Origin of the sequence: Nostoc sp. NZL (genome assembly GCF_015714705.1) — a bacterium.
GTDB classification, from domain to species: Bacteria; Cyanobacteriota; Cyanobacteriia; order Cyanobacteriales; family Nostocaceae; genus Nostoc; species Nostoc foliaceum_A.
This window is the reverse complement of sequence record NZ_WBKL01000207.1, coordinates 1-115,343: the sequence shown is the minus strand read 5'-3', so window position 1 is coordinate 115,343 and position 115,343 is coordinate 1. Positions and strand designations below refer to the sequence as shown.

General features: G+C 41.8%; 101 protein-coding genes and 3 pseudogenes (1 of these 104 running past the window's edge). 50 read left to right on the top strand and 54 right to left on the bottom strand.

Translation table 11 applies throughout. The features are described from left to right. The 19 genes from F8R90_RS30860 to F8R90_RS30770 form a co-directional block, all read right to left on the bottom strand. Positions 1-1,040, bottom strand: the 5' portion of a protein-coding gene (locus tag F8R90_RS30860) for a glycosyltransferase family 4 protein (protein ID WP_196513886.1). 88 nt of this gene lie to the left of the window's left edge; the window shows 1,040 of its 1,128 coding nt (coding positions 1-1,040); the start codon lies at positions 1,038-1,040; the stop codon falls past the left edge of the window. 20 nt (positions 1,041-1,060) lie between these two features. Beyond that, the gene (locus tag F8R90_RS30855; protein ID WP_230967153.1) at positions 1,061-1,906 is read right to left on the bottom strand and encodes a hypothetical protein; all 846 of its coding nucleotides are present in this window, start codon (positions 1,904-1,906) and stop codon (positions 1,061-1,063) included. A 158-nt stretch (positions 1,907-2,064) separates the two neighbouring features. Beyond that, positions 2,065-2,925 (bottom strand): glycosyltransferase family 2 protein, encoded by an 861-nt coding sequence (locus F8R90_RS30850; protein WP_196513884.1) that lies wholly within the window; start codon positions 2,923-2,925, stop codon positions 2,065-2,067. Positions 2,926-2,933: 8 nt separating this feature from the next. After that, positions 2,934-4,130, bottom strand: a complete 1,197-nt coding sequence (locus F8R90_RS30845) for a glycosyltransferase family 61 protein (RefSeq protein ID WP_196513883.1) — start codon at positions 4,128-4,130, stop codon at positions 2,934-2,936. A gap of 112 nt (positions 4,131-4,242) precedes the next feature. After that, positions 4,243-5,142, bottom strand: a complete 900-nt coding sequence (locus tag F8R90_RS30840) for a glycosyltransferase (RefSeq protein ID WP_230967151.1) — start codon at positions 5,140-5,142, stop codon at positions 4,243-4,245. A 32-nt stretch (positions 5,143-5,174) separates the two neighbouring features. Beyond that, entirely contained in the window at positions 5,175-5,903 is a 729-nt protein-coding gene (locus F8R90_RS30835) for a class I SAM-dependent methyltransferase (RefSeq protein WP_196513881.1), read from the bottom strand. Between the two features lie 191 nt (positions 5,904-6,094). Next, positions 6,095-8,392 carry a glycosyltransferase gene (locus F8R90_RS30830; RefSeq protein WP_196513880.1) on the bottom strand — a complete coding sequence of 766 codons (2,298 nt, stop codon included), beginning with the start codon at positions 8,390-8,392 and terminating at the stop codon, positions 6,095-6,097. 407 nt (positions 8,393-8,799) lie between these two features. Next, the gene (locus tag F8R90_RS30825; protein WP_196513879.1) at positions 8,800-9,759 is read right to left on the bottom strand and encodes a hypothetical protein; all 960 of its coding nucleotides are present in this window, start codon (positions 9,757-9,759) and stop codon (positions 8,800-8,802) included. 23 nt (positions 9,760-9,782) lie between these two features. Next, positions 9,783-12,806: a N,N-dimethylformamidase beta subunit family domain-containing protein gene (locus F8R90_RS30820; protein WP_196513878.1), complete on the bottom strand. Its 3,024-nt coding sequence runs from the start codon at positions 12,804-12,806 to the stop codon at positions 9,783-9,785. 51 nt (positions 12,807-12,857) lie between these two features. Further along, positions 12,858-14,042, bottom strand: coding sequence for a DegT/DnrJ/EryC1/StrS family aminotransferase (locus F8R90_RS30815; RefSeq protein WP_196513902.1), 1,185 nt, complete (start codon positions 14,040-14,042; stop codon positions 12,858-12,860). A 34-nt stretch (positions 14,043-14,076) separates the two neighbouring features. Next, positions 14,077-15,096 (bottom strand): SDR family NAD(P)-dependent oxidoreductase, encoded by a 1,020-nt coding sequence (locus F8R90_RS30810; RefSeq protein WP_196513877.1) that lies wholly within the window; start codon positions 15,094-15,096, stop codon positions 14,077-14,079. Beyond that, the gene (locus tag F8R90_RS30805; RefSeq protein ID WP_196513876.1) at positions 15,086-15,793 is read right to left on the bottom strand and encodes an acyltransferase; all 708 of its coding nucleotides are present in this window, start codon (positions 15,791-15,793) and stop codon (positions 15,086-15,088) included. Before F8R90_RS30805 ends, F8R90_RS30810 begins: the two co-directional genes overlap by 11 nt. Before the next feature lie 12 nt (positions 15,794-15,805). After that, the gene (locus F8R90_RS30800) at positions 15,806-16,900 is read right to left on the bottom strand and encodes a DegT/DnrJ/EryC1/StrS family aminotransferase (RefSeq protein ID WP_196513875.1); all 1,095 of its coding nucleotides are present in this window, start codon (positions 16,898-16,900) and stop codon (positions 15,806-15,808) included. Beyond that, positions 16,897-17,934 carry a Gfo/Idh/MocA family protein gene (locus F8R90_RS30795; protein ID WP_196513874.1) on the bottom strand — a complete coding sequence of 346 codons (1,038 nt, stop codon included), beginning with the start codon at positions 17,932-17,934 and terminating at the stop codon, positions 16,897-16,899. The genes F8R90_RS30800 and F8R90_RS30795 overlap by 4 nt, the downstream gene beginning before the upstream one ends. A 215-nt stretch (positions 17,935-18,149) precedes the next feature. Next, positions 18,150-18,656: an acyltransferase gene (locus F8R90_RS30790; protein WP_196513873.1), complete on the bottom strand. Its 507-nt coding sequence runs from the start codon at positions 18,654-18,656 to the stop codon at positions 18,150-18,152. A gap of 19 nt (positions 18,657-18,675) precedes the next feature. Continuing rightward, positions 18,676-19,953, bottom strand: a complete 1,278-nt coding sequence (locus tag F8R90_RS30785) for an ABC transporter ATP-binding protein (RefSeq protein ID WP_230967149.1) — start codon at positions 19,951-19,953, stop codon at positions 18,676-18,678. Between the two features lie 15 nt (positions 19,954-19,968). Then, a complete protein-coding gene (locus F8R90_RS30780; protein WP_196513872.1) occupies positions 19,969-20,814 on the bottom strand; it encodes an ABC transporter permease in 846 nt (281 codons plus the stop codon). Between the two features lie 31 nt (positions 20,815-20,845). Continuing rightward, a complete protein-coding gene (locus F8R90_RS30775) occupies positions 20,846-21,274 on the bottom strand; it encodes a hypothetical protein (protein ID WP_196513871.1) in 429 nt (142 codons plus the stop codon). Positions 21,275-22,086: 812 nt separating this feature from the next. Then, a complete protein-coding gene (locus F8R90_RS30770; protein ID WP_196513870.1) occupies positions 22,087-23,436 on the bottom strand; it encodes a glycosyltransferase family 4 protein in 1,350 nt (449 codons plus the stop codon). Positions 23,437-24,920: 1,484 nt separating this feature from the next. Here F8R90_RS30770 and F8R90_RS30765 point away from each other — a divergent pair. Further along, complete coding sequence (locus tag F8R90_RS30765; protein WP_196513869.1) at positions 24,921-27,113, top strand: GumC family protein; 2,193 nt, start codon at positions 24,921-24,923, stop codon at positions 27,111-27,113. Between the two features lie 408 nt (positions 27,114-27,521). Here F8R90_RS30765 and F8R90_RS30760 read toward each other — a convergent pair whose 3' ends face one another. The 5 genes from F8R90_RS30760 to F8R90_RS30740 all read right to left on the bottom strand — a co-directional run bounded on the left by F8R90_RS30760 (position 27,522) and on the right by F8R90_RS30740 (position 31,106). Then, positions 27,522-28,055, bottom strand: a complete 534-nt coding sequence (locus F8R90_RS30760; RefSeq protein WP_196513868.1) for a hypothetical protein — start codon at positions 28,053-28,055, stop codon at positions 27,522-27,524. Between the two features lie 439 nt (positions 28,056-28,494). After that, positions 28,495-28,698 (bottom strand): ChaB family protein, encoded by a 204-nt coding sequence (locus tag F8R90_RS30755; protein WP_190897570.1) that lies wholly within the window; start codon positions 28,696-28,698, stop codon positions 28,495-28,497. 91 nt (positions 28,699-28,789) lie between these two features. After that, a complete protein-coding gene (locus F8R90_RS30750; RefSeq protein WP_196513867.1) occupies positions 28,790-29,353 on the bottom strand; it encodes a type 1 glutamine amidotransferase domain-containing protein in 564 nt (187 codons plus the stop codon). 110 nt (positions 29,354-29,463) lie between these two features. Then, complete coding sequence (locus F8R90_RS30745; protein WP_196513866.1) at positions 29,464-30,585, bottom strand: aldo/keto reductase; 1,122 nt, start codon at positions 30,583-30,585, stop codon at positions 29,464-29,466. A gap of 59 nt (positions 30,586-30,644) precedes the next feature. Next, complete coding sequence (locus F8R90_RS30740) at positions 30,645-31,106, bottom strand: pyridoxamine 5'-phosphate oxidase family protein (RefSeq protein ID WP_196513865.1); 462 nt, start codon at positions 31,104-31,106, stop codon at positions 30,645-30,647. Positions 31,107-31,645: 539 nt separating this feature from the next. Between F8R90_RS30740 and F8R90_RS30735 the strand changes: the two genes are divergently transcribed. The 13 genes from F8R90_RS30735 (at position 31,646) to F8R90_RS30680 (ending at position 46,174) form a co-directional block, all read left to right on the top strand. After that, entirely contained in the window at positions 31,646-34,696 is a 3,051-nt protein-coding gene (locus tag F8R90_RS30735) for a cation-translocating P-type ATPase (protein ID WP_196513864.1), read from the top strand. Between the two features lie 3 nt (positions 34,697-34,699). Further along, on the top strand, positions 34,700-35,887 hold the full coding sequence (gene metK / locus F8R90_RS30730) for a methionine adenosyltransferase (protein ID WP_196513863.1): 1,188 nt from the start codon (positions 34,700-34,702) through the stop codon (positions 35,885-35,887). A gap of 232 nt (positions 35,888-36,119) precedes the next feature. Beyond that, entirely contained in the window at positions 36,120-36,311 is a 192-nt protein-coding gene (locus F8R90_RS30725; RefSeq protein ID WP_196513862.1) for a bromodomain-containing protein, read from the top strand. Positions 36,312-36,495: 184 nt separating this feature from the next. Then, positions 36,496-37,047 (top strand): alpha/beta hydrolase, encoded by a 552-nt coding sequence (locus tag F8R90_RS30720; protein WP_196513861.1) that lies wholly within the window; start codon positions 36,496-36,498, stop codon positions 37,045-37,047. Between the two features lie 167 nt (positions 37,048-37,214). Then, positions 37,215-37,787, top strand: a complete 573-nt coding sequence (locus F8R90_RS30715; RefSeq protein ID WP_196513860.1) for an HdeD family acid-resistance protein — start codon at positions 37,215-37,217, stop codon at positions 37,785-37,787. 160 nt (positions 37,788-37,947) lie between these two features. Further along, complete coding sequence (locus F8R90_RS30710) at positions 37,948-40,032, top strand: glycoside hydrolase family 10 protein (RefSeq protein WP_196513859.1); 2,085 nt, start codon at positions 37,948-37,950, stop codon at positions 40,030-40,032. A 386-nt stretch (positions 40,033-40,418) separates the two neighbouring features. Beyond that, the gene (locus tag F8R90_RS30705; RefSeq protein WP_196513858.1) at positions 40,419-41,729 is read left to right on the top strand and encodes an efflux RND transporter periplasmic adaptor subunit; all 1,311 of its coding nucleotides are present in this window, start codon (positions 40,419-40,421) and stop codon (positions 41,727-41,729) included. Between the two features lie 137 nt (positions 41,730-41,866). Beyond that, positions 41,867-42,031: an SDR family NAD(P)-dependent oxidoreductase gene (locus tag F8R90_RS33965; RefSeq protein ID WP_442946770.1), complete on the top strand. Its 165-nt coding sequence runs from the start codon at positions 41,867-41,869 to the stop codon at positions 42,029-42,031. Beyond that, a complete protein-coding gene (locus tag F8R90_RS30700; RefSeq protein WP_442946769.1) occupies positions 42,012-42,317 on the top strand; it encodes an SDR family oxidoreductase in 306 nt (101 codons plus the stop codon). Before F8R90_RS33965 ends, F8R90_RS30700 begins: the two co-directional genes overlap by 20 nt. A 97-nt stretch (positions 42,318-42,414) precedes the next feature. Next, a complete protein-coding gene (locus tag F8R90_RS30695) occupies positions 42,415-43,509 on the top strand; it encodes an alkene reductase (RefSeq protein ID WP_196513857.1) in 1,095 nt (364 codons plus the stop codon). Positions 43,510-43,817: 308 nt separating this feature from the next. After that, positions 43,818-44,531 (top strand): rubrerythrin family protein, encoded by a 714-nt coding sequence (locus tag F8R90_RS33760; RefSeq protein WP_190899155.1) that lies wholly within the window; start codon positions 43,818-43,820, stop codon positions 44,529-44,531. Between the two features lie 96 nt (positions 44,532-44,627). Then, positions 44,628-45,830, top strand: coding sequence for an MFS transporter (locus F8R90_RS30685; protein ID WP_196513856.1), 1,203 nt, complete (start codon positions 44,628-44,630; stop codon positions 45,828-45,830). A 164-nt stretch (positions 45,831-45,994) separates the two neighbouring features. After that, positions 45,995-46,174 (top strand): hypothetical protein, encoded by a 180-nt coding sequence (locus tag F8R90_RS30680; protein ID WP_196513903.1) that lies wholly within the window; start codon positions 45,995-45,997, stop codon positions 46,172-46,174. Between the two features lie 96 nt (positions 46,175-46,270). Here F8R90_RS30680 and F8R90_RS30675 read toward each other — a convergent pair whose 3' ends face one another. Together F8R90_RS30675 and F8R90_RS30670 are read right to left on the bottom strand one after the other, a co-directional pair. Beyond that, entirely contained in the window at positions 46,271-46,438 is a 168-nt protein-coding gene (locus tag F8R90_RS30675; protein WP_196513855.1) for a hypothetical protein, read from the bottom strand. A 159-nt stretch (positions 46,439-46,597) separates the two neighbouring features. Next, positions 46,598-47,233, bottom strand: a complete 636-nt coding sequence (locus F8R90_RS30670; protein ID WP_196513854.1) for a transaldolase family protein — start codon at positions 47,231-47,233, stop codon at positions 46,598-46,600. Positions 47,234-47,433: 200 nt separating this feature from the next. On the opposite strand from F8R90_RS30670, the gene F8R90_RS30665 reads away from it, so the two are divergent. Both F8R90_RS30665 and F8R90_RS30660 read left to right on the top strand, forming a co-directional pair. Then, entirely contained in the window at positions 47,434-49,959 is a 2,526-nt protein-coding gene (locus F8R90_RS30665; protein WP_196513853.1) for a sigma 54-interacting transcriptional regulator, read from the top strand. Between the two features lie 141 nt (positions 49,960-50,100). Next, positions 50,101-50,439 (top strand): hypothetical protein, encoded by a 339-nt coding sequence (locus tag F8R90_RS30660; protein WP_196513852.1) that lies wholly within the window; start codon positions 50,101-50,103, stop codon positions 50,437-50,439. Between the two features lie 284 nt (positions 50,440-50,723). Here the strand turns inward: F8R90_RS30660 and F8R90_RS30655 are convergent, their stop codons facing one another. Beyond that, positions 50,724-51,227 (bottom strand): hypothetical protein, encoded by a 504-nt coding sequence (locus F8R90_RS30655; protein ID WP_230967147.1) that lies wholly within the window; start codon positions 51,225-51,227, stop codon positions 50,724-50,726. 321 nt (positions 51,228-51,548) lie between these two features. Continuing rightward, on the bottom strand, positions 51,549-53,384 hold the full coding sequence (gene thrS, locus F8R90_RS30650) for a threonine--tRNA ligase (RefSeq protein WP_196513899.1): 1,836 nt from the start codon (positions 53,382-53,384) through the stop codon (positions 51,549-51,551). A gap of 419 nt (positions 53,385-53,803) precedes the next feature. Between thrS and F8R90_RS30645 the strand changes: the two genes are divergently transcribed. Together F8R90_RS30645 and F8R90_RS30640 are read left to right on the top strand one after the other, a co-directional pair. Next, positions 53,804-54,121, top strand: a complete 318-nt coding sequence (locus F8R90_RS30645; protein WP_190899175.1) for a DUF2605 domain-containing protein — start codon at positions 53,804-53,806, stop codon at positions 54,119-54,121. A gap of 329 nt (positions 54,122-54,450) precedes the next feature. Continuing rightward, the gene (locus tag F8R90_RS30640; protein WP_190899177.1) at positions 54,451-54,780 is read left to right on the top strand and encodes a DUF2973 domain-containing protein; all 330 of its coding nucleotides are present in this window, start codon (positions 54,451-54,453) and stop codon (positions 54,778-54,780) included. A 454-nt stretch (positions 54,781-55,234) separates the two neighbouring features. Here the strand turns inward: F8R90_RS30640 and F8R90_RS30635 are convergent, their stop codons facing one another. After that, complete coding sequence (locus tag F8R90_RS30635) at positions 55,235-57,526, bottom strand: amylo-alpha-1,6-glucosidase (protein WP_196513898.1); 2,292 nt, start codon at positions 57,524-57,526, stop codon at positions 55,235-55,237. Between the two features lie 882 nt (positions 57,527-58,408). Between F8R90_RS30635 and F8R90_RS30630 the strand changes: the two genes are divergently transcribed. The 3 genes from F8R90_RS30630 to trpE all read left to right on the top strand — a co-directional run bounded on the left by F8R90_RS30630 (position 58,409) and on the right by trpE (position 62,613). Then, complete coding sequence (locus F8R90_RS30630) at positions 58,409-60,418, top strand: DICT sensory domain-containing protein (RefSeq protein ID WP_196513851.1); 2,010 nt, start codon at positions 58,409-58,411, stop codon at positions 60,416-60,418. 145 nt (positions 60,419-60,563) lie between these two features. Continuing rightward, entirely contained in the window at positions 60,564-60,989 is a 426-nt protein-coding gene (locus F8R90_RS30625) for a photosystem I reaction center subunit II PsaD (RefSeq protein ID WP_190899181.1), read from the top strand. 94 nt (positions 60,990-61,083) lie between these two features. Continuing rightward, positions 61,084-62,613 (top strand): anthranilate synthase component I, encoded by a 1,530-nt coding sequence (trpE, locus tag F8R90_RS30620; protein ID WP_196513850.1) that lies wholly within the window; start codon positions 61,084-61,086, stop codon positions 62,611-62,613. Between the two features lie 508 nt (positions 62,614-63,121). Here the strand turns inward: trpE and F8R90_RS30615 are convergent. Both F8R90_RS30615 and F8R90_RS30610 read right to left on the bottom strand, forming a co-directional pair. Further along, positions 63,122-63,361, bottom strand: a complete 240-nt coding sequence (locus F8R90_RS30615) for a hypothetical protein (protein WP_196513849.1) — start codon at positions 63,359-63,361, stop codon at positions 63,122-63,124. 65 nt (positions 63,362-63,426) lie between these two features. Continuing rightward, positions 63,427-63,639: a high light inducible protein gene (locus F8R90_RS30610; protein WP_196513848.1), complete on the bottom strand. Its 213-nt coding sequence runs from the start codon at positions 63,637-63,639 to the stop codon at positions 63,427-63,429. 593 nt (positions 63,640-64,232) lie between these two features. Here F8R90_RS30610 and F8R90_RS30605 point away from each other — a divergent pair. Then, on the top strand, positions 64,233-65,195 hold the full coding sequence (locus tag F8R90_RS30605; RefSeq protein WP_196513847.1) for an orange carotenoid protein N-terminal domain-containing protein: 963 nt from the start codon (positions 64,233-64,235) through the stop codon (positions 65,193-65,195). Between the two features lie 614 nt (positions 65,196-65,809). Here the strand turns inward: F8R90_RS30605 and F8R90_RS30600 are convergent. Continuing rightward, positions 65,810-66,706 (bottom strand): alpha/beta fold hydrolase, encoded by an 897-nt coding sequence (locus F8R90_RS30600; protein WP_196513846.1) that lies wholly within the window; start codon positions 66,704-66,706, stop codon positions 65,810-65,812. Positions 66,707-67,223: 517 nt separating this feature from the next. Between F8R90_RS30600 and F8R90_RS30595 the strand changes: the two genes are divergently transcribed. Further along, entirely contained in the window at positions 67,224-67,808 is a 585-nt protein-coding gene (locus tag F8R90_RS30595) for a hypothetical protein (RefSeq protein ID WP_196513845.1), read from the top strand. A 106-nt stretch (positions 67,809-67,914) separates the two neighbouring features. Then, positions 67,915-68,691 (top strand): armadillo-type fold-containing protein, encoded by a 777-nt coding sequence (locus tag F8R90_RS30590; RefSeq protein ID WP_196513844.1) that lies wholly within the window; start codon positions 67,915-67,917, stop codon positions 68,689-68,691. Positions 68,692-68,733: 42 nt separating this feature from the next. On the opposite strand, the gene ftsE is transcribed toward F8R90_RS30590, so the two are convergent. Both ftsE and F8R90_RS30580 read right to left on the bottom strand, forming a co-directional pair. Further along, positions 68,734-69,480 (bottom strand): cell division ATP-binding protein FtsE, encoded by a 747-nt coding sequence (ftsE, locus tag F8R90_RS30585; RefSeq protein WP_196513843.1) that lies wholly within the window; start codon positions 69,478-69,480, stop codon positions 68,734-68,736. 190 nt (positions 69,481-69,670) lie between these two features. Further along, on the bottom strand, positions 69,671-70,426 hold the full coding sequence (locus F8R90_RS30580; RefSeq protein WP_196513842.1) for a WecB/TagA/CpsF family glycosyltransferase: 756 nt from the start codon (positions 70,424-70,426) through the stop codon (positions 69,671-69,673). A 287-nt stretch (positions 70,427-70,713) separates the two neighbouring features. Between F8R90_RS30580 and F8R90_RS30575 the strand changes: the two genes are divergently transcribed. The 3 genes from F8R90_RS30575 to F8R90_RS30565 all read left to right on the top strand — a co-directional run bounded on the left by F8R90_RS30575 (position 70,714) and on the right by F8R90_RS30565 (position 73,692). After that, positions 70,714-71,433 carry a response regulator transcription factor gene (locus tag F8R90_RS30575; RefSeq protein WP_196513841.1) on the top strand — a complete coding sequence of 240 codons (720 nt, stop codon included), beginning with the start codon at positions 70,714-70,716 and terminating at the stop codon, positions 71,431-71,433. A gap of 156 nt (positions 71,434-71,589) precedes the next feature. Continuing rightward, positions 71,590-73,263 (top strand): SpoIIE family protein phosphatase, encoded by a 1,674-nt coding sequence (locus tag F8R90_RS30570; RefSeq protein ID WP_196513840.1) that lies wholly within the window; start codon positions 71,590-71,592, stop codon positions 73,261-73,263. 3 nt (positions 73,264-73,266) lie between these two features. Continuing rightward, the gene (locus tag F8R90_RS30565; RefSeq protein WP_196513839.1) at positions 73,267-73,692 is read left to right on the top strand and encodes an ATP-binding protein; all 426 of its coding nucleotides are present in this window, start codon (positions 73,267-73,269) and stop codon (positions 73,690-73,692) included. A gap of 104 nt (positions 73,693-73,796) precedes the next feature. Here F8R90_RS30565 and F8R90_RS30560 read toward each other — a convergent pair whose 3' ends face one another. Beyond that, positions 73,797-74,228 carry a ketosteroid isomerase family protein gene (locus tag F8R90_RS30560; protein ID WP_196513838.1) on the bottom strand — a complete coding sequence of 144 codons (432 nt, stop codon included), beginning with the start codon at positions 74,226-74,228 and terminating at the stop codon, positions 73,797-73,799. Between the two features lie 370 nt (positions 74,229-74,598). Here F8R90_RS30560 and queG point away from each other — a divergent pair, with 370 nt between their 5' ends. Further along, positions 74,599-75,573, top strand: a complete 975-nt coding sequence (gene queG, locus F8R90_RS30555; RefSeq protein WP_196513837.1) for a tRNA epoxyqueuosine(34) reductase QueG — start codon at positions 74,599-74,601, stop codon at positions 75,571-75,573. Further along, positions 75,548-76,183, top strand: a complete 636-nt coding sequence (locus tag F8R90_RS30550; protein ID WP_196513836.1) for an HAD-IA family hydrolase — start codon at positions 75,548-75,550, stop codon at positions 76,181-76,183. The genes queG and F8R90_RS30550 overlap by 26 nt, the downstream gene beginning before the upstream one ends. 145 nt (positions 76,184-76,328) lie before the next feature. On the opposite strand, the gene F8R90_RS30545 is transcribed toward F8R90_RS30550, so the two are convergent. Further along, positions 76,329-76,703: a hypothetical protein gene (locus F8R90_RS30545; RefSeq protein WP_196513835.1), complete on the bottom strand. Its 375-nt coding sequence runs from the start codon at positions 76,701-76,703 to the stop codon at positions 76,329-76,331. Positions 76,704-76,924: 221 nt separating this feature from the next. Between F8R90_RS30545 and F8R90_RS30540 the strand changes: the two genes are divergently transcribed. Then, a complete protein-coding gene (locus tag F8R90_RS30540; RefSeq protein WP_190901885.1) occupies positions 76,925-77,455 on the top strand; it encodes an orange carotenoid protein N-terminal domain-containing protein in 531 nt (176 codons plus the stop codon). A gap of 88 nt (positions 77,456-77,543) precedes the next feature. Here F8R90_RS30540 and F8R90_RS30535 read toward each other — a convergent pair whose 3' ends face one another. Continuing rightward, a complete protein-coding gene (locus F8R90_RS30535; RefSeq protein WP_230967145.1) occupies positions 77,544-78,308 on the bottom strand; it encodes an ABC transporter ATP-binding protein in 765 nt (254 codons plus the stop codon). Between the two features lie 807 nt (positions 78,309-79,115). Between F8R90_RS30535 and F8R90_RS30530 the strand changes: the two genes are divergently transcribed. Together F8R90_RS30530 and F8R90_RS30525 are read left to right on the top strand one after the other, a co-directional pair. After that, a complete protein-coding gene (locus tag F8R90_RS30530) occupies positions 79,116-80,582 on the top strand; it encodes an efflux RND transporter periplasmic adaptor subunit (protein ID WP_196513833.1) in 1,467 nt (488 codons plus the stop codon). Positions 80,583-80,614: 32 nt separating this feature from the next. Continuing rightward, on the top strand, positions 80,615-81,832 hold the full coding sequence (locus F8R90_RS30525) for an ABC transporter permease (RefSeq protein ID WP_196513832.1): 1,218 nt from the start codon (positions 80,615-80,617) through the stop codon (positions 81,830-81,832). Between the two features lie 37 nt (positions 81,833-81,869). Here the strand turns inward: F8R90_RS30525 and F8R90_RS30520 are convergent, their stop codons facing one another. The 7 genes and pseudogenes from F8R90_RS30520 to F8R90_RS30495 form a co-directional block, all read right to left on the bottom strand. Next, a complete protein-coding gene (locus tag F8R90_RS30520) occupies positions 81,870-82,325 on the bottom strand; it encodes a response regulator (RefSeq protein ID WP_196513830.1) in 456 nt (151 codons plus the stop codon). Between the two features lie 371 nt (positions 82,326-82,696). Then, on the bottom strand, positions 82,697-84,121 hold the full coding sequence (locus tag F8R90_RS33245) for an NACHT domain-containing protein (RefSeq protein ID WP_230967143.1): 1,425 nt from the start codon (positions 84,119-84,121) through the stop codon (positions 82,697-82,699). Positions 84,122-84,184: 63 nt separating this feature from the next. Further along, positions 84,185-85,009 carry an NACHT domain-containing protein gene (locus F8R90_RS33240; RefSeq protein ID WP_230967142.1) on the bottom strand — a complete coding sequence of 275 codons (825 nt, stop codon included), beginning with the start codon at positions 85,007-85,009 and terminating at the stop codon, positions 84,185-84,187. A 420-nt stretch (positions 85,010-85,429) separates the two neighbouring features. Then, positions 85,430-85,869, bottom strand: a pseudogene (locus F8R90_RS30510) (fasciclin domain-containing protein). A gap of 427 nt (positions 85,870-86,296) precedes the next feature. Next, a complete protein-coding gene (locus F8R90_RS30505) occupies positions 86,297-86,899 on the bottom strand; it encodes a hypothetical protein (protein WP_196513826.1) in 603 nt (200 codons plus the stop codon). A gap of 45 nt (positions 86,900-86,944) precedes the next feature. Next, positions 86,945-87,970, bottom strand: coding sequence for a glucokinase (locus F8R90_RS30500; RefSeq protein ID WP_196513825.1), 1,026 nt, complete (start codon positions 87,968-87,970; stop codon positions 86,945-86,947). Positions 87,971-88,054: 84 nt separating this feature from the next. Beyond that, positions 88,055-88,702, bottom strand: a complete 648-nt coding sequence (locus F8R90_RS30495) for a histidine phosphatase family protein (protein WP_196513824.1) — start codon at positions 88,700-88,702, stop codon at positions 88,055-88,057. Positions 88,703-89,368: 666 nt separating this feature from the next. Between F8R90_RS30495 and F8R90_RS30490 the strand changes: the two genes are divergently transcribed. Next, positions 89,369-91,081 carry a putative bifunctional diguanylate cyclase/phosphodiesterase gene (locus F8R90_RS30490; RefSeq protein WP_196513823.1) on the top strand — a complete coding sequence of 571 codons (1,713 nt, stop codon included), beginning with the start codon at positions 89,369-89,371 and terminating at the stop codon, positions 91,079-91,081. A gap of 160 nt (positions 91,082-91,241) precedes the next feature. On the opposite strand, the gene F8R90_RS30485 is transcribed toward F8R90_RS30490, so the two are convergent. Continuing rightward, on the bottom strand, positions 91,242-91,907 hold the full coding sequence (locus F8R90_RS30485) for a LuxR C-terminal-related transcriptional regulator (protein WP_196513822.1): 666 nt from the start codon (positions 91,905-91,907) through the stop codon (positions 91,242-91,244). A 112-nt stretch (positions 91,908-92,019) separates the two neighbouring features. Here F8R90_RS30485 and F8R90_RS30480 point away from each other — a divergent pair, with 112 nt between their 5' ends. The 3 genes from F8R90_RS30480 (at position 92,020) to F8R90_RS30470 (ending at position 94,617) form a co-directional block, all read left to right on the top strand. Then, positions 92,020-92,439 carry a DUF6220 domain-containing protein gene (locus F8R90_RS30480; protein WP_196513821.1) on the top strand — a complete coding sequence of 140 codons (420 nt, stop codon included), beginning with the start codon at positions 92,020-92,022 and terminating at the stop codon, positions 92,437-92,439. Positions 92,440-92,496: 57 nt separating this feature from the next. After that, on the top strand, positions 92,497-93,333 hold the full coding sequence (locus F8R90_RS30475) for a sulfurtransferase (RefSeq protein WP_196513820.1): 837 nt from the start codon (positions 92,497-92,499) through the stop codon (positions 93,331-93,333). Positions 93,334-93,492: 159 nt separating this feature from the next. Next, positions 93,493-94,617 carry a site-2 protease family protein gene (locus F8R90_RS30470; protein WP_196513819.1) on the top strand — a complete coding sequence of 375 codons (1,125 nt, stop codon included), beginning with the start codon at positions 93,493-93,495 and terminating at the stop codon, positions 94,615-94,617. A gap of 278 nt (positions 94,618-94,895) precedes the next feature. On the opposite strand, the gene nagA is transcribed toward F8R90_RS30470, so the two are convergent. Continuing rightward, entirely contained in the window at positions 94,896-96,122 is a 1,227-nt protein-coding gene (gene nagA, locus F8R90_RS30465) for an N-acetylglucosamine-6-phosphate deacetylase (protein ID WP_196513818.1), read from the bottom strand. Between the two features lie 92 nt (positions 96,123-96,214). Between nagA and purE the strand changes: the two genes are divergently transcribed. From purE to F8R90_RS33610, 8 genes are all read left to right on the top strand, one after another. Beyond that, entirely contained in the window at positions 96,215-96,733 is a 519-nt protein-coding gene (purE, locus tag F8R90_RS30460) for a 5-(carboxyamino)imidazole ribonucleotide mutase (protein WP_196513817.1), read from the top strand. A 264-nt stretch (positions 96,734-96,997) separates the two neighbouring features. Next, a complete protein-coding gene (locus F8R90_RS30455; protein ID WP_196513816.1) occupies positions 96,998-97,777 on the top strand; it encodes a class II glutamine amidotransferase in 780 nt (259 codons plus the stop codon). Between the two features lie 402 nt (positions 97,778-98,179). Next, on the top strand, positions 98,180-99,352 hold the full coding sequence (locus F8R90_RS30450) for a sulfate ABC transporter substrate-binding protein (RefSeq protein ID WP_196513815.1): 1,173 nt from the start codon (positions 98,180-98,182) through the stop codon (positions 99,350-99,352). A 187-nt stretch (positions 99,353-99,539) separates the two neighbouring features. Next, the gene (cysT, locus tag F8R90_RS30445; RefSeq protein ID WP_196513813.1) at positions 99,540-100,400 is read left to right on the top strand and encodes a sulfate ABC transporter permease subunit CysT; all 861 of its coding nucleotides are present in this window, start codon (positions 99,540-99,542) and stop codon (positions 100,398-100,400) included. Then, positions 100,387-101,262: a sulfate ABC transporter permease subunit CysW gene (cysW, locus tag F8R90_RS30440; protein WP_196513811.1), complete on the top strand. Its 876-nt coding sequence runs from the start codon at positions 100,387-100,389 to the stop codon at positions 101,260-101,262. Before cysT ends, cysW begins: the two co-directional genes overlap by 14 nt. Positions 101,263-101,377: 115 nt before the next feature. Beyond that, on the top strand, positions 101,378-101,644 hold the full coding sequence (locus F8R90_RS30435) for an NIL domain-containing protein (RefSeq protein WP_196513809.1): 267 nt from the start codon (positions 101,378-101,380) through the stop codon (positions 101,642-101,644). 557 nt (positions 101,645-102,201) lie between these two features. Beyond that, a complete protein-coding gene (locus F8R90_RS30430) occupies positions 102,202-102,867 on the top strand; it encodes an NIL domain-containing protein (RefSeq protein WP_196513807.1) in 666 nt (221 codons plus the stop codon). A 22-nt stretch (positions 102,868-102,889) separates the two neighbouring features. Then, entirely contained in the window at positions 102,890-103,018 is a 129-nt protein-coding gene (locus tag F8R90_RS33610; RefSeq protein ID WP_269141817.1) for a hypothetical protein, read from the top strand. A gap of 6 nt (positions 103,019-103,024) precedes the next feature. Here F8R90_RS33610 and F8R90_RS30425 read toward each other — a convergent pair whose 3' ends face one another. Together F8R90_RS30425 and cysE are read right to left on the bottom strand one after the other, a co-directional pair. Then, entirely contained in the window at positions 103,025-103,615 is a 591-nt protein-coding gene (locus F8R90_RS30425) for a Crp/Fnr family transcriptional regulator (RefSeq protein WP_196513805.1), read from the bottom strand. A 164-nt stretch (positions 103,616-103,779) separates the two neighbouring features. Beyond that, positions 103,780-104,505: a serine O-acetyltransferase gene (gene cysE, locus F8R90_RS30420; protein ID WP_230967155.1), complete on the bottom strand. Its 726-nt coding sequence runs from the start codon at positions 104,503-104,505 to the stop codon at positions 103,780-103,782. Between the two features lie 419 nt (positions 104,506-104,924). Here cysE and F8R90_RS30415 point away from each other — a divergent pair. From F8R90_RS30415 to F8R90_RS30395, 5 genes and pseudogenes are all read left to right on the top strand, one after another. Further along, positions 104,925-105,407: pseudogene (locus tag F8R90_RS30415) on the top strand (RrF2 family transcriptional regulator). Positions 105,408-105,425: 18 nt separating this feature from the next. Further along, on the top strand, positions 105,426-106,388 hold the full coding sequence (gene cysK, locus F8R90_RS30410) for a cysteine synthase A (protein ID WP_196513784.1): 963 nt from the start codon (positions 105,426-105,428) through the stop codon (positions 106,386-106,388). 337 nt (positions 106,389-106,725) lie between these two features. Next, positions 106,726-107,730 (top strand): enoyl-CoA hydratase/isomerase family protein, encoded by a 1,005-nt coding sequence (locus F8R90_RS30405; protein WP_196513782.1) that lies wholly within the window; start codon positions 106,726-106,728, stop codon positions 107,728-107,730. Positions 107,731-107,964: 234 nt separating this feature from the next. Next, positions 107,965-108,627 (top strand): cadmium resistance transporter, encoded by a 663-nt coding sequence (locus F8R90_RS30400; protein ID WP_196513776.1) that lies wholly within the window; start codon positions 107,965-107,967, stop codon positions 108,625-108,627. A 276-nt stretch (positions 108,628-108,903) separates the two neighbouring features. Beyond that, complete coding sequence (locus tag F8R90_RS30395; protein ID WP_230967140.1) at positions 108,904-109,860, top strand: hypothetical protein; 957 nt, start codon at positions 108,904-108,906, stop codon at positions 109,858-109,860. 461 nt (positions 109,861-110,321) lie between these two features. Here F8R90_RS30395 and F8R90_RS30390 read toward each other — a convergent pair whose 3' ends face one another. From F8R90_RS30390 to trxA, 4 genes are all read right to left on the bottom strand, one after another. Further along, entirely contained in the window at positions 110,322-110,987 is a 666-nt protein-coding gene (locus F8R90_RS30390; RefSeq protein ID WP_196513772.1) for a nitroreductase family protein, read from the bottom strand. Between the two features lie 281 nt (positions 110,988-111,268). Continuing rightward, positions 111,269-112,381 (bottom strand): alkene reductase, encoded by a 1,113-nt coding sequence (locus F8R90_RS30385; protein WP_196513770.1) that lies wholly within the window; start codon positions 112,379-112,381, stop codon positions 111,269-111,271. Positions 112,382-112,632: 251 nt separating this feature from the next. After that, entirely contained in the window at positions 112,633-113,427 is a 795-nt protein-coding gene (locus F8R90_RS30380; protein ID WP_196513768.1) for an SDR family NAD(P)-dependent oxidoreductase, read from the bottom strand. Positions 113,428-113,663: 236 nt separating this feature from the next. Next, positions 113,664-113,987, bottom strand: a complete 324-nt coding sequence (trxA, locus tag F8R90_RS30375) for a thioredoxin (RefSeq protein WP_012412473.1) — start codon at positions 113,985-113,987, stop codon at positions 113,664-113,666. Between the two features lie 81 nt (positions 113,988-114,068). On the opposite strand from trxA, the gene F8R90_RS30370 reads away from it, so the two are divergent. Beyond that, positions 114,069-114,419 carry an ArsR/SmtB family transcription factor gene (locus tag F8R90_RS30370; protein WP_190895860.1) on the top strand — a complete coding sequence of 117 codons (351 nt, stop codon included), beginning with the start codon at positions 114,069-114,071 and terminating at the stop codon, positions 114,417-114,419. A gap of 157 nt (positions 114,420-114,576) precedes the next feature. On the opposite strand, the gene F8R90_RS30365 is transcribed toward F8R90_RS30370, so the two are convergent. Together F8R90_RS30365 and F8R90_RS30360 are read right to left on the bottom strand one after the other, a co-directional pair. Continuing rightward, on the bottom strand, positions 114,577-114,813 hold the full coding sequence (locus tag F8R90_RS30365) for a hypothetical protein (protein WP_196513766.1): 237 nt from the start codon (positions 114,811-114,813) through the stop codon (positions 114,577-114,579). An 80-nt stretch (positions 114,814-114,893) separates the two neighbouring features. Further along, positions 114,894-115,343: pseudogene (locus tag F8R90_RS30360) on the bottom strand (glycosyltransferase); the annotation flags it as partial.

The following is a 115,343-nucleotide window of genomic DNA, read 5'->3' as shown; positions in this document are numbered from 1 at the left end:
TATTTTTTCCGAAGATGTGAATTACGATCAATTTCTATTAAGACATCTACAATCTCATCTGTTGCCTCTGGGTTAACTACAATACCCGCATCTCCAACCACCTCTGGCAAAGAGGCTTTATTAGCTACAATAGCTGGAATACCAGCAGCCATTGCTTCTAGTGCAGGTATGCCAAATCCTTCATAAGGAGAAAGGAAGAGGAAAGAAGATGCTTTGTGCATCAAACGGGGTAAGTCTTCATCTGGAACTTTACCAAGTAAGGTCACATGTGAGTGAGCTTTAACTGCTTCAACATAACCAGGTTCTGAAGCACCAGCCACAACAATATACAGATTACTCTTGCGTCGACGCAGATTATCAGCAACAGCTAAGACATAATCACCTCCTTTTTTCTGCCGCAGACCTCCGACTATAATAATGTACGGTGCTTCCACGGGACTTTTCCAGTCAGCAGGATTAGCTGAAGCAATGTCAAAGAAAGATTGCTCAACACCATTTCCCACTACCACAATCTTTTGTGGATCTGCACCCAAAAGTTCTACCATTCTTTGTTGGGAAAATTCTGAGACAGTAAACACCACCCTACATTCATCTAAAGCACGCCGAACCCAACGCTCCCACTTGTAGCGAAAAAATCGGTGATGCCAAGTATGTGACCAAGGTAAATTAGTTTCAAATGCTTGTATGTCGTGAATCGTAACAGCGACGGGGCATTTTGAGACCGGAATATAAGTTTCCATCGGAGCGTAGAGCCAGTCAGCCTGATCTGGCAAATATTTATCCACACGCGGGTAGCCAAGTAGTTTCCATGTACGCTCAGTGGAATTTTCTACTGTAGGGAAAGTACGCTTAGGTAATTCGCGCAATGGGCTGAGTGGATCAAGCTTACCATCACTCCCTAGCCATTGTTTGAAGAAAAGCAACTCTAACTCAACCCCGCTTCGTTCTGCAAGCCCAAGCAGCATCTGGTTCATATGCCGCCCTATTCCTGTGCAGGGTACATAAGTGCGAATGGGATGAATATAAGCAATTAATTTCACAAAATGCCTTTTATTGTTGTTTATTTGTATAGTTCATTTTTAAAATTAATTTTATAATATTTTTTTAAATCATGGTATAAACTATTAAGTAAGATTTGTTTTTTAATACTAGTAATGGGAGCATTTCTTAAGTAATCTAATCCTAGAGTTATATAAAATTGCAACCGCTTTAACATGGATTTATCTCTTAATAAATATTTATAAAAAAAATAATTATTAGGCATTAAAGCATTCAATCTGTAGCCTGCCCAATGTAGAAGAAATATTTGTTTTTTATGATCCAAACCCCCGTAATCCCACAAATGGTATTTTCCATCTTTCCAGTAAATTTTACCCGATAGTCTTGCCCACCCGTTTTGACAGATACCTCCAATTACTTCTGCAAGATGCCCATAGCGCACAGGCTTCATGTCGCAGCAATAGTTGATGAAGGCTTGATCTGTATTTCGAGGGTTGAGTTGATCTCGTATTTTCAATGCACCTTCTGCTAATAACTCAAACTCTTCTATTGAAAATAGCCCCTTACGAGAAGCCCAACGGCCTGAGTTAAAACCGCGCCCTCGCCCCTGTCTTAACAATTCTTGACGAAATGTTCCTTGTTCGTAAACTTGATCGATCGCGCAGTCATAATGTAGAAAGTCAAACCCAAGGGTTTCTACTGCTTCAATAAAGAATTTAATATCTGCTAACACAATTTGCCGAGCATCTAAGTACATAAAATAATCTAGTGGACCCCAAAAACATGCATAGCGTCTGAACCAATAGGGGCCAGTAGGGGTATAACCTAGCTCAAATGCTTGACCGATAGCCTCCAATTGAGAAAAGGATGAATCAGTATATACTTCAAATTTATAAGTATCGCTCAATTTTAGCAGGCGATCGCACTGGTCATTAAAAGGAATTAGAATCAGGCGTAAATCTGGGTTGAAGGTTCTGAAGCTATTGAGAAAAGCGATCGTCCACTCATAAACTGCATCATTCGCTGAAAAATAGACTCCAATATTCTTAGAATGAGCCATATTAATCAATATATTTTTCTATATTTACGTAAAGCAAGAATCAATTGACTAGGAAGGATCTCACGAATTTTACTAATGATGTTTTTCTGCAACCAAAAACTTTTGTATTCATTAACAAAATACAACTCTTGCTGAAAAGATTTGCCAAAGTATTTTCTGCAAATAGACCAACGCTCTTTAGTAAAGCTCAATAGATCTCTAGACACTCCTCCTGATCCATCAAATTTAGATATAATTACAGGAACTTCCTGAAACTGATAGCCAGCAACGTAAATTTTGGCCATAAAATCATGATCTGCACACCAAGTCAAGAACGTATCAAAGGGATATTTAACTTGTAGTTCTCTTTTAACAAAAATACTCTGATGGCAAGTAGGTATTTCACGCCATATTATAGATAAATTATATGGCTGGCGCTGATAGGTATGATACCCATATTTATCATTAACAACATACTCAAATTTGCCATAAACAACATCCACTGAATTATCAAGATATTCTGCAACTTTAGCCAGTGTATCCTCTGCAAAGAATTTATCGCCGCAATTCATAAAAATTATCCATTCCCCAGTAGCCGTCAAGGCTCCTTTGTTCATAGCATCATAAATTCCAGCATCTTTTTCGCTAATCCAATAGGATATATTTGCACTATTCTCGCGCAAAAAATCTACAGTACCATCCTGAGAATCACCATCAATGATGATATATTCGAGATTTGGATAAGTCTGAGAGATAATATTTGAAAATGTTTCTTTTAAATCTTTAAGTCTATTGTATGTAATTGTAATAACAGAAATGCTTGGTAAATTCTTTTCCCAGATCTTCGGGTTTTTGAATACTTTTATTCTATTGTTTATTTCATCCATACTTATTTCTAAATAACCTCAGCTATTTTTAATACTTCAGCTAACAAATCTATATTAATTAATATATCTTCCGCCATGCAATGAGGATCGCAAAATTTTTCTGGTTCTTCTCCTTCTCCGATTAGATAATAGTAATCAAGTTCCATATTATTAGACAAGACCCAGTAACAGCCATTGACATAATTCGGCGAAAATAATTCAATAATTTTAGTTCCAGGGGAACAAAAAACGAGATTGGATAAACCAGCACCATGAGCAGCCACAATGACAGACGCAGACGATAGAACTGAAGCTTGTTCAGCCACTGAAATTTTTTCTAAAAAAATAACTTCAAATTTGAATTTGTTTAAAAACTGAACTAATTCATCCTCATTGATAATCCGACGAAAGGCTGCGCGATCCCGACTTATATAAATAAGATTTCCTTTTGCTACTTTTTCAGTAGAGCTATTAACTAGAATTTTTGTTTTGAGAAAATCACAAGCCCATTTGGGAATATTTCCTGTCTGTCCCGGTAGGGAAGGTACAACTAATTGTTTAGCTTTAATGTGAGGAAATTGACGACTTTCTATAATTTTCTTTTCAGGAATACCTAAAATCTCTAATGTTTCCTTCTGAAAACAAAGATGTAAGCTATTAACTAAGAATTTGTCTATATGATTAAACTGGATTTCAGCTTGGTTGAGTAAATGAATGCGTGGTAAAACGTCAAACATCCAGTGAAAGTATCCTTCGCCTCCAGCAGCCGACAAAACAGCAACAGTTCCATCTACATAATTTAGATTTGGTAATCTCCAAGATTTGAGTATTGAATGCTCACTTATATTTGTACCAATTTCAAAAGACAAATCACCCAGTAACTTATCATCTGGGGTTATAACAGTGCCGTTATGACCCCATACACGACCTTTTGGTATTACAGTAACAAATGTTTCTGGATATTCATGAGTAGACTCTATCTCAAATTTCCAGTGAACTTCACCTTTTATAGTTTTAGGAAGTTTTCTACGTATCGAATTTTTAGGATATATGCTGATAAAACTTCCTTGACTTTCTTTATTTTTTTCTTGTAAATTTAATATCCAATAATCCTTAGTTTCTTTATAAAAATCTTTTGGAGGACCTAAAACTTCAGAACTTATTGGTAGCTTACGAAGCAAATTTATATATGAAAAATATGTTGATTTGAGAGTTTTTTTTAGCATATTCAAAAAGAAAACTTAAAAATTGCTTTTGACAGGTTTTTTAGCTAAAAAAACCTTTAATTACCATGTCATCTTCTGTCGTCAGTATTCCTTTAATAATTAAGCTATTGCACTAATCACTAATCTCTTTCAGAGCTAGTCTTCTACCGTTTTGTCCAGCTTCATGGAAACGAGATATTCTGAAACCATATCTTAGACCTAAATATAGCGAATATATCTTTGATGATCTCCAAAAAGACTGAGGTGAAATAGTACCTCGAAAATATGCCAGCATAGTTTGCGAGTAAGCTAACCCTTCTACTAAACGTAGGAGATAATCTTCTTTTAAACGATTAGAAGGTATTAAATGAGTCAGTTTGAGTGATGTAAACAGCCCTGTACCTAAACCCATATCGCAAGCTGTAAATGCTAAATCTGAGTCTCCACAGGAGGTAAGCATTTTACCCTTGCGATCCATATCTGCTCGTTTGGGACTTTTACAAACTAACTCGCTGTACTTTTCAGCAACAACCTTGCGAACACAAAGCCCAGCCCCACATGGGGTTGTTTCATACTGATCTACTAAATTAGACCAGCGATCGCCCTCAAACTCTCGAATTGCCAAATTTCCCAAATAAGGTTTTGCCCACGACGGAGGAGTTACTTCAAATTCAGGTTTAATTTGTCCGCCCCAAGCACCAATAAATGGAAAATCTTTACTAATTCGCCATGTGACTTCTAGGTAGCCTGAATCTAAAACGTTATCATCATCGACAAATACTATTACTCCAGCTGTAGCTTCTCGAATACCTCTGAGTCTAGCCGCAGTCAGTCCTAGTTGTTCTTCTCGAATATGACGAGCTTGGGGATGCCAACTTAAATCAATTTCCGCAGCTAGAATTTTATCACTAGCATTATCAACCAATAAAAGTTCCCAAAAATCTTTGGATAAACTTTGAGATTTCAGTGCTTGCAAAACCCTCTCTAAATAGTTAAAACGAGGATTGTGGGCACAGATAATTATACTGAGCATTAATTCCATACAAAATGATTTTGGGCTTTGCTTTAAAATGCTGAGTGTTCAAATTCTAAAAAACCTTTTTCTACTTTACGTAACCAAAGAAGATTGTCAACTTGTCCACCAAACTTCCAGTTACCGCTGGCAAGAGCTTCACCAATTGTCCTCGCTACACCTTCAAACGCGATACAATCATGGAATGCAAGAATACCTCCTCCTACAATCCAAGGATTTGCTTTTTCGTAATCATTTTTGGCTCCTTGATAACTATGATCGCCATCAATAAAAACAAGGCTTAGAGGATATTCTGTAAAATCTGAAGGTGTAAGTTCTTGACTATTCTTCCTGATCATCGTGATGTGGTTGCCGACTGCTCTTGTATTAGTTTTAAACTCATTTAGTGTATCTTTTTCACCCTCTGGCATAGTTTGGTTTTCCCAAGTATCAACACAAAATAAGTGCCCATCTTTTGGAGCTAAAGCAGCGGCAATATAACAACTAGATGCTCCTAAATAAGATCCTATCTCTAAAGCTTTGGCAGATTCTCCAAGCTCCTTGGCTAAAATATAGAGCATATTTAGCTCATGAGCAGTCATATGTGTAGTTATATCTTTTTTAGTTAAGCAACCTAGTTTCTTCAATTCCTTATTAATTGAAGAACTTTGTATATCAATTAATAGTTGTTCTGCTCGCCAAACTAAGTGATGTGATGCCTTGTAAGAAAACTCACTAATTTTCATGTTTTTAATCTCCAAATTTCTGTTTTCATCAGCCAATTATAAATCAATACAGTTCAGTTAAGGATTTCCTCCTTCTCTTTCTTCTCTTTCCGTGTCCTCTGCAATACCCTGCGGGAAGCCGCTAGCCTTCGGCAGATCTCCGCAAACGCGTCTATGTAAAAAAATAACTTTGACAAAGAGTACTAGCCTTAACTTATTGAATTATAAATAATTAGCTTTTTATATTATTAGTTAATTTGCTCAAAAATCGCATATCCATTACGTAGATCACTATTTTGGCTGAATACTACATAATTAGGATCTAAGAGTAGTTTTTGATTGTTTTTGTAGTTTTGAAAGGTATTTATGTCATCTAGTAAAACAAACTTATAGCCATACAATTCATTTTCTAAATCTTCAATACTTGTGCTTAATTGAGAACCATCGATTAAGATAATATCAAAAACGTTAACATTATTTTTTTCTTTAATGTTTTTGATGATTTTACTTAATTTTTTAGGTAAGTTTTCCAAATCAATAGACGGAATATCATAGAATTTGGCAGTAGGTTCAGCAGTATAACGCTTCTGCAACTTATTAAATTGAGGAGTAGGAATATTGATACAAAAGACTGTTGGCTTGTTTGGGTTTTCTCTGACGCCTGTTAAAAGTGCCTCGGTAATAACCTCTCCACTAGATGCTCCAATTACTAAAGCTGTTTCAATATCTTTTTCCTTGATCATTTTTCGGATTATCTGAAAAAATTCATCAGATTTTATAGTTGAAAATTCGTAAGGAAGGAAGTAACCAAATCTATTTTCTAACTGAGTTAAAGGTTTACGTAGTAAGATTTTTAAATTCAATGTTACCCATTGTTTTAACACTTTTTTATAATGTTTTAAAGTCAATAAATCCATTGATTTAGAAACTAAATTAGATGATTCAACAAAACTATTTGTTTGTTTTTTTAAGGAATGATATTTTAAATAAGCCGGATCGCTCAACAATTTTACTAAATCAAATTGTTGACATGCTGTAAGCAGCATACAGAGATGATCTAGCCAATCTTGGAAGCTTCTATTAGGCAACTGATGAGCGCTATAGCGGTATTTTAATGGTTCACTGTACGGTAAAGTGTCTTTAGTAATTAGAGTATTAACAACCCAACGAATGCGATCGAGTTCAGGATGGCAAAGAGAGGGAAACTTATTAGCAAACTTCATGGCATCATTTAATTTTCCTTGACAAAGAAGAGTAATAATTAAATAAGCCCATTCTAACGGATCAGGATCTATAGCTTTTAGTAGATCGAGAGTCCATTCAATTGGCTGAACAATCCAATCATGTGCCGTCGCTGCATTTCCTTTGTAGAGGTTACATAATGCCAGCCGTAGTTTTGGTTGGGCTTGAGAGTCTACAAAGTTTAAGCATTTGAGATACAAAGCTTCTGCTTCATCATATTTACCTGACCAGAGTTTTTCATCTCCTTGACGTAGTAGCACTCTATCCGATGGGTTAACAACGATATGTAAATTTTTAATTTCCGATGAACTGTCTACAATTGTCAAAGGCTCAAAAGGGCTTCTTTGAACAATCCTTTGATTTGGCTTCAGCGCTTTTTGTAAATTAAACCATTGCCAGATTTGATCTCTTTGTTTAAATGTGTGCTGGGAATGAACTAGTTGATAGCCAGTATTGGTAATTTTCTCTAATTCTTCTGGGTTTTGAAACAGATAATCCAGCTTATCTAATACATCATTTTCATCAGCAAACACACAATTTTGCATATCAACAAAACCTGCTGCTTCAACAGCTGGATTTTTTTCTGTTATCAAACACGATTTAGACCCTGGAATTTCCAGAAATTTGCGAACAAACTCCCTTGCCATCGTGCCACAGGTGGGTGAAAAGGAAGAAGCATTGATCATCCGAGCATACTGCTCACCAAAAAGCATTCTTGATGTTTCTCGGTTTTGCATGTATCCTAAGTGTGGGCAAATTAGAGTGGGATAATACTTAGAAACAAGTCTATTAATTTTTTGTCGCCAAGGATATAGTGATGTTTGGCTTCCAGTAATAAGCACTGGTATATTTTTAGGCTGATTATAGTCTCTAAATATGTCGGGATCTATAAAATTTGGCCAGATAAATAAATTTTCGGCAATTTCGGGAAGATATTCAGCTAAAGGAATGGATATTGTAAAGACTGTCTCGATTCCCCAATTTTCGATATCAGAAAGAAAAGCTGAATGAAATCCACAAAAAGAATCTCCGTTATAGAAAGCTAATTTAGGTATTTCTGGATAATAATGAGTATTTTTAATACGTCGTTTATCAGATGAGGCGTTACCAGTTTCAAACAGAGTTATATCTGGTTGATATTGCTCACAAATTTGTTGATAGTCACTCTCGTCACTAATAAGAGTTACTTCAAAAAATTCAGATAGACACTTAACATGTTCTTGCTTATGTACATTGTAGAATTTAGCTGAACCTTGATTATTCCATTGAAAAAAAACAAGTTTTGGCTTAATAATTTTATCCATAAATATTTTTATTTTATCTAAATATTCTTTTTCAGAACTGCGATCGCTCGATTTTGTTTTTTCTGTCTATCGTGTAATCCTGCGCTTGTTCACTTTCCGTTAAGCGATCGCCCAGTTTTTATACTAATACCAGCAATTAATGTATTTTTTAAGTTTTTCATCCTTTTAACAAGAAAAAGTAATAGGCAAAGCGATTACGCAAAAGTTTTGATGAATGCGATCGTTTCTTGATAACTAAACCCAGAATTCTCGCAGTTCTGCTACTAATCGCTTTGCTCATCGATGTTTTTGCTGACTTAATTGAACTAATTGGCTATATATCTCCTCAAGACTCTGCATTTCATTTATTTCCATACATGAGCATGGAAAATTTAGATCGGCAGATTATTCAAAACGCCGTTGTAATACTAAAGAGCAAATGTAAACTTCTCAGATTCAAAGTTTTTTACTAGCCCCATTTTGCCGCTTTTGATGTCCACCGTATATATCGCCGTATTTTTTTTATTGTCAGCAGCAAGCGCATACAATTTACCGGAAGGAGAGAAAGCCAAGTCTTTAACATCATTGGAAAGAAGGCCTTCTTCAAATCTTAGTGGGGTCAGCCTCTTAATTTTCACCTTGCCAGTAATTAGGGCTTTCTCCTGCAAGTTAATTGAAATTAAAACCGGGACACCATCTGAGCCAATCTCAGTTGCGAAAATATTTCCCTTTGCATCTTGGCACAGGTTAGCGAATCGATGGGTGGGTGGTAGTGGGGGTAGACCCAGCTCATCCTGGTCAAGAACTTTACCTGTTGTGAAATCTAGCGTTCTCATACTAAAAGGCGGGATGCCCTCAGTTCCTACCAGGCACAGAAGTTGCTTATTGGGAAGACTAAGCAAGCTTTCAACAGTTTGATTCGATTTCTTGAAGCCTAGTACTTTTTTCGCTCTAAAAACAGGAACAGCAGCATTACCGACAGTAAAAATCAGATGGTTGAAAAAACCATTTCTCGTGCTAGAGACAGTAGAAATGACAAGACTCCCATCTTTAAGCGCTACCGCCTTTGTAACTCGGTTCGAGTCAGCAACATAGAAAGCCCTCGGCCTTTTTGGAACAGACAATGGATTGTCAACGAACAGAGATTGGCGATTGAGCTTAGAGAGAACTTTTCCCGTTGCTAATTCGGCAGTACTCAGCTCCACTGGCGGAGTTTGGTCTTCCCGGTTTTGATTGTTGGGTGTACTAAGGCGCTTTACTCCATAAAGAATTTCCTGCTTGAGTTCGATCTTCTGAGCAACTGCCTTATTAGACAGGCCAGCAACAACAGTAGAAGTCAAACTGGCAGCAGCCAGCTGGCCAAATTGTCGGCGTTTCAATGATGGCATTACTATACTCCTTGTGGGGTGCTTTAAGGAACAATCAAGCTTGCATTTGGGGCCTGGGGTTTAGCTCCCATATCTGCTAGGATGTTGACGGTTATTTGCTTGGCGCGAATATCTTCCCGAAATGGGCTAACACCGTCACTGTCTAACCCCCATGCCCACTGAATGGAGCCAGAGGCAAAAACTTTAGCCCCACTACCAGCTGTGTAGCGGGCTGAATGGGATCTGGTAAAATCCTGGTCGGCAGGGAGTGCTCGTTCTCCAACTGGTTCATCGAAGTTTGGCAACACATTAGCGGGTGCCACTGGCGACTGAGACAACATGACCAGTCCGGGAGGAGTAGACCCATTATTAACGATAAAATCCCATTCATAACCTACTAACATAGCCAGCTGATCTCCATTCTTGAGTCCTGTGTTGGCATAGTAAGGATCGCTAGCATTGGAGACGACAAAATTAAAACCGCCGTAGGTATCTAAGTCACTACCATACATGACTCCTAACAAACTGTTTTCCGGTCGCTGGTTCTGAGCGCTGCGGAATTTATTAGTGGCTGCTGATGCTCCCTGCTGCTGGGCTACTGGATCTAATGCCCAATCTGGTTTGTAGCAGGCCATCACTTGGTTGGGCTTCACTTGTCCGGCAGCAAGAGTAGAATTTTCAAACCTCACTCGCCAATAACAAGTATTGGCAGAGAAAAATCCTAAATTAATTCCGGCATCGCGAGCAGCCTCGATATGATCGCGCATTTCTTTAGACCAGTACTCATCGTGACCCACAGACAAGAATACTTTGTGATTGAGCAATTTTTGTCCGTTGGTGTGAATCTGCATACTGTCGGTGTAGGTAACATCGTAACCTAGAGATTCTAGCCACCGCACCATATTGTATTCCCATCGTAGAGGTGTGTCGGCCTCGTTGGAGTTTTGATAAGTTGCCTGGGCGAAAGGCCGGTCGTAGGAAACCTTGAAAGCCCGTTCGCCGCCAATGCTGTTAGAACTGTACAAGCTGTAACCCCCCGTTGAGTTATAAGCGAGGACAGTAGAAATCGCACTATTGAATAAAATATCAGCAGTGCTGCTATCATCGCGGACGACAAACCACACATGGGCCACTACAGCAGTTGCTTGGTCAGTTAACTTGGCTACATAAATACCACTAGTCCAGTTATTGCCTACCTGCAAGACGTAGGAAGTTGTCCAGTTGCACTCGACTAGGCGGGTATCAGGGTCTAGGGTACAGGCTGGTTGGGTCGTGCCATTGAGCAAGCCGCTGCTTGTGATCAGCCTTCCTCCTGTGCCGCCATAGTACCCCAAGCGGTACACATCGATGGTATACTGTCCAGCTTGTCCAAGAGAAACCTTAATGTCCAGCGATTCCCCTTTATTAACACTGGTAACCGAAGTATAACCAGCGATCTCGCCACTACCCCGGTTGTCAAGCTTCCAGTTAGTCGTGCCTGGATTGAGATTTTCCAAATAGACGGGATTCGGGTTCGCTGGAATTGCTGTAACTGAGAAGGTGGTACTACCAATGCCTGGTGCTGTGGCGCCTACTATCACCCCTCCAGGTGCGCTAGGAGCCTGTCCCAGCGTCAAAGTTGTACTCGCTTGACCACTACCATCAGTTAGTACAGTGGCAGGGGAGACTGATCCCCCGCCACTAACAATATCAAAGTTCACCGTGACCCCTGATTGAGGATTGTTTTGAGCGTTTACAACTCGCACAACTAGGGGGTTGGGCAGGACTCCTCCCGTTGCGCCATTTTGATTGTCTCCACTGACTTTAATCAAGCTGCTGCCGACGACAAAGGCGATGTCACGATAATAGTTAGCATTTCGGAAAGAAGCGGCTGGGAAATTATTTGGATTGGAATTAAATACCCCATTATTGCCGTCCGCTACTGAGTTAAGATCGCCATTAACTATGGGGTTGACCAGTTCATCATAAGTGGCGACGTAATAGGCGTTGACGTTGACAGAAACTACATAAATCGAATTGCCTTGAATATTTATTGGCGTTTCTAGAAGCTGCTCCTGCCAGCCAGAAGCTGTCTCGTTAGTAAAAGTTACGCTTGTTAAAAGAGTTCCCCCTGCCGTCCAGATTTTGCCAACATGAGTTCCTGTCTCGCTAGGGGCTTTCCAGTAGCGAATTGCGGCAACTTGTCCGCCTTTAGCACTGCGGAATTTTAAGCCTAATTCATAGGGAACGGTATCAGTAGAATTTGGAAAGCTGGGGACTTGAGTGGTCAAGATAGTTTGGCTGTTCCCCGAAGGACTGGCAGTCCCAGAGAAGATAACGCTACCCACTTCTTCTGCCGTGGCACTCACAGTATTGGTGATAAAAGTTGTCGCACCAAGATTAGCTCCAAGCGTTAAGGTGGTACTAGCCCGTCCATTAGTATCGGTTACTACACTTACAGGCAAGGCCGACCCTCCACCACCGGTAACGGCAAAATTCACTGTGACCCCTGACTGAGGATTGCCAGCAGCGTCTTTGACTTGAACAACCAAGGGGTTGGGTAAGGGAGTTGCGGCTACACCAGTCTGATTATCGCCGCTGATCTTTGTAATTGTAGGTAGGGGAACAGCTACAAAGTCTATGTCACGAAAATAGTTAGTATTGCGGTAAGAACCTGTTGGGAAGGCTCCTGTAGTTATATTAAACACCCCATTGCTACCATCTGCCACTGAGCTAAGATCGCCATTGACGATGGGGCTGCCCAGATCATCGTAAGTAGCGACATAGTAGGTATTCACGTTGACAGAGACTACATAAGTGGTGTCAGTTTGAATCTTAACTGGTGTATTCAGAGTCTGCTGCTGCCAGCCAGAAGCCGTCTCGTTAGCAAAAGTGACGCTTGCTAAAAGAGTTCCTGTTGCCGTCCATATCTTGCCAATATGAGTTCCTGTCTCGCTAGGGGCTTTCCAAAACCGAACGGCTAAAATCTCTCCTGTTGCGGTGCTGCGAAATTTCATCCCTAATTCGTAGGGAACGCTATCACTGTAATTTCCAATGTTTGGAATTTGATTGCTAAATATGGTAGCCATAGTTAATTTCCTATAAGGTTTAATGACTACGGAAGATAAAAAGTAACTTTTCTAAAGCTGACAAGCGACTTTTAAAACTTCCACCACATAGTCCTGTTCCTGTTGAGTCATCTGATGAAACAGGGGTAGGAGGACTGTATGGTCTTGTGCCTGCTCACTCTCAGAAAGGCGATCGCACTTTCCAACATCACACTCACAAGCTTTTGGCTCAACTCCACATGACCAAGCTTCAATTTGATAAGCTGGCTCCCGATGAGCGCACATAATCCCGCGTCGCGTGGCAATGCCAGCATCTAGCATTCCCTGCATGACTTGTAGCTGATCGTATTTCTCTGTTAGCCGTACACAAAAACTCTGCCAGTTACTCTTTGCCCAATTTGCCTGAGTGGGTAACTTTAATCCCGGTACATCTGCTAGCTTTTCCTGATATTGCTGTGCCAAATAACGTCGGCGTTCCACAATCTCTGGAAGACGTTTGAGTTGTTCTCGGCCAACTGCTGCTTGAATATCAGTCATGCGGTAGTTGTAACCCAGCATCGGATATGACTCAAATATTACCTGTTTCGCACCGTGGCGTACAGTATCAGGGACACTCATTCCATGTTGTCGCCAAAGGCGAAACTGTTTATCATATTCGGGGTTATTTGTGGTCAGCATCCCACCGTCACCAGTGCTGATTACTTTGCGGGGGTGAAAAGAAAAGCAAGCGATATCTCCATGTGGCTTGCCAATTTTCTCCCACTGCCCATCCCAGAGAATTTCACTACCGATCGCACAAGCTGCATCTTCAATAACTGGTAAATTGTAACGGTGGGCAATATCCAAAATGGCTTTGAGGTTGCAAGGCATCCCGATTTGGTGGACGATCAGAATGGCACGGGTGCGATCAGCTATGCCGCGCTGTAGGCGATCGCTAATCACATCCTCAATTAACATTGGGTTGATGTTGTATGTTTGTGGTTCAATATCCACAAACACTGGTTTTGCACCGCAGTAGCGAATACTATTGGCAGTGGCAATATAGGAATGGCTGACGGTAATCACTTCATCCCCAGGTTGCACACCTACAGCTAACAGCGCTAAATGCAATGCCGTAGTACAATTAGATACAGCACAAGCGTAGCTTCCTCCTACGTAAGCTGCAAACTCTTGCTCAAAGGCGGCGACTTCTGGCCCTTGGGTTACCCAACCAGACATGATCGCACGCTTCGCTGCTTCAGCTTCGGGTTCACCCATCCAGGGTTTGGCAATCGGGATAAAAGATTGAACTTCAGACACTCTGTTTACTCCTCCCTAGATCCCAGTTACGTACAATTTCATTTTCTAGTAGGACTTCTGGAGATTTCCCAAGACTCAAATACCAATTTCTCAGCTTGACCAAACCTTCGTGCAGTGATACTTGAGGCTTGAATCCCAACAGTTTGTCTGCTTTTGCCGTTTCAGCATATAGACGCAATACATCGCCAGGACGAGATTCATCATGAATCACGCCCGTATCTGCTCGCTCTACTATTGATGCTATTTCCTTAGCCAAATCATTAATGGGAATTTCAAAACCACTACCCAAATTGATTGTTTGACCGATGGCAGAGTCTGTAAATCCTGCCATTATAATGGCCCTAGCCGTATCGCTAACATAAGTGAAGTCTCTAGTCTGGCTACCATCACCAAAAATTACCATTGGCTTACCAGCCATGCTACGTAGTAGGAACTTGGGTATGACTTCTCCACTATCTCCTTCATGGTGACAACGCGGGCCATAGGAGTTGAAAGGACGTACTACAACCGTCGGGTAGCTATATGTTTCGTAGAACGCCCTGGTATAACATTCTCCAGCCAACTTAGCAGCACCATAGACAGTCATGGGAAAGGTTGGATGTTCTTCTGTCATTGGTACCCAACGGGCAGTACCATAAACTTCTGAACTTGATACATATACAAACCGATTTACTCCTGCTGCTTTGGCTGCGCTCAATAGCTGGAGAGTTGCTGTGGCATTAACCTCATGATTCTCGTGTGGCGAGTGGATGGAATGGCGGACACCTAAGCACGCTAGATGAAATACGATATCTACACCCGACATTAACTTTGCCATGCGATCGCTATCTCGAATGTCTGCCACCACTAGTTCAAATTGATCGGTAGGCAGATTTTCTAGGTTCTGGCGTTGTCCATTAACCAAATTATCAACAACAATCACCTGCTTTGCTCTTTGAGCGATGAGCTGATGTACTAGTTCAGAGCCGATGAAGCCGGCACCACCTGTGACTAAAATTCGCTTATCTTGCATCTTCTGTACTCTCCGATGGTTCATATCCTTCCCGCCAGCGTAAAAACTTAGCAGGGACACCAGCTACGATCGCAAATGGTGGTACATCCTTGGTGACAACGGCTCCAGCACCGACAATGCTGCCTTGGCCAATTGTTACCCCAGGTAGGATCACCGCATTCATGCCGATATCGGCTCCTGTTTCCACTTTTACCGATTTAATTTCTAGGTCTGTTTGGATGATCGGAACATCAATCGGCAAACCAGTGTGGGTTGAACCCAGTACTTTTGCACCTGGGCCCCATCCTACATAATCTTCAATAATCAAATCACGGGCATCAAAGTAACTCTGTGGACCAATCCAAACGTGGTTACCAATGATGCAAGTACCATCGAACCTTCCTTGAATATAGCTTTGTGAACCAATAAATACTTGGTTCCCAATCTCAAAGGTTTCGAGATGTTTAAAGCCTACACCATTGCCAATGCGAACGTTATGCCCGAATCTGCGTGCTACCGCGCGCCAAATAGCTCGCCGCATCAGCCCATCAAAGTCTCCATCACCTATAGCAAAGCGTGCGTATAATTCGATTAATGGTTTTTGTTCATATTGAGTATTTAAATATTCTGCTAGTTGAATTTCAAAGTCAGGGTCTAGCTTTTCTGATTGTAAACCGTGGATAGCTGTGACTATCTTAGTCTTACCTGGGTCAGACATTGAATTCCTCAGTTATGTTAAGCTAATTACCGCCTTGGCAACCTGAGTCTGTGACTCTGTGCTTAGTTCTGCATACATAGGCAGGGATAAAACTTCCCTAGATGCTGCTTCTGAGTGAGGAAAATCTCCAGGTTTATAACCAAATTCAGCATAAGCTGGTTGAAGATGAACAGGGATTGGGTAATGAATGCCTGTTTGAATTTCCTGTTCTTGCAGACTTTGTTGTAGGGCATCTCGCTGAGGCGATCGCACGGCGTAGACATGATAAACGTGACGGCTATAAGGCATTACAGCAGGTATGCTGACACCAGAACCTGCCAAAAGTTGGTCATAGTTTGCTGCGTGTGTTCTTCTGGCTTCTGTCCACGCTTCGATGTAGCGTAACTTTACCCGTAAAATCGCTCCCTGGATGCCATCCATCCGATAGTTGTAACCTTTCAGGACATGGTGATACCTACGTTCTTGACCCCAGTCGCGCAGCATCCCCATAGTATGGGCATATTCAGGATTATTGGTGACTGCCATGCCTCCCTCTCCGTAAGCCCCTAAGTTTTTACCAGGGTAAAAGCTAAAACAACCAATGTCACCGATACTACCTACCCGTTGCCCTTTGTACTCAGATCCGTGAGCTTGGGCGGCATCTTCTATAACGGCTAAACCATGACGGCGGGCAATGTCCAAAATTGGCTCCATGTCTGCTGGTTGGCCATACAAATGCACAGGTAGGATAGCTTTGGTGCGTTCAGTTATCGCTTTTTCAATTTGGGCGACATCTATTGTGTAGGAAACAGGATCAATATCTACGAAAACGGGCCTAGCTCCGGTGTAACAAATTGCAGCTGTAGTCGCAACGAAGGTGAAAGGTACGGTAATCACTTCGTCACCAGCACCGATACCTGCTGCTAGTAATGCTAGATGAAGGGCGCTAGTACCTGTATTGACAGCAATGCCATAATCTGCATTACAGTAATCTGCAAACTCTTGTTCTAAAGCTTTTACTTCATTCCCCAAGATGAATTGCGTACTTGCAAGTACTTGCAAGACAGCAGTATCAATTTCATCCTTAATACTTAAATATTGAGTTTTTAGGTCTACAAATGGAATCACGCTGCTACCTCTGCCACATTCAGTTCAATTAATCGGCCTTGCTGCTTGAGAGACTGGGTTGCAGCTTCGAGAATTCTGACTACCCGCAGTCCTGCTTCTCCATCAGTTAATGGGCGATCGCCTTTTTCAATACAATTAATGAAGTGCAATCCTTCTGTCTTCAATGCCTCTGTCATATCTAACTTGGGTGACCACATATCCCCTGTGCGATAACCAATCATCATTTGGTACACGCTTTCAGAGTTGCCATTGACTGTAATACCCTTGTCGTAAATCTTGACTTTCTCACTTGGTTCTAAGTCATCGTAAACAATCATCCGTTGACTACCACCAATCAATGTGCGGCGGATTTTGACTGGTGCTAACCAATTCACATTGATGTGAGCAATGAGATTATTTGCAAAGAATAAGGTCAAGTAGGCGATATTTTCTGGTTCTCCAGGAACATGGCTAATGCCTGTAGCCGAGACAGCATAAGGCTGGGATGGCAATACATAGCTCATGATCGATAGGTCGTGGACTGCCAAATCCCAGATGACATTAACATCATGCTGAAAAAGTCCGAGGTTGACGCGTACAGAATCATAGTAATAAATATCACCTAAGGAATTAGTGGCGATCAAATCGTGCATTTTGCGGACAGCACCTGTATAAACAAAGGTGTGATCGACCATTAACACTAGGTTGCGTTTTTCTGCCTCTTCAATCAGCCGCATTGCCTGATCCGAGGTAGTTGTCATTGGCTTTTCTACCAGGACATGTTTACCAGCTTGTAATGCAGCTAAAGCTAATTCAAAGTGAGTTGAAACTGGTGTGGCGATCGCTACAGCGTCAATCTTGGGATCTGTAAATATGTCTCGACAATCTTTAGTAACTTGAATAGCGGGATACCTAGCTTGCACTTTTGTCAATAGTTCTGGTTTAAAATCGCTGACTGTTCTTACCTGAACTCCTGGCATCTCTACAAAATTTCTTACTATATTCGGGCCCCAATAACCATAACCAATTACACCGATATTAATGATACTTCCCATTGCTTTTAACTAATTCAGAATTTATTTTCTATGCGTTATTAACCACTGCCACTAAAAGATGACAATTGTTTTTAGGTGTATTACAAATTACTTGCTATTTGATATAGAAATTTTTATCTTTGCAAGGCTTCAGAATCCACCAAGGAGCTACCCAATATCTATAAACATATTGCGTACAAAACTTAAGTTGTTCAAATAGCATATAAGCAATGATCTCATAAACTGCTAGCTGAAATTTCTAAATTTTGGCGATCACGGACATCCCCTATGACACGGGCGGGGACTCCAACTACAATTGCATAATCAGGAACATCGTGAGTTACTGTTGCTCCGGAACCGATAATGGCTTTTTCACCAATAGTTACTCCTGGCAGGATAGTAGCGTTACTACCAATAGATGCACAGCGCTTCACTAAAGTCTTGACTGTATACCAGTCATCTTCAGTTTTTAAACTGCCATCTTCATTGGTTGCACGAGGATAAAGGTCATTAGTGAACATGACTCCATGACCAATAAACACTTCATCTTCTAGGACAACGCCTTCACACAGAAAACTGTGGGATGAAATTTTACAACGGCTTCCGATCATGACATCTTTCTGAACCTCCACAAAGGTACCGATTTTTGTGTCATCACCGATAACGCAACCGTAGAGGTTTACGAGATGGGGATGGAAAATCTTCACGTTTTTGCCTAACTTAACATCATCATTTATAGCCATTATTTAATCTGCCTTAAAATTAATGCTTTTCCATAGTTTGCCAAATAGCATCTTCTAAATAAGTACACTCATCAGCTTGCCAGGGGTAATCTACACGCTCGAAATTGTGCATACTGACTTCAAACTGACAAATCTCCCTCAGATTTTCTAGTAGGGTTTCGCTGCGCCGCTCAGAAAGCCATGTTGTTAAGGTATATGAACCCATATAAAGTCGCAATTTGGGTATTTCACATCGGAAAATATGAGTTCCTTGCTTATGGCGAAAAGGCGCATCAGAGAAAAACCAAAAAATACTAATAGGTTGTTGCAGAGCATTTACGATTTGAAAAGAAAAGGACAGACTTTCATGGGGTTTCTCTATGTTTAAGGCAAACTCAAAAGTAATCGGTTTTCCCCAACAGTGAATTCCTTCTCCTTCAGAGGTGTGTGCCCTTACCCAAGCTACGTGATTGCCAGTTTTGTTAACAGGAGCTTGGTAATAAGCTGCTAATACAGACTCATCTTTCTGTCCAGCCAGATATAATTGCACTGCTTTGCCAGTATGACCATCAAACTGAATGTTACCTTTAGAAAGCAGTATGCAACGTTTGGTGAGTTGAGAAATAGCTTGCATACTATGACTGACGAATAAAACTGTTCGTCCCTCTTTAGTCGCTACATCACCCATTTTCCCCAAGCACTTCTTCTGAAATGCCGAATCACCTACAGCCAGAACTTCATCGACAATTAAAATTTCTGGCTCTAAATGGGCTGCAACGGAAAAAGCAAGGCGGACGTACATTCCTGATGAATAGCGCTTTACTGGAGTATCTAAAAACTTTTCAACCTCAGCAAAGGCAACTATTTCATCAAATTTATTTTTAATTTCGACTCTACTCATCCCCAAAACTGAACCGTTGAGATAAATGTTCTCGCGTCCCGTAAGTTCTGGATGAAATCCTGTTCCTACTTCTAATAAACTTGCTACCCGCCCTTTAATGGCAATACGTCCTGTTGTTGGTTCAGTAATCCTGCTTAGAACTTTTAAGAGGGTGGATTTACCGGCACCATTACGCCCAATAACACCAATGGCTTCACCTTGTTGAATGTCAAAGGAAACATCTCTTAATGCCCAAAATTCTTCCCGCGTTGGGTTGGGCATTTTTTTGCCCCTAGGTTTTATAAATGCCTTGGCAAAAGATGTAGCACCATCAGCAATTACATCCCGCAGTGCTTTGTAGCGACTCCCTTGCTCTTGCTGGTGAGCGATAATATATTTTTTGCTTAAATTCTCTACACTGATCATATTCTCAGACATCTGCACAGTTCCTTGTTAAATTACGTCAGCAAATGTCCGTTCCATTCTGCGGAAGTACCAAATGCCACTTACCAGTAACAGGGCAACTAGTCCTAGAGATAGTGTGAATCCAGTCCAGTAAAGTTTGGACTCTCCCGCTAAGATTGCCCAGCGAAAGCCATCAATCACGCCCACCATTGGGTTTAAATAATAGAGCAAACGCCATTGTTCTGGTATAATGCTGCTACTAAAACCGACTGGCGATACATATAGTCCAAACTGCACAATAAACGGCACAATGTAGCGGAAGTCTCTATATTCCACATTCAAAGCTGCCAACCACAGCCCTACTCCTAGGGAAGCAGCAAAGGCAATGCCAATAAATAAGGGTAATAATAATATCCGCCAAGTGGGAACAAAATCATACCAAGCCATTAGTCCTAAGAGAATTATCGCAGAAACTAGAAAGTCTACAAAGCTAACAATCACCGAACTAGCAGGCACAATCAAGCGTGGAAAATACACTTTAGAAATCAAGTTGGCATTACTAATTAGACTGTTGCTACACTCGCTTAGGGCATTAGCAAAAAACTGCCAGGGTAGCAAAGCAGCAAATACCAGTATTGGATAGGGTGCTGTTCCCTCCGAAGGTAAGTTCGCCAACTTTCCGAAGATGACGCTGAATACGACCATCGTCAAAAATGGTCGAATGAGTGCCCAGAGTATACCAATGACTGTTTGTTTGTAGCGTACTAGAATGTCACGCCAAGCCAGAAAATAAAATAGCTCTCGGTAGCGCCACAGGTCTTTCCAATACTGCTTATCCGTTCGTCCAGCTTCAATTACTAACTCTAACTTTGAGGTAATTCCTTTACTACTCATAATATTAATTAAAGACCACTGCTTTTAAGCATTAATTGGCAAACTGAAAATCTTTGATGTTGTGATAGTTAAGCACCTTTGCCTGCCTGCGAGTAAATTCTCCAACAGAAGGGTTTCCCTCAGGATTAATTACTCCTGTTACCTGCTGCCACAGTTCTTGTGGCGCTAGAGAAAGTTTATAGGTGCGATCGTTCGACTTACAAACGTGATACCAGTTTGTTTGCTGGCAGCGATCGCACCAAAAGGCTTCTAACCATTCTCCCCCTATGCTAACTGTGGTTTGGCTAGCTACCAACATCAATGCACTCCGTCGACTCATGCCTCGTTGCTGCAACTGCCCTGCTTGATCCGCAAACAATTGATATTTTTGACTCCTGCTTTCAAGGTAGCAGCCATGATTTGGACAGTAGATATCCCGTCGTTTTGAACGTTTCCGATTTCGGTCACACCTTCTCTGCAATTCGACCTCCCACTTCAGTAAATAAACAGTGAAATTCGGAAGGTTAGGTTGGAGGAACTGAGATCAAAAAGACCATCGAAGCCCATCTCCTAAATTTAATAAGTAAATCCTATTTAATTACTGGACATTGATTGACAAATATTCTAAATTCAGGATTTTTTTGGAATGTGGCAACAAGATTAAACTTGTTGCCAAACAATAAAAATTGCGTAAGTTTTTTTTCAAAAAGTGATTATTTACCACTGTCAATCTGTCTTAGAGCATAACATACTCTGGCGACTTTATATTAACTTAATCCAACTTATCATGAGCAGAATACAAAACTATTTTTGATATCTTTTTTAATAGTTTAAGCAGGATAATAAGTAAGGCTAATATACAATCTATCAGTCTTGCTAGCTATTTTTATGGCTCTCTGGTGAGAATTGTTTCCTACTTCAATTAGGTATTAAATGTAAGCCTCCAAAAGCTAACCCTCTCTTGAATATGTAGTAGTTCTTGTTTAAGCAAGGCATTAATCTAGCTTAAATAAAAATGTAAAACTTTCTGGTAAAACAGTAATTTTTCTATTTTACCTATTGCGCCTGTGTTCCAAATATTGAGAAAGTACTGCCAGACTTAAAAGTTAATGGCAAATACTTCCGATAAATAACTGGATTTCTCAGGACTGATCCCGCTAATACCATTTACCTGCTAGCAGGGGCAGGAGGAAAGGGCAAGAAAGAAGAATTTGTAGCTGTATATTCGAGAATTGGTATGAGGGTGAAAGTCTTTGTAACCTGCACCAATCTGTGTCTAAATTTCTCAAAGAACTATTTTGTATGGCTTTGAGTCATAGCTATCACACCATCAGGCAATATTGCTTGCTGCAAAACATCAAGATATTGTTGAGAGATAATCTTAGGTGTGAAATGCGATCGCAAATACTGACGACCTGCTTTGCCCATACGCTCTCCTAGTTGCTGATCTCGACTGAGTAAGCGAATAAATTGAGCTAGAGCATGACTGTCTCCATTCTCAAAGGTGCTACCGCAGTCGGCTTCGGCAATCAGTTGTTTGAGGTATGAATACTGCGAACAAATCACCGCTATCGGTCGTCCGGATGCTAAAGCTGAGTAAAGCTTGCTAGGTACGACTAAACCCTCGGTCGATGCATCTACACTCACTAGTGACAGATCGCAAGCCGTTAAAGAATAGGGCAGCACCTGCTTGTCTTGATATGGCAGAAATGTAAAATTCAAGAGTCCTAATTGATTCACTTCTTGAATCAATTCATCTCGTTTTGCTCCACCACCAATGAAGACAAAATGAACTGGCTCATCTTGCAGTTGTTGAGCAGCTTCTAGGATAGTTGCCATATCATGGCAGCGTCCCATATTCCCGGAGTAGAGTACGGTAAATTTGTTTACTAAGTTATGCTTCCAAGCAAACCAGTTCTCTTGTTTGGCAATTGGCACAATCAATTCAGGGTTCGCCCAACTGTGAATTACCGAAATCTTATCGGCTACTCGTGGACAATTTGCTAGCACTTGCTGTTTCATGGCTGGACTAAGAACTACAATTCCCTTAGCATTTAGCCAAATCTGTTTGTTAATAGCACGCCATAACCGTGCCAGCCAGTTCTGCTTTGAGACTACCCCTAGAGCGATCGCAATATCAGGATAAAGGTCATAAATGATGCAAACATAGGGAAGTCGGAATACCAGATAAGCCAGATATCCGATGATTGACAAAAATGGGGGGGCTGTAGTTACCAACAATACATTCCTACGCCGCCAAGCTCTCAGTAGATAGAGTGCTGCACGCAAGGTGTATAAAACACCATTGACAGCTTTGCCACGAATTCGCCCTGGCCAGAGTTGGGCTGTGCGCGATCGCTGAATTCGGATTCCACCCACACGTTCAACTGAAGCAGCACTATGAGATTGAAACGCATAGCCTGGCTGACTTGTAAAAACCTCAATATCCACTCCTTGCTGCCCTAACTGCTTCACTAGTTCTTCTATCAACTGTCCTGTAGGAGCATAGTCTGGTGGGAAAAACTGAGTGATTACAGACAATTTGATGGATTGCTGGGTTTTTAGAGAATAGTCATTTTTAACATCTAACCGCGTAGAAATGGATTGCAAAAATTTTTGATTAATCCATTCATTAAGTCTCATCAGTTGTATCCTGCTGTAAAAATCTTATTGAATACACTACTGAACTGCTCAAGCCATTAATAATTACACACACTTACTGAAATCAATAAATAATTTCAATATGCTTCTACCAAATTAATTAGTATATTGGTATACATAGAGTCTACTCGTTCTCACAGGTATATCTGCAAGCTGCGCTGGGAACTAAGCCGCTTAATAAGAGTTTATACTCACTTTAATTTGTATACGCGATCTTGTCTGGACATGGGAACACAAAAATAAGCACAAGTCTGAACGACTACGGTAATCATAGATATGTAGATCACCTTACAATCATGCCTTTTACAGGCTTGTAAGAAAATTTACTTGATGTCTAAACGGCACTAACAACTACTATAATCTGGTGCCGTATAAGGAAGTGGGAGTTTATAGACATTGGATTTTGGATGTTTTCACTTGCTTAGTTTTAAACTTGGTTCAGCAATATTCATTACATATAAACATTGAATATATTACCATATTCAATATTGGGTTTTACATGTAATTACTTACAAGAATACCATGATAAAAGGATGTTTAAAATTTACCAATGTACTTTATCAAAAATTTATTTTTTGATTAAAGTATACAAGCAAAAACTTCACAAATTAGTCTCTCAGGACTTAAGCATTGAGTTGTCTGAACCCTAAATTACGAGATACATAAATAATGATCAGATCCTTCTTTGCAGTCACCATTAATTAGCGTTCGTAGTTTGCGAAGCGGACACTCCAGAAGATGTTGGCGCAATGATCACATATTATGTTACTACCACAACTAGTGCACTCTTTGTCTAATTCGTCAATGTATACATCCTACTATTGTCTTTTACATGAGTTTTTATGTCTGAAAAACTGTACATTTATATAATAGGTCTAATTAGTTACTTTTGCAGTGCTGCTAGTAAGTTAAATCTTAGCCTTGTATATAAAGTAACTCGCGATTTATCATGAACTATAGTATTAAATTTTACTATATAAAAATGTGTAAAAGTTTTGTGAATAACAATTGATACTCTCCTGCTGATATTTAAATGACTCTGGCTAGAATCGATTTAATAAATTTATCACATGCTTCATCTAAACTACACTTTGACCCAATTGGAAATTAAATTTGACTTAAGATTATAATATATAACTAAAAAATGTATACTTTAAAACAAAGATGTTATTATAAATTCTTACTCAGCTAGAATCAGAAAAAACTGAAAAGCGTATAAATTTAAGAGTTGGAACTAAGTATACGACATTACAATAGAGGGTTAGAATTAACCTGAGAGATAAATCCATATCCACGAGTTATCAAAATTTTGATTTTTACTCGCCAATGATCGCATCTTGTACTAAGAAACTTGCCACTCCGGCAGCTAATAACCAACCTTTATGCAGTTAGTTGAGCCTTAAGATGGGATTACTATAGCTTTTATACACATTCTTTGTAGCTTAATTATAAGTATTCTTAAATAGATGGAGAATCATTCTTCTCAATCCTCAAATTATAACCAGAATAGGAACTCTGCACCGCCATTTCTTCAGCCTCAAACTTTGCCGTGGTCTGAAGGGGAAGGAGACGATTGGAGTTTCCTTGAATTTCTGAGTGTCGTACGGCGACGAGCGCTAGTCATTGCGGGGGTAACTATTACTCTGACGACAGTTGTTTTTGTCAGCTTGATACTCAACCGGGAGCTACCAATATATGAAGGCAATTTTCGCCTGTTAGTGGAACCTGTAAATGATGACACCAAAGTTGTGGATATTGTCAAAGACCCTAACGTAGGCAAGTCTGGTCTAGATTACGAAAGCCAAATTCAGGTTCTCAAAAGTCCGGAATTGATGGGAGAGATTGTGAAGCAGTTGCAAACTACCTATCCAGATATCAGCTATAGTTCACTGCTCCAAAACCTAACAATTTCTCGGTTCGCTGAAACCAAGATTATAGAAGTTCGTTATCGAAGTCATGATCCAAATCAAATTCAATTTGTACTCAAGCAAATTTCTAAGGATTACTTAGATTACAGCCGGGAAAAGCGGCAAACCAAATTACGCCAAGGGATTCAGTTTGTTGAAAGACAACTGCCATTTATACAAAATCGAGTTGATCAAATTCAGAAAGAACTGCAAACTTTCCGGCAAAAGTATGACTTTGTTGATCCAGAAGCTCAGTCGGGACAAGTTGTTAGTCAAATTACTAGCTTGTCTGAGCAACGACAAGTGGTTGATCGGCAATTGGCAGAAGTTCGCGCCAATCTATCTTTTCTACAGGAAGAAAATGGCAAGCTGGCAGTGCTAAAGGATGCTATTTTGTATCAGCAGTTACTGGCACAAGTACGGCAGCTAGACGTTCAAATTGCTACAGAGTCAACTCGTTTGCAAGATAATAATCCAACTATGCAAGCATTGAAACAGAAACGGGCAAGCCTGTCACTCTTGCTAAAGGAGGAGGTGCAACGCTTTCTGGGTACAAAAATTGCAGAACTAAAGACTCAACTTCAAACTCTAGGAGTGCAAAGCCAAGAGCTTGCTAAAGTAGAACGAAAACTTGAATTGGATCGCAAGCAATGGCCAATATTGACACGACAATATACTGAACTACAGCGAAAATTACAGGTGGCGACTGAGAGCCTGAATCGTTTTCTATCTACTCGCGAAAATCTCCAAATTCAGATATCTCAGACAGAACTTGGTTGGCAGTTACTTGAGGCACCAAGTCAGCCGCAATCCCCTATATCTGATTCGAGCATTAAACGTTATTTAATACCAGGTTTGGTTGCGAGTTTAGCCTTAGGAATTGGTGTCGCCCTACTGCTGGAAAAGCTTGACAAGACCTACCATAGCGTTAAGGTTCTGAAGGAGAAAGTCAAGCTACCATTGTTAGGAAATATTCCATTTGAAAAGCAAGTCCAAAACAGTCAAGACCAGACACCCAAGCAAAAATTTCCCATAGAGACACCCAAGCAAAAATTTCCCATAGTAAGAATACCAGCTCCCATTCTTAAAGGCATTCCTGGGTTAGCTGTCTTACCAGAGCAAGACTATAGCAACTATTCAGCAAAATTTTTAGAAGCTTTGCGGGTACTTTATACAAATGTCCAATTGCTCAGTTCCGATCGCCCTATTGCTTCTATAATTATCAGTTCAGCCATGCCTGGTGATGGTAAGTCTACTATTGCCTTCCATTTAGCTCAAGTAGCTACACATATGGGACAAAGAGTACTACTTGTAGATGCAGACTTACGCCAACCCAAGATTCACACCTTGTCAGATTTAAATAACTTATGGGGATTAAGTAATTTAATCTCAACAAACCAGCCAACGAGTGAGGTTATCCGGCAACTACCCTCAATGAATCAATTATCTGTAATTACTGCTGGGCCCATACCGCCTGACCCCACAAAGCTACTCTCATCTGAAAAGATGAAGCGACTAATGACAGATTTCCATAATACCTTTGACTTGGTGATTTATGATACTCCCCCCTTGTTGGGACTAGCGGATGCTAGTCTGTTGGCACCCCATACTGATGGCATATTGCTAGTGGTAAAGATTGACCAAACAGACTCATCAATGATACAGCGAACTTTAGATCATCTAAAATTTTCTCGGATGAATACCTTAGGTATGGTTAGTAACGGTCAGAGGAGCAACATCAACAGTTATTAGTCCAGAACTTCTCCATACCAAAGATGTGCAAGCCTATGCATTTGATAAAACTGTGCTGATGGTTTGCGGTAAATTTGCCGCGGAGGGCGAGAAATTTATCCTGCCCCATTTTGCAAGGTGTTGATTTACTTAAAAATAATTAATTCATCAGGACTGCTTTATAATCGATCAACTGACCCGTCGCGATCGCTATAAAGATGTATTGCCGATCATGTTATTATCTTCCCGCTGAAGACACTGTTCAGACTGGTTTGCCCACGCGCTGAACAGGAAAAACAACGGGCTGAACGATGGATTGCACAATTGCGTAGATGCGTTCGCGGAGTGTCTGTCTGCGACACGCTGCGCGAACGTAGACAAGCGGTTTATCGTTAGACATCGCTCGGCGTTGAAACCGATGTAGATTAGTTAATTCCCCACAAGTTTGTTGTTTTGTGAATAGTCTGTATAGCCTTGAATATTTTCCGGTTCAAATTGACGCACTACACGGGTAGCTTCGCGTGTTAAATCCTCATTCCCGGTAACTACAATTAGGTATTTACCAGCATTCAAACGGTTACGATATGGTAAAGCATCGCCACTACCAACTGTTAAGCCAACTCCTCGACCGATTAAAGCAGCACCCAAGGCACCAGCTATAGCTCCTAAGATTCCAGCAAGAAATTCATTGCCAAATCGAGTAACCTGGGGAAAAATTTCAATTTCTGTAAGATAGTTGAAGGCATAACCTGCAACAAATCCAAAGGGTACAAGCCACCAAAAGAGCCGAGTTGATTGTTTGCGGGCTTGCTTGTCGGGATCAATGAGTCCAAATTCATCAGCACTTAAATAACCATCGCCTAAAATATTGACTTGTGAAGTTGGCAAGCCTGCTTTTTCCAAAGCAGAGGAGGCGGCTTCTGCTTGTATTCGATCTGGTAAAACTGCAATAAGGTAATTCATAAGACCTCGCAAAAAGATAAATGATCAGATAGACAACCAACAAACAAGGTGTCTAGATCCAAATTCGAGAGCGATTAAAACTTATATTTATAGCAAAAGATTTTTTGTGCAGAATTAATTAGGAATTATGCACAAGAGATTTCCCAACCCCCTTAAAAAGCAATACAGTTCAGTTAAGCATTTTTTTCTTCTCTCAGTGCTCTCTGCACCTCTATAGTAGCCTGCGGCAAGCCACTGACGCTCCTTCTCTGCGAGACGCTACGCGAACGTCGCTACCGCTTCGCTAATGCGTCTACGTTAATGACAAAGAGTTTTAGCCTTAACCCAAGCGTATTGACTTAAAAAGGGGGCTTTTAGGATTCCTATTTTTAAGGAGGATCTAGGTTTCAGGTTTTCAGTGCGTAAGCCCTATTAATAAAACTCCTTAATACGATCTTAACTATTCTGGCTTTTTGTGCCATTGCCCATTGTTGCCTTTTTCGTAATCGCGTTTTACCGCACTCCAAGCAACACGAAAAGCACGTTCTTCTTCCCCATATTCTTCTTGAGCATTATTAAATGCAGCCCGAAAAATTTCTTGGGCGTGTTTGGGCAAGTGCTCTTTGACGGAATCAGGTAAGTCTGCAATCTGTTTGTAAGGCATAAATTTCGTTTCCTTACTTAATAGGGTGAAATTAAATATCATGCTTACCAAGGTAATGTGGCTTTGCCTTGACCAAACTCTTGATCATCAGTCAAAGAGCGCCAGCAAAAGAAAGCTTGAACTTCGAAAACAAATTGAGCATTTCCCGATTAAAGGCTGGGATGTCATCGGGTTGTCGGCTTGTTACCCAATTTCTATCAACAACCACTTCTTTATCTACCCAGTTACCGCCTGCATTGCGAATATCATCTTGAATCGTGTAGTAACTCGTTAGCGTCCGTCCTCGCACTAAGCCAGCTGAAACCAATTCCCACGGAGCATGGCAAATAGCAGCAATCGGCTTGCCTTGTTCCTGCATCTTTTGCAGGAATGACTGGACTTTGGGCCCCATTCTCAAGGTATCAGCATTGAGAGCGCCACCTGGTAACAATACAGCATCAAACTCTTCGGATTGTGCCTCGGTAAGCACTCGGTCAACGTTGACTGTTATGCTTTTATCAAAATGACGAAACGCCTGTATTTGTCCTAGCTTGGCTGACAAAATCTCCACAGTTGCACCAGCTTCTTTTAAAGGACGTACAGGTTCAGTCAGTTCTGATTCCTCAAAGCCATCAGTAGCAATGACGGCCACTCGGAAATTTGATAGGTCAGGCATAATATACCTCTAAATTAAGTTCAAGATTTGTACTTAAATCAACTGTCGCACCTTTGGATATTGTGGATATTCGGTTTAGTAGTTTCCCCTGTGCCCTCATCTCTCCAACCTCATGTCTGCACTTGGCTTTGGGGTGGAAAACCATGCTGAATTCTGCCTTCATCAGCATCAAACTGCTTGGAGGTTTTGAACAGTTCAAAACGCCCGTCGGCAGCATATTGGGCGCAACGATCGCGCAATGCTTGCATTTCTTTTGCCTGCATCGGTTGAAAACCACGGGCGATCGCTAAATTTTGCCGCAGCACTGGGAGCGAATCAATACCGCTGACGAGTGTGGCGATCGGTAAACTCATGACATAGCGGATAGCTTCCTGGGGAGTAACTACACCTTTTTTTACTGCATCAGCATTGCCGCTGAGACTTTTCATGCCAATGGCGGCAATTCCTCGTTTATTGAGTTCTGGTAGTACTTGCCGCTCAAAGCTTCTAAAACTAGCATCAAAACAATTAACCGGCAATTGCACGGCATCAAATGGGTAATTGTAAGAGAGCATTTTTAGATGAATAGCGGGGTCTTTGTGACCCGTAAAGCCAACGAATTTAACTTTACCCTCCTTTTTCGCCTGATTCAGAGCTTCAATTGCCCCATTGGGACGAAAAATCATTTCTGGATCGTTATCATAAACAACTTCGTGGATTTGCCACAAATCGAGGTGGTCGGTTTTGAGACGACGTAGGGATTCTTCAAGTTGCTGCATTGCCACTTTGCGATCGCGTCCGTGGGTGCAAACCTTCGTCATCAAAAAAACCTTGTCTCGTCGCCCTTGCAACGCCTCTCCCATCCACTCTTCACTACGATGCTTGTTATACTCCCAAGCGTTATCCATGAAGGTGATGCCATTGTCAATAGCTTCGTGGGTGATGCGAATTGCCTCTTCTTTGCTTTTTGCTTGCCCTAAAGTTGCACCTCCCAAAGCGATTGCTGACACTTTCACCCCTGTTTTTCCCAGTGGACGCAGAGGAATTTCCCCAGTATTTTTGCTGTTGGTTGGAGTTGCTGATGATGTTGGAACTTGTGCCGCTTCTACTTCAGAATTGGGATTGAGGATGTGGTCAGCGAGGATTGCCCCTCCACCTGCACCGATAAAGCCTATTCCTTTTAAAAAATGTCGCCGCTTTATCTCTAAAGGTAGATGGTGCTGGGCGGCTTCATCATTGTTTTGTCCTGCCATTGATTTCTTGGAATTTAAAATACTTAGTTTTTGCCAATTTAGTTCAGAAATTACACGTTTTAAAGGCGTGATGGTGTCAATAAACTAATTGTTTTTGGCTTAAAACTCGATATACTATCCCAATAATTAACTTGGTTAATATTCACCTTAAGCAAAGCGATGTCGGGTTCGTCCAATCCTTTAGGAAACCAAGTTTGAAGTTCTGGCTTCCAGAGTTCTCGCATCTTATTGCGGTCTTTCACAAGTTGTGCTGTACCTGAGATAGAAACGTATCGCTGCTGTTCGGGTGACGAGAAACTAACATTGACTTGCTCATAGTGCTCAATTTCAGCCACCTTATGGGAACCAGCATAGGTAAAGAACCAGAGTGTGGCTTCAGAGTTAATTTCACCACTTTTTGACATGGGGTAACTATGCAAACTGCCATCATCATCGACTGTGGTAAACATACCATAATCAATATCTTTGATTAGTTCACGCAGTTTTTGAATCTGTTGATCGCGGTCTGTAGAAGTTGCCATTGTTTGTACTCTTTTCTCTATTTGCTTTTTCTGGAGTGTAATTTTTGATTACAACCAAGATTAAGACGATTAAAGTTATTTTTCACCTTTTTAGTTTAAATTGCGTGAGTCTACAGATGGAATTATTCTAAAATTAGCTTTTTTAGTTATATCTATAGAGATATTGGTTGAGAGTGCCTGTTCTGTGACTGCACAACTGGTAGGCATAGCAAAATGAATTTTACGTTTATTTCTTTAGACATAAATTCTAGAGTTTTGCACTAAATTCAAATTGCCTCTGTAACTTTAGGGTGATTAATCTAGCTATTGACTACGCTTATATAGTTGTACATATCTTGTAAGTCTACTTTCAGCTTGTGTTGTGAGCGCATCAGATAGACCTCGATTACAAAAGTAATTGTGAACTACAGCTAGCTAATAATTAGGTTAATATATCAAACTGTATTAGGATTTATTTAAAAAAATTAAGTTCTTTTTTGTAAGAGAGGAAATTAATGTAAGTATAATTTTACAGGGGAATTATAGGAGTAATAATTGCTGTGATTCAAGCAATACATACCAGTGTGGAGGGAAGAGCTAGATACAAAGTAAATGAACTCTACCGCTCGCCATCTCTAAAAAAATATTTGGAGCGATCGCTCTCAAAAGAAGCAGGAATAACCTATGTCTATGCTAACCCATTAACTAGCAATATTTTGGTTAATTTTAATAGAGATAAAAGCTACAAAAAAATTGCCTCTTTAATTGAAAAAATATTGTTACATTATCATAAACAGAGTGAAAAATCTCAAATAGAAAAATTAGGAAATACTAAAAAATCATTTGATAAGATAATTGAGAATACCGAGGAACAAAAAATACTTAATTGGCATTTAATGACAGCAAATAGTGTCATAGATGCATTCAAAACCTCAAAAGAATCAGGATTATGCGGTGAATCTGCCGCAAAAAACCTCAGTAAATATGGCCCGAATATTCTAGCCCAAGCCGCAACTCGTTCCAATCTGAGCATCTTAATTGACCAGTTCAAATCTCTCCCAGTGGCTTTACTGGGCATCGCTGCGGGAATTTCTCTTCTCACAGGTGGAGTAATTGATGCTGTGGTAATTATTGGTGTTGTTGGTTTGAATGCGGCTATTGGTTATGCTACAGAAAGCCAATCAGAAAAAATCATTCATTCTCTTAAAAGCCAGGAACAAACATCAACTTGGGTAATTAGAGATGGTAAACAAATAGAAATCCCTACAGAAAATGTTGTCTTAGGAGATATTTTATTTCTCAAACCTGGTAGTTATGTAGCAGCAGATGCCCGACTCATTGAAGCAGATAACCTGAGTATTGATGAGTCTGCCTTGACGGGAGAAAGTATTCCCGTTACCAAAATTACTGGATCTTTGATTGGAGAAGATATTCCGTTAGGCGATCGCTTGAATATGATCTTTAAGGGGACTTTGGTTACAGGTGGTCAAGGACTGGCTGCGGTTATATCCACAGGTCAGTTTACCGAAATGGGCAAGATCCAGCAAATGGTTGGTGAGGCAACAGCAATCCAGACTCCTCTAGCAAGACAACTAGATGAGGTGGGTAGTCAACTGGTTCTAATTAGCATGGGAATCTGCGGTCTAGTCTTTGCTATGGGAGTACTGCGGGGATATGGTTTAGTGCAAATGCTCAAATCTTCCATATCCTTAGCGGTGGCTGCGGTTCCAGAAGGGTTGCCAACCATCGCCACCACAACCTTAGCCTTAGGCATTCGAGATATGAGGAAGAATAACGTTCTTATCCGTAGTCTAAGTGCTGTGGAAGCCTTGGGTTCTGTACAGACGATTTGTATGGATAAAACCGGGACACTTACAGAAAACAAAATGTCCGTGGTAGAGATATATGCAGACATCAGACATATTAAAATATCTGACGGAGAATTCATCGCTGGACAAGAAAATTTCAACCCCTATACCTGCGAAGAATTGTTAAAGCTGATTCATGTATTAGTTCTCTGTAATGAAAGTGAAGTCAGTTTACAGGGCGATGGTGAATATATTGTCACAGGTTCGGCAACAGAAAACGCTTTAATCTACATGGCAATTAGCGCCGGAGTGAACGTCATTGAACTCAGAGAAAAGTATTCAATATTACAAAGTAACCTGCGATCGGAAAATCGTAACATCATGAGTACAATTCACCAGACTCATGATGACCATCAATTGGTCGCTGTTAAAGGCAATCCCGCCGAAGTTGTGCAGATATGCCAAAAGTGGATGAGGAACGGTCAATTAGTGACTTTAACAGAAGAAGATAGGCAGGCGATCGCAATAGAAAACGATCGTATGGCAGGGAAGGCGCTGCGGGTGCTGGGTGCGGCTTACAGCTATATCAATGAAACTACAAACGGGAATAATTATGAATCAGACCTGATTTGGCTGGGTCTTGTGGGCATGGCTGACCCCATTAGAAAGGATGCCAAAGAATTGATCAGTGACTTCCATGAGGCTGGAATTGATACAGTGATGATTACTGGCGATCAAAGCCCAACCGCCTATGCGATCGCTAAAGAATTAGAATTGAATCGAGATCCCCAATTAGAAATTCTCGATTCTACTAACCTGAATAATCTCACTCCAGAGGCATTGATAGCACTCAGCAACAAAGTAAATGTTTTTGCCCGTATCAGTCCTAGTAATAAACTGCAAATCGTCCAGGCTTTGCAAGCAGGCGGAAAAGTAGTTGCTATGACCGGTGATGGTATTAACGATGCACCAGCACTCAAGGCAGCACAAGTGGGTGTAGCAATGGGCAAAAGCGGAACCGATGTAGCGCGTGAGGTTGCAGATATCGTTTTGGAAGACGACAGGCTAGAAACCATGATGATTGCCGTCAGCCGGGGACGGACAATTTACAACAACATTAGAAAATCTGTGCATTTCTTACTAGCCACAAACCTCAGCGAAATCATGGTGATGACTACCGCCACCGCAGTTGGTATAGGCGAACCCTTGAATGCCATTCAACTCCTTTGGTTGAATTTAGTAACTGACATTTTTCCCGGTCTATCCTTGGCAATGGAAGCACCAGAACCGGAGGTTTTGAGTCAGCCACCCCGCAACCCTGACGAACCAATTATTAAAAATTCCGACTTTGGCAGAATTGCTTTTGAATCAGCGACACTATCCGTCAGTACCTTAGCAGCCTATGGTTACGCCATCCTCAGATATGGTATTAGCCCCCAAGCAAGCACTGTTGCTTTTATGAGTCTAACTAGCGGACAATTGCTACATACAATTAGCTGTCGTTCAGAAAAACATAGCATATTTAGTAAAGAAAAACTGCTTAAGAATCGATACTTAAATGCTGCAATTATAGGTTCTTTTGCCATACAAATTTTGGCTATAACTATTCCCTCATTGAGGAGTCTCTTAAAGATTAGTCCACTAAATATTGCAGATGGCACTGTTATTACAGGTAGTGCTTTGCTGCCATTGTTAGTGAATGAAATAACAAAAGATTATACATTTTTAGCAAAAGATAATCTTCCAGAAATCAAACCCCAGATTAATAGAGATAAATTATTGGTATCTGAATCAGCGAGGTAAATTATGAAAAAAGACTTCATGTTTACATCAGAATCAGTAACAGAGGGACATCCTGATAAACTTTGCGACCAGATCAGTGATGCGATCGTAGATCGTTTTTTACAGCAAGATCCTTATGCCAGAATAATTACCGAATGTGCCGTATCTACAGGCATAGTTTTCATAGCTGCAAGATTTCAACCTAACACTAATAATGTAGATTTTACCAACGTAGCTAGACAAATTATCGAGAAAGTTGGCTACGACAAAAAAGAATTCAATGCTAAGACTTGTAGCATTTTAACAAGTTTAAGAGAATTACCCCCCAGCAAATACCACTTATTTGATGAAAAAATTTTATCCGACGAAGAGATAGAAAAAATTACTGTTAATAATCAAGCAACAGTTTTTGGATTTGCCTGCAATCAAACATATAGTCTCATGCCGCTACCAATATGGTTAGCGCACAAACTTGCTAGACAAATTAGTGAAGTGAGAAGCCAACAAATACTTCCATATCTTACTCCTGACGGCAAAACTCAGGTAGGAGTTGAATATAAAAATCACCGTCCCTATAGAATCCATAGCATTACGGTGATTGCCAGTCAAAATAAACCATCAAAACCTGAGTTCCAGCAATTACAAGATGATATTAGAGAAACCGTAATTTATCCTGTATTTAAAGATGAAGATGTTAAACCAGATGCAAAAACCAGAATATTTATCAATCCAGATGGGCCATTTATTCGAGGAGGCCCGGCGGCTCATTCTGGGTTAACCGGCAGAAAAAATGCCATAGATACTTATGGCGAATATTCCAAACATAGTGGTTCAGCTTTGAGTGGCAAAGATCCAATTAGGATTGATAGAGTCGGAGCATACATTGCCCGTTATGCAGCAAAAAATATCGTAGCGGCAAAACTGGCTGATGAATGTGAAGTACAGCTAAGTTATTCTATAGGACTTTCTAGACCTGTTAGTGTCCAAGTCGAAACTTTTGGCACAGGCAAAATTGGTGACGAAGAAATTACGACTCTTTTAGAAAAGCATTTTGATTTTCGCCTCGCGGGGATAATCAAACAGTTTAACTTGAGACATTTGCCTTCATTAACTAAAGGTGGTTTCTACAGGAAACTTGCTGCTTATGGTCATGTAGGCAGAATGGATATAGAACTTCCTTGGGAAAAAGTAGATAAAGTTGATGTTTTTTGAAGTTGCTATCTATTGTATGGGTCTTGCTTGCTATTGAAGTCTCATTGATAACTTATTATTAGGGTGCTAATCTATCAAGTCCTGCTCAAGAGAGTATTCTTACCCAAAAAATATGTTAGATTTGTACCTTATGAATGAGTCGCTCCAACCTATAGCAGGAGTATTATTTTTCATTAAGCACCTACGATGAAGAACTAGGTAATCAAATCGCAGTATATCTGCCTTTCAAATTATGGATTGGAAGTACAGGTGGAAAAATGGCTATAAACCAAGCCGAGATGAAGCGGCAAAAAACCGTCATTTGTTAGATGAAAGTCAGTTCGATAACGAGCAAGACCGAAAGCTAGCTGAAGAATCAGCAAGGAAGCATTTGGGTATACCTGCACCAACCTTAGACGAAGATCAGTCAATACTACCTCATTAGCTTCTTCTAATGAAAAAGCTTGATAACGCCATTTCCAAAAATCTTTGCAACAAATAAATTGGCTGTAGGGGCGTACAGATGTAAGCCCCTAATCATGTATCTGTAGCAAAAATTTCGTGAAATAATACAACGTTTGGGCATTTTTTGCCTATGTACACTCCGCACCATTAGAAAGTTCAACAAAATGCAGATTACTCAATTTTTCAATCGATTAAACAATAACAAATTCACTAAGTTACTCACTCAAACAGTAGCTTTAGGTGTAGGTGCTATTGTTCTTCTATCAAGTACTAATGCTGATGCTGCCGAGCAAGTGGTTTTAAAGTATGGTACTTTTCAAGGGCAAATATCTGTTCAAGAATTAACTCAGTTTACAGAAACTGGCAAGACTACCCCGACCTTAAGAGCTTATTTACAGGCGGCGCAACAAGACCCCGCATTAGCTCGTAAGGCACTGAAAGCATCGATAAAAGCTGATCCTGCCTTTTTAAATAGCTTACTGTCTAGCTGGGCTGGGCCAGTTTTGGTTGACCAAATTGGTGAGGTAGTTCACCCTCCCGCAGGACAACTAGATCAGCAGGCGCTACGAAGCGCTTTAAGTGCATCTATTAAACAAAATGGTGAAGTTACACTACTTGGAGCCATTCAAAATTATCCAAATACTTCTGTTGAACTTGAAGGAGATCGTCTCATCCCTGTTTATGAACGCCTAAGCAATCTTGCAAAACTCTTATAAAGGTTATGTGATCAGATGCTTGGTTTCGTGTCTCAATTGTGGTGAATTTTAGTCACGATCGCAATGAAGTTAATACTTATGAGTCTATCTTAGGGTTCATACTCTGTAACTTAGAAATTCCCTAATCTAAAAGTAGAGTTTAGTCTAAAAATAGGGAAAAGATTTGTATGACAACGGATGTTTCTAGAGATATTAAGAAGGATGTTAATGGCTCACTGATCAGTGGTGTTCTCCTAAGTATTTTAGGGGTTATTGCGATCGCAGCGCCTAATCTCTCAACCATATTCGCTGAAACTTGGATTGCGGTGATTTTGATTTTCGCAGGATTTACAAAACTAGTTTATGCCACTCAAACCCGCCACCAAGGAGCTTTTATTTGGAAACTTCTATTGAGCGGACTCTATATAGCAACGGGTATAATGCTGTTTGTTTATCCTTTTACGGGTATTCTCACACTAACTCTGTTGCTTGGCAGCTTTTTACTGGCTGAAGGTACATTCGAGTTAATTCTGGCATTCCGGTTACGCCCTCAAGAGAACTGGACGTGGATACTAGGTGATGGGATTATTACGCTGGTCTTAGGCGCAATGATTTGGTTCCAGTGGCCCTTCAATGCGCCCTGGCTTCTGGGTACACTAGTTGGTGTCAGCATTATTTTCACTGGCATTTCACGGGTGATGATGTCGTTGAATGCGCGTTCTACCTCGAATCCTCCTGACCAAACAGCAAATGCTATTTAGTAGATTGGGCATGGGGAGTAGGGAATAGAAAAAACAATTACCAATGCCCCATCCCAAACTTCAATAGTCAAAGTTTACAAGAGATTGCAGCAGCGATCGCTCTGATATTGCTAAATTAACTAAGGAAATCAAAATCCAGGCCAGTTAGCTGCAATCAACAATGGTATCTATTGCTACTCCCTTCTCGGATATTCAAAACCATTGGGCACGCTTATTTATTACAGCCTTAGCCCAACGTGGTATTGTCAGTGGGTTGCCGAATGGCACGTATCGCCCCGATAACTCACTCACCCGCGCTGAATTTGCCGCCATCATCGCCAAGGCATTTCCGACAGTTTCCAAGAAGCGGCAGTATGTGCCCTTTGTTGATGTACCCACTAATTATTGGGCAGCAGCTGCCATTCAAACAGCTTACGAGAAAGCATTTATTAGCGGATTTCCTGATAAAAGTTTTCGTTCCGCTAACCGAATCACTCGGGTGGAAGTTTTAGTTTCTTTGGTAGCAGGTTTAGAAATTGCCACCAAGGTAAAACCTGACCTCCTCTCACAACTCCCACAAATTTATCAAGATTCTGTTCAGATTCCTGGGTATGGCAGAAATCAGGTAGCTATTGCCACCAGCGCTGGATTGGTGGTTAGTTCCCCAAATGTGAAATTACTCAATCCTAATCTCGCAGCCACCCGTGCAGATGTGGCAGTGATTATTTATCAAGCTTTGGTGTATTTAGGTGAGGCAGAAAAAATTGCTTCTAGTTACCTAGTGCAGCCGCCATTACCAACGCCGACACCAACACCGACACCAATACCAACGCCAATACCCATACCAACGCCAATACCCACACCCACACCTGTCGGTAGCGTTAAGGTAAATCATAGTCGGGAATTTCGGGGGGCATGGGTAGCATCTGTGTGGTATAGCAATTGGCCTTCCAAGGCGGGACTTTCTGTTGCCCAACAAAAAGCTGAACTTAGCGAAATTATTAGTAAATTACAAGCGCTAAACTTCAATGCCCTCATCTTCCAGGTGCGACCGGAGGGAGACGCTTTATATGAATCTCAATTAGAGCCTTGGAGTGCTTGGATTACCGGAACTCAGGGGAAAGCACCAGAACCATTTTATGATCCTTTAGCGTTTGCGATCGCAGAATGTCACAAGCGTAACATTGAACTTCATGCTTGGTTCAACCCCTACCGCGCCAGCACTTCTACAGACCCAGCCAAAACAGTCCGTCCCCACATAGCAGCTACTAATCCAGAAAGCGTTTATTTGTGGAAAACTCAACGCTGGATGGACCCAGGACTGAAAATAGTTCAGGATAGAGCTTACAACGTAATTCTTGATGTAGTGAAGCGCTACGATGTTGATGGCATTCACTTAGATGATTATTTTTATCCATATCCCATAGAGGGACAACCTTTCCCCGATGACAAAACCTACGCTGCATATAAAGCAGCTGGTGGTACACTCAGCCTTGGCGACTGGCGACGGGATAATGTTAACAGAATGGTACAGCGCCTCTGGCAGGGAATTAAAGCAACTAAACCTGACGTTAAATTTGGTATTAGTCCCTTTGGGATTTATCGTCCCGGACAACCCACTGGTATTACTGGGTTAGATGCTTACAACGTGCTGTATGCTGACGCGAAGAAATGGTTAGAAGAAGGCTGGATTGATTATATCGCGCCTCAACTTTACTGGCGCACAGACCAACCACAACAAAGTTATTCGGCGTTGCTACAGTGGTGGACACAGGTAAACACAAAGCAAAGACACGTTTACGCTGGTAACAATTTGACAGAACCAAGCAACAAGAGTCGGGAGAGTGATGAGATTGAAAAGCAGGTGAAAATTAGTCGTAGTCAGGCTGGACGGTTGTCACTGGGGAATATCTTCTTTAATGTCGGTGTTTTGACGGAAAATAGTCAGGGTATTGCTGATAAATTCCAAAGTCTGCTTTATAACAAACCTGCTCTACCTCCAACTTTGTCTTGGCAGGATACAACACCGCCCCCTCCACCCATTGGACTACAAGTCAATAATCGCAAACTGAGTTGGCAGCCTGGTGATAATCAGCCAGTTCGTTCTTGGACACTTTATCGGCTAAGTGGCGATACTTGGACAATTCAGCGAATTTTGTCTGCTGGCACAACCTTCGCTACTGTCCAACAAGCGGGAACCTATGCCGTATGTGCGGTGGATAGATTGGCGAATGAAAGTGTGGGAACAGTTATTACAGTTAGTTGACAAAAGTACGATCTATGAGTGCGATCGCGATCGCTGCGGCGGGCAATGTATTTGTAGCCGCAGCCGGTCGTAGACATCGCATTTAATACTGAACCAGTGAGGGCCAGTCAGCTTTTGCTGATTGCTGGCTTATGTGCAAGTCTATTTGCATAGTTCACGCATAGTCATATTCATCCTTTTTTTTGATGAAGGACTAAGATTTCCATAGGTTTTAATGAGCGGATTCACCTTTCGGTAGATTTAGACAGAATTATTAAAACAGTATATTTGGATGGGGTAACACATAATTTGCCACAAAACCTCATGCCAAATCAGTAATTTCTATATCAATAGATGAAATTTTGATTTAATTCTAGTTAATTTGTTCCTTAAGTTCCTCACAAGCCATGACATCCCCTGAGCCTCAAACTGATTTTGGAGACAAAGCTCCACAAACCTCATTTGAGCCACCTTCTGGAAAACGGCGGTGGCTTTGGTTGTTTTTAGCAGCACTACTATTGTTAGGGGGCGGAGCAACTCTAGTTTGGCGTTTGCTCACTCCGCAAAATTCAGCACCTTCAACTGCTAATACTCAACCTCAAGGGGTAAGAGTCAAAATATCGACAGTACAAAGCGGCATAATTGAGGAAAGTTCAGATTTTATTGCTAGCCTAAAGTCCCAGCGCTCAGTCACGCTCCAGCCGAGGATTCAGGGCCAAATTACTCAGATATTTGTGAAATCGGGAGATCCAGTCGCCGAAGGAGCAGCAATTCTCCAAGTAGATCCTACGCGACAAACAGGTGCTAGTGGAAGCAATGCTGTGCCTCCAGCATTTTTAATGCAACTGGCAAATGCCCGCGCTACACTCAAATCTCTGGAAGCAGAACGATCATCCTATGTTGCAAATGTGCAATTGTATCAGCAGAATTACGAAAAGTTTGTCACTTTAGCTGAACAAGGAGCCGTATCTCGACAAACTAGCAATCAGTTCGCTAATAGGCTCGCCAATGCTAAGACTAGTCTTGATGCAATTGATTCCAGGATTCAAGCACAACGAGCCAACATATTGCAGGCTGAAAAAACCTTACAGCAAGCTAATGTAAATATTCAAACACAACAGCCCCAGTCCGACAAAATTACTGCTCCCTTTAGTGGCACAGTTGGCAACATCGCTCTGAAAGTCGGTGATTTAGTTAATACATCCACACAATTAGTTAATATCACGCAAAATCGACCTTTAGAAGTGAATATCTCTGTGCCATTACAGCAAGGGCCGCAATTGCGTAAGGGAATGCCAGTGGAGGTTATGAACACACAAGGTCAAAAGCTAGGTAGAAGTAGGGTCTTTTTCATTGCGCCTAGCGCCAGTAATGAAACACAAGGGATACTGATCAAAGCACTTTTTGATAACCCTAATGGGCAGCTACGTGCAAATCAATTAGTAAGGGCTAGAGTGTTCTGGAATCAGCGCCCCGGAATTTTAATCCCCACAACAGCCATGACTCGTGTAGGTGGAGACACTTTTGTTTATGTAGTTGAAACAGAAACATCTCCCCAAGGTGGATCTCAACAAGTAGCTCGGCAAAAGCGAGTGAAGCTAGGCGAGATCAAAGACAATAATTACCAAGTTATTGACGGATTACAGCCAGAAGATAAAGTTATTATTTCAGGGTTACTCAATCTCAGGGATGGTGTTGCGATCGTTCCAGAAAGTTAATTAAGGGGAATGGGGAACAGGGACGCAGGGAAGAAATAACTAATAACTAATGACAGCGATCGCTAAATTTAACCTTGGTGCAGTACTTTAACAGCAGATAATCACTTTGGTGAACCAAAATAAAACCAGATTAATCTATGGCATCAATAGCCGGGAAAGTTGCAATTATTACTGGTGCATCGCGGGGAATTGGACGAGCCATCGCACTCAAGTTAGCTGGTAACGGCGCAACACATGTCAGAAGGGGGACGAATTATCAACTTTTCCTCCTCAACTACGGCAATGATGCTGCCAACTTATAGTGCCTATGTAGCAACCAAGGGTGCTGTTGAACAAATCACACGAGTACTAGCTAAAGAATTGGGTGCAAAAGCGATCGCAGTTAATGTTATTTCTCCTGGCCCCACGGATACAGAACTGTTTAGAGAAGGCAAAACACAAGAACAGATAGACCGTTTAGCCCAAATGGCTGCCTTTGGCAAACTAGGAGATGTGCAAGAAATCGCCGATGTAGTAGCATTCCTCGCTAGCGACGAAGCCAGATGGATCACTGGGCAAAACATCCGCGTAAACGGTGGAATCGCGTGAGGCGATCAAAGCTTTCCTCATAAAAGCGATATTCCCCGTTTCAAAACCTCAGCCGATAATGTGCAACGCCGTTAATCTACCAATAGAAATTTCAGCCATGAATTCCAATATCAATCTTTTCACCCCAGTTCAGCTTGGCCCTTACACCTTACCAAACCGGATCGTAATGGCACCGATGACGCGTTTACGGGCAATTGCAAGCATCCCAAACTCGCTCATGGCAACTTACTACGCCCAACGCGCTAGTGCTGGGCTGGTCGTTACCGAATGTACAATGGTTTCACCTTTAAGTTTAGGATACATCAACTGCCCAGGTATTTACTCAGAAGAACAAGTGACAGGATGGCAGTTGACAACTAATGCAGTACATGAACAAGGGGGCAGAATTTTTTTGCAACTTTGGCATTCTGGAAGAGTTTCTCACTCGGCTTTACTTGGTGGAGAATTGCCAGTTGCTCCTAGTGCGATCGCAGGAGTTGGCTCACTCCATACACCCATAGGTAAAGTATCATTGGAAACTCCCCGTGCTTTAGAAACCCAAGAAATTTCTGAGATTGTCGAGCAATTTGGCAAAGGCGCAGAAAATGCCCTGGCGGCTGGATTTGATGGGATTGAACTTCATGGTGCATTTGGCTATTTAATCGACCAATTCCTCCAAGATGGCTCGAACCAGCGCACAGATGAGTATGGCGGTTCCATAGAAAAGCGTAGCCGATTCCTCTTAGAAGTTGTGGAAGCAGTCGCTAGCGTTTGGGGTGCCAACCGTGTTGGTATCAAGCTTTCACCAAGTAACACTTTCTACGGAATGCATGACTCCAACCCTCAAGAAACTTTTAGTTATGTCATCAAAGCTCTTAATCCCTTTGGACTTGCCTATCTTCACCTGATGGAACCGAACGAAGTCGATTTAGCAACCCGCAAAGTCATGAACCCTGTTACACCTTACTTCCGCCAAATATTCCAGGGTACTTTGATTACCAATGGTGGCTACGATCGCCCAACAGGAGATAGTATTCTTGCCAGCAGCAACTCAGATTTAGTTTCTTTTGGCAAGTTATTTCTTGCTAATCCTGACTTACCAAAACGCTTAGAACTGAACGCACATTTGAACACCCCAGAGCCAAAGACATTTTATGCACCTGACGCAACAGGATACACCGATTACCCATTTTTAGAACTTCAGACCACTTGAAAGAATCACAATTACAGCAAAATTCAGAATTCAGGAGTAAAACACGCTTTATACCTGGGTAACAGACTTAGCTTGTGTACCTCACAAACTTTAAATCTGCTGTATCTCTAAATCAAAAGTAGAATTTGTCATCTGTAAAACTTTTCGGTTTTATAATTGTCCAAGAGCAGCTAACAAAACGGATTGCTAAATATGGGCTGAAAAAGTTTGTATAAATCATTTATAACTTATACAAATAACGGCTCGTGTATCCGGTTGTAAAGTCTGTATTCTCACGCTAAATATCACTTTGCAGGCATCCAAAAATTATGGATTTATCAAACTTTACTACACTTCAAAACTTAGAAGCTGCTTTCGGTGGTGAATCGATGGCAAATCGCAAGTATCTGTTTTTTGCTGACGTGGCGCGTCAACTTGGGTTTACAGACTTGGCGAAACTCTTTAAAGAAACAGCAGATCAAGAAACCGAACACGCTTTTGCACATTTTAAGTTGCTGCATCCAGAACTGGTGGTAGAAGATTCAGCTGCTTTAACTGATGAACAAAAGCGGGAAATTATATCTCGCTGCTTATCTTTGGCAATTGAAGGAGAGACTTACGAATATACCACAATGTATCCAGAGTTTGCCGCAGATGCTCAACGCGATCGCGACAATCCTGCGGCTGAAGAATTTCTGAAACAAGTTAAAGAATCTACCGATCATGCCAACACATTTCGGGAAGCTGCACACCGTTTTGGCTTGTTAAAATTCATCGAAAATTACCACGCCGATCGCTACGCTGAAGCCTTAGAAGTATTAAATGGAGGACAAACAGCAACCAGAGTTGCAGGTGAAGATCCTAAAACTCGGAAATGGATTTGTAGACAATGCAGCATGATTTACGATCCAGTCGCTGGCGATCCTGATTCGGGAATTGCACCGGGTACACCTTTTGAAGAAATTCCCGATGACTGGGAATGTCCAATTTGCGGTGCTAGCAAAAAAACCTTTAAACCATTTGAGGAAAAAGTTGCAGCTTAAGACGACAATCAAGTAGGCACTCTTTTTTAGCACATCAACGCGAAGCGTCTTCAGAGATGCTTCGCGTTTTTGATTATTTATACACAAGGTAGGATCATGAATTCACCAGAAGATAACAGTCAATTTGAACGACAGAGGCCAATTTATCTAGAGTTAAATTTCCAGATTATTTGTGCAGTTGCATTGATTGCTGTTATCGGAGTTTCTAGCGTGACTCCGGCTTTTCCCAAGTTAGCCAAAGACTTAAATATCAATCCTAAAAATTTGGGTTTATTGATTACAGCATTTACATTACCATCTTTGATTTTAGGGCCAATTATTGGTATTTTTGCCGATAGATGGGGTAGAAAGAGAATTATCGTTCCTTCACTGTTTTTATTTGGCATAGCTGGTACAGCTTGTGCCTTTGCCCGCGATTTTAATTTATTGCTATGGTTGCGTTTGCTGCAAGGAATTGGTGCTGCTTCTTTGCTTTCTCTGAGTATCACCTTAATCGGCGATTTATACACAGGTGACAGACGGATTACGGCAATGGGTTACAATGCAAGTATCAGCAGCGTTGGCACATCAAGTTATCCAATAATCGGTGGCGCATTAGCAACAATGGGCTGGTATTATCCCTTCATGCTGCCCATATTAGCGATTCCTCTAGGGTTAATGGTGTTGTTTGCACTCAAGAATCCAGAACCAAAAGGCGATCGCAATCTCAAAGAGTATTTAAGCAATGCAGTAAAAGTTCTCAAAAATCGTCAGCTATTTGGACTTTTTATTGCCAGTGCGGCTAACTTTGTTTTCCTGTATGGCGCTTACGTTACCTATTTACCACAGCTCATGAACGATACCTTCAAAGCGCCGCCCACCATTATTGGATTGCTACTTTCTAGTGTTTCCGTGGCAATTACTATCACATCTTCCCAGTTAGGCAGATTGGCTAGAAGGTTTCCTGCCACAAATTTGATTAGTGCATCTTATATTTTTTATGCTTTAGCTATGTTAATTATTCCCTTTGTGCAAAATATCTGGTTACTATTAATCCCCAGCACAATTTTTGGGATTGGGCTTGGTATGGGTTTTCCTAGTATCCAAACACTTTTAGCAGATTTAGCACCAAGAGAATATTTAGCGACGATTATATCGGTAAACGGGACATTCTTTGGGTTAGGGCAAACATTAGGGCCGTTGTTGATGGGCTATGCCTTTGGTTTTGGCGGAATTAGTAGCGTGTTTTATGCGGCGACTGGTTTTGCGATTCTGATATTTTTTGTGTTTAGGTATTGCACTTGTGTGAAAGGAGTTTAACCCTTTCCTCCTAAAATTCGCTCATTAGATTATGGCGGTTCTCATTTGCATAACAATACAAAAAACTTTATCCCATCCTATTGGATATTTCTGCGTGATTGGGCGAGGTTTTTAGATAAGGCAAGGTACAAGAAAGGGAAAGTTTGTTTTTGCTAGTCAAAACAATGGCATTGTCGGTCGAAACAATCGCATTGCTAGTCAAAACAATGGCATTGTCAGTCGATACAATGGCATTGTCAGCCGAAACAATCGCATTGTTAGTCGATACAATGGCATTGTTAGTCGATACAATGGCATTGTCGGTCGATACAATGGCATTGTCAGTCGATACAATCGCATATTGAACAAATACGTTCAGGAAGTGAGAGTATTTTCAATGCGACGGTCGGGGATGAGCCACATAACTGCAACCAGAACGTATAGAAGCGATCGCAAAATATTTAATTCTCACTCGTCAATTTCTGGCGCAATCCCCGAATAGCAGCGCTAGTATTACGCTCATAGGCAATTTTTAAACACTCTGTGACTACCTCTGACACATTTATGTTGGGAAAATAACGGCTACTGGTTTCAACAGTGTAGCGATCGCCTTGCAACCTGTAAATCACAAGCTGAATATTTAAATATCAACTGCTGCGGCTGAAAAATACAGCAGCGACAATAATTAAACCTAAAAGTACTAGAGGAACCCAGAGATTAGGGATATCTGACAAACTCATATTTAATTACGAATTACGAATTACGAATTACGAATTACGAATTACGAATTATCTTAAGCCGATGCCTCCTTTAGCGAATTCTTCAACAGTTTTCTGTGAGAATTCGTGAGTTGCGATCGCTTGCAACATTGCCAATGGTAAAGTCAAATGATCCGCCCCGGCTTGCAATGAGGCGGCTGCTTCTTCGGGAGATTTGATACTAGCTGCCAAAATTTGCGTATCACTGCCTTTGAGGACGCTAGCCATATCTCGCACTAAGGCAATACCATCACCTAACAACCGCGTAGCTCGATTTACATAAGCTATGGCAATTTTAGCTCCTGCTTCCCGTGCCACTGCTGCCTGTGCTGCACTGTAAATTGCTGTCACTGAACAGGTAATTTCTGGTGATAGACTCGCCACCACTTCAAAACCCAACGGTGTTGCGGGAATCTTTAAAATTGTTTGTGGACCAATAATCTCGAAAGCTTTTCTACCTTCAGCTAGCATCCCAGCTTTATCAGATGCCACAAGTTGATAGTATAACGGGCCAGAAGTCAAGGCAAGCAATTTTTTGAGCGTGGTTTCTGGTGGTGTATCGCTTTGAGCCAACAGCGTGGGATTTGTGGTAATGCCTTTCACCCATCCCCAAAGCTTAACAACTTCAGCTTCAGATGCGATTGCTGAATCTAGATAAATTGCCATAATTTGTCCCCATCAATTCTCAGATATTAATTTATAACAGCCGCACACAGATATTTTGACATTCCTTTCAGAGGATAATTTCTTTGATAGCGGTTATTGTTTGGATGTAATACCCAATAGAGGCACAGAACTGTGCGCCCCTACTGTATTCCGCCAAATTGAAAACAGTTATACATAACAGCCTACACGGAGAAATTAATATGACATCTCCAGAAACGGTTATATGGCTACAAGAACGCACCAGTTTAGGAATTCTCTCGCCTGGGGTGTTAAATGCGATCGCACAAGTAATTGAAGAACAAGTAGTGAGTGCCGAAACTGACTTAGTTAGCGAAGGCACTCCTCCAGAAGCACTTTATATTCTTGTAGAAGGTCAACTCGAAAGCAATAGCACCAATCAAACCAACCCAGCCTTAGCTTGTGGATTCCTCCCCGGTGCAGTGATTGAACTCAAAGAATTGCTGTTGGATGAATTAACTCCATTCACAATTACTACGGTAACAGAATGTCATTTGTGGGTTGTGCCTGGTGATAAATTTCGTGAATTAGCCACCCAATACCCAGAAATTGCTCAGGCTTTTTCGCGTCAATTGGCTCAAGAATTAGCTCAGGCTACATCTGCACTTGGCTATGAACAAGAACGTTCCGTAGCTTTGCGACCATATTTAGTTACCAAAGCGCAACGCGGAATTGTCGGTACAAGTCGCTATGCTGTAAGGCTGCGCGAGCAAATTCGAGAAGCGGCGGCTGACCGAAAATCAGTGGATATTTTTGGAGAACCAGGGTTAGAAAAAGACAATATAGCAGCTCTCATCCACTTTGGTTCTCCAAAACGACGGGAACCAATTATTAAAGTAAATTGCGGTATTCTGCAAACGAGCGGTGCAGATTTATTCGGTCGTGCTGGCGGTAAACCAGGACTGTTGGAATGGCTGGGAGAAGGTACTTTAGTTCTCAATAATATTCAAGAATTGCCACAAGAATTATTATCTCCCGTGACGCAGTTGCTCAAAACTGGCACATATACCCCCGTAACTCGTTCAGGAGAACCAGCACTTGAACCTCGTCCCAGTAAAGCCAGAATTTTGATTGTTTCCGAAAAAACCCAGCCGACAATTGAACGCTGTATCGGTCACATTATTAAAGTACCACCGCTACGGGTGCGGAAAGCTGATATTCAGGCACAGGTAGAATATTACACTAGTCTCTATATTCGATCTAGAGGTGTTCCGAAACCGCATATTACCCCAGAAGCTTTACGTCGCCTCCAGTCTTATGATTTTCCTGGGAACCTCAAGGAATTGAAAAATCTGGTTGAAAGAGCGATCGTGCAAGCGGAGGGTGCTAATGAATTAACAGAAGAAATTTTCTGGCCAGCCGAAGCGAAGAAAAAACGATTTCGGGTGAATCTGTTAAATGCCTATCCTCGTTTGCGGCGGTTTTTACGTAGTCCTTGGTGGCCCGATCGCATTAACTATGGTTTTACTGCAACGGCTTTTGCGATTATAGTTGTGGTGTTATTTATTGGGCCACAAACTCGCGATCGCAATTTCGTATTAAATCTATTTTGGGCTTGGTGGTGGACTTTCTTCCTATTTCTCTTTCCCTTTTTGGGGCGTATCTGGTGTTCTGTTTGTCCCTTCATGATTTATGGGGAAATTACCCAAAATTTATCTCTCTGGCTGTGGCCTCGACAACTTAAACGCTGGCCGAGACAGCAAGCTGAGAAATGGGGCGGATGGTTCATGTTTGGTTTGTTCTCCCTAATTTTCTTATGGGAAGAACTCTGGCATTTAGAAAATACCGCCTACCTCAGTGCTTGTTTGCTACTGTTAATTACTGCTGGGGCAATGATTTTCTCTGCCATTTTTGAGCGGCGGTTTTGGTGTCGTTATCTCTGTCCCATCGGCGGGATGAATGGTTTATTTGCCAAACTCTCAATGACAGAACTCCGGGCACAGCAAGGGATTTGTTCTGCCAGTTGCACCACGTATCAGTGCTATAAAGGTGGGCCACAAAAAGGCGAAGGGCTGGAAACTAATGGATGTCCTTTATACTCCCACCCAGCGCAGTTAGAAGATAACCGAGATTGCGTACTGTGCATGACTTGCCTGAAAGCTTGTCCTCATCGTTCCGTTGAGTTCAACTTGCGTCCCCCTGGTATTGAACTGTGGACAACTCATGTACCCCGCACCTATGAAGTAGCATTATTGTTTTTGCTGTTGGGTGGGATATATCTGCATCGCTTGCCAGAGTTACAATCTTGGCTGGGGTTACAACTGGATTTAACTCAGTTTTGGCAACACTTGGGATTATCCCTGCTAGTGTTAATTATCCCAGCGATTTTTACCTTTGGGGCTTATGGCTTGCTCCAAGTGTTCAACTTTAACCGTAAGTCGCGATCATTTGTAGAACTTGCCTATGGCTACCTACCATTAGTTTTGGGGGGAAACTTAGCTCACTATCTGCGTTTGGGCTTAGGCGAAGGCGGGCGGATTTTACCAGTTACCTTTGCGACCCTTGGTCTGAGTGGTGAACAATTACCAATATTGGTTGCTCACCCAGCTGTGATTGCCTTTTTGCAAGGTGCAACGATAATTTTCTCAGTGTTAATGACTATATTATTAACGCAAAAGATTGCAAAACAACCAGTGCGATCGCTCCTTTGGCAACACCTAGCAGCTATTGGGCTGGGAGTTAGTATGTGGGCGATTATCGTGTTTTAAGCTTCACATCTTCTACCAGGCGGTTTCTAATCGCCTGGGCTAGGTGCAAAATGTGATTTAAAAACATTCTTCCCTACGAACGTGATACAAAATACTCATATGATTTATGATTTTTCCCTCATAGTGTAAGGATTACAGATAATGCACGTTCTAAAAAGATCCATCAAACCAGCAACCTATATATCGTTCCTGCACATTTACCAAACGACTTGGGGGACTGCGGGTGATATTTGTTTAATCCGTGAATCTGTAGCTAATGACAGTACAGCGAAGTTTATCGGGCACAAAATCGAACTAGCAATTCCAAGAGGGTTGGAGCGCGATCGCATCGCCAACTGTCCAATAATTAAAGTTGCAGGTAATGTCGGCGACGGACATCCAAAAGAACACCCCTTGGAATGGGAAGCTTATGAAGGTGTAAATGAAGAAATAGCTTTAGCGGCTTTGAAACCTTGGGGCTTCAAGTTAATTAAGCTTTAATGCGGCGATTTGATCATGCCTAAGCATCTACATTAAATTAAAATTAAACAGCGATCATTTTTGATTTAATAAAAATCTGACTTTTCACGTCATATAGGAAAGCTAACGCTAAACCTAACCCCTGAGCAAGCTTCCTTACTAGGGAATAGAAGCGAGGTTTTCTAGATAAGAGTGAAAAGTCAGATATTAGGAATGAGTGGAAAAAGAGATTGTGTCTGTCCTAACGCCAAGTAGAATCAATGCTCAGTTCACTTGGAACTAAGCTTAATAGATAGGCGGAAGGATTAACTACGACCCCAGTCGCGATCGCGCTCATAGCGAAAGTTATTATCACGAATGTTGCGAAGGTTATTGTCGCGGTCATAGCGGCGATTATTATCGCGGTCATAGCGGCGATTATTATCGCGGTCATAGCGACGATTATTATCGCGGTCATAGCGGCGATTATTATCGCGGTCATAGCGGCGATTATTATCGCGGTCATAGCGACGGTTATTATCGCGGTCATAGCGGCGATTATTGTCGCGGTCATAGCGACGATTGTTATCGCGGTCATAGCGGCGATTATTGTCACGAATGTTGCGAAGGTCGTTCTGGCGGTCATAATCACCATTTCTGTAGTGACGACTCAGAACCTCATAGTTACCATCATCGTTGCGTTGATAGCTGTTGCTATCTAACTCAGCAATATAAGACACTGGTATATTAGCATCAGCTTTTGGAGAAATAGCCAAAGCTGAAGCAGATGCTATCAAGCCGGCAAGCAAAATAGAGGTAAAGCGATTCATGATGTGAGTCAAAAATTGTTGACAGTAATTTATGCAAGTCCAGTCTGTTTAGGAAGAGCAGATTCCACAAGTCTTTAGATCAATCCTATCAATGTTGAATAACTCGAAAAGTTTTCTTGGGTGCGGTGATTAAGAAAAGTTTTGTTGTCTGTGATACTTTATAACCTTCCAGAACCCGTCAAAAGTTAAAGTTAAAATGAGTCTTTGATATTCAATACCTATAAGATCGCACCTTTGCCAAAACCTATCAGCTAGCCAATAATCTGATCTACTAAACAAAACGCACACCAATTGTAATTAGTGTGCGTCTGCGGTTAGGTTTTAGAAATTCTCGAACTTAGCGATCGCATCCTTCATTTTATCCACCACCTCATCTACAGGGATAACTCCCAATTCCCCAGAGGCGCGGGTACGGATACTCAGGGTGTTGGTTTCCACTTCCTTAGCTCCCACCACTGCCATCACGGGTATTTTTTCTTTCTCTGCATTGCGAATCTGTTTACCCAAGCGATCGCCACTAGTATCAACTTCTGCACGGATGCCCAATGCACGCATCTTCGCCACCACATCTTTAGCAAAGTCTAGCTGTGTATCACCCACTGGCAGTAATCTAGCTTGCACTGGCGCTAACCACAAAGGGAAATCGCCCGCATACTCTTCAATTAAGATCCCAATCAACCTTTCCAGCGAACCAAAAGGCGCACGGTGAATCATTATTGGACGTTTGCGAACACCATCTTCAGCGACGTACTCCAAATCAAAGCGTTCTGGCAAGTTGTAATCTACCTGCACAGTTCCCAATTGCCACTCCCGTTCTAGGGCATCACTGACAATAAAATCTAGTTTGGGCCCGTAGAAAGCTGCTTCCCCAATTCCCTCAAAATGATCCATCCCCAAGGTTTCAACAGCCCGACGAATGGCATTCTCAGCCTGGTTCCAAGCTTCATCGGAACCGATATACTTATCACTGGTTGGATCTCGGAAACTGAGTCGCGCTTTAAAATTCCCCAGTTGCAGAGTCTTAATCACTGACAAGATCAAATCCACCACTTTGAGGAATTCGCTGTCTAACTGTTCTGGGGTAACAAATATGTGGGCATCATCTTGAGTGAAACCCCGCACCCGTGTTAAACCGCCCAGTTCTCCTGATTGTTCGTAGCGGTAAACAGTGCCAAATTCTGCTAGCCGCATCGGTAGTTCCCGGTAGGAACGTAATTCACTCTTATATATTTGGATGTGAAAGGGACAATTCATGGCTTTGAGAACAAAGCCTTGTTCCAGTGTTGCGGCTTCCTGATTTTCTGCCATCATCGGGAACAGATCCTCTTTATATTTCTGCCAGTGTCCAGAGGTTTTAAATAAATCCACTCTGCCAATATGAGGAGTGACAACCTGCTGGTAGCCGCGCTTGATCTGTTCTTGCTTGAGGAAGTCTTCTAAAGTACTCCTTAACAGAGTACCTTTGGGTGTCCACAAAGGTAAACCCGGCCCCACTTGGTCAGAAAATATAAATAATCCCAGTTCCTTACCCAGTTTCCGGTGATCTCGTCGTAGCGCTTCTTCTTTGCGTCGCTTATATTCAGCGAGTTGTTCTGGGCTTTCCCAAGCGGTGGCGTAGATGCGTTGTAATTGGGCTTTGGTTTCATCCCCACGCCAATAAGCACCAGCAACGCTTTCTAGTTCAATTGCCTTCGGGTTTAATTCACTGGTATTTTCCAAATGAGGCCCCGCACACAAATCCCACCATTCATTTCCCAGGTGGTAAATCGTAATTGGTTCCTCTTTTATATCTGCCAGGATTTCTAGCTTGTAAGGTTCGTTAATTCCTTGAATCCGGCGTTCGGCTTCTTCGCGGCTGACTTCTTCCCGAATTACTGCCAACTTGCGATTGATAATCTTAGCCATCTCTTTCTTGATGACTTTGAGATCATTTTCGCTAAATGGTTCTGGATTGTCGAAGTCGTAGTAAAAACCGTTTTCAATCCAAGGGCCGATTGTAACTTGCGCCTTGGGAAACAGCTTTTGTACTGCCATTGCCATTACATGGGAAGCAGTGTGGCGAATCTTTTTTAAGTTCTCTGATTCGCTAGTACGCGGTAAATAAATTTTTTCAACTTGTTCTGACTGTTGTGACTGATTTGATGAATTTGACGACATTGGCTGCTGAACCGTTGGCGAAGTGATTACAAAAGGTGATTTATCTGAATCTGTAGGCTTATTCAACTATAACGACTTTGATTTTTGCCAGATCAGCTTTATCTTCCAACTACTGACTTCATTTGTGATAGGGGATAAAGATAAATTTTTGATCGGTTCGGTGAATATCAAATTCAGGATTCCACGCAATCGCTAAATTAACTTATGAATTGCAGCTCGGTGTCAGCTAACTCCCGATATGATATGTAGACACCTATCCAAAGGAACTGTACAAACCCATGAGCAAGACTATATAATGAATTCTGTGTTCTTTGTTACATATTTTCACATCCTCGGAATTATGAGAGAAATAATAAAAATGTTAAGAAACGTAAATAACGTTAATATTAGTAAGAAAGTTTGAAATATTCTTCTCATTTATGTCAGACTCGAATTTACCAGGGACTGATTTGCTGAAAACGGTTTTAGAACCCCTGCTGGAAGATTTTCAGCATTGGTTTATGCGATCGCGCCATTTACTCGAAACCGAGCAACTATCATTTATGAGTCACCAAGAGCAATCTGACTTGCTCTTGCGGGTTAAGCAAGCGCAGGATGAACTAAATACGGCGAAGATGCTGTTTACAGCTACTGATAAACAAGTCGGAATTGATATGGCAACGTTAATGCCTTGGCATCAATTAGTAACAGAATGCTGGAATGTCGCAATGCGCTTTCGTCAAGCGCGTGAAGTCTAAGCAACAGATAGAAGCATCTGCTAAATTTTGGCAGACTACTTAGCAATTTCTAACGACAAGCCCCTTTGCATCTACACAAGACGGTCAATCAGCCGTCAAAGAAATAGTAAAAAACTCTTAACACTTTCTTAACATTATTTGGATTAACAAGATAATGTATCCTATGCTACCGTAAGTGAAATGACGGTTGACAAATAGCTCCATATAAATGTAAACGCACTCTTTATGCGTCAAATGCTCGTCTTAACTGTGAGTTACAGTGTCGGCGAAGCAAAGCGTTACAAAATCAAAATAAAGTTTTAAAAATTGTTGTTCTGGAGGAGAATCCAATGTTACACCTGCTTTACATTCTTGCTTTTACAATCCTTGCATTTATAGCTGTTGGCAACTTAATTCGTAATCTGATCATGTTCAGTTTTGATCGGGAGCGAACTTACCCGACGAATTCCTCGCCAATGAATAATCAAGGCAACTATGGTTATTATTCATCAAAAAAACAGTTTGTACCTCATCCAGAGTTATTAGATAGCGCGGGCAACTTAATTAAAGAGCCACTTTTGGTAATGCGTTCGATTAACGTTGAAGATGCGCGTCAACATCTCGATGCACTTTACGAAGCATCCCCAGGACATAAAAGAGAAAATTCTGATGAAGTATAAGAATTAGAAGTTAGGATTTTGGGTGTAAATTATTGTTGTTTTTACATCCTTAACCCTTCACCTACTAGAAATTTATTACTACTATCCTTGAACTTGAGGCGATCGCGTCGGTCGGCTGGTAAGTTAAAATTATTTTGTCAACTTAGGACAGGTTGAGCCTGAAAGGGCATGGTGTAGTTTGAAAATCTGAGTATCAGTTACTAATGAATGCACTATAATTACGTAATTCTATTGCTCATGGCTTCAAAACTACATAACTTACGCAAAATTATATAATATATATGAATTGATCGAGCTTGTAGAGCAGCTTTTGATAACTCTATACACTGGCCATGAAGCAGGCTAAAACTGCGTTGGTTGGAGTGAATGGCACTGCGCGATGTCTACGACGGGCTACGCCTACGCACCAAGCATAAAATAGGGAGTGGTGAATTACCTACTCCCTAGTATCTTTCTATGCTTCGATAACTACGCGTAAATTACCGCGTTTTTTTGCAACGCGACAAGCAGTCGTAGTACCAGAACGCTCGAATTCTAAATCGAGGATGGTGGGGCCGACTCGCAAATTATGAAATGACAGACGATTAATCGATTCTGGCAAAGCGGGGTCGATTATTCGCAAGCAGTTATTCTGAGCATCAGGCACCAAGTTAACCATCATTTGCAGTAGTTGGAAAATACTACCAGTAGCCCAAGCTTGCGGAGTGCAGGCAACTGGATACTGCACAGGAGCATTATCACCGTTCCGTTCGTAGCCGCAGAAAAGTTCTGGAGGACGTTGGTAAGGCTGCTGCTCAGTCATGTCGAATAAACCTTGGAAAAGTTCCAGTGCTTGATCAATAAGACCGAGCGATCGCAATCCCATTGCAATCAGAGCGTTATCATGAGGCCAAACTGAACCAATGTGATAGCCCATCGGATTGTAAGCGGGTGACAAACTACTCAGGGTACGAATGCCCCAGCCATTAAACATATCTGGTGCCCGCAACCGTTCTGCTACACTATAGGCTCTTTCGTGTGTAAAAAGACCCAAATGCAGACAATGACCAGGATTTGAGGTAATACTATCTACTGCCTTGCCATCTCCATCCAAAGCCAAAGCGCAGAAATCATGGTCTTCCACCCAAAAATCTCGATTAAAACGAAACTTAAGATTTCTGGCCTCTTCTTGCCAACGATCTGCTAAATCAAGCCGCTTTTTCATCCTAGCTATTTCTGCTAGACGCATTTTTGCAGCATAGACATAAGCTTGCACTTCACAAAGGGCAATTGGGCCATTGGCTAATTCTCCCTTATGGTCTACGATACAGTCACCAGAATCTTTCCAACCTTGGTTAGCAAGACCACGTTTAGATTTAAGGAAGTAGCTGAGATAGCCAGTTTCTTTCGTATTGCGATCAATCCAGTCCATTGCTGCTAGAGCATTCGGCCAAAGTTGCTCTAGAAGTTCTTGATCGTGAGTCCAAGCATAATGTTCGGCATACAGCATCAGCCATAAAGGAGTGGCATCAACTGTACCGTAATAAGGCGTATGGGGAATTTCTTGACAACGAGCCATTTCTCCCAAACGTAACTCGTGCAAAATCTTACCCGGTTCTTCCTCGCGCCATTCATCGTCGATTTTTCCTTGATATGTTGCAAGTAATATCAGCGTTTCTTTAGCGATTTGTGAGTTTAACATCAGGGTTTGGGAAGCTGTAATCAGCGAATCTCGCCCAAAGAGTGTAGAAAACCACGGCACTCCAGCCGAAACAGTCTTATACTTCCCAAAAGACTGGCGCAACAAATACATATCTTGCTCGGCCCGCTCAATCACACGATTGAAAATGCTCTTATCTGAGCTAATGCGTGTAATTTGTTGTACCCAGTGTTGCTCCTCCATCAACTCAGCAGCTTTCGCCTGTCCTAAAGTGAAGGCGGCGCTCACGGTTGAACTGGACTGGTTATTTTTCAACATGCTCACCCGATAACCCAACTTTTGAGTTTCGTGGGAAGCCAACTCTAGCTGCCAAACCGCAGTGTAACCCTTGAAATAGTTTGGTTGACGATGCTGGAATAGAAGACGGGATTCCATTACCGAGCCATCCAGTCCTTGATAGGCGAGTGTTAAAGATTCTTCCCTAAAAGTTGGTGGCTCTTTAGCTATAGGCGAAAGACCATCGACCAGAGAAACTGTTCCTTCTTCAGCCGTCGGTTCTACTAGACGTAAGAGCCGACCTCGTTTTTCTCTGTCATAACCCCGGACTTCAAATAAATCAACAAAGTCTGCATCAAAGCTGATGCTTAGTTCAAAATTGACAGTTGTTGTGCTGTAATTAGATACCTCTATTTCTTCAAATAGTGCCCCATTCAGCACCATTTCCCGGCGAATGCCTACAGTATCTGCTTTCAGGCGTTCGTCGATTCTGGGGTTGGTACACAAAACTGAAAGTGAAAACCCTTTTTCAGCCGTACTACTGAGGAGTACAGGCGATCGCCCTTCAATTTGCAACTCCAAACGATTGAGAAATCTCGTATCACAACAAAACAATCCCATGCTAGGATTACCATCGTTGAGGGAACATCCAGAAATATTCCCGATAGTATCCGTCACAAAAAATAAATCATCATCTTTAACCGTCAGTGTCGGCTGTGGTCTTTCACTCACAACACAAGGCCACTCCGGGATAGGTAATTGTTCGGCAGGAATAAAAGTTTTTCCATCCAGGAAAATTTTTTCCGGGGTCATTAGCGTATCCGGTGTCATTAGCCAAAGTTCCGTGTACAGGTCTATATTTTTGTGGTCTTCTGAGTAGAGGTTGCTGACCCTCACAACTTTCAAAAAAAAGACGCTTTCTAAAACTTGCTTGAGCCATTGGAGCCATACTGCTGACAAAATAGCAGCGCTCAAACCTGTATAAGCAGATATTTATAAACTTATATTTTATAACTCTAAAGTCAAGGCTGAAAACTGAGGATTTTTAGAGAATTTATTAGTCATTAAACTTTCATAAGACACAAGGCACATATAATACTCAGCAATAAAGCGGAATTCACTGCTTTTGTTGAACATAGACAGCATTTTTTCTCTACTATTATACGATTTTGTCTTAAATACCTATGGAATTTGATTAGACTAATTTATGATAATTAATTAATTGATTAATTTTAATCAATAATTATTGATTAAATTATGTGAATGTAGCAGTAATAGTTTTTGGGTAAGAAAATTTATTTAGTCGGCATAAATCAACATGGGCAAAGTAGGCGATGTCTAAAGTAGGCGATGTCTACGACTGGCTACGCCAACGCGTGAAATATCAATAATCAGTGGTTATTAGTGAATATAGCAGTTAAAACAATACAACAATTAGTTATTTGGTACTTAGTTCTGAAATATTTTAGTTGTGCAAGCATATTTCAAAGTTGGTCGAGAATGTATATTGGGCGTAGTAGGTTGTCAATCAACAAATCAAGTTGTACACACTCCTCCTAATTGGTAACAAAGTGTTGCGCCTGCTTTGGCAGAAAGTGCTTTTTAGCGTTCTTTACATATTGCAACTCTCTATTTAACTTGAGAGTACCTTGGAATTTGTACAATGCAGCTGTGACGTGGATCTTGTCGAGGTTGAGCGTTTAACAATAATTCATGAGCATTTCGACTTCTGTGCTGAGTGATCTGCTAAAGTCCCTACCATACTTGCGGCCCCAGCTATATTTTAAGGCTTCACTAACGGCGCTCTCCCATGCGATGGAAGATCAAGTTTTGGCTGCGACTTTAGCACAACCCCTTGTAATTGCTAGTTTCCAGCGAGAGAGATTCTACCGCCAAGAAGCTCACCGCTACCAGCGACTCGCCTTGCGGAGTAACCAAATATACGTATTATCTGCTCCAGAAACTGATTTCGCCAACAGTTCCGAACACTACGAAAAGATCGCTTTTGAGCCAAAGGATGGCTTAAGCCAAGAGTGGCATTTAGTAGTGATTGCTGACAATTATGCTACTTGTCTAGTTTGCCGGGAAAGCCTTGGTTCTATTGCCAAAAACAAGCAACTACCAGAACTAAGCCCGAATCTGGATATAGACACAGCGCGGAGATTTGAGGGAATCTGGACATCGGAAAGGGGAGTTAGCCTCAAAGCAGCCGAATTGCTGTTAGACAGAATTTTGGTTTACAGACCAGAACTGGCAAGTAAAATTGAGGAGGCACGTCGGAGGTTTGGCATAGGAGAGCCGCGAAGCCACTCTGGAGCAGAACAGATCAACGAATATGCTTGTGACATCGATACAGATCCCTTTGTGCAGCGCTTAGTAACTTATTTGCAAGCTAGCCAGTACAAATTGCACAAAGCTTACCGTTCCATTGCTGCACAAGCACGAAAAGAACGATTAGTCAACTCCATTAGTACTGCCATTCGGCGATCGCTCGATCCTCACGAAGTTCTGCAAGTGGCAGCACAAGAATTAGGACAACACTTAGAAGCTTGTCGCTGTCTAATTTACCGCGCTCAAGCCACAGATAGCCAAGCCATAATTGAACACGAGTTTTTGAATCCCGGTATTTTATCGGTTCTTGGGCAAACTTGGGAGTTAGAGAAAAATTCCCTATTTCAGGACATAGTGCAACAAGGCGAAGGTGTTTGTATTAGCGATACACTGAATGACCCTCGCGTAAACAATTCACCAGGACTTTCCCTGATCGCCAAAAAATTTGCCATTCGTTCTTGGCTGATGGAACCAGTGTTTTATCAGGGGCGATTATTGGGCATTGTGGAGTTGCACTATTGCCGAATGCCGCCGCACGAGTGTCAACCAGGGGAATTGGATTTGGTAAAAGCGATCGCCACTCAAGTAGGAGCAGCTCTCATCCAAGCAGAAGCTTATGCTAACTTAGAAGAACTTAACCAGCAGCTAGAAGCCCTAGATCGCACCCGTAGCAACCTCATAGCCATCACCGGACATGAACTGCGTACCCCCCTATCCACCATTCAAGTGTGCCTAGAAAGTCTCGCTAGTGAGCCGGATATGCCCTTGGAGTTGCAGCAGATCATGCTCAACACTGCTCTTTCCGATTCGGAACGGATGCGAAAATTGGTACAAGATTTCCTCACACTTTCCAACTTGGAAAGCGGTCGGGTGGAATGGCATCCAGAATCCCTCACTTTACAAGAGTGTATAGATTTATCACTCAGCCGCAATCGCACGCGTTCCTCAACTGAAAAGCCGCCCAAAATCAAGACTCAGATCGCCGAAAACCTACCTCTAGTAAGGGCTGATGGTGATTGGCTAGTAGAGGTACTGGCAAAACTTATGGACAATGCTTGTAAATTTACGCCACCCCAAGGAGAAATCACTATTAAAGCGATTTACAACAGCCATCAAATGGTTGAGGTGACTGTGGCTGACACTGGACGCGGCATTGAACCGAATCGTCTAAAAGTAGTTTTTGACCGCTTCTATCAAGAAGAGGGAGCGCTGCGCCGCACCACCGGCGGAACTGGACTTGGTTTAGCAATTTGCCGTCAAATTGTTAATGGCTGGGGTGGGGAAATTTGGGCAGAGTCAACTGGCAAAGACCAGGGTAGTCAGTTTCACTTCACCATACCGATTGTTCAGAGTAGCCAAGAGGAAAAGCGGACAAAAGTCAAGAGTAAATAGATATTGAATATGGGGCATGGCACATTATTTTTTGACTAATGACTAACGACTAATGACTAAAAACTGTTACAGTCTATGACGCGATCGCAATATGATCCTGGTTGCAGTGTTAGGATTCCCTAAAAACGTTGAGAGAACAGACTTTATGGCAGAAACACTCTCTGGACAAACCCCACTATTTGCTGGCAGCACCGGTGGCTTGCTCACAAAAGCACAAGTCGAAGAAAAGTACGCTATCACTTGGACTAGCCCGAAAGAGCAAGTTTTTGAATTGCCTACAGGTGGTGCTGCTACTATGCGGAAAGGTGAAAACCTGCTGTATATAGCTCGTAAAGAATATGGCATCTTTTTGGGCGGTCAGCAACTCCGGAAACTCAAAATCACAGATTATAAAGTTTACCGGATTTTACCCAACGGAGAAACCACTTTACTTCACCCAGCTGATGGTGTCTTCCCTGAAAAGGTAAATGAAGGTCGTGACAAAGTGCGTTATGTAGACCGTCGGATCGGACAAAACCCCAGTCCCTCCAAAGTTAAGTTTAGCGGTGTTACTACCTACGACGCTCCGTAACTAGATGTTAGTAGCTAATGGGTAATTAGTAATGGGTAATTGGTAAGTAAAAACCCATTACCCATTACCAATTACCAATTACCTTTGAAAAATAATGATGTTTCCGGATTTCTCCCAGTTTTCCACCCTAGCGCAACAAGGCAACTTCGTCCCGGTATATCAAGAATGGGTAGCGGACTTAGATACGCCTGTATCTGCTTGGTATAAAGTCTGTGCAGGCCAGCCCTATAGCTTTTTGTTGGAATCGATCGAAGGTGGGGAAAAACTGGGACGCTATAGTTTAGTAGGTTGCGATCCTCTGTGGGTTTTGGAGGCAAGGGGCGATCGCACGACTCAGAAAAACCGTGATGGTTCACAGGTCGTTTTTGCAGGCGACCCTTTTACAGCTTTAGCAGAATGTTTAGCACCTTTTCATCCAGTCAAGTTACCACAACTACCGCCAGGAATTGGTGGTTTGTTTGGGTTTTGGGGCTATGAACTAATTCGCTGGATTGAGCCGCGTGTGCCAATTCATCCACCAGATGAGCGAAATATCCCTGATGGGTTATGGATGCAGGTAGACCACCTATTGATTTTTGACCAAGTGAAGCGGAAAATTTGGGCGATCGCTTATGCTGATTTACGTGATCCGAAAGTAGATTTGAAAGCAGCCTATCAACAAGCGTGCGATCGCGTCACCCAAATGCTCGAAAAGCTATCTCTACCACTATCGCCGCAAAAAACTAGATTGGAATGGAAACCGCCAGAAAGCAGAGGAGCAGGAGAGCAGGGGAGCAGAGAGACAGAGCACTATAAGAGCAATTTCACCCGCCCTGATTTTTGTGCCAGCGTCCAAAAAGCCAAAGACTACATTAAAGCAGGCGATATCTTCCAAGTAGTAATTTCCCAGCGATTATCAACAGCATATACAGGCGACCCATTTGCACTTTACCGCTCCCTACGCCAGATAAACCCTTCGCCCTACATGGCTTACTTTAACTTCCAAGATTGGCAAATCATCGGTTCCAGTCCAGAAGTAATGGTGAAAGCGGAAACTGATTCAGATGGTGGAGTGATAGCAACGGTACGCCCAATTGCCGGGACGCGTCCACGAGGTAAAACTACCCAGGAAGATGCAGCCTTCGCAAAGGATTTACTCGAAGACCCCAAGGAAGTTGCCGAACATGTGATGCTTGTAGATTTAGGGCGGAATGATTTGGGGCGTGTTTGTCAAAATGGTAGCGTCAAAGTTGATGAATTAATGGTAGTTGAGCGCTACTCTCATGTGATGCATATAGTCAGCAATGTTGTCGGGAAATTAGCACTTGATAAAACAGCATGGGATTTGTTGAAAGCTTGCTTCCCAGCAGGTACTGTAAGCGGCGCACCCAAGATTAGGGCAATGGAGATTATTCACGAGTTAGAGTCTAGCCGTCGGGGTGTTTATTCTGGTGTGTATGGATATTACGATTTTGAAGGGCAATTAAATACTGCGATCGCAATTCGCACAATGGTGGTACATGATAATACGGTAAGCGTGCAAGCCGGTGCAGGTTTGGTGGCTGATTCTGAGCCAGAAAAAGAATACGAAGAGACGCTGAATAAAGCCAGAGGTCTATTAGAGGCGATTCGTTGTTTACGTTGAACTGGGGATTTAGGGGCTGGGGATTGGGTAAAGAGAAGAAAAATTATGGAATTTGCTTGGACCCATCCCAAATTTTGGAACGAATTTCCCAGTTCCCAGTCCCCAATCCCCAGTCCCTTTTATTACCTGTATAGTTACTTTCGCCAATTAATTGCACACTGGTTTTTATTGGTTAAGTGTAAAACCGGACTTGATATAAGTACAGTAACAGTTCGATTTGCTGTATGAGAATCTAGACCAGACTTTAAAAGTTGATTTATCAATATCCTTCTATTTTGGATCACATAGGTTTTACTTTGAACTGCAAGATGTTTGGAAACAATTTGTGCTACTTCTAAGCCCACATACCCACAATACCGTGACAAATTGGGAAGCTTTATAAATCCAATCAACATCAAACTTTTTCCAAAGCTAAATAGAGTTTTGTAAACGTATTTAAAAGAAGTTTTGGTATCTAAATCCAAGACCTCAGTTTAAGTTACTACATACTAGAAATGAACAAACTTGCTCATCCCAATTGACTGAAGTAAACTCCCCAAAAAATTCCAGTTATTCCAATAGCGATTAAGAGGTTAGTGAAAAACCTGCCGAATTCAATTTCTTGTCCCAGTCCTTTGTCGTCTTGACCGACAGTGAAAAACAATGACCACGCTTGATTTACATTAATGGTCTCAAAGTTGTTGAAGTTAGGTCTAAAAACGACTGGCCCAATCAAATCTTTTTTGGGGTAATCAAAATCAGTTTTCATAAGTTTGCCTCTAAATTGTTTTATTTGTCAACTGAAGAAAATTCGTAAATGTTAAAGTGTCTTCTCTAAAGGGTGGTTAACCATCCAACCAAACCGTGTCCGGTGAAAACTTCCAAGGCTATGAGTGAGACAAAACCAATCATTGCCAAACGACCATTGAGTTTTTCAGCATATTCAGTGAAGCCTGTCTGTGGGGTTTCATCAACATAAACTTTGGGTTCAGTCGCAAATCTGTTGAGTTGACCACGTTCGTTAATGGTAAAGCCTCTACTTGTCATCTTTTACTCCTTGCTTTTGCCATTCATAAATTAATGTTAAGCAATGTAAATATTATTTGCAACTACTTGACATGAGAATAAAGGTAGTAAAAACCGTATTAAGTAAGTAGGGTATTTCGAATTTGTGCGAGAAGTCGCCGATGTCTACAATCGCCTGTTTGGTAACGCAATAGCTTCAATTAAGGATTGTTTATGGAAATTTGATGCCTATAGAGACGTGCGATGTCTACGACGGGCTACACCTACGCTCTTAGAAGTAAATACACAGAAAAGCACCAATTGCGTTTAATCTAACTTCAGCAGAAATTATCATTTACATAAGCAGAAGTTATCAATCTATAGCTGAGAAGGTATTGCTTATTTGTAACGAACTTGTTATGTTTCTTTACATATAGTTACAAAAGCAACATCACTGCGTTAAACCACTGTTACAGCTTTCTAAATAACTATGCAGTTGAGAGCGATGTCTACGACAGGCTGTCGCAAATATTGCTGAGTGCCTTTATTAACAGCTAAACGCACTTCCCTCCCGTCTTTGCACATTTGATTTTCACATTCGATAGAACTGTAATTTTCTTTTTGGAATTTCTGCTATGTCTTTTACTATCCAGTCGGCTCAAAGCATTTTTCCCGGTACCCTAGTTGCTAATGTTGTTCCAACCGTTGTCGAATCATTCTCTCAGCTCAATGCTGAAGATCAACTAGCATTACTCTGGTTTGCCTATACTGAAATGGGTAGAAGTATTACGGTTGCTGCTCCAGGAGCAGCCAACATGATCCTCGCGCAAGGCTTACTCGAACAAATTAAGCAGATGCCTTTTGAGGCTCAAACGCAAGTCATGTACGATTTGGCTAACCGTGCTGACACTCCCCTCTGCCGCTCCTATGCATCCTTCACCGTAAACATCAAGTTGGGCTTCTGGTATCAGTTAGGAGAATGGATGGCCCAGGGAATCGTTGCTCCTATCCCAGAAGGCTACAAACTTTCTGCCAAAGCTGCTGACGTGTTGCAAGCAATCCGCAATGCTGATTCCGGTCAACAAATCACAATCTTACGCAATACCGTAATTAGCATGGGATTCGACCCGAACGCTCCCGGTAGTTACAAAAAAGTTTCAGAGCCTGTGGCTCCTCCCACAGCACCAGCGTTTCGGACTAAAGTTACCATCGAGGGTATTAACAATCCTACGGTGCTGGGCTATATCAATAACATGAATGCCAATGACTTTGATGCTGCGGTTGCTCTGTTTCGCTCTGAAGGTGCCTTGCAACCCCCCTTTGAAAGACCGATTGTTGGTCAAGAGGCAATCCGCGCTTATATGCGTGAAGAATGCCAGGGATTGAAGATGATCCCAGAGCGTGGTGTATCGGAGCCAGTAGAAGATGGCTATACCCAGATTAAAGTTACCGGCAAAGTTCAAACCCCTTGGTTCGGTGCCAGTGTGGGGATGAATATTGCATGGCGCTTTTTGCTAGATCCCCAAGACAAAATCTTTTTCGTAGGGATTGACTTGCTTGCTTCTCCTAAAGAACTACTCAACCTAGTACGTAAATAGAAGACTAGGTTAGTCGCTGCTTAAGCGTGGATGAGTGAAAGAGCGTAGGGCGTAGCCCGTCGTAGACATCGCCACGCTTAAGCAAAAAAAACTTATAATGGCTTATTTGGTATCGGCGATCTTGTAAAAAGCGCATTTGTGGCCACAGAATGATGTAGCTTTAGTAGAGGCGATCGCAGATGAATAATATCTGTTAAAAGCTTCGGTTTTAATTAGTACATTTTCACGCAACACATACCCGATTAACTAGATATTTGACTATTTTTCAAGGGCGGTTGCGTTATCCATAACCGAAATTTCATTGTTTGCGATCGCCTAATCAGGATAACTTTATAGTTAATAATTACCTCCTGGGCTTATTAGTACTAACAGTAACAGAATTATTTATATTTTTAGCAAGATGTCTTTGCAGTTTAAATAAGCAACATGTTAAGTAATTTTAAGGTTGAATTAAAGGCATTGCCAAGTCATAATATAATTGATCAACGCCCTTAATTTGTTTTATTAAGCCTCTATAATCCCAAGTCAAGCTACACAATTATGCTTGAAATTAGATCAGGAGATCAGGCAGAAGTTAGGAAATTAGAATTGGTCTTTAACTAGTGAACAAACCACTAATTAAGTAAAGGTAAAAATTGGCGAATTAACCCAATCGTCACTGCTGGCAATTCCAACTGTGGTGTTAATCCTACATCTTCCAACTGTTGAAAAAATCGGATTGCTTGGGGATTCATTTCGGCAAGGCGGCGACCAATTGAGGGCCCTGTAAATTCCGATCTTTGTCCCCAAATAATGGCGGTGGGAGTGGTCAACTGTTGAATGTAAAGAGATAAATCAAAGCATAAATCACCACGGACAAAGGACAGTGCTGCATACTCAGCACTAGGCTGTTGGGCTGATTGTAAATAAGCATCTACAATTTCTTGGTAGACTCGATTAGATTGAGCAAATTGTCGTTGCTCTAAGAAGCTACGAATACCCCCACTAGTGGCTACCCCAGTGCTGTAAAGTAAACGGTCAACAAGGGGAACGCTGATTAGCTGGGCAAAAAAACTACGGGAGTAGTCTTCGCCAAAGTCGGAAAGTCCGGCAGGCGTAGTGAGAATTAAAGACTTGAATAAATCAGGATGATCTGAGGCTACTCGAATTGTAAAGGCTGCGGTCAAAGAAGAAGCGATCGCTGTTACTGGGCCGATACAAGTTTGCTCGATAAACTCCCGAATGGTGGTTAAATAATCCTCAATCTTATAACTCCGTGCCGGATGCTCAGACCTACCCCAACCGATTAAATCTGGTGCAATGACCCGATATTCAGCGGCAAAAGCCGGATAAACTTTCGACCACTCATAAGCAGAAGATCCACCACCAAAGCCGTGTAGGAACACTAAAGTTTCCCGATCATCTTTGGCAGTTACATTGTCCTGCCAAGGTGACCCAGCGGCAGTATAATATACCATTCTACCTAATGAGGTATTTATGGAGCGTTGTTCAAATCCTAGTGGTTGAAACATAAGTATTTTTTGTTAACTGTAGTAATCAGTTTGCACAAGTAACAGAATAGACTTTTAGATGGAGGGACACGGAGAGAGTATTTGATAATTTATCCGCTTCACCGCATCTTCTTTGGTCACCCCAGAATACTTAGCTATTTAGTTCAAACTCCCCACTTATTGTTATTATCGGCCAACCAATCACTTTAGGACTTCTCGCTATCGTCAGATTAAGTAGATATAAAATTATTGGATTACTTGTAAAGATTTGGTGATTTTTTTCACAAAAAAAAGTAACTTAACGTTGTAAATACTGTTATATAAGGGTTTTTAGTGGTAGCGAGTATCACTACAGCGTGAATAAAACATAAGTTTTTATGGTAGTCTATCAAGAAACTCATAAATAATTTTGAGCGTCAAAAAGAGTGAAAACACTCATTTTAACAAGCTATTAATTCTAGCTTTACATGTAGAAACAATAGCTTTTGATGTATTACTAAATTTGATTATTCTCTAGGTAATGGTAAGGCGGGATGTCATGGTAAAGCAGGCTACTCTTCAATCAAATAAACTACCAACGATTGAAGAGGCTAAATTTGCGCTTGACAAGTTTAATATACAAAATAAAATTAAACCTTCGGATTGGGGGGAGCAGGTTGAGTCAGGTATTGATGCTGCCACAGCCACTGTACCTACCTGTATTTGTTTAGACTTAGAAGACTTGAAGTGTTTTGAAGCAGTAGAGCACCAGTATGAACGCTGGGGAGTAATTTTTCACAATTCTCTAGCAATACAGCCATCAAATCCAGCATTTCCAGCCTATTCAGGGCTAACAGTCTTAATGGGAGCGCCTAAAAGCGGATTTTTAGAAGCTACTTTCTTGCGTCCGGTTAACTCAGTTAGCGCCTTTGTCACTAGTTCGCAACGGCTAGTGCTTTCCGCCTACGATCGCGATCAGCAACTGCTTGGACAAACTGTACTACCAAGCGCTAATCTTGCCAATTCGGACTCGGCAATTTCCCCTAATACCTTATTATCTATAACTGTGAATAACATCTACAGCGTTACCTTCTGTGCTTTTGATGGTCAGTTCACTCTTGATAACTTTCGTTTTTGTCTTTAAACTAAAACGTTGAAAACTCAGTGACCAAATTAAGCTTACTTGCTCAGTCGGGGTATTCTTTTAGAGTATATTGATCATCAATTACACTCCAAGGCACTGCGAAAGTATGCAGCAATTGATCAACCAGATCCCCAACTGGAACTGGTCGCTTCCAAAATTCAAGATAGAAAGAAGCCCAAAGCAGCAAACATTTAAGCGCTTCTCTGGTCCTGGGGGCTTTCTTGGGTTCCTAACAATCGTCGTCGCCATGTTGTTGTGGAACTGGAAACTGCTATTGGCTCTCTTAATCGGCGTTGGGGTAATGGTATTGGTTTACTCAATGCAGGTGTGGGACTGGCAATTGCATTGGTCTAAGATACGTAGGTTCTTAAACAGTTCAAATCGTCGGTTAGCCTTAGCAGTCATCAGTGGTGGTATTGCTACTGTCAGTACTTACATGGCAGCTGCAATTTGGGTTGACTCTCACAGTTCCTGGATTGCCGCTGGTGCTATTGTACAAGGCGTTGGAACCCTGTTAACTTTAATTTTATTGGTATGGCAAATTGTCAACTTCTATGAAAATCGAGAAGAAGATAACCTCGATCAGTTGTTGGTAAATTTAACAGAAGAAGATCCATTGAAACGGTTGATTGCCCTACGTCAACTAACTAAATTTATCAGCCGGAAGCGAGTTGATTCTTCAGTGCAGCAAGATGTTGTCGAATGCTTACAACTCCTACTGAGTCGAGAAGAGGAAGTTGTTATCCGAGAGGCAGCTTTTAAGAGTTTACAAGCCTGCGATGACCTCCGGTCGGTCGGAGACCATCGCCTACAAGTTCTACCACTCAAAACAGCAGCAACTTTTATACCCATATCTGCAAAAGTCAAACACCACATTTTTTAATCCTTTGTTCTCTGTCCTTTGCAAATGACCAATGACTAATGACTATTTTCGAGATAGTCGTCCATTGCGAACTTGCACTACCGGATGATTGCATCGCCGCACCAATTGTTCATCGTGGGTGGTAACAATTACTGTAGCCCCAAAGGAATTTAACTTTTGGAGAATCTGGATCACTTGCCAGGAATTATCTGGATCGAGATTCCCAGTAGGCTCATCTGCCAACAGCAGCGGTGGTGTACCAACGATCGCACGGGCAATACTCACCCGCTGTTGCTCTCCACCAGACAGTTGATCTGGAAAGCAGTCAGCTTTACTCAGTAAACCCACCAGCTTTAAAGTTGGTTCTAAACGTCGTTGAATTTCTTTACGGGTATACCCTTGAGCTTGCAGCACAAAAGTCACATTTTCAGCTACTGTCCGTTGGGTAATTAATTTGTAATCTTGAAACACAATACCAATCCGTCGCCGCAATAATGACAAGCGATCGCCCCGTAAACCCGCTACATTACATTCATCAACAATTACTTCTCCCTGTGTGGGTAACTCCTGGCCATACAACAGTTTCAATAGCGTTGATTTACCAGAACCACTTGGCCCTGTGATAAACAGAAATTCTCCCTTTTTTACCTCAAGGTTCGCATTCAATAAAGCGTGAGTGCCGTTAGCATAGGTCTTGGTTACAGATTGCAATTGTACCTTTGCAGTAGTATTGCTACCGTGCTGTTGAGTTTCACCGTCCTTTTTATGAAAAGATTTGTCTGTCTTAACTTGAGTTGTTAATACTGGCATTGTTAAATTTTCCTCATCCCCACAACCAAATCGCTTACGGGTTTAAATTTGACATTCTCCCCAAAATAAGAATTCCCAGGTTTCGCCTGGGAATTGAAAATTCAACAAAGACAATTTAAATTTTTTGAAGACTTTAATACTAACTCAGTAATAACACTGGCTCAATGCCCCGCTAACGCTAGCAGCACTTTTAACTAATTGCACCCCTTGCTGTCAAACGATAAACAAACGCTTTCACAGCAAACGCTGGTAAAGCCAACATCCGCCGCCAACGCCAAGGTTCTTGATAAAGCCGATACAACCATTCCAAATTATTATTTCCTAACCAGGCTGGAGCACGAGTTTTAGTTCCCGACCAAATATCAAAACTACCACCAACGCCAATCCAAATTGCTTGAGGACACAAATGGCGATTTTCGGCAATCCATAACTCTTGACGTGGCACGCCCAAACCGACAAAAATCACTTGTGGCTGCAATTGAGCCAGAGTTTGTCGCAATTGTGCTTCTTCTTCTGGAGAATGGTAGCCTGAGTGAGTGCCTACTATACTCAAATCTGGAATTTGCTGCCGCCAAAAATCTGCCGCAGTTGAAGCGACTCCAGGCGCTCCTCCATAGAAAAATACCTTTGCCCCTGTCTTCTGTTGCCCAAGTTCTTGCAAAAGTTTTTCTGCTAGTTCAATTCCCGGAAAACGCTGCACTTTTTGCCATAACAGCCACCGCAAATACAAAACCACTCCGGCTCCATCTGGAATCACTAGTTCAGCATTTTTAATGACCTGAGCTAAGGTTTGATTCCGCTCTGCCTGCATAGTCATTTCTGCATTGAGCGTTACTACATGAGTTCCTCTGCCTGCGTGGAGGCATTCTAACAACCAGCCTGGATAGTTAGCCATCACATGAACTGGTATTCCCAACACTGAAAATGCTTGATTGCCTTTAGACATAGCCTATTCTGGATTAGCCTCTCACACCAGATTTCCTTGAATGTTAAGTTTATCAAATTTTTTTATATTAGAACTTAGGCAGGAGGGATTCCCACTGCCCTTGTACTTGGGCTAAACCAGTCCAAATTCTATTGTTAAAGTTGTAATATTCACTCAGTATAAAACGCTCAACTCGCAACTCTGGTTCCGGGAACAGAAGCACCCACTATACTGCTTGCAGTTAGTGTGGGAGTATGTCACGAAACTCGACTTTCTGGTTAAGGTAGTGTAACGGGCTGAAGTTGGCTATGAGTAAAATTCGTATCGCTCTGATTGAAGATCATGACCTAACTCGTGTGGGTATTCGGACAGCACTACTGCAAAAGGATGAAATTGAAGTTGTAGGTGAAGCTGCCAATGCTACTGAGGGGTTAAAAATGTTAAAAATGGTACAACCAGATATTGCTATTGTAGATATCGGTTTACCAGATAAAGATGGCATTGAACTGACACGGGAGGTAAAATCTACTGCTAATGGGCAGCAGCTATTAACAAAGGTGTTAATTTTGACGCTGCGGGATAACAAAGAAGCTGTGTTGGCAGCTTTTGCCGCTGGTGCAGACTCTTACTGTATGAAGGATATCAAATTCGATAATTTGCTGGAAGCAGTGCGAGTCACTTACAATGGCAACGCCTGGATCGATCCGGCGATCGCTCGGATTGTATTACAACAAGCACAACAAAATCCCCAAAAGTTGGAATCAGCTTTTGTAGATACTAAGACTATTGCCTCTAACCCTGATTATGTCGAGAATCTGGAAGGAATTCAACCTTACACCCTGACAGAAAGGGAGTTAGAAGTGTTACAGTTGATTGTCGAAGGTTGTAGTAATGCAGTAATTGCGGAAAGGCTTTACATCACTGTTGGGACTGTTAAAACTCACGTTCGCAATATTTTGAATAAGCTATGTGCCGATGACCGTACCCAAGCAGCAGTCCGCGCCTTGCGTTCTGGGTTAGTGGGATAAGGTGAAATTCAGTGAACAGTGAACAGTTATCAAGGTTTGAAACACTGATAACTGATAACTGTTGAAAATGATTACTTATTAATTTTTTGTTGATTGTCAGGTGGGATAAATACTATATTATCTCGCCATTTAAATATGTAAAAAGTAAAGTCAAATATGGCTGAGATCGGGGTGGACAAACTCAAGCTCATGGTGGTAGATGATGAGCCAGATAACTTAGATTTACTCTACCGTACTTTTAGGCGAGATTTTCAGGTATATAAAGCCAATCATGCCTTTGGCGCTCTGGAAATCTTGGATCAATTTGGGGAAATGGCGGTGATTATTTCTGACCAAAGAATGCCAGAAATGAATGGCACCGAATTTTTTAGTCGCACCGTAGAGCGCTTTCCAGACACGATTCGGATTTTGTTAACTGGTTTTACTGATGTCGAAGATTTGGTGGATGCTATTAACTCCGGTCAGGTATTCAAGTACATTACCAAACCCTGGAACCCTGAACGGCTTAGAGCGTTAGTTGAGCAAGCCACTGATACATATCGCCTAGTTAAGAAGCGCACGCAAGAGTTGCGTCGGGCCCTACGGCGAGAATCTTTGTTTAATGCGGTAACAACAGCAATTCGGGAATCTTTAGACTACGACAGTATGCTGCAAAAGATTGTAGCAACTCTTGGACAAACATTTGAAGCTACCAGTTGCTTGCTCAGACCAGTAGAGGGCGATCGCCTCACCCCAGACGAGTTCTCATACCGCGATCCTCAATCCCGTGTATTAGATTGCTTCTTCGACCCCAGTATTTTAATTGAAAAAGTCCTCGAAACCCGTCATTATCAACTTGCTCAAGAAATATATGACGGTAACCCCTGTCATCACCTGGTTGTGCCACTTAGCTATCAGCAACATCTTTTGGCTGTGCTGGCCCTCCACCAATGGGGACGCGATCGCCCCTGGCAAGACGAAGACATTCAACTAATTGCAGGTGTTGCCGAACAAGCAGCCTTAGCCCTCTCTCAAGCAAAACTCTACCAGCGCCTCCAAGAAAAGCAACAGCAGATTCACACCGAGTTGGAGGTGGCTCGCCAAATTCAATACAACTTGCTACGCCAAAGTCTACCTGACATCAAAGGTGTGAAGGTGCAAGCCTGTTGCTATCCTGCGCGGGAAGTAGGAGGCGATTTTTTTGAAGTGTTTGTCCATCCCAAAGGCGACTTGTGGTTGGCAGTGGGTGATGTCTCTGGCAAGGGTGTCCCAGCTGCTTTATTTATGGCTAGTATTATTTCAGTTTTGCGCCGAGAATTATCTCAAGAAGCACCAGCCGAGCCAAATGTGATCATGCAGAACCTTAACCACGCTCTCAGTGAAGACTTGATTAGCAACAATTATTTCATCACCCTTGTCTTAGCCTGCTATACCCCTACCACAAAGGAACTCGTCTACACTAATGCCGGTCATATCTATCCACTGTTATGGTCACGCCAAGGTGCTTTAGCCGACAATCCCAATTACCTCAAAGTTCGCAGCGTTCCTTTGGGAATCTTGCCTAAGTGGCAGGCACAGTCAGGTCGTTTGGTTCTTGCTGCTGGAGACACATTGTTACTGGCTAGTGACGGAATTACAGAAGCAATGGTATCCAATAATTGTGATTCAGCAGTAAAAACCGAGTCTGGCGTTGACCCAGTTAACCGCTCTATGCTGAATCAAGATGGTCTTTGGCAACTCTTGCAACAAGAGCAACAACCGCTTTCTCTTAACCATTTACTAGCTCGCATCCAGGCAGATAACCACGTTCAAGAAGATGATCAAACTATACTTTCACTGGAGATTTTGTAAGTAATGAAAAGTGAGCTTCATGTACCAAGTGACTTGAATTTTCTGAATATTGTCGAAAACTGGTTGCTGGGATGTTTGAAAATCCAGCTAGGAGAATCTGTGGACTGGTCACGGCAATCAAGCCGTTTGAGACTGGCTTTAGTAGAAGCCTACTCAAATGCAGTCCGTCATGCCCACAAGGACAAACCAAATTTACCGATTTTACTGCGTTTGGAAGTGAAAGACCGGGATCTTGCCCTAGAGGTTTGGGACTACGGCGAAGGCTTTGATATGTCTACCTACTACGCTCCAAACCCTATGGAAAAACAAGAAGGTGGTTATGGTTGGCTAATTATGAATCGTCTCATGGATAAAGTAGACTACCAGTTGCAGATTAATGGTGCCAACTGTCTCAAGTTAGAAGCTACGTTACCTGAATTAGTCCAATAGACAAAGGTTACTATTTTTCAAATCATATGATTTATACGAATTTTCGATGTCTATATTTTGTGTTAGGTATGATCAAACATTACCTAAGCCTTGATACTTATTTACTAGTTTTCACGACGTAAAGAAAGTAACTCTTGGGGAGAAGCTAAAAGTTTGATTCTAGTGTAAAAAATTTGCCGTTGTTGGTTGAGGATAAATAGCCACAAGACATTCACACTACACCACGAAGTTTGTGCTTTGCCTGTTACCTGGACTTGGATCGTAGCGTTTTCTAAAGTCTCGGTTATTCCGGTGTTAGGATAAGCTTTAATGTTTTGTCCTTCTTGTTTTAAGTAGGCTGCGATCGCGTCTGTCCCCACAATATCAGATTCAAATGGTGGACGCATCACACCATCGACAGCAAATAAAGCAGCCGTTGCCTCGAATTCTCCTGCATTTAAGGTTTCAAAATAACGCAGTATACTTGTTTCTGTAATTCCCTCAATCTGGAATTCTTCTTTCAACTGCGCTGGGGATATAAATTCAGCAGAGTTCATAAAATTACCTGTATTATCCTAGCTGAATATTAATTTCAATACAAAAATAGGTAAAAAGAAAGCCGCTGTTGAGATAGATTGCTATATCTGTACAAATCTTCCTCACGATGGAAGTTTTGATTAACTCTTTACTTGCGGCAGAAATGAGGTACATTTTAGCCAGAGGCTAGAAACGAGATTTGAAAGGAGTTTTAGCTTAAGTTGACACTAATGGGCAATGCTCCTACTAATTACTTAGAATCTTTTCAAGAATTAGTTGCCAGAATATAAATAAAGTTTATATGTAAGATAGGCAACAAACATTAATAAAGTATTGACTACGTAATGTACAATAAAAATGCCTTTATTGAGGCAAAATCCAGATAAAAAAATGAATCAATATTCCGTAACAAGCAGCAGTGTAGTAAAAGAAAAAGCCAGCGAGTTGGGCTTTCACAAAGTTGGAATTGCTGCTGTAGATAAGGTAGATGCCACAGAAACGCAGAGGTTACAAGCATGGATTGAACTGGGTTATCACGCCGATATGGAATGGATGGCTAACCCAAAACGTCAGGATATTCACTTAGTGATGCCAGAAGCGCGATCGCTTGTGTGTGTGGCGCTAAATTACTACACACCACATCAACGTCCCGAAGGTGAGGAATACGCTAAAATTTCTCGTTATGGTTGGGGAAGGGATTATCACAAGGTGATGCATAAAAAGCTCAAGCAGCTAGCCACATGGTTAAAATCACTTGATGAAGGTGTATTAGCTCGTTATTATGCAGACACTGGCCCGGTGCAAGATAAAGTCTTGGCTCAACTTGCCGGAATTGGCTGGATTGCCAAGAATGGTAATGTAATTACACGCGAATATGGCTCTTGGGTATTTTTGGGAGAAGTGTTAACCAATTTGGAATTAGAGAGCGATCGCCCGCACACAGAACACTGCGGTAGCTGCACTCGTTGTCTTCAGGCTTGTCCTACAGGTGCAATTACTCAGCCTTTTGTTGTGGATGCTAATCGTTGCATTGCTTATCACACCATTGAAAATCGGGAAGAGAAATTGCCAGAGACAGTAGCATCCAATTTGCAAGGCTGGGTTGCTGGTTGTGATATTTGTCAAGATGTTTGTCCTTGGAATCAACGTTTTGCCCAAACAACTGATATTGAAGAGTTTCAGCCTTATCCTGGGAATATTGCTCCCCAACTGCTAGAATTAGCCCAAATCTCAGATCAGGAGTGGAATAAACGATTTCCAGCATCTGCCTTGCGGCGGATTAAGCCAGAAATGTTACGACGCAACGCCCTAGCTAATCTTGACGCATCCAGGCTAAATAATGACCCCGAAAGTAATTATTTTTGATTTTGATGGCACTATTGCTGATACAGTAGATGCCCTTGTAAGTATTGCCAATCGTCTAGCTGTAGACTTTGGTTATAGACAAATAAGCCCAGAGCAATTGGCCCTCCTTAAAAACTTAACATCTAGGGAAATTATTAAGTACTCAGGAGTTTCTCTATTTAAAATACCTTTTTTAGTTAAAAAAGTTAAAGGGGAATTAAAAAATAAAATCCCAGAATTAAAGCCAATTCCGGGAATTAAAGAAGCATTAATTGAACTCCAAAATGAAGGATATAAACTGGGAATTATCACTTCTAATTCTAAAGAAAATGTGATGCAATTCCTGACAATGAATGATTTAAATCACCTATTTGATTTTATCTACTCAGGAATTACGATTTTTGGTAAAACAACCATAATTAATAATGTATTAAGGCAAAATCAACTCCAACCTCAAGAAGTTATTTATGTTGGAGATGAAACTAGAGATATAGAAGCATCAAAGAAAGCAAATATCCAAGTGATTGCAGTAACTTGGGGCTTTAACTCACCAGAAGTACTAGCAAAGCAAAATCCAGATTATTTAATTCAGCGACCTAGCGAACTACTAAAAGTGATGAATGGTTGTTAATTAATAAATATTCAAAAGTCGATAGTGAAAATCTTAACTATGACAAATGGCCAAAACATCCAAGTAGGCAATGTCTATCAAGATCAAAAACTTCAATTATTTGTGACATTGCCCACCATACAAAATAGCAAGATATCAGGAAAAGTTAATTTTTCCGTTCACCTTTTTCCAAAGCCTTTTGTACTAGATCATCGCTGACATTAGTTACACTCTCAGTCTTAGAATTCCCAACTTCTTTGGCTAACTCTAAATAGTCATCAGGATTACCAGTTGACTGCGCTTCAGTTTTTGTCTCTTGTGGTTTAGAGGTTTTATATTTAGGTGCAGTAGCTGCTTCGGCTGCTGCTGCGCCTTCACCTGTGCGATCAACTTCACTAACGCTGAATTGTTGTGCAGTTGCATAATCAGCATCAAAATCGACGTTTGGTGCTTTTTCTTCACCACTAGCTATGCTTTCGGCAGCTAATTGAGCATCATGGGTAGGAGCTTCATTAACATTGGGCTTTACTTCATCAGGCATAATTAAATCCTTAGGTTAAATTTTTTATTGCTTACTTGAAAGAGCATAGCAAAGTAATTAATTCTTTTTATGCTCCCTTGGGAGAGACTTTACCTCTATTAAAAGGTAGATTAAAGCTGCGATTTGCAATTAATATAACTCTTTCTCTCGATAGTAGAAGCTGATGCTCAAACTTTGGTAACCCTTAGTTTGGCCTGTAAAATTTCTTTGGAAATAAAATTATGACTGCAAGTTACGATAAAACTATTTCTCAAGCCCAGAGCAATGAAACTCAAAAATTGGTAGATGCGTTTAACAATTTAGATACTGATGCAAAATTAGCGTGGTTCTATTTAGTTTATAAAAAAATGGGTGATTCTATCACCCCAGCTGCTCCCGCTGCTGCCGAACCAGAGTTGGCACCACTTCTGCTAAAAGACTATTTTGAGTTATCAGATGAGCAGCAACTAGATATCATGCGGGATATAGTTAACCGCAAAGATACAGAATATTCCCGTGCTTATGGGGCAATAAAAGAAAACAACCAGCTGTTAGTTTGGTATGCTTGGGCGGTAGCTATGGGAGATACGGTGGTTGACTTACCAGCTAGCTACGAGCCAACTAAGGCAATTAATGATTTGGTTTCTCAGATTGAAGGACTAGATTTTGATGAGCAAATTTCGGTGTTTCGGACAATAGCTGGTGAAGTAGGTTACACCGATGTTAAGCCGATCGCAACGCAAGCAGAAACTGGAAAAACGTCAAGTTTGTAATCAGCCCTGGCGACTAGAAGTCGCGGTTACACAAACAAAGTCCGCATACTGCTTGGCATAACTCGCAAGGTAGGCGGACTTTTATAACTTACGAGACAGCCAACTGACTCAAGTCAGATGGTGTGAGATTGGAGTGTACTACTTGACCATCGCGGAACCAAACGATGCGCTGCGTTTGACGAGCAACTTCTGGTTCATGGGTTACCATGACAACTGTAATTCCACTAGCATTGAGTTCGCCAAAAATATCTAAGACTTCTTGGGTTGTGCGCGAATCAAGTGCACCTGTGGGTTCATCGGCTAAGAGTACCACGGGACGATTAACGATCGCACGAGCGATCGCTACTCGTTGTTGTTGTCCACCAGATAGTTGAGTTGGTTTGTTGTTGAGGCGATTTGCTAAACCTACTCGTGTTAATGCAACTGTTGCGCGATCGCTTCTTTCTTTTGGGTTCACGCTAGCATACACCATCGGCAACATCACATTTTCTAGGGCTGTTAGTTGGGGCAATAAATGGAATTGTTGGAACACAAACCCCAGCTTTCTATTCCGGATGTGTGCCAATGAGCGATCGTCCATTTGGGCAACATCAAGGTTATCTAAGTAATAATGTCCACCTGTGGGACGGTCTAGACAACCGATAATATTCATGGCTGTGGATTTACCAGAACCTGAGGGCCCCATGATTGCACAATATTCGCCCTGTTCCACAATTAAATTGACATCATTCAGCGCTCGTACTTCTGTTTCGCCAGTACCATAAATCTTGAAGATATTTTCTAGTCGAATGATTGCTGGTTTCGGTAAAGGATTAGGAACCAGGGAATCAGTAATTGTAATAGTGTTTGCCATAAAGAGATAGGTAATCTTGGACTGGGAAGAGAGTAGCTTACCAGTTGTCACTATAGTAACTATCGTCACTCAGAATATACTAGTTTTTATCTGCCTAATGGGAGCGATCGCTCTCCTAATGCTGCTTGGATACGTCAAGAAAGATAGGATACATCAAGCATTTTGAGAAAGCATTTAGATTTAAGTATTTTGCTTATTGATTCGACTTTATTTATTTTTTCGATACAAGCCCGGAGTCTCTGCTTTTGGACTTTGCGTCTATGTCAAGCATAAAGCTTCAATACTGCAAGCCTAGTATCCTAAGTATTGTGGCTTTTTTCGTGCAACGTGGCGATGCCTGCGGCGGGCTACGCCTACGCTAAAAATTTGCCAATTAGAAGCAAGCAAGCTATGGGTAGCACCAGATTTCAGCCTGGGGGAAATAAAGCGCAGCCTCACTTGTAACCTAAAGTTTTACCTAACAATGTGGCTAAAGTCACCCATTCAGGTGAAGGCATACAGATGTGTAATACCTATTATGAAGGAAGATTAAGCAACGATGAAGCTAATTATGCGTCTAGTTGTTAGTTTATTAATTAAAGATTTAATCCAAAAATTTTAACAACTCCCCATTCCTCCACCCGCCCTTTAATATTTATGTCCGCTCAATTAACCATAGTTAAGAGCAACCCCAACCACTCCCCGCTTGTGGGGAGGGGAGTAAAAGCGTAGTTTTTGCTATTTGGGGTGCCTTTGCTATGGGCAATTCGATGGGCATCATCTAACTACAGGCTACTTCCATAAAGCAAGATTTATAGGCTTCTAGATATGGCTACGCACATAGAAATTCCTGTTATTGGCAAAGTTAAGTATCCATTACGCTGGCTGATGGGGCTGATAGCAGGGGGTGTCTTAGTTGTTGGTACAGCCACAACCTACACTCTGGTAAATCAAGGGACAAAAGAAGACATTGCTCAATTAACTGTGCCAGTAGCAGCGAAAAACGTCACCTTGCGGATTACAGCTAGTGGCAAAGTCGTGCCAGTTCAGAGCGTAAATATTAGCCCGAAGAACCCTGGAGTGCTGTCGCAATTATATGTGGAACAAGGCGATCGCATTCAACAAGGGCAAATTCTCGCCCGGATGGATAGCGCAAGCATTGAGGCCCAAAGGAGCCAGTACCGTGCTAACTTAGCCCAAAGTCAAGCACAACTAGCCCAAGCCCTTGCTGGTAGTCGTCCTCAAGAAATTGCTCAAGCTAAGGCACGGTTAGCACAAGCTCAAGCCCAGCTAGCCCAAGCTAAGGCTGGTAATCGTCCCCAAGAGATTGCTCAAGCTCAATCCCAAGTGGATGCGGCTCAAGCAAAGGTGAATTATACCGGTGAACAGGTAAAGCGTTACCAATACCTGTACAAAGAGGGAGCAGAAAAAAAACAATTACTCGATCAAGCCATCAGCGAAGACAAAAGCGCTAGAGCCAGTTTAGAAGAAGCTAAAAAACGATTGTCGTTAGTCCAAAGCGGCACTCGAACTGAGGAAATTGCCCAACGCCAAGCGGCTGTGAATGAAGCACGGGCAGCATTGGTACTGTTGGAAGATGGCACTCGTTCTGAAGAAATTGTCCAGCGTCAAGCAGCTGTTGCTGCAGCTGAGGCTCAATTGAAGGGTGTGCAAGTGCAGTTAGATGAGACTATTATTCGTGCTCCTCTTTCGGGAATTGTGACGCAAAAGTATGCTAACGTGGGCGCTTTTGTAACACCTACAACCTCTGCTTCTACTAGTGCGTCGGCAACTTCTAGTTCAATTGTCGCCGTAGCACGCGGTTTAGAAGTATTAGCTCAAGTTCCCGAAGCCGATCTTGGCAGAATTAAACCGGGACAGCAGGTGGAAATTATCGCTGATGCTTATCCCGATCAAGTTTTTAAAGGTAATGTGCGCCTAATTGCTCCAGAAGCAGTAGTGGAACAAGGTGTGACATCCTTCCAGGTGCGGGTTGCTCTGAATACTGGTACAGATAAACTGCGTTCTGGTTTAAATGTGGATCTAACTTTTTTAGGCGATCGCGTCAATGATGCCTTGGTGTTACCAACGGTGTCAATCGTCACCGAAAAGGGTCAAACTGGTGTACTTGTACCAGATGCAAACAATAAACCTCAATTCCGCGAAGTTACAATTGGAGCGCAAATCCAAGATCAAACTCAGATTGTAGGGGGAGTTAAAGAAGGCGATCGCGTTTTTGTTAATCCACCTAAAGACTACAAAATCGATAAGGCGAAAGAACAGAATAATTTGTAATTCGTAATTCGTAATTCGTAATTATTTAAGATATGAATTTTTTAGAAAGCATTCAAATGGCGGGGAAAACCCTGCTGTCAAATAAACTGCGTAGCGCCCTTACCATGCTGGGTATAGTTATTGGTAATGCCTCAGTAATTGCCATGATTGGTATTGGCGAAGGTGGGCAAAAGTTCGTGAATAAACAGCTGGAGTCATTAGGGCCAAATGTGCTGTTTATACTGCCAGGTAATCAAGAAACTCAGCGTATCTCCTTTGAAGTACCAAAAACTTTGGTGTTACAAGATGCCGAAGCGATCGCATCTCAGGTACCAACAGTAGTAGGAGTTGCGCCAGAGTTAAATAGAAGACAGGTAGTTACATACCGCAATAGAAACACTGATGTTAACATCATTGGCACAACTCCCAGTTTCCTGTCGGTGCGGGATTTTGAAACTGCTAAAGGCAGGTTTTTCTCTGAAGTAGACATCAAGCGAAGTAACCAAGTCGTTGTTTTAGGTGGAGACTTAGCAGAAAAACTATTCGGTAATAGTAACGCTATAGGTCAGCAATTGCGAGTTGGAAATACCAGCTTTCAAGTGATTGGGACTTTAATAGCTAAAGGTTCCAGCGTGGGAGCAGATTATGATGATGCTGCTTTAATACCAATCACGACTTCAGCAAACCGACTTGTGGGAAAGAATTCTCCCTATGGTATCGCTTTAGATTATCTTGTTGCTGCCGCTCGTGATTCAGAGAGTGTGGATGCAGCAGAATTTCAAATTGCGAATTTGTTGCGTCTACGGCACAAAATTAATGGTGAAGATGACTTTACCATCCGCTCTCAAAAGGATGCTTTGCAAACTGTTGGTCAAATTACAGGTGCATTGACAATCATGCTAGCAGCGATCGCCGGGATATCGTTGTTTGTCGGCGGCATAGGCATCATGAATATTATGCTTGTCTCCGTCACCGAACGCACCCAAGAAATCGGATTGAGAAAAGCGATCGGCGCAACTGAGCAAGATATTTTGCTACAGTTCATCATTGAGGCAGTAATTGTTTCAGCCGCTGGCGGTTTAGTTGGCACTGCGGTTGGTATCAGTGGCATTCTATTAGTGGGAGCTTTTACTCCCTTAGAAGCAAGTCTTTCTCCTGTAGCGATTACTATGGCAGTTGGTGTTTCTGGTGGTATTGGTTTATTCTTTGGTGTTGTTCCCGCACGTCGCGCTGCTAAACTCGATCCAATTGTGGCTTTGAGAAGTGCTTAGTAATCACAGGAGGTAAGCAAACTTCCGGCACACTCTACTAGTGTAAAACTAATACATCGGGGCAAGAATTTTTTGCTACATCTTCCTGTACTTGATTCCTAATTATGGAAACAAATTTGTCAAGGTCGAATGGTTTGAGTAAATATTCCTCAAACTCTACATCTGGAATTTGGTCATGAGTACCTGTGGTAGATGTTGAAGTCACAATGATTGGGATATGATTTCCATTGTCTGCTTCCATAGCACTCAATGTATTTAGCAATGTATAAATACTTTCACCTAAAAACCTAATTTCACAGACAAGAATATTGGGCGTGAACCAACTCAAAATTTCTAAAGCTTCTTTTACGGAACCAGCAGTAATTACATGTGCGCTCAAGTCTTTGAGTAAAAATGCGTACAAATCTCTACTGTCGCGATCGTTGTCTACAATGAGTACTTCTACACCTTTGAGTATCCCAACTGTCAAGCAAAAGCCATTGATTAAATTCATAACAAGACCTGCCATTAGGACTTTAAGTGCAAAGTGATCTGAAAAATCCGTAAGTAGAGATGCGAAATTGCACTGGGCTTCTCTACGAGACGCGATCGCTAACGCGTCTCTTGTTTGTTCGCTCAAAAGGTACATTCATTGGAAACGTTTCCGTACCACTCTAAGTAAGCTATGCGCAGCTTCTGGCTCAGGAGAAGAGTAGTTACAAAGAAAAGTACCGAAAGATGGATTTTTGCTAGAAATCAAATGAAAAACTTTCTGTAATATGGCAAGGTGTTGTTTGATTTACTAAATTAGTTGATTAACTACGATACAAAACGTAATAAAAACTAATTTGGTAGCCAACCTATTTGCATAATTAACCAAAAGAATTATTGCCATTCCCTGTCCTCAAGTTCCTTCTGAGGCAACAATAAAGTGGCTTCAATTTCCTGCCTAATAGCAGCCGTCACTTCACAATTGCTATGCAGGCAATCGAGTAGTAACTGATTAGCATCATAGTAGCGTTGCAGCACTTGCTGTTGCTCAAGGCTAAACTGCCACTGGTGGTTAATGTTGCGGTAATTAATTACCGTCATGTTTAACTGTTTAGCCCAGGCTGAATAGTTCGTTTGCCACCATAGCCCAAACCGTTCTTGACTTTGACGAGAATTTGGTAATTGGTCAGAGAGTTGTTGCAGAGATTTATAAAGTCCAACATCCAGAACAATACCCAGAATGTTCGAGAGAGCATCTCCGCAGGCGTGGATGTGGGCAAAGTCTTGGCTCCCTTCAATTGCACACTCTAGCAGCAGGTTATTTAATGCCGCATCCAGAAACATTCCCTGGTCGAGGCTGCTGGCTAAGGCAAAGTGAGAAGCTATGTTAGGAGTCCGACTCAATGCTAGGTAAAATGCTCGAACTGTCGCATCTTTTGATTGGCTTGGAATAGTACGAGATTTTTGGCTGGCCCAGGTCAAAAACTCTTGTAAATAAGGGTCTTGGGCAACCAGTGCATCAATCTGTTGCTTCATCAACTGTACCAGCCCGTCTGCACTCCTGAGCATGGTAGCTGTTAACAAAAAGATTTCGCGCCAGTGCGGGTCAGTGATGTGACCCACTAGCCCTCCTAACGCTTGCTCCAATGCCTGTAGGTTATGGCTGGCAACGATTTTCCTTGCCGTGAAGTATTCTTGAAATGCCAGATAGGAGAAGGAAAAAATTCCCCGCGCCCGTTCTGCCAGTAGCCCATGTTGAGCCTCGATTGCTTTCAGCGCCGCTTCGCTTTCTATTTGCAGTTCCTCTGCATCCATTGGCACGTTAGTCAGATTCTGAATATACTCACCAATGTATTGCTCAACGATGCGTTGCTCAAAAAAGTACTGACTCTGCTCAAATGTCGCCGCTGCAATCTGACTCAATAACTTGAGCTTTTGTGGTAACAAAAACCCTCGATAAACCTCATCCCGTTCAATGCCTCTGGCTTCATCCCATTTGCCCAATAGAAGGTCTAAACCTTGCTTATAAAAGTCAGTCCGCTTAGTCGGAAATTTGTCTTGACCGTGAAACACCCAGCAGGCAAGATGCAGAAACAGGGGCGTAACGACGAGTTGGCGAAATTGCCAGTTTTCATCTAAGTCTAACTTCTGAATAAACTGAACTGATTGTGCCTGACCATCTTGAATATTTGTCTTGGTAAAGGCTACAAACCATTTTTGAGCGAAAGCGATGATTTGTTGTGAGGTAAATGGGGCAATCTCAACATCAGTAAAGCCTCGGAATCTGAGCTTTTGAGCTGCTGTTCGACAGGTCGCCACCAACTGATTTTTGTGATACTTATCTGAAAATCTGCGAATTTCGCTTAAGACAGCATTGCTTTGTTAATTAAGAACTTCATCCATGCCATCAAGCAACAATAACACTCTACCTGCACTAAGCAAGGTTTCGATTATTGACGGATCTGAAATTCCAGATATAAGAAACTCTTGACGGATGTAATTTAATAGGCTGAATTCGTTGCTAACTTTAGATTCTTCCGCAAAATTTCTCAGTGCAATGAAAATAGGAACCTGACTGGCTGCAAATGCACCTTTGTTACATTGAATGGCCAGATGTTGCAAAAAGGTGGTTTTACCAACTCCTGGTTTTCCTAGCACCCTAAGCTTGGGGTAGGTTTCTACTGCCCGCATACCGGGTATTTGTTTCAGGGATACTTCACCTAAGCCAAAGTGGTCAAATTCTTCTCGATTGAGGTTTTGGATGTCAGCAATTTCTAACCACTGTTGACTAACAATTTCCTCCAAAATATTCACATCAATATATATGTCATTGATCGCAACGGGACGGCTAATATCCAATAACTGCAAAATACCACACTGGTCTTGAATTTTGTCGAAGCGTTGCGATCGCACTTGTTGCACTAATGCATCAATATCCAGGACAGAGGGCTTGCTGTATTCTTCTAGTTCCAAGAATTCTGCCGGAGGATTATTAGCAATCTCCCGCCAATTCAGTTCCAGCACCAAACAAATTTCAATAAAGGTATGACGCTCAACCGGACGACCACTGAAAAACCGCCAAATTGGTTGTCTCGTCTTGAGGTTGACTTCTACTGCTAGATTGTCTTGTGTCCATCCCTTGAGAGCAAATGCTCTTTTAGCCTGTTGAATCCCAGTGAGTGATGCTTGGAGCGATCGCTTGACCATAGGACAAAAACCCTGCTCCTCAAATCATGAACTTTAACTTTTATTAATATCTGCAATACTATAGGTTTTTATATGATACTAGCATTTTAACTGCTTAAAGTTATACAAAATCCCAGAGTTACTCTCAAGTTTTTAAATTTTTGCGACAAACTCAAACGTTATACATTTATCTTATACATTACAAGGTTTGCCAATGCTGAATTCAAACAATGCTTCGTTTTTAAAACATAAATTGCCAAATTAATTTAGCTGATGTTGTTTTTATTGCTCAGGCAAATTTGAAGATAAATGATGTCGCCGTTTAAAAGTATTTACTAAGTGAAACAACCTCAAAAAATATAAAATGAACCTCTCTCCTCTTAGGAGAGAGGTTTAGAGAGTGGTATAACATTTAACTTGCTTGAGTTCCTGAAAACATATCTAGACAGTCGTGAGGTAGTGACTATAAATAGTTTTTAGACTACACACGTTATTATTTATACGTTTGTTGACTGAGGAATCAACAATGATGTGGATGACACCGTTATCATCAACAGCATCGGGTTGTGAGGCTGTGATTCATAATCTGGATTGAAACTATTGAAAGGGTTAATTTTAAAACTTGAGCCTTCAATCGACTTTATGGGCATCACCTTGCCGGAAACGATGTGATATGTCAGGAGTTCCTGGAGTTTATTAATATTGTTAAGCAATGTCTCTACAGTACCTGTTGGAAGCTTTGCAAAAGCTTGATCTGTGGATGCAGAGGAGATAAACGAGTCAACACCTTTGAGAGTATCTATCAGATTGGCAGCCTTGATTGCATCAACTAGCGTACTAAAAGAACCAGAAGTAACGTCAGTATCAGTAGTATGAGCCATTTCTTTCACTTGGTTTTATTTAATTTAGTAATGAATAGTTGTTAGCATGACATCCTAGTGTTAGAAATCATGTTTGAGTAAGCGCTTGATAAGCGTATAAGTTGTATAATATAAGCTAAAAAAATTAAATAATTAAAATACAGCAGAATTTAGTAGTTAAAAATTTGGAGTCAATGGAAAAATCTTGTTAGCCACAATTCAATTTTTTTATATGGTTTGCCTACATTATATAACCTGTGATAGATTATACACTACTTTTTTAAGCTAGTTTTGTGGGTTTGTAGTAAGCATTTTAGTGCTTAAAAAATAAGGACTAAAGTCCTTACTACAAACTTGTTTACCCATCAGTTTAAACTTTATAGACGACTACCTAATTATGAGCCACGCAATTGATTCCAAGACTAATATGGTAGAGGTTTTAGTTATTTCACTTTTTCAAAACTACATGGAAAGAATTTAAATACCCAGTAATGGTTTTAGCTAATGTCTTCTGCTGTTTTTTTGTGGTTATTGCCATTACTTGATACAATCTTCCTTCAGCAACATACATTCTACTCTTAGTGATTTTCCCCCCAGAATTGATGTACTCAATTTCTTTGCCAGGATGATTATTGGAACTACGAATATTTCGTTGACTAATTAAATTACTTTTCGTAGTCTTTAAAGCCATATCTCGTGCATTATTAAGTACAGCCTGCGGATCAGCCATTTCACCGTAACTATAAGGAAAATCATTGTAAGTAACTACATAAGCTACTTGCTGTTTTGGTGGTTGAGCGACAAATATTTCTAAGTTAATTTCCCCCATATAAGTTTTTTGGTATTGGGTATTTCTGCTGGGGCTTCCCGGCATCAAAATAGAAAAGCGCCCATCTGGAGGGGTGTATAACTTCCATTGTGGCTGCACGGGTTGGGAAACGGTTGGTTTGACAACAGCCGCCGGAGGTTTGGGTTGACGCGCTTCCACAAGAGCAGATCCGCCACAGACAAAGGTGGCGGCAATTAATGGCAACAGACTTTTAATTGTCATAAGTTTTACTTTTTGAGATGCTAATCTCACTGATGATGCTAGCTGTTATAACCTAGCAGCACATAAAGCAGCACCTATTAGCCCCACTTGCGGGTTGAGGATAATATACACGGGTATTTCTTCGAGGAGGGAGCGCATCCTGCCTTTTTGGGTGAAATTCAATAAGAAATCGCTGTTTTGGATTAAGGGTAGGATTTTGGGCGCAATCCCACCAGCGATGTATAAGCCACCATAAGGTAGGAGTTTCAGGGCGAGATTCCCGGCCTCTGCACCATAAGCGTCTATGAATAATTGCAAAGTTTGTTCACAGAGGCGATCGCGTTTTTGTAGTGCGGCTGTACCAATGGCAGCACCGGGATCAACACTTTTCTCTTCCTGTCCGGCTTCTTGTTCCCAAGTTCTGACGATTTGGGCAATATCTGGTGATTCGCTGGCAAATTTGCGATCGCGCAAAAATTGGTAAATTGCCACAATTCCCATGCCAGAAACCACACGTTCCACAGAAACGCGCTGGATATCATGTTTACCTAGCAGGTATTTCAACAGTTGAAACTCTATCTCGTTCCGAGGGGCAAAGTCAGCGTGTCCACCTTCTGAGGGAAAGACTTGATAGTAGTTTCCCTGTTTAACTAAAAATCCTTGTCCTAAGCCAGTACCAGCACCAATAATTCCAATGGGGGCTTCGGGTTGAGATTTGCCAACTTGCAACATCAGCAAGTCTTGTTTTTGTAAACCTAAAATGCCATAGCCAATCGCGGCGAAGTCGTTAATCAAAGAAATTTGTGGGATACCCAATTCTTGTTGTAGACGTTCGGTATCCAGGAACCAGACCAAATTGGTTAGCTTGGCAGTATTTTTGACAACGGGCCCTGCGATCGCAAAACAAGCTTTTTGTGGTGTTGGTGTATTAGCTTTGACCAAAAACTGCTGCACTATCGGTACTAAATCAGGAAAATCGGCACTGTGGTAACTTTCCTGAAAAATAGTATGTATTCCTGGTGAATCTGATGTTTCAACCAATCGCAGAATAGTTTTCGTACCGCCGATGTCTCCTGCTAGTAATAAAGTCATACAAATTATTCGTGAATTAATTACTTTATTTGTAGGATATACCCAACGTAGCGAAATTCATGATTGAAAATCCTGATCAGAGATTTAGGCAAATCGAATCACTTCTTCTATGTGGGTTAAATGGGAAGTATCTCCCTTTAGTTCTAACAACCATTCTGGATCTTCACGCACGACTTTTACTAAAGAACATAAAGAAGCTTTGACTTCTGTTTTGGCAATTTCCCCCACTAGCCCCATTGCCCCCCCCAACACAGATGCACCATGTGCTACTAGCAGGATATCCTCTGGAAAGAACTCAGCAGCTAAACATCTAGCAGTTTGCCCAGAACGTTCTCGCACTTTTTCGTGAGTTTCAGGATATTTGGCCGCGATGCGCGAAGTATAGCTGGTGTCAATTTTGGGGAATAATTTTGCTAATGCTGGAGTTGAGAGTCTTTCGGGTTCTTCTGTCATCCAAACTGGATTTAGCCATTCACTCAAGCCTGTCTCCAATTTGATCGGCAAGTTGAGCACCTCTGCAACTGCGTTTGCCGTCTGTACGGTTCGCAGGAAAGGGGAGGCGAAAATATGGGCAATATTTTCTTTTTTCAATCGTTTAGCTAACTGTTGTGCCTGCACCATACCATCATCAGACAAGGGTGGATCGTAGCGTCGTTCGGCAGTGAGAAACCAATCGGGGTTTACGAAATCTAGGCGGTTAGCGTGTCTTGCGATCCAGACTATTTGACTCATGGGTTTAATTATTCTGGTGAATAGAATTCGCCGCTAAACAAATATAGATATCTGCAAGGAGGGCTGCAAATATTAATATATGACAAAATTTGTAATAAATTGTAATAATATCAATGATTTGGAAAAGTTATCACTGGCATCAGTGTAGTTTTGCTTAAAGCCTTTTTAGCCAAATCTCTAAAGCAATATCGACTAAAAGCTCTAGAGAGTTAGTTCCACTCAGAATAAATTTTTCGTATTTTTGATAGCAGATGCGTGAGCATTAATTTAGTAATTCACCCTGCATAAATCTTTTAATAGTTACTATAAAGGTTGGATATTCATACATATTCAAACCTCTGTTTTTATCAACTAGCTCTATCTTAAATTGCGTTAACTAATGCTGTGACTGTACCTCAGTAGACTGATAATTACTATATATCAAATTAATAAAAACAAATACTACTGTCAGTGTAATAATCAATACGATCTTGTTTTTGATTTTTAAATTAGGTTTCACGGAAACTTTATCGTTATGCATATCAAGTAGAAACCTATATTGGGAAACATAATATATAACCTGATTAGGGTTGGGTTCCATGAGAGCTAATTCCACTAGATTTTGAACCGAAAATACTTTTTCCCAGGATAACTCGGAACTAATTTGCCAACTATCGAACAGAATTTATGAAGTTCAATCACAAGCTCTACCTTTATTCATTCCTAGCTCATTTCGGATGGCTCAAGAAAAGTTACACCGCTAAAATCATGTTGGTGGCTTTTTTGGGTACTCATGTACCACTTTTGACTTTACTCTTGAGTTTCGTCATCTCCAACTCCTATTCTTGGGAGATGGCGGCGCGAGTTATGATTATTGCTCTGTTGGCGACGTTAGCAGGTACGGCCGCCACCCTCTATGCACTAAACCATCTCCTCAAACCGGTCATTTTGACATCTGCTGCATTGCAAAATTATCTGAACACCAAAACCCTACCTGAATTGCCGACAGAATTTGCCGATGAAGCAGGTACATTAATGGCGGATACCTCACAAACTCTTCACAAATTAGATGGGTTAATTCACTACATCACTAATTATGACGACCTGACTGGATTGCCTAATCGTGATTTATTCCGCGATCGCGTCAATCAAATTCTATCCAAACCTGAAAACAACCAGCGCCTTGTAGCTGTCTTTTTGCTAAGTATTGATGATTTCACTGGGATGAGTCACGGTTTAGAGCATAAGATAACAAATTTGTTGTTAAGAGCAGTTGCCCAGAGGTTATCAACCTGCATAACACAAACAGATATTCTTGCCCATTTGAGTGGAGATGAATTTGCCCTTGTCCGCATAGAGATTGTTTCTTTTGAAAGTGTGATTAAGCTATCTCAAGTGCTGTTGAGTACCCTGAGCAAACCCTTTTCTATTGAAGGTGACTTGATTCATATCACCGCCAGCATCGGCATCACCCTTAATGATCTAAATGATAGCAATAGCGTAGATCAACTCTTGCAACAAGCTCATATAGCACTTTACCAAGCAAAGCAGCAAGGGCGTAGCCAATACCAATTCTATTCGCCAGAAATTAATGCTCAGTTGCAGGAGCGACTGACCTTAGAAAAAGAATTACATGGGGCGCTTGAGCGCAACGAAATGCTGGTTTATTATCAACCCCTGATTGATTTACACAGCAGACAAGTTACAGCTATGGAAGCGTTGGTTCGCTGGCAGCATCCTACATTAGGTTTGGTTTCTCCAGCAAAGTTTATTCCGATTGCAGAAGCCAATGGTGCGATCGTACCAATTGGCGAGTGGGTTTTGCGAACTGCTTGCGCCCAAAACCGTGCTTGGCAGCTTGCTGGATTTACTCCAATTCGGATATCTGTGAATTTGTCATCTCGACAGTTTGAACAACCGTATCTGGTTGAGATCGTCAACCAAATTCTTGAGGAGACTGGACTCCAAGCATCTGATCTGGAACTGGAAGTAACAGAAAGCTTCTTGATGGGTGACATTGAGCGATCAGTTAAAACCTTAAAACAATTACGAGAACTTGGTATATGGTTGGCCCTAGACGACTTTGGCACCGGTTATTCGTCCCTAAACTACTTGAAGCGCTTTCCTGTGAACATGCTCAAAATTGATCGGTCATTTGTGCAAGATGTCACGTCTAATCCTGATAGCGCCGCCGTCACCGATGCGATTATTGCCCTAGCAAAGAGCTTGCGGTTGAACATCACGGCAGAGGGTATAGAAACCCAAGAACAGCTTGACTACCTGCAAATGCGTGGATGTGACGAAGGTCAGGGTTTCTACTTCAGTCGTCCTGTCCCTGCTGATATAATTACCCCGATGTTGCAGAAAAGTTCTCAGCAAATGGAGACAATTACAGCATAGGTAAATGCCTAAGCCTGAGAGTCACCCCAATACGGTTCGGATAAGTAATCTTCACCTTCCTTGTAGTTTGGGAAAAGGTAAAGGATGTATTCAAAACCTTTTCCTTTTCCCCTTCAGCCATTTCAGTTGAATTTTGGTAGAAATGTTTAGCATAGAGCATTTATTTTGAAACTGTGGAAAGCTTTGCAACCATGTGAGCACGAGATGAAACCTCAAGCTTCCGAAACATTCTTTTTAAGGCTTGCTTGACAGAGTTTTCAGTAATCCAAAGTTCAGCACTAATTTCTGCATTGGTTTGTCCTTGAGCCACCAAGGAAGCAATTTGCATTTCACGAGGCGTTAAACGCTCTGTCTGTAATAGTAGTGGTTGTTGCAATCGCGTCATTGCTACCCAAGTAGAAATGTGCAGACAAAGCGCACTTAAATCTGTGAGATTTTGTGAGTCGAATGCAGGCATTCCTTGCTCACGGGTACAACCTACCACGCCCACTAACTGACCATTGCTGACAATTGGCCCTGCCATGACGTGCCAGTGGTCAGCACGAGGACAAATCAACTGCCATGTCTTAGGTTCCACTACTAAAGCTTCATGAACAGGGGCATGGCGTTCTACCAAGTAGCGCACAACTGGATTGTATTGGGGTGATAATGCAATTTGCAGTACTTTTTGAATATTGCTGTCAAGTAGAGAAATTTGGGCAAAGAAAAACAGCCCACATCGTGTAGCTGAAAAATACTCACTCATTTCTGCGGATATGTGCGATCGCAATGTCTGTTCATTTTTAGCTTGAGCAATTGCATGAAATAGAGTTTGTAATGCAATCATGATTAGCAAATTGTACCCGTTCGAGGTCTAGGCGCAGTATAGCAACCAGACCTATCTTATCTTTAGTCACATCAAGTCTTTTGCTTTGTTTGCTTTTTTGGATTACTTAACCATGACTGTAAATTCTGGCATTGATGATACACAGATATCCAAGCGCTGGATTCAAATTAGTTTTTTTATCGCAGCAGTGTTTTTCAATCTCTGTTTAGCAACCCAAGTATTCAGTGTTGGACTGGCTTACTTTTACAACTCTGATTGGTGGAACCTGCATATTTGGCTCGTGCGAGGATATAGCGGACTCTCACTAATTTTGTCGATATGGGTGTTTTTGATGCCGTTTCCCCCAAGAGTCCAGAGCCTTACAGCAAGTATCCCAGTGCTACTTGGACTGCAATTTCTCACAATTCACTTGAAGACTTCTTTTCCTTTAGCAGTCTTCCACCCACTTATCGGCTTTTCCTTATTCTCTATTTCCACAACCCTAGTTCATCGGACATCGCATATCGTATTTCCCAAGCACAACCAAGACTAAATCCGAAGAGTAAACACAACTTTCAATTTTTTTCGCGCTATTACAGGAGAAATACAAGTGTCTCAATACGCTCATCCATCCGTTCTTGTTGATACCCAGTGGCTTACAAATCATCTCAACGATCCCAACATCCGCATTATCGAAGTGGATATGAGTCCAGAGCCATACCAAAATGCTCACATACCTGGCGCTATTTTCTGGAACATTTTTAAAGACTTACTATTGCCCGATTTTAAAATGAATTGGGATGCGCGAGCTTTTGAGAAGCTGATGGCACGTTCAGGCATCACCAATGACACGACAGTGATTGCCTATGGCAGTTATCCTGGAACCGGAGCCTGGATTTTCTGGTTGTTGCAAGTCTTTGGGCATAAGAATGTAAAAGTTCTCAATGGCGGCTATCAGAAATGGAAGTCAGAAAGTCGTCCGCTAGCAACTGAGTTATCCACGTTTTCTGCTACTGATTACCGAGCCAAAGCTACTGATGCTAGTCTGAGAGTATTACATGATGAAGTTAAAGCATCAATTGGTCGAAGCGATTGCGTGTTGTTAGATGTCCGAACACTTCAAGAATACTGTGGCGAGTGGTTTTTCGATCAGCCACCAAAAGCAGATCAACTTACTGGACATATTCCAGGTGCAGTCCATCTTGAGCATATCTTAACTCTCAATGAGGATGGAACTTTTAAATCATTCGACGAATTGAAAAATCTTTATACCAGTAAGGGCATTACGGCTGATAAGGAAGTGTTTCCCTACTGTGCCATCGGTGGGCGTTCTGGATATACCTGGTTTGTCTTGAAGTATTTATTAGGCTATCCGAATGTCCGGAATTACGATGGCTCTTGGAATGAGTGGAGCCGCCTGCCTGATGTAACTATAGAGAGGCAGTGAGAGTTGCTTGGGATGCTCCCAATATTACCAATAACCGCACCTTTACGGACGGACACCACTACCGTCAGAAAGATTAAAAGCTCTTAACATTTCGTTACACTAAAGACATCGAGAAGGACGAAAGCAAACCTCTCGAAGCTGAAATCAAAGGTGAACGACATGAATGGCACAATTCGCGTTGGTAATCTCTTCGGAATACCCTTCTATATCCATCCGTCATGGTTTTTAGTTCTGGGTTTAGTAACTTGGAGCTATAGCAGTGGACTGGCGGCACAATTTCCCCAATTGTCTGCGGGATTAGCTTTGCTATTAGGACTGATGACAGCGCTGATGTTATTTGCCTCTGTCGTCGCTCATGAATTAGGCCACAGTTTTGTTGCGATTCGTCAGGGTATTGATGTCAAATCTATCACATTGTTTATATTTGGCGGTTTAGCTAGCTTAGAAAAAGAGTCAAAAACCCCAGGTGAGGCTTTTTGGGTAGCGATCGCTGGCCCTCTAGTAAGTTTACTACTGTGCGGTATCGTTACAGTTATTGGTGTTACTACTACTGCATCAGGGCCGTTAGCTGCAATTCTTGGTGTTCTAGCTTCTGTTAACTTGGCATTAGCCCTGTTTAACCTCATTCCTGGCTTACCTTTAGATGGTGGGAATATACTGAAAGCCATTGTTTGGAAAATTACAGGCAATCCTTATAAAGGTGTGACCTTTGCTAGTCGAGTTGGACAAATCTTTGGTTGGGTAGCAATTCTTTCAGGTGTAGTTCCCCTACTATTATTTGGCAGCTTCGGTAACTTCTGGAACTTGTTAATTGGCTTCTTCTTGTTGCAAAATGCTGGTAATGCGGCTCAATTTGCCAGAGTGCAAGAAAAACTCACAGGTTTGACAGCCGAAGATGCTGTAACTCATGATAGCCCGATTGTATCTGGTAATCTTACCCTAAGAGAGTTTGCCGATGAGCGGGTCATAAGTGGACAAAACTGGCATCGATTCTTAGTGACTGACGATGATGGACAATTAGTAGGTGCGATCGCAGTTGATAATTTACGAAGCATCCCCACAGCATTGTGGTCAGAAACTCAAGTAAAAGAAGTCATGCGACCAATTGCCGAATCTACCACAGTTCAATCTGATCAACCTCTGCTGGAAGTTATGCAGGTACTTGAACAACAAAAGTTATCTGTGCTTCCCGTGATTCGTGAAAATGGTGTCCTAGTTGGAATTTTAGAAAAAGCTGCAATTATCCAGCTACTTCAAAGCCGAACCCAACCGAACCCTGCATAATAATTACTAATTCGTAATGACGCTCGCGGACTCGCTACCGCTACGCTAACGTAATTCGTAATTCGTAATTAAAGCTTCGACTCCACTCAGGTTAAAGGGAAAGGGATAATAAAACCTTTCCCTTTTCCTGACTTTGGTAATTAGATTTAGATAGGGTTGATACCAACAGATAAATTCCAACCTCCTGCCTTCTTTACCATCTCTGCATTTAAGCTCATCCCATCCCTTTTTAGGGGGTGGGATAACACGAAAGACTGATGACTGATGACGGTTGACGGTTAACAGTTAATGGCGGCGGGGCGGCTATCCCTGACACCCCAAGCAAGTGGGCTTTCCGCCGCCTTGGTGAGAACACGTTGCCAAGTTAATTCTTTTGTATTTTCATCCCAATGCCAGCGTAGTAAATTAGCGGGTTGACTCTTGGCAATTACTGGTAAACCAATCGCTTTTCTCGGTGCATTAGTCGCTAAAGCGATCGCACTTTCTACGTCACAAATTCCCCACTTGGCCAAATTCTGTACTCCCACCAATAACGGTAAAGTTGTCCCTGATAAGGTGCCATCTGGTAGTCGTGCAGTGCCGTTTTTAACTTCAATTTGGCGAGTATCCCAAGGATATACACCATCGGGTAGCCCCAGAGGTGAAAGGGCATCGCTGACCAGGAATAGCCCTTTTTCTTGATAGCTAGCGCGAAGTAAAATTTGCAGCATCGTGGGCGAAACGTGCTGGCCATCAGCAATAAAACCACACATCACATTAGGATGAGTAATTGCTGCCCCTAATAATCCTGGTTCACGATGATGTAATGCCGGCATGGCGTTGAAAGCATGGGTTACCATTGTTGCACCCTCGTCAAAGGCACGTTGTGCTTGGGCTGCTGTTGCCTGAGAATGTCCTAAACTGACTGTAATTCCCAGAGAACGCAAATATGGAATTACTTCACCAGTGGGATCTAACTCCGGCGCTAAGGTAATGACTTTCACAACATGAGCATAATTACTCAAAACCCGCTTTATCTGATCAATTGTTAGAGGTAACAAATACTCTGCTGGATGTGCGCCGCGCTTTTGGAAATTTAAAAATGGGCCTTCTAGATGTACTCCAAGAATCTTGGCACCAGCTTGTTGATTGGGCAGAACCTCAGCAAGAATAGCAAGCGATCGCTGAATCTTTTCTACTGAAGTTGTCACAAGTGTCGGTAGAAATCCATCTACCCCGACATCCCACAAAAATTGTGAGATTTTCGCCAGCAAGTGAGCATTTTCAGCAGTCAAATCGGGAAATGCCAAACCCAACGCACCGTTAATTTGCAAATCAACGCCACCCAATGAAATCCAGTCGCCAGCAACATCTATTATGGATGCACGGCTGTGCGCCTCTGTTGTAACCATTGGCAAGATTTGCTCAATTATGCCCTCTTGGTTAACCAAGAGCATCTGTAAATCTTTGTAACCAGGCACTCTAGCATTGATAATATCTACAGGATTTTGTGTTGCTTGGGTCATCACACGGGCTAAGGAATAATTAAACCTGACCCGATTTTAGATGGAACCATCGGCTATTAATCCAAAATCCAAAATCCAAAATCCAAAATTCTATGACTCCCTTAGTTGGTATTATCATGGGCAGCGATTCCGATTTGCCCACCATGAAAGATGCGATCGCAGTTTGTGAAGAATTTGGCGTTGAAAGCGAAGTGGCGATCGTTTCTGCTCACCGTACCCCAGAACGGATGGTGCAATATGCTCAACTTGCACACCAACGCGGTATTAAGATAATTATTGCTGGTGCCGGTGGTGCTGCCCATCTGCCTGGGATGGTAGCGTCTTTAACTCCACTTCCTGTTATCGGTGTTCCTGTACCCACGCGGAACTTACAAGGTGTGGATTCTTTGTATTCTATTTTACAAATGCCTGCGGGTATTCCTGTGGCAACAGTGGCGATCGGTAATGCCAAAAATGCCGGACTTTTAGCAGTACAAATCCTCGCAACTCAGCAGCCAGAATTACTAGAAAGAGTTCAACAATATCGCCAAACTCTATGTGAATCAGTAATTGCAAAGCAAGCAAAACTAGAAGAATTAGGCTATGAGCAATATTTACAGCAAATGCTTTAAGATAATTCGTAATTCGTAATTCTTAATTCGTAATTCGTAATTCGTAATTCGTTAAGAAATCTTAACAGCACAACAGGGGAGATGAGGGAGATGAGGGAGTGGGGGAAGAAGAACTATTGATTGTTGACCAGTCCCCAATCCCCAGTCCCCAATACCCAATCCCCATGAAATTCCAAGATTGAAGCGATCGCTCCAGAATCAATGCAGCATTCTGAAGTATCTTGATCCTGAGGCCTTAGTCAAAAATTGAGAGCTACAACATCCATGTGCCAATTGCTCGGAATGAACTGCAATGTTCCAACGGATATTTGCTTTTCTTTTGAAGGGTTTTCTGCACGGGGAGGAAAAACGGATGATCATAGCGATGGTTGGGGCATTGCTTTCTTTGAAGGAAAGGGATGTCGGATGTTTTTAGATGCCCAACCTTCTGTTGCTTCTCCTGTCGCGGAGTTGGTGCGGAGTTATCCTATCCACTCAACCCATGTCATAGCCCATATCCGTAAAGCCACTCAGGGTGAAGTTGCCCTACACAACTGCCATCCTTTCCGCAGAGAATTGTGGGGTCAGTATTGGGTGTTTGCCCACAATGGTAATTTGCCAGATTTTGAACCAGAAAATTTGGGCTTTTATCAAGCCGTAGGTGATACCGATAGTGAAAAAGCATTCTGTATGATGCTAGAAACATTGCGATCGCGCTTTCCTGAGGGTAAGCCTGACATCAAAAAACTATATCCTGTACTGCAAGAAATTAGTGATGAAATTGCAAAAATAGGTATATTTAATTACTTATTATCAGATGGAGTACACTTTTTTGCTTATTGCTCAACCAAACTCAGCTACATTGTCCGCCAAGCACCCTTTGCAGCTGCCCATTTAATTGACCAAGACATGACCGTAGATTTTCGAGAGGTGACTACTGAACGCGATCGCGTCGCTGTCATTGCCACCACACCCCTGACTGACAACGAAGTTTGGACACAAATCCAACCGGGAGAATTACTAGTTTTTCAGGACGGATTACCTCTGAAATATGTATTCAGTTAAAAGTCTGATCCTGTTGGCGAATTCAAAAATTAATCAGATATTTTTCCCATTTAGATATTTTCTAGATGGGTTTTGTTTTTCATAACTTGATTTTGTTCCACTGGGTTTAAAAAAGGCGATGTCTACGACGGGCTACACCTACGCTAAAATATACTCTCCTCAAAAATTAGCTATTCCCTAGCAACTTGCTTGATAGATTAAGTAGCAGATTGTGATGGCAACTTGATAGTTGAAAATAAAAGCATTGTAATTCCTCACAGAACTGGTAGAATCACCATATTCTTGATAAAGAATGTGATGTTTTTTGGTGTTTATAACTATATACATGGAATCATCCAGTATTATAAACACTATATAACTGTATTCCCATCAATTATTTGTAGATTTAATGGAGGAAATGGAATGAGTTTATGGCAACGCCCACTGAAAAGGTTACAAGCGATGTCTTACGACAAGCTGCTTCACATCTACGCTGAACATAAAACCAATCGGTTCAGACTCAATTGGCTCAAAAGCTTTGTATCGCTATTTTTAGTAGGGACTGTTTTGAGTGTGGCGCTTGCCGCCTGCTCCGGTGGAACTGGGAGTAATTCTTCCACGGAAGCCCCGACTGCGAGTCCTGTGGCTGCAACTAAGGGTAATGTTGAACTAACCCTCGTTTCTTTTGCAGTTACCAAAGCAGCTCACGAAGCCATCATTCCTAAGTTTGTAGAACAGTGGAAGAAAGATCATAACCAAACTGTTGTCTTCAAGCAAAGCTATGGCGGATCTGGTTCCCAGACTCGCGCCGTTATCGATGGTTTGGAAGCAGATATTGTCCACCTGGCACTAGCTGGAGACACGCAAAAGATTGAGAAAGCTGGCTTGATTCAACCAGGATGGGAGAAAGAAGTTCCCAACAATGCGATCGTCTCCAAATCTGTAGCGGCGCTAATCACTCGCTCAGGCAATCCTAAAGGCATTAAGACCTGGGAAGATTTGGTGTCAGATGATGTAAAAATAATTACTGCTGATCCGAAAACGTCAGGCATTGCTCGCTGGAATTTCTTGGCACTTTGGAACTCTGTAATTAAAACTGGTGGCGATGAAGCTAAAGCTACAGAATTTGTCACCAAGGTTTACAACAATGTGCCAATCTTGGCCAAAGATGCGCGGGAAGCCATTGATGCATTTGCCAAGCAGGGCCAAGGGGATGTCTTGATTAACTACGAAAACGAAGTTATTCTGGCACAACAAAAAGGCGAAAAAGTTGACTATATCGTTCCCGATGTGAATATATCTATCGACAACCCGATCGCAGTGGTAGATAAAAATGTCGATAAGCATGGCAACCGCGAAGTTGCTGAAGGTTTTGTCAAATTCCTCTATACTCCAGAAGCACAAGAAGAGTTTGTTAAATTAGGATTCAGACCTGCAAATGAGCAAGTAGCCCAAACTAAAGCAGCTACAGATAAATTTCCCAAGGTGAAAACTTTGGGTACAGTTTCAGACTTAGGTGGTTGGGAAGCAATTGATCAGAAGTTCTTTGCAGATGGGGGTGTATTTGACAAAATTCAATCCCAAAAGAAAAGGTAACTAAATAATTCGTAATTCATAATTCGTAATTCGTAATTCTCGCCTTCTCTACGAGACGCTACGTGAATGGCGAGAAGTAAGCTACTTAATCCGTAGAGTGTGGGCAAGTCCTATAGGAATTACGAATTAACAATTACGAATGTTGACAAAAAACTTCTTTTGAATTTTAAACTTTGAATTTTTGACTATGACTACTGTATCTCCTTCTTTGGAAGTTGAACGCAAAACACCGTTCTGGAAGAAATTGGGGCGGGTTCCCTGGACTTGGCGAATCACCATAGGATACCTGACGGTGATGTTGTTTATTCCCATAGTTGCCATGTTTCTGAAAGCAAGTACGGAACCTCCGGCAAGATTTTGGGCGATCGCAACCAGTGATATTGCATTAGCAACATATAATGTCACTTTTGTTACAGCACTATTTGCTGCCTTCCTTAATGGCATTTTTGGTACTCTCATTGCATGGGTTCTGGTTCGCTACGACTTTCCCTTAAAACGCTTGATTGACGCCACAGTGGATTTACCTTTTGCCCTACCAACTTCGGTAGCAGGGTTAACACTGGCAACAGTTTACAGCAATAATGGCTGGATAGGTTCGCTGCTAGCACCTCTAGGTATTAAGGTATCTTTCAGCCGAACGGGAGTAGCGGTGGCAATGATATTTATCTCACTGCCTTTTATTGTGAGAACTGTGCAACCCGTACTTCAGGAAATGGAACATGAAATTGAAGAAGCCGCTTGGTGTCTAGGTGCTTCTCAATGGCAGACCTTCTGGAAAGTGATTTTGCCACCTTTATTTCCGACAATTTTAACTGGTGTTGCCTTGGGTTTTTCCCGTGCAGTTGGGGAATATGGATCAACTGTGATTATCTCTTCCAATACGCCCTATCAAGATTTGATCGCACCTGTGCTGATTTTTCAACGGCTAGAGCAGTATGACTATTCTGGTGCAACAGTAATTGGCATAGTTTTACTATCAATTTCCTTGGTACTGCTATTGGCAATTAATTTCTTACAAGCATGGGCAAGGCGATATGACACTAGATAAGCCAAGTTTTCACTCATCTGCATCTGATACACATACAACCAAGCCTAAAGAGCAGAAAAGTTGGGTGCCAATAGTTTTAATTGGTATAGCGATCGCTTATTTAGCCTTAGTTCAATACATCCCGGCAATTAACGTTTTTGTCCAAGCCTTCAGCAAAGGAGTTGGGCCGTTTCTGTCCAACCTGACACGACCAGCCTTTCTCCATGCAGCTTGGCTAACGCTGTTACTAGCCTTGATTTCTCTACCTTTAAATACAGTATTTGGGCTATGTGCAGCTTGGGCGATCGCTCGTCATAAATTCCCTGGACGCGCCGTAGTCTTGAGCATTATTGACTTGCCCTTTTCCATCTCGCCCGTAGTTGCTGGATTAATGATTGTGCTACTTTACGGACGCAATGGGTGGTTTGGCCCTTGGCTTCAGGCACTTGATATCAAGATTATCTTTGCCTTTCCAGGTATGTTGCTGGCTACAGCCTTCGTGAGTATGCCCTTTGTGGCGCGGGAAGTAATTCCTGTTTTAGAGGAATTTGGCAAGGATCAAGAAGAAGCTGCTAGAACTTTAGGTGCGAAAGATTGGCAAATATTTTGGCGCGTTACCCTGCCCAGTATCCGTTGGGGCTTACTCTACGGTTTAATTTTGACCAATGCCAGAGCAATGGGTGAATTCGGGGCGGTTTCGGTGGTATCTGGCAATATTGCTGACCAAACCCAGAGCCTACCACTGTTTGTAGAAGATGCTTACAAACAATATGAAACCGAAGCTGCTTTCTCTGCGGCTGTACTGTTAGCATTGCTAGCAGTAGTAACCTTGGTACTCAAGGAAATTCTGGAACGCAAAACCCGCATTAAAGATGTTGAATAGGTTAGGTATGGGGCATGGAACATTAGGCATTGGCTTCCGCCGTGAGCGTCAGCCCAACGGTTATTAATTATTCTCCTTTGCCCTCCAGCCCCCAATCCCCTTGATGGTGACAATCATGACTAGTGACAATACACTTACCAATAAACGAATTCGACTAAAAATTCCCAAGGACTATCATCAGGAACCTGTAATTTCTCGCCTGGTGTCTGACTATGGACTGACTGTGAATATCACGGCAGCGATTTTGGGAGCTAATGCTGTCGGTGATGGTTGGTTTGATCTTGAACTACAAGGAACAGATGCACAAATTCAGAGTGGACTAACTTATCTCCATAACTTGGAGTTGGAAGTCTGGGATGACACTAAAGCAACTGATTGGTAAAAGTTATATCAACACATGGTAGGGGCGTACAGTTAGCTGCACGCCCTTATATTTAATATAAACCTCTCATTTGGTCTGATTTTTTCCAGATACCGCAAAGATTAAGACTTGATACTTGCAGTATGTCCACTATGAGATAAAATCTAACAGAATTTTTACAACACCACTTAACCTAATTTCGGGAATCCTTTAATCACTTGGTAATGAGTATCACCCTTCAGTTTTGATTCCAAGATAGTGACAATATCAGCACATAGACAGATGCAAGAAATCCTCAATTGGTTTTGCGTTAAATTACTCTACATAAATTGATCCTAACTTACGTGAATTTACTGTTTGCTTTTTTGTGTACTTTGTGAGATTGTCCTTTACATAAGAAGTAAATACTTTAAGTCGATAGAGTTATCGTAATTTAGTAAAAACTAGAAATATGAAAATCTCTATGAGGCTAATATTCAACCAGTCACAGTTGAGTCGCAGGGAGCAAAATTCTCTGCCAAACCCAAAAAGTGCGTAGGCGCAGCCCAACCTAGGCATCGTTATTAGGAATTAATCTGATGTCTCAGAGTAAATCTGTAGAACCTGCTTCAGTTCACAGCCGAATTCTCGTGCCTCAGCGGTATCACAGGCAACCTGTAATTTCCCGGTTGGTGTCTCGTTATGGTTTAACCGTCAATATCAAAGCTGCATCCCTCACATCAGACAGTGACAGCGATGGCTGGTTTGATTTGGAACTTTCGGGAAACCCTCAAAAACTGACAGATAGCCTATCTTACTTGCAAGAATTGGGAGTGAATTTGCTGCAACTAGCGATCGCTAACCATATTCAACCCAACCAACACTCTTTAACTTTCCCACATCCAGCTAGCAAATTGAGTCCCAAGAACTCTGCATGGCTGACAAATCAATGGCAAGAACAATTTCAGCAATGGGTTTCTCTAGGTCAAACCAATCGATTGCGCTTGCAACTGTGCGTCTTAAAATCTTATTACGAAGAACCCGTGATTTCCGAGTTAGTTTCTCGTTATGGATTAACAGTCAATATTACTAGTGCAGTACTTCAACCCGATACGGAAGATGACGGCTGGTTTGATTTGGATTTGTGGGGGAGAACAAAGCAACTACACTCTAGCCTGAGTTATTTAGAAAAACTGGGGCTACCGATTTGGCTGGATTTGTCTAGCGTTTATAGCGATGTCTACGACGGGCCACGCCTACGCTAATTAATAAAATAGTCACTATCCAATGGCAGCATTAAATAATCATCAAACCAATTCCCAAACCAGATTATCACTGGTTTCTTCAGTTTATGTAAAAAGCCAAGTCACTCAGATGGGCAAGCCGAATGCTGACGGTGATAGCTGGTTTTGCTGAAATAATCTAAATTTCGTAGTACCAAATTTCTTCTTCTCGCACCACAATTCGATGCAGGGAGAGACGATCAATTAAGCCTTCTTGCTCAAACTGCCCAAGAACACGAGTAATAGTAACACGAGTCGAACCGAGCATTTCCGCCAAGTCTTCATGAGTCAGACGCATATCTATTAAACGTCCCTTCTCAACTTCTGAACCAAACTTTTTGGATAACCACGCCAACAACTTGATCAACATAGTATCGACTTTTTTATGGCTACGAATAACCATCAATTCTTGAGCCTGTTGGATATGGATAAGTAGAGTTTCTGTTAGTTGAGTCCATTCCTCTAAAGGTAAGACTGTTGCCTCCACTTTAGTTAGGCATTCCATTTGATAAGGTTCTAATTTTGACAAAGCCTTACCAACGATATCTCCAGGCCCCCACAATCCCAGAGCTACAGTTGTACCATCTTCTAGATAGGTAAAAGTCCTGACAAAACCCGTTTCAATTTTCCAGAGTCCATTTTGATACTCTGGAAGAAATGATCTACGAGCAAAAAGTTGCTTAGTATTATTACTGCCTAAAGTAGATAAGCTTGTGTACAAAGACACCATGGTATATAGCACTATTCTCCGATAAATTAACCGTAGTATTATATTTATATCAGGTTCTAAGAACCTATGGGTATTTTTAAAGAGGGAAGCAGGGGAGACAAGGTGACAAAAGTTAGATCCCTTCCCCTTGTCCCCAATTCTCCTTGTCCCCAATGCCCCATTCCTTAAATTCCTGCACCATCAAGAAAATCTTCAATCATTCCATCAGAATTATTGCTCTTAGGGTTGTCGGTTAGTTCGTCGCCAAGCTCAGTTGGGGACAAACTTGATTGTTCCAATTGCTCGAACTGTTTCTCTAGAGACTTGACGCGTTCAAATAGAGCGCGGATGACTTCAGCTTCTACGTCGCGTACTTTATCATGATCCAGAACATTGCTAGACAAGTTGTTCTGACGAGTTACGCGCCCTGGAATCCCGACTACAGTAGTGTTACTGGGCACATTTCGTAGCACCACAGAACCGGCTCCAATACGGACGCGATCGCCAATTTGAATATTTCCCAATACCTTCGCACCCGCTCCCACAACTACATGAGAGCCTAAAGTTGGATGGCGTTTACCGCTTTCTTTGCCAGTTCCGCCAAGGGTGACACCTTGATAAATTAGAGCATGGTCACCCACGATCGCTGTCTCACCAATTACAACTCCCATACCGTGGTCTATAAACACTCCCTGGCCAATTAATGCCCCAGGATGGATTTCAATCCCAGTTAGAAACCTACTAATATGAGAGATCAACCTAGGTATGAAGGGAATTCCAATTTTATGCAGCCAGTGTGCCAATCGATGAAACACTAGCGCCTGGAATCCAGGGTAACAGAACAATACTTCTAGCCAGTTACGGGCTGCTGGGTCACGCTCAAAAATGGTTCGCAAATCAGTTAGTAGCATACTCTGTTGATGTTTTCGTTGGTAGGTGAGGCTCTGAAAACAGAAACTCAGGATAATTCTCATAAAAAGATCGAGTCAGAAGAGGCAGGGGAGCGGGGAGCAGGGAGCAGGGGGGAGGCAGTAACGGATCTTGTACTCCGACCAATCGAGAACGCCCTGGAAGGGCGGGGCTTGATACCCATGTTCCGCTCCGCTTCACGGCAACTCTTGGAGACGCTGCGCGAACGGGGCTTTCTATTGCTCTCCCAGCTAAGAGCAAAGTGCCCCTCCGCCTCTTCGGTCATTCATGGGAATTGTGTAAGATACAATCTACGGTAAGTTGGTAGTGTAAAGTGCTTTTGTGGGTAATTAAGTGGGATGCTATCACATTCCACACTTTGAGAAAAATTAATTTCACATAAACTGCGATAAGTCTCCCGATTCACCGTAGTATATTGAGTACAGTCTTGAATAGCCAAAACTACGCTCTTTTGGATCTGTCTTCCAAAGTGGAATATGCACTGCTAGCACTCTTAGAACTGGCAAGCCACCACGGGAAAAAACTTCCTCTAACCATGAGCGAGATCACTGCCAAGCAACCCATACCTGAGCGCTATCTGGAACAAATTTTGACCAACCTCCGGCGTGCTGGTTTGGTGCAGAGTCAACGTGGATCTAAAGGAGGTTTCGTTTGAGTTTGTGAACCTTGGCAGATCACAATGCTAGAAATTGTCACTTTGGTCGAAGGTGAGCGGAAAGAGAAAGATCCCTCTGACTCTCCGACTCTAGAAAAGACTCTAGTTTATGAAGTTTGGGAGCAAGCCAACGCTGCCTCAATTGAAGTTTTGGGTCGCTATACACTCCAAGACTTGTGCCAGGAAAGGGAAACTCGCGCCCAGCAAAGCCCCATGTATTATATTTAGTCACCAAGGAGTAATCATATGCGGATAGCGAAAGATATCACAGAGTTAATCGGACGAACTCCTTTAGTTCAATTAAACAAGATTCCCCAAGCTTTAGGAGCGGTTGCTCGGATTGTGGTGAAGCTAGAAAGCATGAATCCAGCATCTTCTGTGAAAGACCGGATTGGTGCGAGTATGGTGGAAGCGGCGGAGGAAGCAGGCTTAATTCACCCTGGAAAAACCGTTTTAGTAGAGCCGACTTCTGGAAATACAGGAATTGCGCTGGCGATGGTAGCGGCCGCCAAGGGGTACCATCTTATTCTAACGATGCCTGACACAATGAGCCAGGAAAGACGCTCCATGCTCAAAGCTTATGGCGCTCAACTAGAGTTAACGCCAGGGGTAGAAGGGATGCGAGGGGCGATCGGTCGTGCAGAGCAGATTTTAGCTCAAACGCCCAATGCTTATATGTTGCAGCAGTTCCGCAACCCGGCTAACCCAAAAGTTCACGCCGAAACCACAGCAGAAGAAATTTGGGATGATACCGATGGAGAAGTCGATATTCTCGTGGCGGGAGTGGGTACTGGTGGGACGATTACGGGAGTTGCAGAAGTCATTAAAAAACGGAAGCCGAGTTTTCAAGCGATCGCAGTTGAACCAAGCAGCAGCCCAGTATTAGCAGGCGGTAAATCAGGGCCTCACAAAATTCAGGGTATCGGCGCGGGATTTGTCCCAGCAATTTACCGTCCAGAACTGGTGGATGAAGTGATTCAGGTAGCGGATGAGGAGGCGATCGCTTACAGCCGTCGTCTAGCAAAAGAAGAAGGATTGCTATCTGGCATTTCTACTGGCGCTGCGTTGTATGCGGCTATTCAAGTGGCACAGCGGCCAGAAAATGCAGGTCGCCTGATCGTCATGGTACAGCCTAGCTTCGGCGAACGCTACCTCAGTACCTCACTATTCAAAGACCCAGAGGAGAATGAGTGGTTGAGTAAGGTTTGATTCCAGATACCAATTTTAGATTTTAGGGACTTCTAAAAAATAAATTATCTATAGGACTCCTATTTGATTTTTGAAATACACGTAGTGTAGGCTTTGTCCAGCCTACATTACTTAAAATTTTCCACATATTATTTAGGATTCCTATAGTACACTGTGGCGGAAGTTTACCTACCTTTAACGACTTAAGCCCGAATGGCACTAAGTTAAGGTAAAATCCTTAATTGACATAGCTGGTGTTTTTGAATCTGTTAATTTAAGTATATTGATAAATGATGTTTGTTATAATCTGTGTATTATGCAATAACATAAGATTACAATACTGGCAATTAATATACTTATGCTTTATTCAAAAATTCTTTATTTGCTACATAATCACTTAGATTATATTACAATTAATCCTCTTTTAAATGCCTTTTCACTTGATATGTGTCAAGAAATAGATGCTGCTGAAAACGATGATTTTATTAGAAAAACAAGGGAAAGTATATTAACTAGACTAAAAAATTATGAAATCGGATATCATGTAGGATTGCAGCAAGCTTTGTGTGATTATAGTGAAGCGGCAACTTATCTAACATTAAAAAACAAAGGTATTTTATTAGAAAAAGTTCCCGAAAACACAAATAAAACACCTGACTTAAAAGTTAATTTAGAGGATAAGGAATTTTTCATAGAGATAAAGACACTAGGATTTGGTGGAGGAGAAGAAAATTATATTCAAGCTATGGAGCAAGGATTAGATGCCCAAGTGTCTATTGAAGAGCAGTTAAAAGCTGGAAATGCTATAGCAACAGCTGTAACTGCCATTAATCCTTTAAAAGAGCGAGAACAAGATTGTTTTTATTCTCGCCAAAAAGATTTCATTGAAACCATAATAAGAAAAATCAAACGACTTATTAAAAAAGGTCAATTTGAGGCTGGGCCAACTATATTATTAATTGACTTATCTCTTATCCCTATACCTGCCGATTGGAAAGTTAATTCTATTCCTATATTTCCTCTAGTTCAAAATCAAAAATTCAAAAATTTAGTAAGTGGTATTCTTTGGTATTCAGCATTTGGTAAAGAAAATGAAAGAATATTTTCACCTATTGAATTTGAAGGAGATGCCAATATTAAAAGTGAATTAAGTATAGAAGGTATTTTAAATAAAAATGATTTTATTAAAGCTTTGTGCTTCCAAGTGTATAACTTAAGGCAAGAAAGGAAAATAGTAGGTTTCTACAGAGCAAAAGATGAAGACTCTATTATGCCTCTCATTTATACATTTTGTGACTTTGTAAATGATGAAATGAATACAAATGGTTGGAGAATTCTTGAAACACTTTTAGTGAGCAGCTAGTTAACTTATGATACGCGACAACAAGTGTATAGACAAATCCTAAACAGCACTTTATATAGTGGCGAATCTTTTTTCTTTAAACCTATTTTTTAGTAAACACTAAACTTGAATTTTTGCAATAAATCTCGTAAATTGGTAAAATTCCTTGAATAATTAATTTGTCTATTTTAAAGCTTAGTTGTGCCAGAAGATTAATTTGGTATGGTGGTAAATCGTAGATTCTAAAAATCCAGCATGAGTAAGCTAGGGACAGCCTTCAGTGAAGGGATAATTGCTTTCATAGCCACTAACATAGATGACATCCTTATCTTGTTAATATTTTTTTCACAGATAGATGTTAATTTTCGGCAGCGGCATATCTTACTCGGTCAATATCTGGGTTTTGCAGCTATTATCTTCGCTAGCTTACCAGGATTTTTTGGTGGATTGGTCGTACAGCGAGAATGGATAGGATTGCTAGGGCTGCTACCAATAGTAATTGGAATTCAACAATTAGTATCTAGAAAAGAAGAAACTACAACAGTTCAGACAGTCAGTAGTAATTTCAGGCAGTCCACACATACTAACCCGGTATTATCTTTTATTTTGAGTATTTTGCATCCCCAAACCTATAAAGTAGTAGCAGTAACGATCGCTAATGGTGGTGACAATATTAGTATATATATCCCTTTATTCGCTGGTCACGATCTTACCAGCTTGGGAGTAATTCTAAGTATATTTTTTATCATGGTAGGGGTTTGGTGTGCGATCGCTTATTTTTTAAGCCGTCAACCTACCATTGCTGATGTTTTAAGTCGCTACGGTAAAGCTGTCGTACCTTTTGTGTTAATTGGCTTGGGTTTGTTCATTATGTATGAACGAGGTACATTCACTCTACTACCTTGGATGAGAAGTTAATCAATGTTCGATTTTGAATGCTGGATTTGGGATTGAACGATGAAAACTCCAATCTAAAATCTAAAGTTTGTCATAGAAATACGCACAAAATTGTTGGTGTCCGATCTTCGGAGAAAACTTTTTGTTTACCAATTCTTAACCTAGACGAGGTTTAACATCAATATAATGATTTGACTTATTAAAATCTGTGTAATGCAATACTCCGTTATACCTGCAATTGGGTGCAATCCTATCCGTTTTCGCCCAAGCATTCAACCTGTTTTTTGTCTGATTTCAATGATCGCCCCGTTTTTGTGCTTTACCTCAGCACAAGCTCAGATCATCGGACAAGATATCACTTCAATTACTACTGACACTGCTTCGTTTCCTACTATATCTATTACCAAGGTTGCAGGTGACAGCGAATTTGCAGGCAATACTTTTACTCTCAACTTCGGGGGGCAAATTGAATCAATAACAGGATTGACAACCACGAGAGGCAGCACAACATTTAGATCAATCCCTGCTTTTGTGCAGATTCGCCGTAACCCCGCTAGAGATGACAGAAAACTATCTTACTACAGAGGCAGTTTCGACTCCTCCTCTAAGACCTTTAACTTTCTCAGTTTGGGCCCACTTCCAGAGAAAACGCTGTTTAGTATCAACAATATCTTGGCAGGCCCAGATAACGTTTTTACTAATACAGGTGCAAATTTAGGCGGCATACCTTACAACGGTAACGCCAGTATCGAGCGACTTGACTTTATACTTGTTAGACCTGTAAAGGCAAGTAATAAAATTCACTTTACCGTCTTCGAGCGTGGATTACCTACTGGACATGATGGTTTCGGTATTGCGGCGATTACAAGTGTGGATAAAGATGGAAATCCCACTTCCTACGGGACCATTTACGTAATAGCAACTTCCACCTGGGGTAAAACACCCTTGCAAGACCCGATTCCACAATATTATTTCCTGAACAATGCTGCCAAAAATAATCGTGGAATTCCCATAAACCCTGCACTCACTATTCCATCGAACCAAATTTTAGGAGGTATTCTGATTCGCACCGACGAACTCGTGTCACAGGGAAAAAAGGTCTACGGCTACTCACTGTTTGCCCCTGATGTTACTTGCACTCCGAAAACACTGCTGAATATCGCTAATTCTTGTTTTCCTACGAATACTGGAACGAACGGAGGGATAGATTTAGCCGCACCTAATCTAGGTGCTGTCTTTTTGGAGAGTGAGTGAGCGCCGAAAACGTTTTACAACCAAACTTTATTACTGAGTCCGTTTAACTGTCTCACTACCGACTCTAAGGCTCCGCCAATTCCCGTCAAACCAACGATGATGCCAACAAAAAAGCTTAAGAACGGTAGTAATAAATAGTGTATACCCCTCAGGGGTTTTAAGTACAATCAGATTAAACTTAAGATATTAAATCTCAGATAGTCGAACAGATTTTAACTCTCTCAACATAAGGAGTGGTGAGTGTTGAGTGGGGAATCTGACTTAGCCCTCACCACGGGCTAAACGTCCCGCTAACGGAATTTTTTTGCCCAATGCCCAATTCTAGTAGTTCGCCAAGGAAACTTGGCGGGGTAAAGGGCAAGGGGGAAAGGGAAAAGATGTTTACTCCTTTAACCTTTAACATGAACCCCTTTTCCCTGCTCTCACATAACAATTTTGGGTTGGCAGACTACTAGAGAGAACTACCCTGCATAAGGGTTACCAATTCTATCTACAGAGACATTGGAGGATAATGGCAAACGACCTGGATTTAAGCGTGGTTCTGCTGCATAGCCAACAGGAACTAAAACAGCGATCGCTAAATCTGGATTGTCCTCAGCACCAATCACTTGCTTTACTTGATCCTCAATCCAACCGTTCATAAAACAAGTCGATAATCCCAGACTTTCTGCTGCTAACACCAAATGGGTAGCGGCAATGATCGCATCTTTGATGGCATATTCGCGTCGCTTGTCGCCTAGCCCAGCTTGAAATTGCGGGACGGCGGTTTTAAAATAATTTATCGTGCCTTCACTCCATGCCCCAGTTTCAGTTGCCCGCTCAAAAATTGGGGTCAAGTCTTGTTCGCCTGCGTTAGGATTGGCGGCAAAGACAAAGGTCACAGGTGCTTGGACAATTTGCTGCTGATTCCATGATGCTGCTGATAGTGCTGCCTTTTGCGCTTCATCTTGCACGAGAATAATTTGCCAATCCTGGATATTAAAGCTGCTGGGCGCTGCCACAGTTAACTCTACCAGTTGCTTGAGCAATTCTGGGGCGATGGGGTCTGTTTTAAAAGTTTTGATGGAACGACGTTTAGCGATCGCACTAGGTACATCTAAAGGTTGGGTTTGAGTGATAGGACTCATGAGATTCTCCTGATAGTTGAGTTAGTTATGACCAAATAATTCGTAATTACGCTCTCTACGAGATGCTCCCCCGCCGGGATACACAGACTTGCTACCCCTGCGCCAACGTAATTAGGATACAAGCGAATGTATTTATTCATGAAACAAAAATAAAAATTATTCTTGATTTCAGAATCAACAACTTGTCTACGACACGCCCAAGAGACAGTCATGAAGTCTTAAATTACGAATTACGTTAGCGTAGCGGTAGCGAGTCCGCGAGCGTCATTACGAATTACGAATTATGCCTTAGCAACTGGCTCATTAGTAGCTGACCAAAATGGATAGTCTGTATATCCTGTTTCATCGCCACCATAAAAGGTTGCTTGATTTGCTTCATTTAGTGGTGCATTTAAAGCCAAGCGCCGGGGTAAATCTGGATTTGATATAAATAATGTGCCAAAGGCAACTAAATCTGCTGCTTTATTTGCCAGTACAGCATCGCCTTTTTCACGGGTATAACCACCATTGACAATGAGTGTACCTGTAAAGCGATCGCGTATATGACTAGTGGGGACAATTACCCCACCATGTCTAATGTCTGCCTCTGTTGCTTCATAAATATGCAGATATGCCAAATTAAACTGGTTTAACGCTTGAGCCGCATAACCGAATGTCTCCAAGGGGTTGGAGTCACCCATATCATTAAAAGTCCCACTGGGAGATAAACGTACTCCTACTCGGTTAGAATCCCACACAGTAGTTATCGCCTCTGTGACTTCTAACAGTAGTCGGGCGCGATTCTCAATGGAACCCCCATATTTATCTGTACGTTGATTGGTGCGATCGCGGAGAAATTGATCTATTAAATAACCATTAGCTGAGTGAATTTCTACCCCATCAAACCCAGCTGCTAGGGCATTTGCCGCTCCCTGACGGTACTGCTCGACTATCTGCGGTATTTCCGATGTTTCTAAAGCACGAGGAGTTACAAAGGGTTTTGGCCCCTCATAAGTTGCGGCCTCACCTTTAGGAACAATGGCAGAAGGTGCCACAGGTAAAACTCCATTCGGTTGTAAGTCAGGATGAGAAACCCTGCCTACGTGCCATAGTTGCAGAAAAATTCTCCCTCCCTGCTGATGTACGGCATCAGTTACTAATTTCCAGCCCTCCACCTGTTCTGGTGAATGAATTCCTGGTGTAGCGGGGTAGCCCTGTCCTTCAGGAGTTACCTGTGTTGCTTCCGCAATAATAAGTCCAGCAGAAGCGCGTTGAGTGTAGTAGGTAGCATTCAGTTGGTGTGGTACGTTTCCCTTACCTGCCCTGTTTCGGGTTAAGGGTGCCATCACTATCCGATTAGGTAGTTCTAGATTCCCTAATTGGTAAGAAGAGAATAAGTTTATATCAGTAGTCATGTTACTTTGCTCCAATTAAAAATTCACTCATTCAAAATTCATGCGATGTGCAACTTATCCTTAGAACCCCGCTTCCATTCCTCTCTCCCACAGGGGCAGAGGCTTTGATTCTTGCTCCCCTTCCCTTGCTCTTAAGGGGTTGGGGTTTGGTTTAAGAGAAAGTTGCACACGGAGGAAAGAGTTTTCTCAATATCCAATTCTGCGTGCAGTAAATAGACCACGCGGTAGGGCACACAGATGTGGTTCAAATACTAAACAATCGACCGAATAACGCCACCATCTACCCGCAAAGCTGCACCATTAGTTGCTGATGCTAAGGGACTAGAAAGATAAACTACCATCGCTGCTACTTCTTCATTAGTTGCAAAGCGTTTGATTAGGGAACTTGGACGCACATTTTGGAAAAACTCAGCCTCAACTTCTGCTGGACTAATACCACGTTCTTGCGCCAGCTTGGTGATAAAGTCTTCAACTCCTTCTGAGCGGGTTGGCCCTGGTAGTACAGAGTTTACTGTGACTCCAGTCCCGACAGTGATTTCTGCTAGACCTCTTGCAATGGCAAGTTGCGCTGTTTTAGTTGTGCCGTAGTGAATCATTTCCACCGGAATCTGAATACCAGATTCGCTAGAGATAAAAATTATCCGCCCCCAGTTTTGCTCTAGCTGCTTTTGCAGATATTGCCGACTCAAACGGACTCCACTGAGGACGTTAACCTCAAATATGTTTAACCAGTCTTCATCAGTAATATTAAAAAACGTTTTTGGCTCATAGATACCTAAATTGTTGATAAGAATATCAACGTGAGGAACTTTTTGAAATAGCTGCTTTACCCCTGATGCAGTGCCTACGTCAGCAACAACACCAGAAACTTTCGCTTCGGGAGTATTTTGCTGAATTTTAGCGATCGCTTGAGCTACTCGTTCTTCAGACCGACCGTTGACAATCACTGATGCACCTTCTTGAGCTAACCCAAGGGCGATCGCAAAACCAATACCTGCGGTTGAGCCACTCACCAACGCGGATTTACCGTGCAATTTCAAGTCCATTTCGCTCTTTCCCCATTAGTTGAAACAGAATTTATGGAGAGATGCGATTAATCGCGTCTGTACGGGAGTAGGAGTCATATTTATTCTTACTCCCCTTCCAGCAACAAAAATTTTTCCGCTTCCCTCTCCTACGAGGAGAGGGTTAGGGAGAGGTAGGGAAGGGGTTGGGGGTTAGGTCTTTATTAGACTCAACTGAGAAGACTGCAAACTAAATGCATCTCACAACAGTACCTAGATTAAAGATGCTGTGCTAAGGTCTTATTCAAGGTGGTTTTTGGAACTGCGCCTACGACAGTATCAACCTGGCGACCTCCCTTAAAAACCATCAGCGTCGGGATGCTGCGAATTCCATAGTGGCTGGCAACAGTAGGATTTTGATCTGTGTTCAGCTTCACAAATTTCACCTGTCCTTCGTATTCAGCAGCAACTTCATCGACGACTGGACCCACCATCCGGCAAGGACCGCACCACGGTGCCCAAAAGTCCACTAATACCGGAATTTCACTTTCCAAAACTTCTTGCTTGAATGTGGCTTCTGTGACATTTGTAATGGATGACATAAAATTGCCTTCCTAATTAATTCTATAATTCGATAATATCGAATAATAAAAATATATGCCACCTGATGAGATAATGCAACTATGAGATTTCTTTATCATCCAGATAGAAAAAATATTTCTTTACCGGGCGTGCTGTATGCATTGGGCGATCCAGTGCGGCTAGAGATTGTGCGGCTGCTGGCGACTGAGGGGGAACAATGCTGTGCCAAATTTGATTTTGCGATCGCTAAGTCTACGATGTCCAATCACTTCAAGATTTTGCGGGAGTCGGGGATAGTCTTTACACGCAAAGAAGGGACACACCACATTAACATCCTGCGGCGTGAGGATTTAGAGGTTCTGTTTCCAGGGTTACTGGATGCGGTATTGAAAGCCGCTCAACCATTGTCTGTTGTCCCAGCTAGTACTAAACAAACAGCTTCAAGGATTTAAGGGCATTGGGCATTGGGTATGAACTGTTTAAGAATCTTCTTGTTTTTTTATTTGTGTTTCTAAATCAGCAAAAATATTATGTTGTTCAAAAGGGTTCCGCCACCGAAGTCAGCAGAACCCTTGCTAAGTATGTCAAAATTTAAGCATTCAAGAACTGTCATAAACAAACTTGCAACCAGGATTTATAGCGTCTGGCGAGTTCCTGAAGAAAATTGAGTTCTTCACCCTCAAGATTATTAAATAGGTTGTGATATTGCCAACCACGCTCGTAGCGACTCAGCATTTGTTCTGGAGTAAACCGATATACATCGGCAGTCTGCCAACAAATGGACTCCAGAAAAGGCAGCTTTTTGGGGACAATAACAGGATTATTTGTTGGTGTTGCGGTTGTCATAGCTCTTTATAATCAACCACTTTCGGCTTACTTTAATCTTAGATGAGCACTAGCAACTTTGAAATTCAATTTTATCCCAACTATAAATTATCCGAACTGGGATAAACTCTTCCTTTCCAAGCGCCGCCGCGCCCTTGCCAGTGACGGAGTGCTGAGTCTAGAGTCATCAGGGTATAGAGAAAAGCGATCGCAGGTAAACTAAATGCTAACCAGGGAGAACATTTATAAAAGCGGATCGTTGGGTAGTAAGCAAAAGCCATCAACAACCATCCTAATAAACCTGTAAGTGCGATCGCCCAATTGCCCCAAACTACGCCCAGAATTACACACACAGGTGGAACTAGATAAATCAGAGGCATTCCTACTAAAGTTCCCAATAGTAGTAATGGAGAATAATTCAGTTGGGTATAGGCAGTACGAGCAACCATGTCCCAAATCGTTGCCAGCGAGTCATAGGGACGCAAACTGCGAGTCAAAGTACTCAATCCTAGCCAGATCCGACCGGGGGAGGCAGAGGGGCAGGGTGCGGG

Excerpts from the sequence above, each read along its gene's own strand:
- F8R90_RS30665 (WP_196513853.1), top strand. The coding sequence starts at position 47,434 with ATGACATCTCCAGAAACGGTTATATGGCTACAAGAACGCACCAGTTTA.
- F8R90_RS30625 (WP_190899181.1), top strand. The coding sequence starts at position 60,564 with ATGGCAGAAACACTCTCTGGACAAACCCCACTATTTGCTGGCAGCACC.
- F8R90_RS30725 (WP_196513862.1), top strand. The coding sequence starts at position 36,120 with ATGGATTGGAAGTACAGGTGGAAAAATGGCTATAAACCAAGCCGAGAT.
- F8R90_RS30400 (WP_196513776.1), top strand. The coding sequence starts at position 107,965 with ATGAGTAAGCTAGGGACAGCCTTCAGTGAAGGGATAATTGCTTTCATA.
- thrS (WP_196513899.1), bottom strand. The coding sequence starts at position 53,384 with ATGTCGTCAAATTCATCAAATCAGTCACAACAGTCAGAACAAGTTGAA.
- cysT (WP_196513813.1), top strand. The coding sequence starts at position 99,540 with ATGACTACTGTATCTCCTTCTTTGGAAGTTGAACGCAAAACACCGTTC.
- metK (WP_196513863.1), top strand. The coding sequence starts at position 34,700 with ATGAAAAAAGACTTCATGTTTACATCAGAATCAGTAACAGAGGGACAT.
- F8R90_RS30825 (WP_196513879.1), bottom strand. The coding sequence starts at position 9,759 with ATGCCATCATTGAAACGCCGACAATTTGGCCAGCTGGCTGCTGCCAGT.
- F8R90_RS30790 (WP_196513873.1), bottom strand. The coding sequence starts at position 18,656 with ATGGCTATAAATGATGATGTTAAGTTAGGCAAAAACGTGAAGATTTTC.
- F8R90_RS30370 (WP_190895860.1), top strand. The coding sequence starts at position 114,069 with ATGAGATTTCTTTATCATCCAGATAGAAAAAATATTTCTTTACCGGGC.
- F8R90_RS30450 (WP_196513815.1), top strand. The coding sequence starts at position 98,180 with ATGAGTTTATGGCAACGCCCACTGAAAAGGTTACAAGCGATGTCTTAC.
- F8R90_RS30710 (WP_196513859.1), top strand. The coding sequence starts at position 37,948 with ATGGTATCTATTGCTACTCCCTTCTCGGATATTCAAAACCATTGGGCA.
- F8R90_RS30830 (WP_196513880.1), bottom strand. The coding sequence starts at position 8,392 with ATGGATAAAATTATTAAGCCAAAACTTGTTTTTTTTCAATGGAATAAT.
- F8R90_RS30635 (WP_196513898.1), bottom strand. The coding sequence starts at position 57,526 with ATGACACCGGATACGCTAATGACCCCGGAAAAAATTTTCCTGGATGGA.
- F8R90_RS30480 (WP_196513821.1), top strand. The coding sequence starts at position 92,020 with ATGACTGTAAATTCTGGCATTGATGATACACAGATATCCAAGCGCTGG.
- F8R90_RS30640 (WP_190899177.1), top strand. The coding sequence starts at position 54,451 with ATGTTACACCTGCTTTACATTCTTGCTTTTACAATCCTTGCATTTATA.
- F8R90_RS30820 (WP_196513878.1), bottom strand. The coding sequence starts at position 12,806 with ATGGCTACCATATTTAGCAATCAAATTCCAAACATTGGAAATTACAGT.
- F8R90_RS30540 (WP_190901885.1), top strand. The coding sequence starts at position 76,925 with ATGACTGCAAGTTACGATAAAACTATTTCTCAAGCCCAGAGCAATGAA.
- F8R90_RS30565 (WP_196513839.1), top strand. The coding sequence starts at position 73,267 with ATGAAAAGTGAGCTTCATGTACCAAGTGACTTGAATTTTCTGAATATT.
- F8R90_RS30535 (WP_230967145.1), bottom strand. The coding sequence starts at position 78,308 with ATGGCAAACACTATTACAATTACTGATTCCCTGGTTCCTAATCCTTTA.
- F8R90_RS30805 (WP_196513876.1), bottom strand. The coding sequence starts at position 15,793 with ATGTCTGACCCAGGTAAGACTAAGATAGTCACAGCTATCCACGGTTTA.
- F8R90_RS30390 (WP_196513772.1), bottom strand. The coding sequence starts at position 110,987 with ATGAGTCCTATCACTCAAACCCAACCTTTAGATGTACCTAGTGCGATC.
- F8R90_RS30845 (WP_196513883.1), bottom strand. The coding sequence starts at position 4,130 with ATGCTAAAAAAAACTCTCAAATCAACATATTTTTCATATATAAATTTG.
- F8R90_RS30485 (WP_196513822.1), bottom strand. The coding sequence starts at position 91,907 with ATGATTGCATTACAAACTCTATTTCATGCAATTGCTCAAGCTAAAAAT.
- F8R90_RS30495 (WP_196513824.1), bottom strand. The coding sequence starts at position 88,702 with ATGAGTCAAATAGTCTGGATCGCAAGACACGCTAACCGCCTAGATTTC.
- F8R90_RS30610 (WP_196513848.1), bottom strand. The coding sequence starts at position 63,639 with ATGACAAGTAGAGGCTTTACCATTAACGAACGTGGTCAACTCAACAGA.
- F8R90_RS30595 (WP_196513845.1), top strand. The coding sequence starts at position 67,224 with ATGGTAAAGCAGGCTACTCTTCAATCAAATAAACTACCAACGATTGAA.
- F8R90_RS30490 (WP_196513823.1), top strand. The coding sequence starts at position 89,369 with ATGAAGTTCAATCACAAGCTCTACCTTTATTCATTCCTAGCTCATTTC.
- F8R90_RS30600 (WP_196513846.1), bottom strand. The coding sequence starts at position 66,706 with ATGTTTCAACCACTAGGATTTGAACAACGCTCCATAAATACCTCATTA.
- trpE (WP_196513850.1), top strand. The coding sequence starts at position 61,084 with ATGATGTTTCCGGATTTCTCCCAGTTTTCCACCCTAGCGCAACAAGGC.
- trxA (WP_012412473.1), bottom strand. The coding sequence starts at position 113,987 with ATGTCATCCATTACAAATGTCACAGAAGCCACATTCAAGCAAGAAGTT.
- F8R90_RS30380 (WP_196513768.1), bottom strand. The coding sequence starts at position 113,427 with ATGGACTTGAAATTGCACGGTAAATCCGCGTTGGTGAGTGGCTCAACC.
- F8R90_RS30765 (WP_196513869.1), top strand. The coding sequence starts at position 24,921 with ATGGAGAATCATTCTTCTCAATCCTCAAATTATAACCAGAATAGGAAC.
- F8R90_RS30745 (WP_196513866.1), bottom strand. The coding sequence starts at position 30,585 with ATGGCAGGACAAAACAATGATGAAGCCGCCCAGCACCATCTACCTTTA.
- F8R90_RS30695 (WP_196513857.1), top strand. The coding sequence starts at position 42,415 with ATGAATTCCAATATCAATCTTTTCACCCCAGTTCAGCTTGGCCCTTAC.
- F8R90_RS33760 (WP_190899155.1), top strand. The coding sequence starts at position 43,818 with ATGGATTTATCAAACTTTACTACACTTCAAAACTTAGAAGCTGCTTTC.
- F8R90_RS30615 (WP_196513849.1), bottom strand. The coding sequence starts at position 63,361 with ATGAAAACTGATTTTGATTACCCCAAAAAAGATTTGATTGGGCCAGTC.
- F8R90_RS30500 (WP_196513825.1), bottom strand. The coding sequence starts at position 87,970 with ATGACTTTATTACTAGCAGGAGACATCGGCGGTACGAAAACTATTCTG.
- F8R90_RS30750 (WP_196513867.1), bottom strand. The coding sequence starts at position 29,353 with ATGCCTGACCTATCAAATTTCCGAGTGGCCGTCATTGCTACTGATGGC.
- F8R90_RS30545 (WP_196513835.1), bottom strand. The coding sequence starts at position 76,703 with ATGCCTGATGAAGTAAAGCCCAATGTTAATGAAGCTCCTACCCATGAT.
- purE (WP_196513817.1), top strand. The coding sequence starts at position 96,215 with ATGACTCCCTTAGTTGGTATTATCATGGGCAGCGATTCCGATTTGCCC.
- F8R90_RS33240 (WP_230967142.1), bottom strand. The coding sequence starts at position 85,009 with ATGGTCAAGCGATCGCTCCAAGCATCACTCACTGGGATTCAACAGGCT.
- F8R90_RS30570 (WP_196513840.1), top strand. The coding sequence starts at position 71,590 with ATGGCTGAGATCGGGGTGGACAAACTCAAGCTCATGGTGGTAGATGAT.
- F8R90_RS30645 (WP_190899175.1), top strand. The coding sequence starts at position 53,804 with ATGTCAGACTCGAATTTACCAGGGACTGATTTGCTGAAAACGGTTTTA.
- F8R90_RS30575 (WP_196513841.1), top strand. The coding sequence starts at position 70,714 with ATGAGTAAAATTCGTATCGCTCTGATTGAAGATCATGACCTAACTCGT.
- F8R90_RS30655 (WP_230967147.1), bottom strand. The coding sequence starts at position 51,227 with ATGAATCGCTTTACCTCTATTTTGCTTGCCGGCTTGATAGCATCTGCT.
- queG (WP_196513837.1), top strand. The coding sequence starts at position 74,599 with ATGAATCAATATTCCGTAACAAGCAGCAGTGTAGTAAAAGAAAAAGCC.
- F8R90_RS30385 (WP_196513770.1), bottom strand. The coding sequence starts at position 112,381 with ATGACTACTGATATAAACTTATTCTCTTCTTACCAATTAGGGAATCTA.
- F8R90_RS33965 (WP_442946770.1), top strand. The coding sequence starts at position 41,867 with ATGGCATCAATAGCCGGGAAAGTTGCAATTATTACTGGTGCATCGCGG.
- F8R90_RS30795 (WP_196513874.1), bottom strand. The coding sequence starts at position 17,934 with ATGGGAAGTATCATTAATATCGGTGTAATTGGTTATGGTTATTGGGGC.
- F8R90_RS30455 (WP_196513816.1), top strand. The coding sequence starts at position 96,998 with ATGTGCCAATTGCTCGGAATGAACTGCAATGTTCCAACGGATATTTGC.
- F8R90_RS30780 (WP_196513872.1), bottom strand. The coding sequence starts at position 20,814 with ATGAGTAGTAAAGGAATTACCTCAAAGTTAGAGTTAGTAATTGAAGCT.
- F8R90_RS30560 (WP_196513838.1), bottom strand. The coding sequence starts at position 74,228 with ATGAACTCTGCTGAATTTATATCCCCAGCGCAGTTGAAAGAAGAATTC.
- F8R90_RS30605 (WP_196513847.1), top strand. The coding sequence starts at position 64,233 with ATGTCTTTTACTATCCAGTCGGCTCAAAGCATTTTTCCCGGTACCCTA.
- ftsE (WP_196513843.1), bottom strand. The coding sequence starts at position 69,480 with ATGCCAGTATTAACAACTCAAGTTAAGACAGACAAATCTTTTCATAAA.
- F8R90_RS30520 (WP_196513830.1), bottom strand. The coding sequence starts at position 82,325 with ATGAATTTAATCAATGGCTTTTGCTTGACAGTTGGGATACTCAAAGGT.
- F8R90_RS30850 (WP_196513884.1), bottom strand. The coding sequence starts at position 2,925 with ATGGATGAAATAAACAATAGAATAAAAGTATTCAAAAACCCGAAGATC.
- F8R90_RS30425 (WP_196513805.1), bottom strand. The coding sequence starts at position 103,615 with ATGGTGTCTTTGTACACAAGCTTATCTACTTTAGGCAGTAATAATACT.
- F8R90_RS30840 (WP_230967151.1), bottom strand. The coding sequence starts at position 5,142 with ATGCTCAGTATAATTATCTGTGCCCACAATCCTCGTTTTAACTATTTA.
- F8R90_RS30700 (WP_442946769.1), top strand. The coding sequence starts at position 42,012 with ATGATGCTGCCAACTTATAGTGCCTATGTAGCAACCAAGGGTGCTGTT.
- F8R90_RS30755 (WP_190897570.1), bottom strand. The coding sequence starts at position 28,698 with ATGCCTTACAAACAGATTGCAGACTTACCTGATTCCGTCAAAGAGCAC.
- F8R90_RS30530 (WP_196513833.1), top strand. The coding sequence starts at position 79,116 with ATGGCTACGCACATAGAAATTCCTGTTATTGGCAAAGTTAAGTATCCA.
- cysW (WP_196513811.1), top strand. The coding sequence starts at position 100,387 with ATGACACTAGATAAGCCAAGTTTTCACTCATCTGCATCTGATACACAT.
- F8R90_RS30435 (WP_196513809.1), top strand. The coding sequence starts at position 101,378 with ATGACTAGTGACAATACACTTACCAATAAACGAATTCGACTAAAAATT.
- F8R90_RS30715 (WP_196513860.1), top strand. The coding sequence starts at position 37,215 with ATGACAACGGATGTTTCTAGAGATATTAAGAAGGATGTTAATGGCTCA.
- F8R90_RS30550 (WP_196513836.1), top strand. The coding sequence starts at position 75,548 with ATGACCCCGAAAGTAATTATTTTTGATTTTGATGGCACTATTGCTGAT.
- F8R90_RS30705 (WP_196513858.1), top strand. The coding sequence starts at position 40,419 with ATGACATCCCCTGAGCCTCAAACTGATTTTGGAGACAAAGCTCCACAA.
- F8R90_RS30670 (WP_196513854.1), bottom strand. The coding sequence starts at position 47,233 with ATGGCAATTTATCTAGATTCAGCAATCGCATCTGAAGCTGAAGTTGTT.
- F8R90_RS30785 (WP_230967149.1), bottom strand. The coding sequence starts at position 19,953 with ATGTCTGAGAATATGATCAGTGTAGAGAATTTAAGCAAAAAATATATT.
- F8R90_RS30740 (WP_196513865.1), bottom strand. The coding sequence starts at position 31,106 with ATGGCAACTTCTACAGACCGCGATCAACAGATTCAAAAACTGCGTGAA.
- F8R90_RS30525 (WP_196513832.1), top strand. The coding sequence starts at position 80,615 with ATGAATTTTTTAGAAAGCATTCAAATGGCGGGGAAAACCCTGCTGTCA.
- F8R90_RS30505 (WP_196513826.1), bottom strand. The coding sequence starts at position 86,899 with ATGACAATTAAAAGTCTGTTGCCATTAATTGCCGCCACCTTTGTCTGT.
- F8R90_RS30815 (WP_196513902.1), bottom strand. The coding sequence starts at position 14,042 with ATGGGTGAACCCGAAGCTGAAGCAGCGAAGCGTGCGATCATGTCTGGT.
- F8R90_RS30680 (WP_196513903.1), top strand. The coding sequence starts at position 45,995 with ATGGCATTGTCGGTCGAAACAATCGCATTGCTAGTCAAAACAATGGCA.
- F8R90_RS30365 (WP_196513766.1), bottom strand. The coding sequence starts at position 114,813 with ATGACAACCGCAACACCAACAAATAATCCTGTTATTGTCCCCAAAAAG.
- F8R90_RS30685 (WP_196513856.1), top strand. The coding sequence starts at position 44,628 with ATGAATTCACCAGAAGATAACAGTCAATTTGAACGACAGAGGCCAATT.
- F8R90_RS30395 (WP_230967140.1), top strand. The coding sequence starts at position 108,904 with ATGATCGCCCCGTTTTTGTGCTTTACCTCAGCACAAGCTCAGATCATC.
- nagA (WP_196513818.1), bottom strand. The coding sequence starts at position 96,122 with ATGACCCAAGCAACACAAAATCCTGTAGATATTATCAATGCTAGAGTG.
- F8R90_RS30770 (WP_196513870.1), bottom strand. The coding sequence starts at position 23,436 with ATGAGACTTAATGAATGGATTAATCAAAAATTTTTGCAATCCATTTCT.
- F8R90_RS30590 (WP_196513844.1), top strand. The coding sequence starts at position 67,915 with ATGCAGCAATTGATCAACCAGATCCCCAACTGGAACTGGTCGCTTCCA.
- F8R90_RS30810 (WP_196513877.1), bottom strand. The coding sequence starts at position 15,096 with ATGCAAGATAAGCGAATTTTAGTCACAGGTGGTGCCGGCTTCATCGGC.
- F8R90_RS30405 (WP_196513782.1), top strand. The coding sequence starts at position 106,726 with ATGCTTTATTCAAAAATTCTTTATTTGCTACATAATCACTTAGATTAT.
- F8R90_RS30660 (WP_196513852.1), top strand. The coding sequence starts at position 50,101 with ATGCACGTTCTAAAAAGATCCATCAAACCAGCAACCTATATATCGTTC.
- F8R90_RS30430 (WP_196513807.1), top strand. The coding sequence starts at position 102,202 with ATGTCTCAGAGTAAATCTGTAGAACCTGCTTCAGTTCACAGCCGAATT.
- F8R90_RS33610 (WP_269141817.1), top strand. The coding sequence starts at position 102,890 with ATGGCAGCATTAAATAATCATCAAACCAATTCCCAAACCAGATTATCA.
- cysE (WP_230967155.1), bottom strand. The coding sequence starts at position 104,505 with ATGCTACTAACTGATTTGCGAACCATTTTTGAGCGTGACCCAGCAGCC.
- F8R90_RS30760 (WP_196513868.1), bottom strand. The coding sequence starts at position 28,055 with ATGAATTACCTTATTGCAGTTTTACCAGATCGAATACAAGCAGAAGCC.
- F8R90_RS30720 (WP_196513861.1), top strand. The coding sequence starts at position 36,496 with ATGCAGATTACTCAATTTTTCAATCGATTAAACAATAACAAATTCACT.
- F8R90_RS30470 (WP_196513819.1), top strand. The coding sequence starts at position 93,493 with ATGAATGGCACAATTCGCGTTGGTAATCTCTTCGGAATACCCTTCTAT.
- cysK (WP_196513784.1), top strand. The coding sequence starts at position 105,426 with ATGCGGATAGCGAAAGATATCACAGAGTTAATCGGACGAACTCCTTTA.
- F8R90_RS30630 (WP_196513851.1), top strand. The coding sequence starts at position 58,409 with ATGAGCATTTCGACTTCTGTGCTGAGTGATCTGCTAAAGTCCCTACCA.
- F8R90_RS30580 (WP_196513842.1), bottom strand. The coding sequence starts at position 70,426 with ATGTCTAAAGGCAATCAAGCATTTTCAGTGTTGGGAATACCAGTTCAT.